This is a genomic window from Kiloniellales bacterium, assembly GCA_030064845.1.
Classification (GTDB): domain Bacteria; phylum Pseudomonadota; class Alphaproteobacteria; order Kiloniellales; family JAKSDN01; genus JASJEC01.
The window spans coordinates 1-85,371 of the sequence record JASJEC010000012.1; the positions used below are offsets into that span (position 1 = coordinate 1).

Below are 85,371 nucleotides of genomic sequence, written 5' to 3' on the forward strand. Positions count from 1 at the left end.
TCGAGGCGGTCGGTCGATGGTCGATGATCGACGTCTTCATGATCTCGATCCTGATCGCGCTGGTGAAGCTGGGCTCGATCGCGACGATCGAGCCAGGCGTCGGCGCGACCTCCTTCGCCGCCGTTGTGGTCTTCACGATGGTCGCCGCCATGGCCTTCGACCCGCGCCTCATCTGGGATTCCATGGAGGAAGAACATGAGCCAAGATCAGAGCCTTAGCGCTTCAGGCGCCGGCCCTTCGGGAAGCGGGCCGCAGGTCGAGGTCGGGACCCGGCGCGGCATCTCGATCGTCTGGCTGATTCCCGTCGTCGCCGGCGTGATCGCCGTCTGGCTCGCCTACACCACGATCAGCGAGCAGGGACCGGAGATCACCATCGACTTCAAGACGGCGGTCGGCCTGGAGGCCGGCAAGACCAAGATCAAGTTTCGCGACGTCGAGGTCGGCCTGGTCGATGCCGTAACCTTGAAGCAGGACCTCTCGGGCGTAACGGTGACCGCCAGCCTGGAGTCCGGCTCGGAGCCGCACCTCAACGAGCAGACCCGCTTCTGGGTGGTGCGGCCGCGCCTGGGCGCGGGGGGCGTTTCCGGCTTGGATACGCTGGTTTCCGGCTCCTACATCGAGATCTCTCCGGGTCAGGGCCAGAATTTGACCAAGTCCTTCGTCGGTCTGGAAACGCCGCCGGTCATCCGGCTCGACGTGCCCGGCAAGGAGTTCACCCTGATCTCCGAGACCCGGGGCTCACTCGGCCCCGGCGCGCCGATCCTCTACAAGGGGGTGCGGGTCGGCCAGATCCTCGGCGACGAGTTGGCGGAGAACGGCTCGCAGGTGACCTTCCTCGCCTTCGTCCAATCGCCCTACGACCAGTGGGTGACGCCGCAGAGCCGCTTCTGGAACGAGAGCGGCATTGAGATCGACGTCGGGGCGGACGGCGTCAGCGTGCGCACCGGCTCGCTCGAAACCATATTGAGCGGCGGCATCGCCTTCGAGACGCCGCCGTCCACGCTCAACGAAGCGGCCGAGGAAGGAACGACCTTCCAGCTGCTGGCCAGTAAGGGCGACATCGTCGAGGAGAGCATCCGCGAGCGCATACCCTACGTGCTCTACTTCGACGGCTCGGTGCGCGGACTAAACCCCGGCGCGCCGGTCGAGCTCCTCGGGATCCGCATCGGATCGGTCAGGGAGGTCCGCCTCGAAGTCACGGACCAGGAGGACAATCAGTTCCGCATCCCCGTGGTGATCTCGATCGAGCCGGAACGGGCGGGCGTCAAGAGCAGCGGCGATCCTTACGGCTCCGCCGACGCCCTGATCCGGCGCGGCCTGAGAGGGCAGCTCCGCTCGGGCAGCCTGCTGACCGGGCAGCTCTATGTCGCCCTGGACTTCTTCCCCGACGCGGAGCCGGCGGAGTTGGGCATGAAGGGGCTCTATCCAGAGATTCCCACCGTTCCCCAGGATATCGAGCAGATCACCCAGTCGGCCACGGAGATCCTGCAGAATCTCGCCGCGCTGCCGCTCGACGAGCTGATCGCCGACGTGCGCCGCACGGTCCAGGGCGTCGAGGTGCTGGTCGACTCGCCGGAGATGAAGCAGTCGGTCAAGTCGCTCGACTCGGCGCTCGCCGGGGTCGACAAGCTGGTGCAGCGGGATGTCGGGCCGATGCTGGCCAACCTGCGCCAGGCCTCGGCCTCCGCCGACACGGCCCTGGAGCAGGCGAACAACCTGATCGAATCGGTCGACGGCCTGGTCGGGGCCGACGCTCAGCTGCGCTTCGACCTGATGCGGATGGTGAACGAATTCTCGGAAGCGGCGAACTCGATCCGCGTGCTCGCGGACTTTCTCGAGCAGAATCCGGATGCGCTGCTGAGAGGCAAGGGAGGGGTTCAGTAATGATCGTGAGTCATCGCCGCGGGCGCCGTCAGGGACGCCTGGTCCTGTTCCTCGCACTGCTGTTCATGCCGCTGGCGGCCTGCACGGAGAGCCCGCCGACGAACCTCTACATGATCTCGGGCCTGGAGACCGAGGCGGCCAATCGGTCCTCGGCAACGTCGAGTCCTGTGATCGGCGTCGGCCCGATCACGGTCCCGTCCTATCTCGACCGGCCGCAGATCGTCAGGCGGGCCAGCGCCAACAAGCTGGTGGTCGGCGAGTTCGACCGCTGGGCGGAACCACTGAAAGAGCTGGTCTCCCGGGTCCTGGCGGAAAACCTGGCGGTCATCCTTGAGAGCGACACGGTCTTCACCCTGCCGCGCCGCCGCCTCTCGGAGGTCGACATCCAGGTCGAACTCGAGGTCTCCCGTTTCGACGCGGCGCCCGACGGCGTGGTCCATCTCACCGGTCGCTGGGCGATCTATTCCGCGGGCGGCAAGAACCTGACGGCGGCGAAGAAGTCGGTGATCCGCGAGCAGGCCGGAAGCGACGACTACGAGGAAGTGACCATCGCCATGAGCCGGGCGCTGGAGCGCCTGAGCCAGGAGATCGCAGTCGAGTTGCGGCCCCTGCTCTGAGCCGAGTCAGCGCTCGGCCTGCTTCCAGGCGGCGTAGCCGCCGGCCAAGGAAGCCGCCTCGCGGTAGCCCATTTCCAGCAAGGTCTTCGCGGCCAGCGCGGAACGGCCGCCCGTGCCGCAGTAGCAGATGATCCGTCCTTCCGGGTCGAGGGCCGGATTGTAGGCCGGACTTTCCGGGTCCGCCTGGAACTCCAGCATGCCGCGCGGCACGTGGATCGAGCCCGGGATGACCCCGTCCTGCTCGCGCTCCCGCTCGTCGCGTACGTCGACCAGAACGGTCTCCGCGTCTTCCATGTGATAGGGCAGGTCCTGGATCGAGACCGTCTCGATCACCGCGTTGGCCTCGGCCAGGAGGTCCTTGAATCCGCGTTTCAGCATGGCTGTCCCCGGTCTGTTCAACCGTCAGCATAGGCGCGCCTGGACCCGGCGAACTTGATCTCTGTCAATCGCCTCGGACCGGGGCCGGGCGCGCACACGCGTCAGTCTGCCACGCAGAGGCCTTCGGCGCACGAGAGTTCGAGAGGTGGGCAGTTCATCTCGCAGCGTTCGGCCACGCGAACCATCGCGCAGAGGCGCTTTATGGCGGCCTCGTAGGCCTCGGCCGCTGACTTGGCCACAGGAGAGCCGCAGCTGCACCCGCCGCAATGGGTCTGGACCGAAGTGCAGTCCTGGGCGCGCTGGCAGAGGCGGTCCGCTGTCGAGATCTTGACGTGGTCGCCGATGCCGATGACGCGCTCGAGCGTCGCGATGCCGCCCATATCGGCGGCCGACCTTAGTTCCAGGGAGTGCCCGCAAAGCGGAGCCCAGAAGAGCCGGCCGATCGCCTGCGGGCTTACCACCAGGTAGCTCTCGCCCTCGGCGAAACCGTCGCCCCAGTGGGTGTTGAAGAGCACATCCAAAGCTTGCCCCCGCGCGACGCCCTTCCAGGCGCGGGTCACCGTGAAACGATAGACCTTCAAGTCGCTGCGCCGGCCGCCCAGCTGGCGCAAGCCTTGGCCGCCGACCCTTGTCGTTTCACCGCGCGTCAAGGGGCGTTTGGAACCCGCTTTCCCTTCGAAAATCACGACTGCGCTGTCGAGGGCCGCCTCGTCGAGGCTCGGATGGGCGCAGCTCAGACTGAGAGCTGGGCCGGAGACGATACAGACGAAGGCGGCGAGAGCGGCGGTCCGAATCCAGGTCACGCGGGCTTATCCCCAAAGGGGGGCGGAGGGGCTCCGAGCCGAGCCTGAAGGACCGGCCTTCTCGAAGTCTTAACGCCACGCGCCTAGGCTGAAGAGGTTACACCGGTCGGACAGAGGCGATGAATTACGTCATTGCAATCGGCGCCCTGGCGGTTGGGATCCTGGCCTTCGTGTTGATGGCGGATGTCTCGGGGCGGAGCGGCGGGATCGACTTTCAGACCGCGTCCTTGGAGGCCCGGCAGGCCTGGATGGATGACAGGGCGAAGAGCCTGAAGACGGCCGCGCGGTTCTTTTTGCCGAGCGGCCGTGGCCCCATGGCGCTGAACTTCTCTCTCAAGGAGATCATCACGCGCCCGGAATCCAGTCGCATCGAAATGATCATCGATGTGAAGGTCCCCTACGGCGCCGAGGTCGGCGTCGTCCCCAGGCACCAGTTCCTCGAGTCCTTCTGCAAGAACTACGTCAGACTGGACTTCTACAAGCAGCGGATCCAGCTGGTGGTTTCTTTCCGCGACAAGAAGGACCGCTCACCGATCACCAGGATCACGGTCAACCCCCACGACTGCCAGTGGCACGCGCCGGAGAATTCCTAGAGCGGGCTCGCTGAACGAGCGCCGGCGGCCGCCGCGCCATCTTGCCGAAAATGGACGGGTCAAATACCGTCGGAACCATGCAGGACGAAGCCGCCCAGCTCGGGAAACTCCTGGAACGCGTGCGCACGGCGACCGGCGCCGACAGGTCCCTGGATTCCGCTCTGGTCGACCGCTTCGGCGCCGAGCCCGGCGCCGAGGAGAACCCGCCCCGCTACACCGCGTCGACCGACCTCTGCATCGCGCTGGTGCACCGGGTCATGCCCGGCTGGCACTGGCACGTCGGCTACGGGCCGAAAGGCATCCTCCCCTACGCGACTGTATCGACCGGGGACCGCCTTTACGAGGCGATCGCCGGCACCGTCCCGTTGGCGCTGCTGTCGGCGCTGATCCAGGCGCGCGCCGCGGACGTCGGGCGAGGGTAGGACGCCGTGGATCAAGGGTGCGGTCCTTGGTCGTGAGGCCCGCGTTCAGCAGGGGCCTCGTCTTCCCCTGGGTTTTCGGCTGAAAGCGGTTCTGGGGCCTGCTTGATCTGCGATGCGGCCTCGGCGGAGCCGCGTGGCGGATAGTCGAGCGTCCCCTCGAGCTCGTCCATGCGCTGGCGGCGCAGCCGGGGGAACGGCAGATCGCCCTCTTGGCGCCAGTCCTCGACCTCCCGCACGGACCGATCCGTCAGGTCCTGATCGAGACCGTCGTCGCGCCCCAGGTAGAGAGTCTGCGACGGGAAGGCGAAGCTCGTCCCGGAGGCTTCGACGATCGTCTTGATGCGGAAGAACACGTCCTCCCGGATGGCATGGAAATCGTTCCAGTCCCGTGTCAGGGCGTAGATGCGGACCCCGAGGTCCAGGGAAGAGGCCCCGTAGCCGGCAAAGCGGACGCGGACGGTCTCGCGGTCGATCCTGGGGTGGGCGTGCAGCATCTCCCGGATCTTCACGAGCACGTTGCGTAGCTGATCGTCCGCGGTCTCATAGCGTAGCCCGATGGTCGCGGTGATCAGCATGCGGTCGCACTGCGCCCAGTTGATCAGTTCCATGTCGGCGAACTTGGCGTTCGGGACGGAGATCAGGGTCCGGTCGAGCGCGCGGATCTGGGTCGAGCGCACGCCGATGCTCTCGACCGTGCCGTTCATGCCGCCGAAGCTGCAGTAGTCGCCAACCCGAATGGGCTTGTCCGCGAAGAGGATGATCCCGCCGATCAGGTTCTCGAGCGTCGGTCGGATCGCCAGGGCGACGGCCAGGCCGCCGACGCCGAGCCCGGCGATCAGCGGCACCGCGTCCACGCCCAGGTCGCGAAGCCCGGTCACGATGATTATCAGGGCCGCGACAATGGCAACGAGACCGCTGACGATGCGCACGAGGCTGCCGTCGAGGCCGCTGTCCGAGATTCTCGGCGAAGCGGTAATGCTGTCCGCGACCGCGATCGAGGCCCGCCAGATCGCCCAGGCGAAGAGAAAGAGCGCGACCGCGCCGCCGATGAACCGGACCGAGCCCAGAACATCGCCCGTGAGGTTCAGGTCGTTGTCGACAATCCTTGCCGCGGCCCGGACGCCGTATCCGACGAGAACCGGAGAAAGCACCTGCGTCCAGCTGCCGAGCGGACCGTCGATTTTCCGGCTCGTCAAGGACACGAGGCGAAAAACCAGGTAGCCGCCGAGCAGCACCACGAGACAAACCAGTCCGAGCCCGATCCATTGCCAACGAGTCTGACCCGCCTGCACGACCAGCAAGCTCTCGGGGAGCTTCTGCGTGAGTCGCCCGAGGAAGTGGGCACTGGGCACCAGGGTGCCGGGCGTCGAAATGTAGCCCTCGTAGAATCCCGGAGAGATCTCCGGCGAGGTGTACTCCGCGATAATGCGGGGATTCAGCTCCGAGCGATAGGGCAGCTCGGCGACCTGGCGGTAGCTCGCGGCGATCCTTGCCACGGAGCCGGGGTCGAACAGGAAGGTGCCGGAACGCTCTTCGTCGGAGACCTCCGAGATCCAGAGACGGGTCCCGGGCAGGCGCCATCGCAAGGGCCTGGTCTCGGCGGCCTCGACGGCCTCCAGATCCGGCACGGTTTCGATCGGCGGCAGGCGCAAGCGGTCGAGAATCTCCTTCAGCATCATGGCGGCTTCGATGGCCTCGTCCTGGCGCTGCACGGCCGGCACCTTGCTTACGTCGAGCGCGCTGGCCGCGCGCCGCAGCAGGCTGCCCGCCCGGACCTCCGCCTCGCGCGCCTCTTCGACCGTGATCTCGGGAGGCGTGGCGGTAAGAGCCGCCTCGGTTTCCGCGGCGATCCGGTAGGCCGCGTTCATGCTGGCGAGAAAGCCTTCGAGCGTGGCGCGTGGACTGGAGGTAGTGAGGCCTCCGAGCAGGATCTTGACCTCGCGGGCGGCGGCGCCTTCCGGCGGCGGGTTGTTCAGCCAGTCTTCGTAGTAGCCGCTTTTGCCGGGCTTGTAGGGCAGATCCTTGATCCGGCGATACGCCAGGTCGATGTCCCCGATCGAGGCCGCAGATATCAGGAAATCGCCGGCGTTGGGGCCTTCGCTCTTGCGTACGATCCGGATGAAGGTGCCCGGTATGGTCCAGCTGTCGATGCTCCCCTCCGCCACCTCGTCGGCGCCCGGGATCTGCCCGAAGGGAGGCAGCTCGATCCGGTCGAGCACCTCCTTCAGCATGGCGATGCGGGCGAGCTTCTCGTTGATCGAGCGGCCGTAGATCGTCGACGCGAAATCGATCGTCTGTTCGGCGCCCAGAAAGTAGAGGTGGCGGTCTTCCAGGGGCCCGCCCAGGGCCCGCGCCCTGTTCAACGCGTCGCTGAAGAAGTGGAAACTCCTCAGCGTGTCGCGCGGGCTGGAGACGTCGGCCGGCCTGAGCGCGCTTGTGTATCCGGGGGCCACGAGGTCTTGCGCGGCGCCGGGGACCGCGAGCGCGATCGTGGCGAACAGCAGGGCCAGCAAGGCCGCCGATGCCCGACGTCCTCGACCGCATCTCCGGAAGCTTCGCATCATGGTCTTCCCCTCTTGGCTATCGCCACTCTCGCAAGACAGGGGATGCCTGGCCAGACCGCAGGGCCTGCGCCCGCCGCTTTCGACGGGGTTCCGCTGCGACAGTCAGCGCCCAGAAAACTCTCTTCCAAAATCATCCCCCTTCCCAACCGAAACTGCGCGGCCCCACCAGCCTTCACCCCGGCTGACCTGCGGCCATGACTCAAATCATGAGATTACGGGCTTCATCAAGGAAGCCGACAGAATGGGACATGGAAGACTGACGGTCGCAGAGCAGGCCGGTCGCCCGGCACGAGCGCCTATTGGGAAGTGTGGCGCTTGTTCTGGTAGGCCTGTAATCGCCCCCGACCCTGCCGGACCGGGCGGAAGATACGCCGAATATCAGAGTGCAGGTTTGAATGGTGGAGCCGAGGGGAGTCGAACCCCTGACCTCTACAATGCCATTGTAGCGCTCTCCCAACTGAGCTACGGCCCCGAACCACGACCCGGGCGCGTTGGGAGGGGCCCGGGAAATCGCCTGGAAATTAGGGAGGGCACCGGGTCAAGGCAAGGGAAAATTGCCGGGATCCGCTCCGCTGCACCGGCTTACGCCGGAGCGCCCCTTAGGACTCTTCCTTCTCGTCGTCCCCGATGACCACGTCGGACATGTCGTCCTCGCCGAGTTCCGAGGCGTCCTCGATGACCTCCTCCTCGTCCTCGCCCTCCGACAAATCCTCGATGTCGTCGGTCTTCTCGACCTCGGGTGCCTCTTCCTCCGTGGCGGCCGGTTTGCTCGCCGCTGCAACGGCCTTCGCCGGCGCCGGCGTTTCGGCCGGCTTGGCCGGGCGGCGCCGCGACTTCAGAAGCGCATCGGGGTTGAACACCGTGCCGCACTTCGGGCAGGTGATCGGACTGCGCGTCAGGTCGTAGTACTTGGCGCCGCAATTCTGGCACGTTCGCTTGGTGCCCCAATCGGGTTTGGACAACGCCCGCCTCGTTGTTTGGTGTCTCTTCGGATAGGCCGAGCCAATTGCCATGATCGTTGTCGGCTGTCAAAAGATTATTGGCCGCAGTCCAGCGCCCTTTTCGCTCCCCGCGCCATTTGCTAGAGACGGGCGCCGGCGCGGCGCCGCGCGGCGGCATGTTCGTCGCATCGGAGACTTTCTCAGGCCATGGCAGAGCTGACCGCGCATCCCTCCGAGGGCCTGCAGGGCACCGCCGCCGTACCCGGCGACAAGTCGATCTCGCACCGCGCCCTCCTGCTCTCCGGTCTCGCCGTCGGCGAGAGCCGGATCGAGGGGCTGCTCGAGGGCGAGGACGTGCTGCGCAGCGCGGCGGCCATGCGGGCCATGGGGGCCGAGATCGAGCGCGGCCCCGAGGGCGTCTGGCACGTCTGGGGCCGCGGCCTGGGCGGCCTGGTCGAGCCGGACGACGTGCTCGACCTGGGCAACTCCGGGACCGGCGCGCGGCTGCTGATGGGGGTGATCGCGGGCCACGGCATCCAGGCGGTGCTGACCGGCGACGCCTCGCTCAGGGTGCGCCCCATGAAGCGGGTCGCCGAGCCTCTGGAGCGCATGGGCGCGCGCATCCTGACTCGCGAAGGCGGCACCATGCCGCTGACGGTCATCGGCAGCGCCGACCCCCTGCCGATTCGTTACCGTCTGCCGGTCGCCTCGGCTCAGGTCAAATCAGCCGTGATGCTCGCCGGCCTATCCGCGCCCGGCGAGACGATCGTCGAGGAACCCGCGCCGACCCGCGACCACACCGAGCGCATGCTGCGCCACTTCGGCGCGGCGGTCGCCGTCGAGGACGACAGCGAGGACGCGGTGCGGCGGATCACCCTCTGCGGCCAGCCGGAGCTGACCGGCGGCGACATCCGGGTGCCCGCCGACCCCTCCTCGGCCGCCTTCCCCCTGGTCGCCGCCCTGGTCGCACCGGGCTCGCGGGTGCGCCTGCCGCGGATCGGCACCAATCCCCTGCGCACCGGCTTGCTCACCACCCTCGAGGAGATGGGCGCCAGCATCCGCTACGAGAACCGGGGCGAGGAGGGCGGCGAGACCGTCGCCGACCTGGTCGCCGAGGCGGGCCCGCTTCAGGGCGTCGAGGTGCCGGCGGAACGCGCCCCCTCGATGATCGACGAGTACCCGATCCTGGCGGTCGCGGCGGCGGTGGCCGAGGGCAGAACGGTGATGCGCGGGCTGGGCGAGCTCCGGGTCAAGGAGAGCGACCGACTGGCCGCCGTGGCCCAGGGCCTGGCCGCCTGCGGGGTCGCGGTGGAGGAGGGGCCCGACTTCCTCGTGGTCGAGGGCGCCGGCGGCCGGCCGCCCGGCGGGGGGTCGATCGCGTCCCGGCTCGATCACCGCATCGCCATGGCCTTCCTGGTACTCGGTCTGGCGTCGGAGAAGCCGGTCACGGTCGACGATTCGACGCCGATCGACACCTCCTTCCCGAGCTTCCAGAGCCTGATGGGCGAGCTGGGGGCCGGCCTGGGCGGACTCCAGGGGCGTTGAGGGCCCGGTGACTGTCATCGCCATCGACGGGCCGGTCGCGGCCGGCAAGGGGACCCTGGCGCGGCGCCTCGCCGGCGCCTTCGGCCTGGCCTATCTCGATACCGGGATGATCTACCGCGCGGTGGCCGCCAAGGTGCTGGCCGAGGGCGGAAGCCCCGAGGACCCGGCGGCCGCCCTGGCCGCCGCCCGGTCGCTCGAGGGCGGCGACCTGGAGCGGGCCGACCTGCGCCGCGAGGCGGTCGGCCAGGGCGCCTCCGTCGTGGCCGCCATGGCGCCGGTCCGGGCGGCCCTGCTCAACTTCCAGCGCCGCTTCGCCGCGACGCCGCCCGACGGCGGCCCCGGCGCCGTGCTGGACGGGCGCGATATCGGCACCGTGGTCTGCCCCGGGGCCCAGGTGAAATTCTTCGTCACCGCCAGCATCGAGTCCCGGGCCCGGCGGCGACACAAAGAGTTGCTAGAACGCGGCGAGGAGAGTATATACGCCCGCGTCCTGCAGGATTTGCAGGACAGGGACGCCCGCGACAGCGGGCGCCAGACTGCGCCGTTAAGGCCGGCGGAAGACGCGATCATTATGGACACGACCGAGATGGACGCCGAGGCGGCCTTCGAGGCCGCGGTCCAGCATGTTGTGACGCGGGCTCCCGCGCTGGAACCGAGACGGCCGTAACCAGGATTGGAGTGAACCCAAGCCCGGGACGAACCGGGAAGACCGCCGGAGACAACCGGTCGGCCTGAATCAGAACCGTAAACGCAAAGGACAGACGCGCTCATGGCCACCGCTACCACCGAAAGCCCCGCAACCGACAAGGAATCGTTCGCCGCCCTCCTGGATGAATCGCTCGGCCACGCCGAGCGGCTGGAAGGAACGGTGCTCAAAGGCATCATCATCGCGATCGAGGGCGATTCGGCCCTGGTCGACGTGGGGCTCAAGTCGGAAGGACGCGTCGCGCTCAAGGAGTTCCACAAAGGCGGCGACACGCCCGAGCTCAAGGCCGGCGATGAGGTCGAGGTCTACCTGGAGCGCATGGAGAACAAGAATGGCGAGGCCGTTCTGTCGCGCGAGAAGGCCAAGCGCGAGGAAGCCTGGGTCCAGCTCGAGAAGGCCTTCGGCGACAACGAACGCGTCACCGGCGTAATCTTCGGCCGGGTCAAGGGCGGCTTCACGGTCGACCTCTCCGGCGCCGTCGCCTTCCTGCCGGGCAGCCAGGTCGACATTCGCCCGGTGCGTGACGTCGGCCCGCTGATGGGCACGCCCCAGCCGTTCCAGATCCTCAAGATGGACCGCTCGCGCGGCAACATCGTGGTGTCGCGCCGCGCCGTCCTGGAAGAGACCCGCGCCGAGCAGCGCTCCGAGCTGATCGCCAACCTGAAGGAAGGGCAGATCCTCACCGGCGTGGTCAAGAACATCACGGACTACGGCGCCTTCGTCGACCTCGGCGGCGTCGACGGTCTGCTGCACGTCACCGACATCTCCTGGAAGCGCATCAACCACCCGACCGAGGCGCTGAACATCGGCCAGCAGGTCCAGGTTCAGGTGATCCGCTTCAACCCCGAGACCCAGCGCATTTCGCTCGGCATGAAGCAGCTCGAGGCCGACCCCTGGGAAGGCGTGGGCGCCAAGTATCCGCCGGAGAGCAAGGTCAAGGGGCGGGTCACCAACATTACGGACTACGGCGCCTTCGTCGAGCTGGAGCCGGGCATCGAGGGCCTGGTGCACGTCTCGGAGATGAGCTGGACCAAGAAGAACGTCCATCCCGGCAAGATCGTCTCGACCAGCCAGGAGGTCGAGGTCAAGGTGCTCGACGTCGACGAGCAGAAGCGCCGGATCAGCCTCGGCCTAAAGCAGTGCCTGTCGAACCCTTGGGAGGACTTCATGGTCCAGCACCCGGCGGGCACCGAGCTGGAGGGCGAGGTCAAGAACATCACCGAGTTCGGCCTCTTCGTCGGCCTGCCGGGCGACATCGACGGCATGGTGCACCTCTCCGATCTGGACTGGAGCCAGAGCGGCGAGGAAGCGGTCAAGGACTACGCCAAGGGCCAGAACGTCAAGGTCAAGGTGCTCGACATCGATATCGACAAGGAGCGCATCAGCCTCGGCGTCAAGCAGCTGACCGACGACCCCTTCGGCTCCGCGGTCGAGACCCTGAAGAAGGGCGCGACGGTCACCGGCACGGTGACATCGGTGGGTGACAAGGGAATCGAGGTCGAGGTCGGCGAAGGCCTGATCGGCTTCATTCGCAAGACGGACCTGTCGCGCGACCGCAGCGAGCAGCGCCCCGAGCGCTTCGCGGTGGGCGAGCGGATCGACGCCACGGTGACGACGCTGGACAAGAAGACCCGCCGGGTCACGCTGTCGATCAAGCAGCGCGAGATCCAGGAAGAGAAGCAGGCCATGGCCGAATACGGCTCGTCCGACTCCGGCGCCAGCCTGGGCGACATCCTGGGCGCGGCGATCTCCAAGGCGGCCCAGGAGAAGCAGGCCCGCGGCGACGACGAGCCGGCGGCCGAAGCGGCCGAGGCAGAGGCCGAAACCGAAGTCGAGTCCGGGGCCGAGAGCGAGGACGCGGCGGAGGAGGCCAAGCCCAAGGCAGCGGCGAAGAAGGCCAAGCCCGCCAAGAAGAAGGCGGCCAAGGCCAAGGCCGACGAAGCCGAAGAGGCGGCGGAAGACGCGGATTCCGCGCAGGAAGCGGGCTGAATCCCGCTTCCCTCCGGCGTGTCGACCGGCCGTTCGGCCGGAACCAGACCGGCGCGATTCGCGGGCCCAATTGCGGCGAGCTGGACGCGATCCTGCTGGTCGTCTAAAAACCTCTTTGTTCTGAACGACTTACCCTTGACGATCTGACGCGTCTCTGGCACCCTAATAGGGTAATTCGAGGCGATGTCGGTGGCCGCGCCGAGGGGCGTCTTGACGGCCGGGGGGGATCGCCATGCACGATCGGTGCGTTGTCGAGGGGGGCGACCTTGAAGATGCATTCTGAGGTTCGGAACGGGCCTACGCGTCACCCCCGACTTTCCCGGACGGAATTTCGGTCCTCCGGACAAAGGATGCCAGCATGACGAAATCTGAACTGATCCAGCGAATTGCCGAGCGCAATCCGCACCTGTTTCACCGGGACGTCGAGCGGATCGTCGCGACCATCTTCGAGGAGGTCGGCGAGGCGCTGTCGCGCGGCGACCGTGTCGAGCTCAGAGGCTTCGGGGCCTTTTCCGTTAAGCGCCGCGGCGCGCGGGTCGGCCGCAACCCGAGAACCGGGTCCGCCGTCTCGGTGTCGGAGAAGTTCATCCCTTTCTTCAAGACCGGCAAGCAACTGCGCGAACGTCTCAATTCCACCGATTGATCTTGCCCGCGGGGCCGTGAGGCCCTAGGAAAAACGGGTATCGCGACAGCCCCGGGTCGGCCCGTGAAGCACTTTACCTGGATTATCACGCTGCCCATCACCTTGCTGGTGGTGACCTTTGCGGTCGTCAACCGGGACTTGGTCGCCGTCGATCTCTGGCCCCTGCCGATGACGGTAGGGACTCCTCTCTTCGTTCTTGTCCTGGGCAGCGCGCTGGCCGGTTTCCTGATCGGCGGCCTGGTCATGTGGTGGTCCGCCGGCAAGCAGCGTCAGAAGCTTCGCGCGCTGCGCCGGGAGACGGAAAGGCTGGCGCGCCGCAACCGATCGCTGGAGAACGCCAGTCAGCCGCCGGCGGCCGCCCGTTCAGGGGCGGGCCTGCCGGTCGCCATCGAGAGCCGGCCGCAGGGAGACACCGGTTCCGCCCGGCCGGCGGCCTAGGGCCCAGGCCGGTGCGCATCATTTCCGCAGCCGAGGTCGAAGGTGCGCTCGATTGGGACAGCCTGGTAGAGCGGCTGCGTCAGGCTTTCCGCCGCGGGGTCGAGGCGCCGGTCCGTCACCACCACGAGATCGAGAATCCAGGCTGCGACCCCGCGACCCTGCTGCTGATGCCCGCCTGGCAGCCGGGCCGGCAGATCGGCGTCAAGATCGTGACGGTCTTTCCGAGCAACGCCGACCGGAACCTGCCCGCCGTGATGGGCGCCTACCTTCTGATCGACGGCAAGACGGGCAGCCCCAAGGCGCTGATCGACGGGCCGATGCTGACCCTCAAGAGGACCGCCGCCGCCTCGGCGCTCGCCTCTGGTTACCTGTCGCGGCCCGACAGCGAGCGGCTGCTGATGGTCGGCACCGGCGCCCTGGCGCCGCACCTGATCATGGCCCATGCCGCCGTGCGGCCGATCTGCAACGTGCTGATCTGGGGCCGCAACTCGGACAAGGCGGCGAAGCTTGCCAAACGTCTAAGCCGGAAGGATTTTCGGGTCGAGGCGACGGATGACCTCGAGAGCGCGGCCGAGGGCGCCCACGTAATCTCCTGTGCGACGCTCAGCCCGGAGCCGCTGGTCCGGGGCGATTGGCTCCGGCCCGGACAGCACCTCGACCTGGTGGGGGCCTTTCGACCCGACATGCGCGAGACGGACGACGCCGCGATCCGGCGCGCCCGGGTCTTCGTCGACACCCGGGCCGGGGCTTGCCAGGAGGCCGGCGACATCGTTCAGCCGCTGGAGAGCGGCGTGCTCGACGCCGACGATATCGCCGGCGATCTCTTCGACCTGACCCGCGGCGAGCGCGCCGGCCGCCGGTTCTACGACCAGATCACCCTGTTCAAGTCGGTCGGCACCGCGCTGGAGGACCTCGCGGCCGCCGAACTGGCCTTCGAGCGCGCCTGAGGCTGGCCGCCCGAGCATGAAGATCGCCAACCCCAAAGACCGCATCTTCGTTCCCCTGGACACGCCCGACCCGTCGGTGGCGGCGGACCTCGCCCGGCGTCTGCGCGGCGAGGTCGGCGGCCTCAAGCTCGGCAAGGAGTTCCTCTCGGCACAGGGGCCCCAGGGGGTCCGGGCCATGGCGTCCGGGCTGCCCCTGTTCCTGGACGTGAAGTTCCACGACATCCCGAACACCGTTGCCGGTGCGGTTCGCGCCTTGCGCCGTCTCTCGCCCGCCCTGATCAACGTCCACGCCTCGGGCGGCCGGGCGATGATGGAGGCGGCGGCGGCCGCGGCGCGCGAGCCCTTGGAGACGGGCGAGGCGGCGCCTCGGGTCCTGGCGGTCACCGTGCTGACCAGTCTCGACGCGGCCGACCTGGCGGCGGTCGGGCAGGCCGGGCCGCTCAGCGACCAGGTTCTCCGCCTCGCGCTCTTGGCCCAGGACTCCGGCCTGGACGGCGTGGTATGCAGTCCCCTGGAGATCGCCCTGTTGAGAGAGCGTTGTGGTCCGGACTTCATCCTCCTGGTGCCCGGCATCCGGCCGACCTGGGCTGGCGCCGACGATCAAAAGCGGGTCATGTCGCCGGCCGAGGCGCTGCGCGCGGGCGCCGACTACCTGGTCATCGGTCGGCCGATCACCCGCGCCGAGGACCCGGCCGCGGCGGCACGGCGCATCGCCGACGAGATGTCGGGTTAGGATCTGAGAATGGCCCCGCCGCCCGGACCCGTCGACAACCTGCCGGTGTTCGCCACCGTCAACCAGGCCTATCGCAGCGTGTTCACGGAGTTCACCGGCTTCGCGCGCGCGGCCCTTCTGCCGCTGCTGCTCTCCATCGTCCTCGCGGTGCCGGCCCAGGCGCTCAGTGGCAGTCCGCCGATCGCCCTGGCGTTCGGGCTCTTGGCGGTCGCCGTGCCCTATACCTTCTTCGGCGTTTCCTGGTACCGCCTGGTCCTGCTCGGGCCGTCCGAGCCGCCGCCGCCCCTGTTCCCGCGATGGGGTCCGCGCCACTGGCGCTTCTTCCGCTATGCGCTCCTGCTGCTTCTCGCCGGTCAGGTCATCATGACTCTGGTCATGAGCCAGGTCGCCGGCAGCCTGCCCCAGGACGGGGAGGTCCCGCCCCAGGCCAATCCCGGCCTCCTGCTGGCCGCGCTGGCGATCCTGCTGATCATGTCGACGATCCTGCTGCGCCTCAGCCTGGTCTTTCCCGCCACCGCGGTGGACGAGACCTACAACCTCGCCTTTTCCTGGCGGCATACGAGCGGCCAGGGTCTGCGCCTCCTCGCCGCCACCATGCTGGCGCTCCTGCCGCTGGTCATGGGCGGGTCGATCCTGCTGGCGATCCTGGCCGGCGGGGCCGGCGGCGGAGCGGGGGGGCTCCTCACCCTCGGCGAAAGCCTGATCGGCTATGTCTCGCTCGGTGTGACCATGGCCATCGTCGCCGCCGCCTTCCGGATCTGCGCCGGTTGGATTCCGGCGAGCGGCGGTCTGCCGAGCCGGCGTCCCGAGCCCGACGGCGAAGACGACGCGGCAGGAGATTGACGCGGCGAGCTTCGCCGCGTGGCCCGTCGTCGAAGCGTACGAGCCGAGGAAGAAGTGAATGGCGCCGCCGCCCGGACCCCTCGACAGTCTTCCGGTTCTCGCGACCGTCGCGGCCGCCTATCGTGCGTTCTTCACCGGCCTTGCCGGCTTTGCGCGCGCGGCCTTTCTGCCCTTCGGGCTTTCGGTGGCTTCCACCGTCGCCTTCGCCTACCTGAGCGACGCGCCGCTGGCCGGCTTCCTGTTCTGGCTCGTCGCGGTCTCGGTGCCCTGCACGCTGTTCGGCGTCGCCTGGTACCGCCTGCTGTTGCTGGGAAGCGGCGCCGCCCGGCCGGCACCGGTCCCCGCCTGGCGCACCCGGCACTGGCGCTTCCTGGGCTGGATGCTCCTGCTCCTGCTGCTTCTGGCGGCTCAGGTCGCGGTCCTTTTCACGCTCTCGCTGATGGCAACCGGTCTCCCCAAGGCGGCCGTCCTGCTGGTCGAGCTGGTGCTGCTGCTGGTCGTGCTGGTGGTCGCCCTGCGTCTCAGCCTGGTCTTTCCCGCCGCGGCGGTCGATGTGCGCTACGGGTTGACCCAGGCCTGGCGCCATACCCGGCGGCAGGGCCTGCGCCTGCTCGCCGCCGCCGTCCTGGGTCTGTTTCCCTTCGTTCTCGTCGGCGGGCTCCTTCTCCCCGCGCTCTACCCGAGCCGACCCGCCGAGGTCGAGGCCGGGATGATAGTGATCGGCCCCGGAGAGGGCCAACTCCCGGTCGTGGACCTCGGCCTCCTGACGCGTGCGGTCGGCGACAGCGCCGTCAGCTACCTCGCCCTCGCCCTCGCCATGGCGATCGTCGCCGCCGCGTTCCGGACCTTTACGGGCTGGACTCCCGGCGCAGGCGGCTCGGGTCCGCAGGGCGCCGTCGACCCGGTGGACCGCGGCGGCGCTTGACGCCGCGGCCCGGCTCGGCTTCCTTGGCGCCCGATCGTTTGGTGAGGAACGGCAGCGGCATGGCTATCGAGGTCAAGATCTGCGGGCTGAACGCCCCCGAAGCGGTGCGCGCCGCCGCGGCGGGCGGCGCGCGCTACGCCGGCTTCGTCTTCTATCCGCCCTCGCCGCGCGCCGTGACGCCCGCCGAGGCCGCGTCCCTGGCCGCGGCGCTGCCGCCCAACGTCGCCAGGGTCGGAGTCTTCGTCGATCCCGACGACGAGCTTCTCGCCGCCGTCATGGGCCAGCTGCCGCTCGACCTGATCCAACTCCACGGATCGGAAGACCCGCGCCGGGTGGCGGCGATCCGCGCGCGCCACGGCCGCCAGGTGATGAAGGTCTTCAAGGTCTCGGCGCCGGAGGACCTGGAGCCGGTCGGCGCCTTCGCGACCCTCGCCGACCTCATCATGTTCGACGCCAAGCCGCCGAAGCACCTGGACAAGGCCTTGCCCGGCGGCAACGCGGTTGCCTTCGACTGGCGAATCCTGGCGGGGCGTTCCTGGCCGCGGCCGTGGCTGCTGTCGGGCGGGCTCGACGCGAGCAACCTGGCCGAAGCGGTGGCGATCTCCGGCGCGCGCGCGGTCGACGTCTCCTCCGGCGTCGAGGAGCGGCCCGGCGTCAAGAGCGTGGAGAAGATCGCGTCCTTCCTGGCCGAGGCCGGACGGATCTGATTCCGCCAGCCCGAGAGAAAAGCGCGTGTGATCGGGGCATTTGGTTACCTGGTGTTAACCAAAAGCCTGCGACCCTCGAATCCTCGTCGAGAGCCCCGCGGCTAGGGCCTTTTCCCCGGAGAACCGTTGCGGCAGCGGGCCGAATGCGGCAGATTGCGGCCTTCCGCCAAGAAGACAGAACGAAGCGATGGAATCCCTGAACACCTTTAGGGCAGGGCCCGACGAACGGGGCCATTTCGGCATGTTCGGCGGCCGGTTCGTGGCCGAAACCCTGATGCCGCTGATCCTCAACGTCGAACGCGCCTACGAGGCGGCCAAGGCCGACCCCAGCTTCAAGGCCGAGTTCGACTACTACGCCAAGCACTACATCGGCCGGCCCTCGCCGCTCTATTTCGCCGACCGACTGACCCGGCACTTCGGCGGCGCGAAGGTCTACTTCAAGCGCGATGAGCTGAACCACACCGGCGCGCACAAGATCAACAACTGCCTGGGGCAGATCCTGCTGGCCAAGCGTATGGGCAAGACGCGGATCATCGCCGAGACCGGCGCCGGCCAGCACGGGGTCGCCACGGCCACGGTCTGTGCCCTCTTCGACCTGCCCTGCGTGGTCTACATGGGCGAGACCGACATCGAGCGCCAGGCGCCCAACGTCTTCCGCATGAAGCTTCTGGGCGCCGAGGTGCGGCCCGTGACGAGCGGCTCCGGCACCCTCAAGGATGCGATGAACGAGGCGCTGCGCGACTGGGTGACCAACGTCGAGTCGACCTTCTACATCATCGGCACGGTCGCCGGCCCCCATCCCTATCCCGCAATGGTGCGCGACTTCCAGTCGGTCATCGGCGATGAGCTGCGCGGGCAGATGCAGGAGGCCGAAGGACGCCTGCCCGACAGCCTGGTCGCCTGCATCGGCGGCGGCTCCAATGCCATGGGCCTGTTCCACCCCTTCCTCGACGAGCCCGACATCAAGCTGATCGGCGTCGAGGCGGCGGGCCACGGCATCGACACCGACAAGCACGCGGCCTCGCTGACCGGCGGGCGGCCCGGCGTGCTGCACGGCAACCGGACCTATCTGCTGCAGGACGACGACGGCCAGATCTTGGAGGCCCACTCGATCTCCGCCGGACTCGACTATCCCGGCATCGGGCCCGAGCATTCCTGGCTGCACGACACCGGACGGGTCGAATATGTCTCGGCGACCGACCAGGAAGCGCTCGAGGCTTTCCAGCTCTGTTCGCGCCAGGAAGGGATCATCCCGGCGCTGGAGCCGTCCCACGCGCTGGCCCATGTCAGCAAGATCGCGCCCGACCTGCCGAAAGACCATCTCCTGGTGATGAACATGTGCGGACGCGGCGACAAGGACGTCTTCACCGTCGCCGAGGCGCTGGGGGTGAAGCTTTGAGTAGGGCGTCCGACTCAGGCCGCATCCGTGGCCGTTTCGAGGCCCTGAAAGCCGCTGGGCGCGGCGGGCTGGTCACCTTCGTGACCGCCGGGGACCCGGACCGCGAGACCTCGATGAAGATCCTCGAAGGCCTGCCGGGCGCCGGCGCCGACCTGATCGAACTGGGCATGCCCTTTACTGACCCCATGGCCGACGGGCCGGCGATCCAGGCCTCGAGCCAGCGCGCCCTCAAGGCTGGCATCCGGCTGTCGGAGATCCTCGAGATGGTCGCGACCTTCCGCCGCGCCGACGCAGAGACGCCGGTGGTGCTGATGGGCTACTACAACCCGATCTACAGCTTCGGTGTCGAGAAGTTCCTGAGCCAGGCGCGCGCCGCCGGGGTCGACGGCCTGATCGTGGTCGACCTGCCGCCCGAGGAAGACGAGGAGCTCTGCCTGCCCGCGCTCGCCGCCGGCATCAACTTTATTCGGCTGACGACGCCGACGACCGACGACGAACGCCTGCCCGTGGTCTTGGAAAACACCAGCGGCTTCGTATATTACGTATCAATCACGGGCATCACCGGTACGCGCTCGGCCGAGGGCGGAGACGTTCGCGCCGCCGTGGCGCGGCTGAAGCGCCATACCGATCTTCCGGTCGCGGTCGGATTCGGCATCAAGACCCCCGAACAGGCCGCTGCCATCGCCGAGGCGGCCGACGCGGCCGTCGTCGGTTCCGCCCTGGTCGAACAGGTCCGCGTGAACCTGGCCGAAGACGGGCGGGCCGCATCAAACCTGGTGAACCAGGTGCTCGCCTCCGTGAGCGCTCTGGCCCAGGGCGTAAGAGGCTGAGGCGCCTGAACTTGGAACGCCGTCCATGAGCTGGATATCCAACTACGTCCGCCCGAAGATCCGGGCGCTGGTCAATCGCACCGCCGACGACAGCACGGAAAACCTCTGGGAGAAGTGCCCGAGCTGCGGCCAGATGATCTTCCATCGGGAGCTCGCCAACAACCTGCGGGTCTGTCCCCACTGCGCCCACCACATGCGAATCTCGGTGAGCGAACGGCTCGACATGCTTTTCGACGACGGAAAGTACGAGCGCGTGGCCTTGCCGGACAACCAGATCGATCCGCTCAAGTTCCGCGACCGCAAGCGCTACACCGAACGGCTGCGCGAGGCCGCGGCCAAGACCGGCGAGAAGGACGCGATCCTGGTCGCCGAGGGCGAGGTCGGCGGCCACCCCCTGGTCGTCGCGGTCTTGAACTTCGCGTTCATCGGCGGGTCCATGGGGATCGCCGTGGGCGAGGGGATCGTGACCGCGGCCGAGCGCGCGGTGTCCAAGGAGGCGGGGCTCCTCGTCGTCGCGACATCGGGCGGCGCGCGCATGCAGGAGGGCATACTCTCGCTGATGCAGATGCCGCGCACGGTGATCGCGGTCGACATGGTCAAAGAAGCCGGCCTGCCTTACCTGGTGCTGTTGGCCGATCCGACCACCGGCGGTGTGTCAGCGTCCTTCGCCATGCTGGGCGACATCGCGATCGCCGAGCCCGGCGCGGTGATCGGTTTCGCCGGCCAGCGCGTGATCGAGGAGACGATCCGCGAGAAGCTGCCCGAGGGCTTCCAGCGGGCGGAATACCTGCTGGAGCACGGCATGGTCGACATGGTCGTGCAACGCGGCGAGCTGCGCGAGACCTTGACGCGCATCCTCTCGCTCTTGCGCCACAAGGTGCCGGCGGGTACGACGGCGCTGACCCTAGGCGACAGCGAGATCGAAATCCCCCATGGCGTCCCCCACAGCGGCCATCACGCAGAGTCCGGAGAGCGCCCCCCGGCCGAGTGACGTCATCCTGGAGCGGCTCGGGCGGCTGCATCCCAAGGTCATCGATCTCTCCCTCGGCCGCATGGAGCGGCTGCTCTATCGCCTCGGCAGCCCCGAGCGCCAGCTGCCGCCCGTGGTCCACGTCGCCGGCACCAATGGCAAGGGGTCGGTCATCGCCTACCTCGCCGCCATGCTGCGCAGCGCCGGCCGCCGCGTCCACGTCTATACCTCGCCCCACCTGGTCAGGTTCCACGAGCGCATCGCGCTCGACGGGCGGCCGATCGAAGAGCCGGCGCTGCTGGCGCTGCTCCAGGAGTGCGAGGCGGCCAACGGGCCGTCGCCGATCACCTTCTTCGAGATCACCACCGCGGCGGCCTTTCTCGCCTTCGCGCGGCACCCGGCCGATATCCTTCTGCTTGAAACCGGTCTGGGCGGCCGGCTCGACGCGACCAACGTGGTCGACGATCCGCTGCTTACCGTGATCACGCCGGTCTCGATCGACCACGTAGACTTTCTCGGCGGCACCCTGCCCGAGATCGCCGGCGAGAAGGCGGGGATCCTCAAGCCCGGTGTGCCGGCCGTGATCGGCCGGCAGCCGGCCGAGGCGCTGGCCGTCATCGAGCGCCGCGCGGCGGCCCTCGGCGCGCCGCTCAGCCGGGCCGGCCGCGAGTGGGACGGCCGGCGCACGGACGACGGCCTCTCCTTTACCGGGCGCCGCGGCCCGCAGCGCTATCCGGCGCCCGGCCTGCCCGGCGCGCACCAGGTCGACAATGCCGCGCTCGCGGTCGCCGCGGCGGAACACCTCGAATCCTTCGGGCTGGGATCGCGGGCCAGGGCCGAAGGCCTGCGGAAGCCGCGCTGGCCGGCGCGCCTGCAGCGCCTGACCCGCGGCCCGCTGCCCGACCTGCTGCCCGAAGGCTGGGAGCTCTGGCTCGACGGCGGTCACAACGCGGCGGCCGGCCTGGCGCTGGCCGAGACGCTGGGTACCTGGGACGACAAGCCGCTGCACCTCGTGCTCGGCATGATGAACTCGAAATCGGTGGCCGATTTCATCGCCCCCCTCGGCGCGCGCGCGGCGCGCCTGCGGACGGTCGCGATCCCGGAGCAGGTCAACACGCTGAGCGCGGTCGCGGCGGCGGCCGAGGCCCGCAACGCGGGACTGTCGGCCGAACCCGCGGAGGGACTCGCGGCGGCCGTCGCGGCCCTCGTTGCCGAGGGCGGCGGCCCGGGCCGCGTCTTGATCTGCGGGTCGCTCTACCTGGCCGGAACGGTTCTGCGCGAGAACGGCTGATTCCGTTTGTCCGCGGCCCGCGCCTGCCCCAAAAAAGCCGGCGGCCCCGCGCCGCCGGGCGCGAGGCCGCCATGACACTTGTCAGCTCAGGGGATCAGAGCAGGGACTCGACCCACTCCTGGAGCTGGGTCTTCGAAACAGCGCCGATCTTGTTGCCGGCGACCGCGCCGTCCTTGAACAGGATCAGGGTCGGCAGGCCCTTTACGCCGTACTTCTGCGGCGTCATGGGATTCTCGTCGATGTTGATCTTGGCGACCGTCATGCGGCCGTCCATCTCGCCGGCGATCTCTTCCAGCGCAGGGGCGATCGCCTTGCAGGGGCCGCACCATTCGGCCCAGAAGTCGACCAGCACGGGGCTGTCCGCCTTCAAGACGTCCTTTTCGAAGCTCGCGTCACTGGTGCTGGTGGTTTTCATCTCTTCGTCCCTATGACCGTGGTCTCCGCTTCCGGTCTTCGCGGGACCCGATTCGGAGCGCAGCGATCATTTAATGAGCCCCCCCTCGGAGCGTCAAGGGAACTGACTTGCAAGGAGATCATGGCTGAGTGGCATGATTCGCGGGCCATCGGTCCACAGCAGGCAGGTGTCTATGGCCCTGCCCGGGTAGATTTCCGCGAGTATCCGCCGGTAGAGCGCCATCTGGGCGAGGTAGACCTGCGGAACCTCGGCCGGGTCCCGTGGCGCGGGGCGGTTGGTCTTGTAGTCCACGACCATGACCCGGTCCGTGCCGACCACCAGGCGGTCGACCTGGCCGGAAACCGCTTCCGGGCCTCCGGGGCCCTCGATCACCCCGGTCAGCGCCACTTCGGCCCGGCTATCGGGACCGAACAGCGGCGCGAAGGCCTCTTCCTCGAGAATGGCCAGGGTCTCGGCCAGGATCTCGTCGCGCTCGCCGGGCTCCAGTCCGTGAACGGCGCTGTCCAGGAAGGCCCGCCCGGCCTCGCGGCGCCGTCCCGCGGGCAGCTCGGGCAGACTCTCCAGCAGGCGGTGCACCAGAAGGCCGCGGCGGAAGCGCCGGCCGGGGTCCGCGCTCAGCGGCGACAGGCTGGGCGGGTCGGCTGCGCGCGGCCGCGAGGGGGCCAAGGGTCGGGGCGGGGACGGCTCCGGCGGCGCCGGATCGGCGATCCACGGAGGCGGCGCCACCGGGGCGGCGACCTTCTCCCGCCGCCCGCCCAACTCCGGCGCGGCGTCCTGGTCGTGGGCGAGGCGCAGCCCCGGACCCGCCCAGCCGTCTGCCATCAGTGCCTTGAAATCGTAGCTCGTCTCTTCGGCAATATCGGCAAGGGCGTTTCGCACCAGGCTGTACCAGCATTTCTCCCGCCTGCCCTGAAGAGTCTCCCAGCCGGCGATATAGAGGCGGTCCTCGGCGCGGGTCATGGCGACATAGAGCAGCCGGCGGTACTCCTCCTTGCGCGTCGCCTCCACCGCCGCCCGCGCCCGGCCGGCCAGCTTGCCGTCGAAAGCCTTGCGCAACGGCCAGACCACGGCGCCGTCTTCCTCGGACCACAGCAGGCCGGTCTTGGGCTGCGGTTCCTGCATGGTGTCCGGCAGGATCACCACGGGCGCCTGCAGGCCCTTGGCCCCGTGCACTGTCATGACTCGGACGCTGTCGCCGCCCAGCTCCATGTCCCGTTTAACCTCCAGATTGCTCGCTTCCAGCCAATGGAGAAAGCCCTCCAGGGTCGGCGTCTCGGTGCGTTCGTAGGCGAGCGCCTGGGACAGGAACTCCTCGATCGGATCGCGGGCCTCCTGCCCGAGGTTGGCGGCCAGAGCGGCACGGCCGCCGCCCGGACCCAGCAGCCCGGCGTAGAACTCGTAGGGCCGGAGGGCGACGGCATCCGAGCGTAGGGCCTCGAGCCGTTCGTGGGCCGAGCGGATCGCCGGGTCTTCCTCGGCGCGGCGCGGCAGCTCGGCCCAGAGCGGGCCGCGCCGATCGTGGGCCAGCCGGAACAGCTGGTCCTCGTCCAGGCCGAACAGAGGGCCCTTGAGCACCGTGGCCAGGGTCAGGTCGTCCTCGGGCATCAGCAGGCAGCGGCCGAGGGCGATCAGGTCCATGATCGCCATCTGCTCGGTCAGCACCATCCGGTCGGCCCCGGCCACGGGAACGCCTTCCTGTTTCAGGGCCCGTACCATCGCGTCGAAGAAATGATTGCGCCGCCGCACCAGGATCAGAAAGTCTCCGGGCAGCAGGCGCCGGTCCCGGGACGCCAGCCGCGTATCGGGATCGTCGCGCAGCGCCGGGTCCAGGGTCCAGGCGCGGATCTTGCGCGCGATCAGGCGGGCGAGCCGGAGGGGGGCCGGATTGCGGCCGGCGCGCTCTTCCGGCGGCTGCCAGGGCGGCCGCGGGGTCGGCCGGTCCGGGCTGACCGGCGGCCAGAGCTCGACCAGGCCGGCCTGGCCGACGCGCACCGGGTCGTGACCGCCTGCGTCGCGGTCGATGAAGGCGCCGAGGCCGGCGGCGTCGCCGAACACGGCGTCGACCGCCTCCAGCACGGCGGCGGTCGAGCGGAACGAGCTCTTCAGGTCGACCTGTTCCCAGCCCTGCCCGGCGTCCCGGGCGCGCTCAGCGAAATGCTCGCGCATCTTCGAGAAGGCCTCCGGCGCAGCCCGCTGGAAGCTGAAGATCGACTGCTTGGCGTCGCCGACGGCGAAGACCGTGCGCACCGTGTCGCGCGCCCCCGCGCCGGCGAAGAACTCCTCCGACAGGTCCGCGATGACGTCCCACTGCTCGGGGTTGGTGTCCTGCGCCTCGTCGATCAGGATGTGGTCCAGGCCGCCGTCGAGCTTGTAGAGCACCCAGGCGGCGGCGCCGCTCTTCCGCAGGAGGTCGCGCGCTTTCAGGATCAGGTCGTCGTAGTCGAGCAGTCCGCGCCTCTGTTTATGCTGCTTGTAGCGCTCGAGGATCCGTTCTCCGAGACGGAGCAGGGCCGCCGTGGCCGCGCCGACCTTGACGGCTGCGAGCCGGCCGCGCAGCGCGGCCAGGCGCTCGGCCTCGTCGGCGAGGACCTTGTCGGCCCCCGGCGCGAGCGCCAGGGCTTCCTTGTAAATCAGCTTGGCGCGGCGGTCGCCTGCGCCGCCGTCCTTGAAGTAGGCCTCCAGGTAGGCCTCGGTCTGGCGGGCGCGCTCGGTCGGTTCCGCCGCCAACCAGCGCCCAATGATCGTACCGTGGCGCTGGTCGGTGGTGCCGCCCTGGAGCATCGCGGCCGCGGCGGCCGTGAGGCCCGCGCGGTCGAACGCGCCCTCGCTGGCCGCCGCCGCCAGAAGGCCCTCCCGGGTTTCCTCCGGCCGGCATTCCAGCCCCCGGTAGAGCGCGGCGATCAGGCCGTCCAGATCGCCGTGGCGCGCGCGCAGGCGCGCGAAGCGGGACCGTTCGCGCAGCAGCTCGCCGAGCAGCTCGTCGAAGCCGCTCTCGTAGGTCGTCGCGCTGACCGTGGCCAGGGCGTCGGCCAGCGCGCTGCTTTGCGCGACGATGCGCCCCAAGACCTCGCGCCGGGCCTCCTCCAGGATCTCGGCCGCCGAGCGCTCGTCGAGCACTTGGGCGTGGGGCGCGACCCCCGCTTCCAGGGGGAAGCGTCCGAGCAGCGACTCGCAGAAGGCGTGGATGGTCTGGATCTTGATGCCCCCCGGCGTATCGAGCACGGAGGCGAAGAGCCGGCGCGCCCGCGCCAGCAGATCCGCATCGGGCGGCGGACCGAGCAGCGCGTGGAGATCGTCCCTCAGCGCCGCCTCATCGAGCACGGACCAGGCCGCCAGGCGCCCGGCCAGGCGATTGGCCATCTCGGCCGCGGCCGCCTTGGTGAAGGTGAGGCAGAGGATGCGCCCCGGGGGGGTGCCGTGCAGCAGCAGGCTGGCCACCCGGTCGGTCAGCACCTTGGTCTTTCCGGTGCCGGCGGAGGCGCCGACCCAGACCGAGGCGCCGGGGTCGAGCGCCTGGCGCTGAACCGCGGCGGCGTGTTCGGTCTTGGCGTCGCGGCCGCCCTCGGGGGTCATGATCCCTCCTCGCCGCCCGACCAGGCCCGGACCCGCTCGAGATGCTCATAGTCGTTGTAGCGCGGGGCCCAGTCGGGCCGCGGCTGGGCGTGGTAGGGTGTCGACTCCCGGTCGAACAGGTCGATCAGCCCCTGGAGCCCGTCGACGGCCTCGGCGACCAGATCTGCAAGGTCGCCGCCAACCTCTTCAACTTTGCCGGCCGGCTCCCGGCCGGTCAGCCGCCAGTGCTCCAGGCGGAACGGGATGGTGGCCGGAATCTCGGGGCCGAACCCGCCCACTTCCGCGATCGCGGCTTCCAGCGGCAATTGCGGCGCCAGGCCGAGCGCGATGTCCCGGTCGACCGGCGTCGCGCCCGTCTTGTAGTCCAGGATCACGACGTGGCCGCTCTGCTGGACGTCGATCCGGTCCGCCTTCGCGGTCAGCACGAAGTCGCCCCCGGGGCCGCGCAAGGTCCTGTGGCCCTCGACCTCGGCGTAGGCCCGTTCGAGCGTGATCCTCTGGAGCCGTTCCCGCGCCGCGACCCAGCCGGCCACGCGCGCGAAGCGCGGCGCCCAGAAAGCGACCAGCCCGGGGCGGTCCGCGTAGGGCTCCAGAGCTTGGTGGACGATCTCGATCAGGGCTGCTTCCGGATCCGGTGGCAGCTGGTCGGGGTAGGTCTCGACAAAGCGCTCCAGGGCGGCGTGCACCAGGCTGCCCAGATCGGCTTGGCTCGGATCCTGGTCGATCGCCGGCAGGGGCACCAGCTTCAGGATGTGGCGGGCATAGATCTGGTAGGGGTCGCGCATCCAGGTTTCGATCTGGGTCACGGAGAGCTTTCGCGGGCGTGCCGCGACCGGGGGGCGGGGTGCCGGCGGCGTGCTGCGCCGCTCGTGCTCGGGCGCGTCGAGGCCCTCGGCCACGGCCTGCCAGTCGGGGCTCTCCAGGTCATCCAGGTCCAGCGCCTTCAGGAGGGCGTCGAGGCGCAGCAGCCAGCGGGACGGCACCGTGGGCGAGCCCTCGACCCGGGTCGCCCGGGTCAGGAAGACTTCCGGCGCCGAGAAGGCCTGGGCGAAGTCGTGGGCTGAGAGCCCGATCCGCCGTTCCGGCGCCGGCAGGCCGAAGGCGACCCGCATCGGCCGGCTGAGCCAGGGGCCCGGGTCGCTGTCCGCCGGCCAGGTGCCCTCGTTCAGGCCGCCCAGGATCACGGTATCGACCTGCTGGAGCCGCGCCTCCAGGGGGCCGAGGATCGCCAGCCGCGGGTGCGTGCCGCGGCTCGGCCGGACCACGCGGCCCTGCATCAGGCCGCTCAGCAGCGCCGCGTAGCGCGCGCCCTCCAGAGGCGGCGCGGCGCCGGCGGAGTCGAGCAGTTCGGCGAAGAACCCGGCCAGCGCCTCGCCCGCTTCCCCGTCCCACAGTCGCGTGGCGCCGCTCTCGGCGTCGCTCGCCGCCAGCGCTTCCGCGAAACGCAGGTGGGCCGCCAGGAGGTCGCCGAGCGCCGCGCTTTCCTGCGCCAGGGCGGTAGCGAAGGGGCCGGCGTACTCGGCGAGGCGCCGGACCCAGGGCCGGAGGTCTTCCTCCTGCTTCGCCTCCCGATCTACGGCGTCCGCTCGGGTATCCAGGGCCCGGAGCAGGCCCTCGAACCCGGGGGCAGGGCGCGCGCCTCGCAGCACCCGGCGTTCCAGGCTGCGCACCCGGGCGCGGAATTCGGCCGGGTCCTCGCCGCCGCCGGCGAGCGGGTGCTTGAGCGCGGCCAGCAGGGCGACCGGGGTTAGCGCCCCCGTCATCATCTCGGCCGTCGCCCGCAGGAAGACGCCGGGGCCCGTTTCTGCCAGCGGCGTGCCGGCGGAGTCGTCGACCGCGATGCGCCAGCGTTTCAGTTCGGCCGCGACCCGCCGGGCGAGGCCGCGGTCGGGCGTGACCAGCGCGGCGCGGCGGCCGTCGGTCTCCAGCGCCCTGCGCATCAGGAGCGCGATGACCAGGGCTTCCTCGGCCGCGCCGGGGCAGTCGATCCGCTTGACGCTCGCGAGCGAGTGGCGGATCTCGTCGCGCGGCAGCGTGTCCGGCAGGCGGTGCCAGCGCGCGGTGCGCGCGGCCGGCAGCAGCGCCAGGTTGACGAAGCGGGCCCGCGCGGCCGCCGGCGCCGCGGCGTCGCGGCCGCGCCAGAGCCCGACCTGGTCGCGGCCGACCGCCAGACGCTCGAGCAGCCGCGCCATGCCGTGCTGCGGGTGCGCCGGATCCTCCAGGACCGCGGCCCAATCCTCCTCGTCGGCGGTGAGGTCCAGGCCGGGCAGGACGACGGCGCCGCGCGGCAGCGACGCGACCACGTCGATCAGGGCCGCGGTGGCCGGAATGCTGCCGGTCGAGCCGGCGACGATCACCGGGTCCGCCGCCGGCGCCCGGCGCCACGCATCGGCCTGGGCCTCCATCAGCAGGCGCCGGCGCTCCGCCGGCCCGATGCAGCCCTCGTCCCGTTCCACGGCGGGCCAGTGGGCGGTCACGATCTCGAGGAAACGCAGGGTGGTCTGCCAATGGGCGGCGAAGGCGTCGGGCACCAGATCGGCGAGCTGGTCGAACGAGAGACCTTCGGTCTCGACCTGGTCGATCAGCGCGGCCAGGGCCGCGGCCAGCTGCACCGCCTGATCCTCGCTCGGAACCTCGTGGTCGCCTTCCGCCGCCCGGCGCGCCGACCAGGCGAGGATCAACTGCGCGAGCAGGAGTTGGCGGCGCAGCGCCGGCATGGCGGGCGGCAGCTCGGCCGCCGCGCCCATGCCGCCGAGCGCCTCCTCGCCGAAGAACAGCAGCTCGTCGGCGTCGAGGTCGCCCAGAGGCCGCATGCGCGGCAGCAGCAGCGGCCGACCCTGGCTGACGCGCAGGAAGGCCTCGCCCAGGGCACGGACGGCGCGCCGGGTCGGCAGCAACACGGTCGTCCGGGAGAGCGCCAAGGGGTCGCCCGCCGCCTCTTCGAGCAGGCCCTCGGCCAGGGTATCCGCGAAACAGAGGCCGGCGGGTATCGTCGAGATGCTGACCGGAGGCGCGCTCACCTGTGAATCGCGCCGGGACTGAGGTGATGCAGTGCGTCCTCCACCTCGGCCAGGGATTCGGGCGTGCCCACGTGGAACCACTCGCCGTCGTGGCGCAGACCCCAGAGGCGGTCCTCCTCGACCGCGCGGTCGTAGAGCAGGTTGAGCGAGAAGGCGCCGTCGGGCAGGTCGCGCAGCACCCGCGGATGGAGGATCTGGATGCCGGCGAAGATGAAGGGCGCGATCTCCCGCTCGCGCCGGCGGCGCAGGCGGCCCGCCGGATCCATGAAGAAGTCGCCCAGCCCTTCGTAGCCGTAGGCATAGGTCACGGGATGGACCAGGAGCAGGAAGTCCATGCGATCCTCGTCCCAGGCCTGCGCCAGGCGCAGCAAGGCCGGCGTGCCGCCGTCGAGCCAGACCACGTCTCCGTTGATGACGAAGAACGGCTCTTCGCCCAGCATGTCGCGGGCCCCGGCCACGCCGCCGCCGGTCTCGAGCAGAAGCTCTTCCTCGTGCGAGAACGAGATCTTCAGGTCGTCGCGGTCTTTCAGGTGGGCTTCGATCTGGTCGCCGAGGTGATGCAGGTTGACCACGGCCTGCTCGACGCCGACCGCGTGCAGCCGGTCCAGCACCCGGTCCAGCATGCTCCGCCCCTGTACCTGGATGAGCGGCTTCGGCGTCTTGTCGGTCAGCGGGCGCATGCGCAGGCCGAGTCCCGCCGCGAGCACCATGGCCTGCCGGGGCATACCCACGGCCGGGCTCACGCCGGGGCCTCGCCGTCGGGCACCTCGCGGCGGTCCGCCGGGATGAAGCGGTCGAACCAGTCCCTGACCGGGGCGAGCGCGGGATGGGCCAGGTCGCCCTCCAGCAGGCGCCAGGTCCGGGGAATGTGCTTCAGGTAGTGCGGCTTGCCGTCGCGCCGGCTGAGGCGGGTGAAGATCCCGATGATCTTGGCGTTGCGCTGGGCCCCGAGCACTGCGTAGGACGCGCGGAAGGCGTCCGCATCGAGGTCGCCGCGTTGCTTCAGGTAGCGTGCCGTCATATCTCGCGCCAAGTCCTGGGAAACGTCGCGGCGCACGTCTTCCAGCAGGGACACCAGGTCGTAGGTGACGGGCCCCAGCACCGCGTCCTGGAAGTCGAGCAGGCCGCAGGCCTGCAGGCCCTTGCGGCCCTTCACCACCATCAGATTGTCCACGTGATAGTCGCGCAGGACAAGGGTCTCGGGCACGGCGCGGGCGACCGGCAGAACGCGCCGCCAGGCGGCGATGTAGGCCTCGCGCGCCTCAGGGCCGGGTGGCCGGCCCAGCGCCGGCAGATACCAGTCCGTCAGCAGCAGGGCTTCCTCGAGCAGTCGCCGGTCGTCGTAGGGTGGCAGCGCCGCCGCCGCGGAGGGCTGGAAGCGCCGGTGCAGGTCGATCAGCAGGTCGACCGCCAGGCGGTAGAGCGGCCGCTCCGCCGCGCCCTCGGCGAGCGCCCGGGTGAAGGTCCGGTCACCCAGATCCTCCAGCAGCATCAGGCCGGCGGCCTCGTCGACCTTGAGGGCGCGCGGCGCAGAGAAGCCCAGGTCGCAGAGCAGCATTTGCACGCGGTGGAAGGCGCGCACGTTCTCCATCGGCGGCGGCGCGTCCATCAGCACCGCGGTTTCGCCGTCGTGGCTCAGCCTGAAGTAGCGGCGGAAGGAGGCGTCGGCTGCTAGGGGCCGCGGCGCCTGGCCGCGCCAGCCGGTGTCGGCGAGGAAGGCCGCAATCAGCGCGGCCCGTTCGTCCGGCCCCTTCATGGTCGCGCTATCCTTCGTTCCAATCGGCCAGGCGCTCGCGCCAGGCGCCGAAGCCGGTGATCGTCGCGTGCCGGCCGTCGCCGCCCTCGGCGAAGCGCAGTGAAACCTCCAGGCGCTCGTCGGGCAGCAGCGCGCCGAGGCGGCCGGGCCACTCGATCAGGCTGATGGCGCCGGCCAGCGCTTCCTCGAAGCCCAACTCATAGACCTCCTCGGGCCGCTCGAGGCGGTAGAGATCGAAGTGCCAGACCGGCGCCGGCGCGCGGTCGTAGATCTGGACCAGGGTGAAGGTCGGGCTCGGGATCTCTTCGTTGTCCGGCGCGCCGCCCTGGGCGATCAGGGCCCTGATGAAGGCGCGGGCGAGGCTCGTCTTGCCGGCGCCCAGGGCGCCTTCCAGCGCGATCACGTCGCCCGGCCTGGCCAGGGCGGCCAGCCTCCGGCCCAGCGCCTCGGTCGCCGGAAGATCCGGCAGATCGTGCTCGAAGACGGCCCCCTCGTCGGTGGCCTCGGCGGATGATGCGGGCATGACGGCCACCTTTTAGCGGCCCGACCCCGACCTTGCCAAGGCTCCTGGCCGTGGCCATTTTGGGCTGAAAGTCCCGTTCCATCAGCGAGTTCCCCCATGGCCCAACAAGTCCAGGAAACCGATGTCGCCGTCATTGGCGCCGGGCCGGTCGGGCTCTTCGCCGTGTTCGAGCTCGGCATGCTGCAGATCCGCTGCCACGTGATCGATGCGCTCGATGCGGTCGGCGGCCAGTGCCGGGCGCTCTATCCCGAGAAGCCGATCTACGACATCCCGGGGCAGCCGGTCATCATGGCCGGCGATCTGGTCGAGCGCCTGGAACGCCAGGCCGCGCCCTTCGCACCGGTCTATCACCTCGGCCAGACCGTCACCGGGCTGACCCGCCGCGGCGCACGCTGGCTGGTCGAGACCGGGGGCGGCACGGCGGTGGACTGCCGCGCCGTGGTGATCGCCGCCGGCGGCGGCGCATTCGGGCCGAACCGGCCGCCGCTGGCCGGGATCGAGGCCTACGAGGGCGAGAGCGTGCACTATCTGGTCGCGCGCCGCGAGCTCTTCGACGGCCGGCGCCTGGTGATCGCCGGCGGCGGCGACTCGGCGGTGGACTGGGCGCTGGCGCTCAGCGACACGGCGGAGAAGATCTATCTGGTGCACCGCCGCGACAAGTTTCGGGCGGCGCCGGAGAGCGTCGCCCGGCTCGGGCGTCTGTGCGATGCGGGCGGCACGGTCGAGAAGGTGATCCCCTTTCAGCTGCACGCCCTCGAGGGCCGCGACGGCCGCCTCGAGACCGTCGTCGTGCGCTCGTTCGACGGCGCGGAGCGCCGTCTGACGGCCGACCACCTGCTCGCCTTCTTCGGACTCTCGATGGACCTGGGGCCGATCGCCCGCTGGGGCCTCGGCCTCGACCGCGACCTCGTCAAGGTCGATCCGGCGACCTGCGAGACCTCGGAGCCCGGGGTCTTCGCGATCGGCGACATCAACAGCTACCCGGGCAAGCTCAAGCTGATCCTGACCGGATTCAGCGAGGCGGCCATGGCGGCGCACGCGATCTACCCGCTGGTCCATCCCGGGAAGGCGCTGCACTGGGAGTATTCCACGACCAAGGGCCTGCCGGACCAGCGTTAGGCCCGACAGCGGTCTATTCCGCCGCGGCCTCGCCGACCTGGCGCAGGGGCAGGTGGCAGGTCACCTTGGTCCCGCTGTTCGGGGCCGAGTCGAGCTCGACCCAGCCGTCGTGCAGCTCGATCAGGCTCTTGACCAGGGAGAGGCCGAGCCCGGCGCCGGCTTGGCGCCCCTGGCCGATGCCGCGCTCGAACTTGTCGAACACCTGGGTCTGCTGGTCCAGGGGAATGCCGATGCCGGTGTCGGTCACGGTGATCAGCATCTCGTCGCCCGCGCTGTGCGCTCCGATCACGATCTTGCCGCCCTCGGGCGTGAACTTGAGGGCGTTGGACAGCAGGTTGTAGAGCGCCTGTTTGAGCCGGCGCTCGTCGGCCATGATCTTCTCGACGTTCGGCCCGCAGTCGACCGTCAGCTCGATCCCCCGGCTCCGCGCCCGCTCGTGGCCCAGGGTGTGAATCGCCTCGAGGACCGTCGCCAGCTCGACCGGCACCAGGTCGAGGCGCAGGTAGCCGGCCTCGATCGTCGCCAGGTCGAGAATGTCGTTGATCAGCGCGAGCAGGCGCTGGGATGACTCGACGATGGCGCGGCTGTACTCGAGCTGCCGCTCGTTCAACTCGCCGAAGAACTTGTTCTCCAGGATCTCGGCGAAGCCGACGATGGCGTTGAGCGGCGTGCGCAGCTCGTAGGAGATGTTGGCGAGGAACTCCGACTTCAGGCGGTCGGTGGTTTCCAGAGCCTCGTTGCGCTCCCTCAGCGCCCGCTCGACCCGGATCGAGTCGGTGACGTCGAGGAAGGTGAAGAGCGAGGCGCCGTCGGGCAGGGGCACCTGCGCCCAGTCGACCACCGAGCCGTCGGCCCGCTCCTGGCGCCCGTCGAGGCCGCCGGCCTCGGTGATCTGCGCGACGCTCTGCTCGATGAAGGTCGGCCAGTCGTCGTCCGAGACGTCGAAGAACTTGCGCGTCCGGGCGGTCACCTCCCGGGCGTGGGGCTCGGACTCCAGAAGCCTCTTGGGCAGTTTCCAGATCCGCGCGAAGCCGGGGTTCCAGAGCTTGAGCCGCCCGTCCACGCCGTAGACCGCGACGCCCTCGTAGAGATTGTTCAGGGTTTCCCGCTGGACCGCGATCAGCGTGTTGTAGGAGCGCTCGAGCGCCAGGCGGTCGGTCACGTCCTCGTAGGTCAGGAGCACGCCGCCGAAGGGGTGGGGCGAGCCCAGGACCCGCAGGGTCGAGCCGTCCGGCAGGTGCATCAGCTCCTCCATGGGCTCGATCAGCGTGCTGAACAGCTTGAGCCGTTCGGCCTTGTAGGCGGGAAAGTCCGGCTGCTCAGGCAGGCGCCGGTTCTCGCGCAGCATCTCCATGACGTCGTTGTGATGGGGCTCCTCGGCGAGCTTGCTCTCGTCGACTCGCCAGAGCTGGGCATAGGCGCTGTTGTAGAACTTGAGGCGCATGTCGGGGCCCCAGATCGTGATTGCCGTGCCCAGGTTCTCCAGAACCTCGGCGTGGGCCTGGATATGGCGCTCCAGCTGGACCTCGAGCTCCTCGGCGTCGGTGCGGTCGACGGCGGTGCCGGCGGTGCCCTCGGCGAGGCCCTGCTCGGACAGCTCGAGCAGGCGGCGCTCGCCCGACACGACGACGTGGAGCCGCGCGCTGTCCAGCTCCACCTCGTCCCGCGCCTTGCGCGCGAGGTCCAGGCTGACGTTGGCCAGCGCCGTGTCCGGCAGCTCGATGCCCTCGGCCAGAACCTCGTCGCGCGGCCGGTCGACGGCGCGGGCGTAGGCGAGGTTGCAGTAGACCAGCGAGAGGTCGGCGCCGCGGCGCCAGACCGGCAGGGGCAGGGCGTCGAGCAGCTGGGCGTGCTCGTCGCGCTCGGCGCAGGCCGCGGCCACCGCCTCGGAGGAGTCGGTGACGTCGGTGAACCAGAGCACGTTGCAGCCCTGGGTCCCGCCTTCGGACGACCAGGCGCCTTCGACCCGGAACACCCGGCCGCGGTCGCGCCGGCGGACCGTCTCCAGGAAGCTGCTGCCGCTCGAGCGCAGGGTGTCGACCGCGCCGCTCAACCGCTTCTCGTCTTCGGGGTCGAGCGCGGCCAGGACGTCCTCGAAGCTCGGCCGCGCATCCTCGGGCAGACCGAGCAGGCGGTGCAGCCAGGGCGAGGAAGCGATCACCGACTCGTCGTCGTGGATCACGTAGTAGCCGGCCGGCGCGACCGACAGGGCCGCCTTGCCGGACACGGTCTCGTGCATCAGCCTGCGGGTCGCCAGGACCTCGGCCCGGCTGCGGTGGGCGAACCAGCCGGCGACGGCCGCGCATCCGATGCCGGCCGCGGCGAGGATCCACTCAACGCTCACGGCCGCTCCTTCGCGAGCCGGCTTCGTTCAACTCTTGCCTGTGCCGGAAATCTTCGGCCATTCATTCCGCCCCGCCGGGGGTTTCCTTGGGTGCGCGCGATGCCGACGGCGCCGAGTTTAGGCCAAAGCGCTTATGCAAAACAAGCTCACCCTCGGAGGCCGCGGCCGCCGGGTCATGCTCGACGCATAGCGTTAAAGGAGGGTTCACGTCAGGGCGGCGGCCGCGTCTTCGGCCGCGCGCCCCCAAGAACAGCAAGCGTGAGGGCCTGTTCTAGTAGCGGTAGCCGTCGGTCTTGTAGGGGCCTTCCACCGGGACGCCGAAGTAGTGCGCCTGCTTGTCGGTCAGGGTGGTCAGCTTGGCGCCGATCTTCGACAGGTGCAGGGCCGCGACCTTCTCGTCCAGGTGCTTGGGCAGCACATAGACCTGCTTCTCGTACTTCTCGGCGTTGTTCCAGAGCTCGATCTGAGCCAGCACCTGGTTGGTGAAGGACGCGCTCATGACGAAGCTGGGGTGACCCGTGGCGCAGCCCAGGTTGACCAGCCGGCCCTCGGCGAGCAGCAGGATGCGCTTGCCGTCGGGGAACTCGATCTCGTCGACCTGGGGCTTGATGTTGTTCCACTTGTGGTTCTTGAGCGCCGCCACCTCGATCTCGTTGTCGAAGTGGCCGATGTTGCAGACCACCGCGCGGTCCTTCATCGCCCGCATGTGCTCGATGGTGATGATGTCGGTATTGCCTGTCGCCGAGACGAAGATGTCGGCGACCGGCGCCGCGTCCTCCATGGTGACCACGTCGTAGCCCTCCATGGCGGCCTGCAGCGCGCAGATCGGATCGATCTCGGTGACCATGACCCGGCAGCCGGCGTTGCGCAGCGACGCGCTCGAGCCCTTTCCCACGTCGCCGTAACCGGCGACCACGGCGACCTTGCCGGCAAGCATCAGGTCGGTGGCCCGCCGGATGCCGTCGACCAGGCTTTCGCGGCAGCCGTAGATGTTGTCGAACTTCGACTTGGTGACTGAGTCGTTGACGTTGATGCAGGGCACGGCGAGGGAGCCCTCCTGGGCCATCTCGTAGAGCCGCTTGACGCCCGTGGTGGTCTCCTCCGAGAGACCGCGCACCTCCTTCATCAGCTCCGGATGCTTCTCGTGCATGACCGCCGTCAGGTCACCGCCGTCGTCGAGCAACATGTTGGGCGTCCAGCCGTCCGGGCCCGTGATCGTCTGCTCGATGCACCACCAGTACTCCTCCTCGGTCTCGCCCTTCCAGGCGAAGACCGGGACGCCGCTGGCCGCCATGGCCGCCGCCGCCTGGTCCTGGGTCGAGAAGATGTTGCACGACGACCAGCGCACCGTGGCGCCCAGCGCCGTCAGGGTCTCGATGAGCACCGCCGTCTGGATCGTCATGTGCAGGCAGCCGATGATCCGCGCGCCCTTGAGTGGCTGGGCCTCGCCGTACTCTTCGCGCACCGCCATCAGGCCAGGCATCTCGGTTTCGGCCAGGCTGATCTCCTTGCGGCCCATCTCGGCCAAGGAGATATCGGCGACCTTGTAATCGCTGAACGCGCTCATGCTCTGCATCCCTTCTGTGCGGGCCCTCAGGCTGGACCGTGTATCAGGGGCGACATGACGCGGCAAGGCCGGAAACCAAAGGCGCCCCGCGTGATTTACGCGGGGCGCCTTTGGTTGGATCGGGGTGCTGCGGTGCGGGCTAGCTGCGGTCGCCCCACTCGCCGCCGCCGTCCGGTTCCGCCGGGTTGGGCAGCCCGCTGGTCACCGGCAGGCTGCCGGGATCGACCGCGTCGGGCTGCGGCGGCTTGGCAGTCTTCTTCCTAGGCCGCCGCTTGGCGGGCTTCGCCTTGGGCTTCGGCGGCGGCGGCATCGCCATGCCGCCGTTGATCCGGTCATAGCTCAGCTCGTCGAGCAGCTGGATCGAGCGACGTGACGGGGCCGAATGCAGGCTCTCGGGCACCCGCGCCTCGGGCTTGGCTTCGGCGCCGACCCCGGTCAGACGCCCGACCACCAGGTTCAGCACGAAGTCGCAGAAGCGGTCGCTGAAGCCGGAGAGGAAGGCGATCAGCCACATGACCTCCTGGGAGCCCAGGGTCGAGATCGGGATCTGGCTGCTCGACAGGATCAGGGTGCCCTTGATCATGAGGTAGACGATGGTGCCCATCACCATGCCGGTGACCGGCCGGGCGCACAGCCAGCGCAACGGCTCGTCCAGGTCGTCGGCCTTGTTGAAGCGGTAGAGCATTGCGGCGAGGGAGCCGATCAGGCTCCACAGCACGATGGTCACGGGCACCGAGAGGATCGGGATGATCCAGTTCTTGTCGATGCCGGCCTGATTGCCATAGGCGACCAGTCCGGCGATCACGAAGAGCGCCCCGATGCTGCCCAGGATGCCCTGGCCGCGCGACTTGCGCCGGTGCTCGGTACGGTTGATCGCCTTGTCGAGGACGGTCTGGAACTGCTGCAGATTGAGCTCCAGGACGCGCAGGTCCTGGACCGAGCGCGCCTCGTAGGCGGCGGCCCCCTGGTCGATCAGGTAGGGGATCAGGATGTTGGGGATCATCTTGGTCAGCGCCGTGTCGCTGCTGACCTTGAAGAAGGTCTCGCTCTGCAGCATGGCGATGCGGTTGAGCAGCTGCTGGCGCTGCTGCTCGACCTTGCCGCCGACCTGAGAGTTGGGGAGGCTGCGATAGGCCTGCTTGGCAGCGCGGAACCGCTCGATCAGTACCTCGTCGATGTCCCGCGCCATATCGGAGCCGACAAGGCTCCTGTTAAGCTGGCTCAAGAGAACCGTTTGTATGTCCGTCATCCGGCGCCACCTTTTCGGCTTGCCGGCGGGGCCGACACGTCCTGGTCGATGCCCGCCGCTGGAAAACGTGGCGATTATGGGGCGGATTTATAATGAAGAAGTTAACCTAAAAACGTTTTAGGCTAACCAGACTATAGACGTACATAGCATTGATAAGAAGGGAATTCTTTTTGAGATACCGGGGCGAGAGCTGCAGCCAGGGGTAGTCCGACCATACTATTTGTTGCGCCGGCCGCGCAGGCCCTAGTGGGCCTGGGCCCAGGTTTCGCCGACGCCGGCGTCCGCCACCAGGGGCACCGAGAGCGTGACAGCCGGGCCGGCCGCCTGCTCCATCACCCGGCGCACCAGGGCCGAGGTCTCCTCGACCTCGCCGGCCGGGCATTCGAACAGCAGCTCGTCGTGCACCTGCAGCAGCATGCGCGCGGCCAGCCCGGCCTCGGCCAGGGCCGGCGGGATCCTGATCATGGCGCGCTTGATGATGTCGGCGGCGGCGCCCTGGATCGGCGCATTGATCGCAGCCCGCTCGCCGAACCCGCGGCGCGCCGGGTTCTTCTCGCGGATCGCCGGCACGTGGACTTTGCGGCCGAACAGCGTGGTGACGAAGCCCGTCTCGCGGGCCTGCTTGCGCATGCGGTCCATGTAGTCCCGGATACCGGGATAGCGCTCGAAGTAGGCGTCGATATAGGCCTTGGCCTCGGACCGCTCGATGCCGAGGTTGTTCGCCAGGCCGAAGGCCGAGATGCCGTAGATGATGCCGAAATTGATCGCCTTGGCCTGGCGCCGGACCATGGGGTCCATGCCCTCGACCGGCACGCCGAAGACCTGGCTGGCGGTGATCGCGTGGATGTCCTGGCCCTCGTGGAAGGCCTGCTTCAGGGGCGCGACGTCGGCGATGTGGGCGGCGAGGCGCAGCTCGATCTGGCTGTAGTCGACCGAGAGCAGCGCCATGCCCGGCTCGGCGATGAAGGCCTGGCGGATCCTGCGCCCCTCCTCGGTGCGGACCGGGATGTTCTGCAGGTTGGGGTCGTTCGACGAGAGCCGCCCGGTCGACGCGACGGCCTGGCTGTAGGAGGTATGGACCCGTCCGGTCTCCGGATTGATCTGGTCCTGCAGGGCGTCGGTGTAGGTCGACTTGAGCTTGGTCAGCTGGCGCCAGTCGAGGACCCGCCCGGGCAGGTCGTGGCCCTGGGCCGCGAGGCTCTCGAGGATATCGGCACCGGTCGCGTAGGCGCCGGTCTTGGTCTTCTTGCCGCCCTCCAGGCCCATCTCGTCGAACAGAATCTCGCCCAGCTGCTTGGGCGATCCGATGGTGAAGGGCCGGCCGGCTAGGCCGTGGATCTCGGCCTCGAGCTCGGCGGCCCGTTGGGCGAAGTCGTTGGACAGGCGCCGCAGCGCCTCGCGGTCGACTTTGACGCCCGCTCGCTCCATGGCGGCCAGGACCGGGACCAGGGGGCGCTCCAGGGTCTCGTAGACCGTGACCAGGCGCTCGGCCAGGAGGCGCGGTTTCAGGGCGCGGTGCAGGCGCAGCGTGATGTCGGCGTCCTCGGCGGCGTAGTCGCGCGCCTTCTCCAGGGGCACCCGGTCGAAGGTTACCTGGCTGCGCCCGCTGCCGGCGACGTCCTTGAACTTGATGGTCTTGTGGCCGAGGTGCTGCTCGGCCAGCTCGTCCATGCCGTGGTTGTGCAGCCCGCCGTCGAGCGCGTAGGACAGCAGCATGGTGTCGTCGATCGTCGCCATCTCGATGCCGGCCCGGGCGAGCACGATCATGTCGTACTTGATGTTCTGGCCGATCTTGAGCACCGAGCCGTCCTCGAGCAGGGGCTTGAGCAGTCCGAGCGCCTGGTCCCGGCCGATCTGTCCGGCGACCAGGCCGGCGCCGCCCTCGAGCGCAAGCTCGCCGTCCTCCTGGGCGTGGCGGTGGCCGAAGGGGATGTAGCAGGCCCGGCCGGGCGCCAGCGCCAGGGAGACGCCGACCAGCTCGGCGCGCATGGCGTTGAGCCCGGTGGTCTCGGTGTCAACCGCGACCCAGCCCTGGGCCAGGGCCTCGGCCACCCAGCCCTTCAGCGCGGCGGCGTCGTCGACCAGCTCGTAGCCCGGCGCCGGGCCGGGCTCGGCGGCCTCCGGGGCGGCGGCCTCGCCCAGGATGTCCGGCAGGCGGGCGATGACCGAGCGAAACTCGTACTTCTCGAGGAAGCTCTTCAGGGGGTCCGCATGGGGCGTCCTCAGGCCGAAGCTGTCGATCGGCGCATCGATGGCGACGTCGTCCTTGAGCTCGACCAGGCGGCGGCTGATCCGGGCCTGTTCAGCGAACTCGATCAGGTTCTGGCGGCGCTTGGGCTGCTTGATCTCTTCGGCCCGCTCGAGCAGCTCGTCGAGATCGCCGTAGGCCTCGATCAGCTGGGCGGCGGTTTTCACGCCGATGCCCGGCACGCCGGGCACGTTGTCGACCGAGTCGCCGGCCAGGGCCTGCACGTCGACCACCTTCTCGGGCGGCACGCCGAACTTCTCGACCACCTCGTCGGGGCCGATCGGCCGGTTCTTCATCGGGTCGAGCATGGCGACGCCCTCGCCGACCAGCTGCATCAGGTCCTTGTCCGAGGAGACGATCGTGACCTCTATGCCGCGTTCGCGGGCCAGCTTGGCGTAGGTCGCGATCAGGTCGTCCGCCTCGTAGCCCTCCATCTCGATCGACGGCAGATTGAGCGCCCGGGTCGCCTCGCGGACCATGGCGAACTGGGGCTTGAGGTCGTCCGGCGGCTCGTCCCGGTTGGCCTTGTAGTCGGGATAGAAGTCGTTGCGGAAAGAGGTGCCGCTGGCGTCGAAGATGACCGCGATGCCGTCGGCGTCGCTCTCGCGCAGCAGCTTGATCAGCATGTTGGTGAAGCCGAAGGCCGCGTTGGTCGGCACGCCGGCCGTCGTGCTGCGCGGCGGGATCGCGTAGTAGGCCCGGAATATGTAACCGGAGCCGTCGATCAGATAGAGATGTTTGATGGGGGCCGCGCCGTCGTCCATGACAGGCGAGAGCATGCAGCAGGACCTGGGAGGAGTCGAGCGCTCGATTGGCCGCGTCCGGCGGGCCCCTTACGACTGCTCTAGGCTCCGCTGGCCGTTCCTGCGCCCGCGGTCTCGGCCGCGCCCCGAGGTTCGGCGAGCGCCTCGTCCTGCTTGAGGATGTAGCGGCAGCCGCAGTAGGGGCAGTCGATCTGGCCCTTGCCCTCCATGTTGAGGAACACCCGCGGGTGGCCGAGCGGCCCGTCGCCGCCGTCGCAGGCGAAGATCTCGGTGTCGATGTACTTGATGTCCGCTGGTTCCATCACGCCGCCCCGCCTCGCCGATTTCCGGGCCTGCGCCGGTCCCCCGCCGCTTGGTTGACCCTCCGTAGGCCGGATGATACCGATTGCCTCGTCGCGATCAACGATTTGAACGATTTGCCCGCTTCCGGCCGAGCCTCCATGTCCACCCTCCCAGAACAGGGCCTCGCAGGTCCGGGCGCCTCGGCGCCGGACGGCTCCGCCGCTCTGCCGGACCAGGCGGTCGAGGTCGTCGGGCTCAACAAGACCTACCGCGGCACGGGGCGGACCGGCCCGCTTCAGGCGCTGACCGACGTCGACCTGGCGATTCCGCGCGGCTCGCTGTTCGGGCTTCTCGGCCCCAACGGGGCGGGCAAATCGACCCTGATCAACATCCTGGCCGGTCTGGTCAACAAGACCAGCGGAACCGCCCGGATCTGGGGCTACGACATCGACCGGGCGGCGCGCCAGTCGCGCGCGGCGATCGGCGTGGTGCCCCAGGAGCTCAACATCGACCCCTTCTTTACGCCGCGCGAGCTGCTCGAGTTGCAGGCCGGCCTCTACGCTGTGCCTCGCCGGGAGCGGCGCACCGACGAGATCCTCGCGGCGCTCGGCCTGGCCGACAAGGCCCGGGCCTACGCCCGCACGCTCTCCGGCGGCATGCGCCGGCGCCTGATGGTGGCCAAGGCCATGGTCCACAACCCGCCGGTCCTGGTGCTCGACGAGCCGACCGCCGGGGTCGACATCGAGCTGCGCCAGCAGCTCTGGGCCCAGGTGCGCGAGCTGAACCGCCGGGGCACCACGATCCTCCTCACCACTCACTATCTCGAGGAGGCGGAGGAGCTCTGCGACCGCATCGCGATCATCAACCATGGCCGCGTGGTCGCCTGCGACACGACCCGCGCGCTGCTCAGGCGGCTGGACAACAAGACCCTGACCCTCGTGCTGGCAGAGGCGGTGACAGAAGTGCCCGAGCCGCTCAAGGCCTTTCACCCCGAAATCGTCGAGCCGGGCCGCCTGCTGTTCCACTACCGCACTCGCCAGAGCCCGGTGAACGAGATCCTCGGCGTCGTCGCCGGCACCGACCTGACCGTGACCGACGTCTCGACGGAGGAGACCGACCTGGAAGACCTCTTCCTGCAGCTCACTCGCGGCGCCCACGAAGAAGGGGCCGAGCGGAGCGAGGGCGGCCGTGGGCCGTAAGGTGAGAAGCTGGGCCCTTCTCCTGGTCCTGCTCCTCCTTGGCTGCGCGTCGCACATGCCGCCCGGTCCCGGGACGACGGTGCCGACGCTGCAGGACAAGACCTTCGTGACCAGCGACGGCACGCCCCTGCCGCTGCGCCGCTGGGAGCCCCCAGCCAAAAGCCGGCCCAAGGGTCCGCAGTCCGAGAGCCAGAATAGCGAGAACCCCAGGGGCGTCATCCTGGCCGTTCACGGGTTCAACGACTACGCCGAGATCTTCGATCTGCCGGCCAGCTGGTTCGCCGAGCGCGGCTTCCTGGTCTACGCCTACGACCAACGCGGTTTCGGGCGGGCGCCCCACGCCGGCCTCTGGGCCGGCACCGAGCGGATGGCCGAGGATTTGGCCGACGCGCTTCGGCTGATCCGGCGCCGCCATTCGGACCGGCCGCTCTTCGTGCTCGGCGATTCCATGGGCGGAGCGCTCGCGGTGGTGACCCTGTCGAGGCAAGAGGCGCCCGAGGTCGACGGCGTGATCCTGTCCGCGCCCGCGGTCTGGGGCCGCTACACCATGCCGTTCTATCAGCGGGCCACTCTGTGGATCGTGGAGAACTTCTTCCCCTGGGTCACCGCCTCGGGGCGCGGCCTGAAGATTCAAGCCTCGGACAACATCGACGCGCTCATCAAGAAGGGCCGCGACCCCTTGGTGATCAAGAAGACCAAGGCCGTGGCGATCTCCGGCCTGACCGATCTGATGACCGAGGCGCTGACCGCCGCGCCGGATTTCCGCGCCCGGGCGCTGGTGCTCTACGGTAAGCGCGACGAGGTCATTCCCGCCGAGCCGACGCTGCTGTTCTGGCGCGGTCTGCCCGCCGCCTGCGCCCAGGACCAGCAGAAGGCGCTCTACCGCGACGGCTGGCACATGCTGCTGCACGATCTCCAGCGCGAAGTGGTCTATCGCGACATGCTGCATTGGATGGAGGCGGGCGACGGGCCGCTGCCGTCGGGCATGGACCGGGACGCCCAGGCGCGTCTGGCGGCGCTCGCCGAGGTGTCCGGGGATGCCGCCGCGGGCGCCGAGGTTGGCCCGGGCGAGGTGGTCGCGGCGGCCTGCGGCGGTCTGCCGTCGGATTAACCATTGAATCGCCGGACTAATCCCGGACGCCCTGGTTAAGTGCCTGATTCGGGACGCGGTTCCAGGCCATATGGGAAAATAATTCCCCAACATTTCTGTGACGAAACCATTGACTTTAACTGATAAATCACTATGTTGCGGCGCAGCATTCACACGAGATAGTCGAGATGGCCACGTCCAGCGAAAAAAACCAGAAACCACAGCCCGACAAGATCTACGAGGTCAAGGAGCGGAAGTGTCTCATGTGCCGTGATCCTTTCAAGAGTTCGTGGCCGGGGGAGCGCGTCTGTACGAAGTGCAAGTCCACCAACCTGTGGCGGGCGGCCTGACCCGCGCACGCGGTTCTCTGCACCCTTTCCTTCATCGATAGATCGCTGCCTGAAGAAGACCGCGCAAGCGGGAACCGTTTCCACGGTTCCGACGGCTTGCGCGTTCCGCGTCTTTAAACCGACGGTTTACGGACCGGCTTCCTTGCACTAAGGTCCCGGCGATTCACCGGCGAGGACCCGTAGCTCAGCTGGATAGAGCGCTGCCCTCCGAAGGCAGAGGTCACAGGTTCGAATCCTGTCGGGTCCGCCAGACCGCCTAGCCTCGACCCGCTTCACCGCTCCACCAGTTCTACTTATCGAAGCGCCACGGCCCTTCGTGGCGGATCAGGTCGGACACGGTGAAGTCGACCTGGTGCTCGTCGAGGAAGGCGTTGACCCAGGCGAGCAGTTCGAAGCGTCCCGGCGGGACGGCGATGGCGATCCGGTCGCGCAGGCCCTCGAGCGTGCAGTAGCGCAGCCGAATCCTGGCGGCGGGATTGGTCGAGAGGAACCAACGCGCCGAGAGCTCCCCTTGCAGCGACAGGGCGATCTCCCCGTCGCGCACCGCCCGCAGCAGCTGTTCGGACTCGTCGAACGCGCGGACCTTGAGGTCGGGAAGCCTGTTGCGCAGTTCGGCGGCGAAGGTCGAATTGGCCTGCACCCCCAGCATGTCCGCGCCCAGGCCGGCCCGCGCCAGCTCGCCCTCGCCGGGGCACTGCGCGCGAAACTTGAGCCCCCGGACCCGGTTGATAAGCACGGTCTCGTTCTGCGTCGCGTAAGGCCGCGAGAACAGCACGTGCTTCGCCCGGCGGGCGGTGTAGCTGATGAAGGAGATGCCGAGGTCCGCCTCGCCGGCGGCGACCTGGGCCACGACGGCGTCGTAGCTCTCCGCCGTCCGGCGGATGTCGAGCGTTACGCCCAGGTCCTTGGCCATGGCCTCTGCGAGCGCGATCTCGAAGCCGGACAGCTCGCCGTTCTCGCCGACCTGGAACACCGGGGGCAGGCTGCCGTCGATCTGGGCGACGGCGAGCGTGCCCCGCTCCATGATAGCCGCGAGATCCGCCATCACCGGCAAGTCTTCGAGCAGGTCCTGCGCCGCCGCCGGCCCCGGCCCGAGATTGGCGAGGACGAGCAGGGCGCTCACTAGGGTGGCACGAAGAAGCTTCATCGAAGGCCTCAATAGACCGAGCGGTCCGCGCGGTAGATCAGCGTGTCCAGGTCGATGATGACGCCCCGCTGGGCGAGGTAGAGATCGAGCCAGCGCGCCAGGCCGATGGCGCCGGGCCGGACCGCGACGGAGACCCGGTGCCGGACATTAGGAACATGGCAATACTTCAGGCGGATCGCGGCCTGGGGATGGCGCGACAGGTAGTACTTGGCCTCCAGTTCGCCCTGGACGCTGACCAGGATCTCGCCGGCCTGGACCGCCGCGATCAGGCTTTCGACATCATCGAAGAGTGTCACCTTGGTTTCGGCCCCGGAGTCTGCGATGGCGGCGAAAGGACTCTGTCTCAAGGATCCGACACGGCCCGGAGTTGCCGCAAGGCGCCTCAAATCGGAAACGCTGGGGCAATCGTCGCCGAGCTCGACGGCCTTGACCCGGTCGACCAGGACCGTGTGGGCCTCGATCATGTAAGGCCGGCTGAAGAAGACGCGGCGACCCGCCTCGACGCTCTCGCTCAGGTAGGACAGGCCGATGTCGGCCTCCCCGGCGGCGACCTTGTCGATGACATTGATGCCGCGCCGGCCCGCCGCGACGAATTTCGCTTCGACGCCCAGCGCACGCGCGATGTCCTCGCCGAGCTCGACGTCGAATCCGGCGACAGGCGTCCCTTGCTCACGGCTGATCATGGGCGGCCGCGCTCCGTCTACGACGGCGATCACCAGGGTGCCGCGATCGGCGATCTTCTGGATCGAGGGCAGGAACTCGCCCGCGAAGGCCGGGGCGGACGCTGGCAGGAAAAGCGCCGCTGCGATCAGAAGGGCGGACAGGACGCGCATGGCTCTATCCCTTTCTCGAATCATTCCGCCGAAGCGGCTGCTCGGACTTGTGCGGCCTCGGGCGCCGCGCCGCGCGCGGTCAGGACCGCAAGGTTGCAGGTCGCCTGCACGGTCAGCGTCGACCCGAGATTGGCGACGGCCGGCTGGGTGGTCGCGAAGATGACGAGGGCGAGGGCGTCGGGGATGCCCGCTCCCAGCAGCACCGGGGCCAGGATCGGCGCCAGCGTCGCGCCGCCGCCGACCGCCGCCGCGCCGGAGATCGTCACCCCGAGCGCGAGCCCGGCCAGCACGGAGAGGCTGAGCTCGACGCCGTAGAGCTGCGCCAGGAACATCGCGGTGAAGGTGAAGAGCACGATTTGGCCGTGCTGGTTGGCCAGCACGCCGAAGGGAACGATGGTGTCGGCCACCTCGCGCTCGACCTGGAAATGCGCCTGCAGGGACTCGATCGCCGACTTGAGCGCGACGAAGGGGTTGTCGGTCGCGAAGGCCAGGATCAGCGGCGTCTTCAAGGCGATCAGCGGCCGCCACGGCGCCATGCGGCAGACGGCGGCCAGGACGCAGACGTGAAAGGCGAGAACGATGACCCCCGCCACCCAGAACCCGCCGATGTAGGTTGCCAGCGCGACCAGCAGCTCGGTGTCCGCTTCGGACATGTGGTAGGCGACGATCGAGAAGAGACCGATCGGCAGGGGGATCAGCACCCAGTGGAACACCATGGAGAAGGTTTCGTAGAACGCGTTCAGCACGCGCAGCGCCTCGTCGGCGCCCGGCGAGCGGACCACGCCGAGCGCGAGGCCGACCAGCGCGCAGAAGAAGACGATCGAGATGAACTGGCCCTCGCTCAGGGCCTCGAAGACGTTGGGCGGTGCCAGAGTGCCGATAAAGGCGAGCAGGCCGCCCTCTCCGCCGCTCTGCTGGGCGCCGGCCATCCTGCCGCCGAGCGCCGCTGCGGCCTCGTCGCCCAGCGAAGCGCCCGGCTGCAGCACGAGGGCGACCAGAATGGTCACGACCATGGGGACTAGCAGGCCGAGGCCGTAGATCACGCCCATGCGGCCGAAGAGCGCGCGGGTGCCCGGCTGGCGCAACATCTGCCCGATGCCCCAGATCAGCGCGCTGACCAGGATCGGCAGCAGGCACATCGACAGCAGCGAGATGTAGATGTCGGCGACCGGCTTCAGGGCGTGGGAGAAGTCCTTGAGGTAGAATCCGGAGGCGAAGCCGAGCAGAACGCCGGCGATGATGGTCTTGGGATTCTGCAGGACCCTGAGGACGAGCGCGCCAAGCTTCATGGTTCCGACAGTGCCCCCTCCAACGTCGAGCTTTGCGCCGCGTTAGACTAACGGAACTCGCGGTCGGGAGGAAAGGGGTGCGCGGTGGTGCGCGCTACCAGGCGTCGGGGCTGATACCCTTGGCTTCCAGTTCGGCGGTCTTGGTCTGCAGATACCGCTGGAAGCCGACGTCCTGGTATTCGCGGCCACGGACGTACTCGAGCATCGAATGGAAGACGAAGGGCTTGAAGTAGCCCGGCATGCGGAAGACCTCGGCCGCGCGGCCGTCCTTGCCCCGGACCAGCGCCGGGTCGTCGGGAAAGAACACCATGCTGGGGGTGAAGTTGACGCCCCACTTCCGGGCCAGAGCGCGTTCCTCGAGCTCCTCGCCGTCGAAGTCGGTCACCCCGCGCGAGCCCCAGAGATCGAGCTGCAGAACGACGAAGTTCTCCGTCACGTAGCGCGTGATCCGCTGATCGGCGAAATTGACCCGGTGCAGCTCGCGGCAATAGGGGCAGCCGCGCTGCTCCCAGATCACGGCGAAGTGCTTGCCCTCGGCCTTCGCTTCGGCCAGATCCTCGGACAGGTCCAGGAAGGTATCGAGGAACCAGGGCTGGACATGGAGCCCGTTGTCGCCCACCTCGGGCTCGTCGCCGGCGGACGCCGACCCGAGGCCCAGGCCGAGGAGGAGGAGGAAGGCCGTCAGCAGACGGCCGGTCTTTCCGAGCTCGCGCATGGCGCCCTTCCTCCCCGTCACTAACGTGGCCTCAGCCGAACATGTCCTTGGTGATGCCGGCGTACCAGCCGAGCGACTCCTCGAAGGTCTGCTTGCGCAGCGCCGCGTCCTCACCGGTCTTGCTGATGAAGCCCTCGGTCTTGGCGATCTTCTCGTCGGTCGCCTTGTAGCGCGCGCCAACCTTCACGCCGTCGTCCGTGCCGATCATGCTCCAGCAGGTGTTGGCGTAGCGCGCCGGGAACATCTTCGAGTCGATCAGAGCGTGGCGTACCGCGGCGGCGGCGACCTTGGCCTGGCTGTTGGCCGAGTACCCGGACTTGGGCATGTCGCCGGCGATCGAGGCGTCGCCGATCACGTGGATCGACTCGTCCTTCCGGCTCTGCATGCTGTCCGGCGCGATCGGGCAGAAGCCGGACTCGTCGGTCAAGCCGGCCGCGGCCGCGATCCGGCCCGCGGTCTGGGCCGGGATGACGTTGGCGACGTCGGCCTTGAAGGTCTCGAGTTCCGTGACCAGCTCCATCGTCGCCGGATCGACCCGCTCGATGCCGCCGGTGATCGAGGCCGGAAGCCATTCGACCATGCCCTCGTAGTGGTTCTGCCAGCCTTCCTCGAACAGGCTCTGCTTGGAGAACTTCTCCTTGGCGTCGAGGACGATGATCTTGGCGCTCGGATTGTTCCGCTTCAGCAGGTGGGCGACCATCGAGACCCGCTCGTAGGGGCCCGGCGGACAGCGGAAGGGATTGGGCGGCGGGGCGATCACGAAGGTGCCACCCTCCGGCATGCTCATGAGCTGGGCACGCAGCAGCTCGGTCTGCGAGCCCGCTTTCCAGGCGTGCGGCATGGCGTTCTGCGCCTCTATGCCGTAGCCGGGCACGGAATCGTATTTGAAGTCGATGCCGGGCGAGACGACCAGGCGGTCGTAGGGAACCTTGCCGCCGCCGGCCAGGGCGACGGTCTTGGCGTCGCGGTCGATGCCCGTCGCCCAGTCGTGCACGACGTTGACGCCGCTCGCGGCGAGTCCGCCGTAGGTGTGTCCGATCGAGTCCAGCGTGCGGACGCCGCCGATGTAGAGGTTGGAGAAGAAGCAGGTGTAGTAGGTGCGGGTCGGCTCGATCAGGGTCACGTTGAGCGCCCCCTTGGAGTCCTTAGCCAGGTAGCGCGCCGTGGTCGCGCCGCCGGCGCCGCCGCCGATGACCACAGCCCTCGGCTGCGCCATGCCCAGGACCGCGGGGGCGGAAAGTGCCGTGCCGAGAGCGGCCGAGGCGGCCAGGAAATTGCGCCTAGTGGTTTTCATTGCTCGTCTCCTCCCGTGTGGATCGGCGGTGCATCCGCCTTGGTTCATTCAAGCTTGATTCATTCAACGGCCTCGAAGAAGGCGGCCAAGGCCGCGATCTCCTCGTCGGCCAGGCTTCCCGCGATCATGCGCATCACCGGGTGAGGCCGCGCCTTTACTTTATAGGCATGCATGGCGCGGACGAAGTCCTCCGTCGGCCAGCCCGTGATCGAGGGTATGCCCTTGTCCTCGCCGTCCGGCTGATGGCAGGTCAGGCACTCGCCGGCGAGATACTCGCCATAGTCGACGTCGCCGACCAGCGCGATCAGCTCGGGCGGCGGCTCGGGGTCGGTCCGGGCGGCGGTTGGCTCCGCTTCCGGGATGTCGCGGGGGTTATCGGAGAAGCGGCGCAGATAGGCGAGCAGGTCGGCCCGCTCGCCCTCTGATTCGATGCCCGCGAAGTTCATCCGCGTGCGGCTGACCAGGTTCTTGGGGTTCTCGATGTAGATGTCGAGAGCGGCCGTGTCCCAGATCAGGCCGTCGGCCGAGGCGCGGCGCATCGCCTTGGAGTACTTGTACCCGGCGATGACGCCAGCGCGCCGGCCGAAGATGCCGTTGAGATGGGGGCCGATCCGCTTGACCTCCTCCGCGCCGGTTCCGAGCGCGTGGCAGCTCACGCACTTCTTGAAGATCTTCGCGCCCCGATCGGCGTCGGCGGCCAGTGCGGGAAGGCTGGCGAGCAGCAAAAGCATGAACGCAGACGAGCGCAGCACGCGGGCCGCCGGCCTGCTTGGGCGGCCGCCCACCCAGCGTCCAGCAGCACCGACCCGGTCGTTCCGGAACACGGGGCTAGTCTCCGTAGGATCTCAGGTAGGCGATGATGGCATCGCGGTCGGCCTGCTTCTTGAGGCCGGCGAAGGCCATCTTGGTCTTGGGCACGTAGGCCTTCGGCGCTTCCAGGAAGGCGCCCAGGGTCTCGCCGTTCCAGGCCAGCCCCTCGCCGCCCTTGGCCTCCATCGCCTTGGAATACCTGAAGTCGTCGAGGCCGCCCGCGACGCGGCCGAAGAGTTGGTTGAGGTGGGGCCCGATGCGGTTCTTGGCGCGGTCGCCGACCTGGTGGCAGGCCTTGCACTTCCTGAAGACCTTCTCGCCCGCCGCGACCTGCGCCGGATCGGGCCCTGCCGCCGGGCTGGCGGCGTCGCCGGACGCGGGATCCGCCTGCCCGGCGTCTTCCGCTTCGTCCGGCGTGACGTCGAGGATACGGGCCCGCGCGACAATCTCGACCTCGGCCTTGCAATCCTTCATGCAGGGCTTGGCGCTCGGCGTGTCTGGACGCTGGTCGTCGATGAAGCCGTCCCGGTTGGGCATCTCGACCGCGCCCAGGCTGTTCTGGTCGAGCACGGCGTCTTCCTCGATGACGTCGTTGATGTAGAGCACATAGGCCGTCACGGCGTAGGTCTCGTCGGCGCTCAGGGTCTGCGCCTCGCCGAAGGGCATGGCCCGGTAGATGTAGTCCCAGAGCGTGCTCGCATAGGGCCAGTAGCTGCCCACCGTCTTGACCGGATCGTCGTCCTCCAGCGTGTCCTCGCCGCCCATCAGGACCGGATAGCGTCCGACCGCCTCGCCGAACTCGCCGTGGCAGGCCGAGCAGCGCTCGAGGAAGATCTCCTCGCCGTCGAGCGCCGTCCCGCTGCCCTCGGGCAGGCCCTGGCCGTCGGGCCGGACGTCGATGTTCCAGCCGGCGATTTCCTCGGGCGTCGCCTCGCGGCCGAAGCCGAAGGTGCCCTGGGCGGCGGCGAGCGAAGCGGTCGAAGCCGCGAGGATCGCCGAGAGCAGAAGGACCTTAAGAGATCTGGACATTTTCGACGTCGCCCCCGCTGTTCACCAGCCAGGTCTGGATCGAGTTGTTGTGGTAGATCGAGTTGGTGCCGCGCACTTCGCGCAGCGCCGTGATGCTCGGCTGGACGTAGCCGGTCTCGTCGACCGCTCGGCTCTCCAGCAGGGTCGCCTCGCCGTTCCAGCTCCAATCGAAGTAGAAGCGCGTCAGGCATTTCGGCAGCACCGGCCCTTCGATCCGGGCCTGGCCCCAGTTCTTGCCGCCGTCGGTCGAGACGTGGACCTCCTTGATCCGGCCGCGCCCCGACCACGCGAGACCGGAGATGACGTTGAAGCCCTTGGACTGCACCGGCATCTCGGGCGAGGGCGTGGTGATCACCGACTTGGCGTCCATGACCCAGGTGAAGCGCCTGGCCTTGCCGTCCTCCAGGAGGTCCGTGTACTTCGAGGTCTCCTCGCGGGTATGCCAGGGCATGTCGCCGACCTCGATGCGGCGCAGCCACTTGATCCACATGTTGCCTTCCCAGCCCGGCACCGTCAGGCGCAGAGGATAGCCCTGCTCCGGCCGCAGGCGCTCGCCGTTCTGCGAGTAGACGACGAGGCAGTCGTCGAGCGCCTTGTCGAGCGGGATGCTGCGCGTCATACCGGCCGAGTCCGCGCCTTCGGCCAGCAGCCACTTGGCCTTGGGCTTGAGGCCGGCTTCCTGCAGCAGGGTCTTGAGCGGCACCCCGGTCCACTGCACGCAGTGGACCATGCCGTGGGCGTACTGCACGCTGTTGAGTTGGGCGCCGCGCCACTCCATGCCGCCGTTCGCGGCGCACTCCAGAAACTGGAAGTGGCTGACCCGCGGAAAGCGCTTCAGATCGGCCATGGTGTAGATCAGGGGCTTTTCCACGAGGCCGTGAATGATCAGCCGGTGGTCGTCGGGATTGACGTCGGCGACGCCGCCGTGGTGGCGCTCGAAGCAGAGGCCGTTGGGCGTGACGAAGCCGTCCAGCTCGTGCAGCGGGGTGAAGTTGACCGAGGACTCGGGGGTCGCCGTCAGCCACTCCACGCGGCGGCGCGCGACATGAGCTTCGTGGGGCGAGGGCGCGCCGTAGGGCGCCGCGTCGACGCCCGGCCCGAGGGCGGAGGACCACTCCGGAACGTTGGGGGGCAGGTTCTCGGCGTTGCCGGCGAGCGCCCCGCCTCGGCTCGAAAGGCCGAGGGTCGCGCCGCCCGCAACCAGAGCGCCGCTGCGCAGGAAGGCGCGTCGGTCGAGCTTTTCACCGGATCGTTGGGGTCGTCTCTCGGAGCCCGCTTTGTTGCCGGATTGGGACATGTCTCCTCCCTAGGATCATGGTCCGGGCCTTTGTGCCCATCATCATATTCAGGTTCGATATTATATCAAGAATGAATATGTTCTCCGCCCGACCTGCGTCGCGTTTTCGTGGGCAAACTTCGGCGACGTTGCCGAGCGGGCATGAATCTAATATTCGCGCATTCGAATATTCTCATATCATACCGCAGCCGCCGCCGACGGGCGGCGCAACCAAACGGGGGGTCACCGGCGGAGCCATGGCGGAACGGACCGCAATGCTGCGCGCGCTCTACGGCGCCGCTCTCTTTGTCGCGGCGGCCGGCAGCCTGGTGCTGGAGATTGTCGCGGGACGCCTGCTCGCGCCCTACGTCGGCATGTCGCTCTACACCTGGACGTCGATCATCGCGGTGGTTCTGGCCGGCCTTTCGCTCGGGCACTGGATCGGCGGCCACCTGGCCCAGCGCGACCACAAGGGCTGCCTGACCGTTCTGGTTTGGGCCTTCGGGCTGGCCGGCCTGTTCAGCCTGGCGAGTCTCCTCCTGATCCGCTGGCTCTCGGGACCGATCCTCGGCGCCGGGTTCGGGCCCCTGGCGTCGATCGTTCTCCTGGCCGCGGCGCTGTTCCTGCTGCCGGTCCTCTTCGCCGGCATCGTTTCACCCGTGCTGACCAGGCTCGCCCTCGACCTGGCGCCTGACGCCCGGGGCCGCGTGCTCGGCCAGATGTACGCCCTGGGCGCGCTCGGCAGCATCGCAGGGACGCTCGCGACCGGCTTTCTCTTTATCTCCTGGATCGGATCGACCTACACCGTGGTGAGCGTGGCGGCCGGCTACCTGCTGACCGCTTTCCTGCTGGCGCTCGATCCCTCGCAGGCGGCCCGGCGGATTCCGGCGATCGGCCTCCTCTCCCTGGCCGCGCTGATCGTCGGCGGCGGCGCTTTCGCGAAGGGCGCGCTCGACGCACCCTGCCGGACCGAGAGCGACTACTACTGCATCCGCGTGATCGATTTCACCTTCGAGACCGGACGGCCGAGCGCCGCCATGGTGCTCGATCACCTCGGCCACGGCATCAACGATCGCGACGACCCGACCCGGCTGCACAGCTCCTACATCGAGCTGACCGATCGCCTGATCGGCTTCCGCCTCGCCGATCCCGAGCGCCTCGCCGCCTTCTTCATCGGCGGCGGGGCCTACACGCTGCCGCGCGCCCTGGCCGCGAAGTACCCGGAAGCGGACCTGCTGGTCGCGGAGATCGACCCGGCCGTGACCAGGGTCGCGCGCGAAGACCTCTGGCTGGCGAAATCGCCCGGGCTGAGGATCGTTCACCGCGACGCCCGCGCGGCGCTGCAGGCCATGAAGCCGGAGCCCCGCTTCGATCTGGTGCTGGGCGACGCCTTTCACGACATCTCGGTGCCGGCGCACCTGGTGACCGGGGAGTTCGCCGGGGCGGTTGCCGCCCGTCTTCGGCCGGGCGGGCTCTACATCATCAACATCGTCGACGGGCTCGGCACGCCCCGCTTCCTGATGAGCGTCGTCAGGACACTGAAGAGCCGTTTCGAGGCGGTGGAGGTCTGGGCCGATGCCGAGCAGATCTCCTTGAACCAGCGGGTCACCTATGTGGTGGTCGCGAGCGACCGGCCGACCGAGACGAGCCGTCTCGTCTCGCCGCGGGACGAGGGACCGCTGTGGCTCCGCTGGCCGCCCGACGACCTGGCGGCGCGGGTCGCCGCCAGCGATCCGCCGATCCTCAGCGACGACTACGCCCCGGTCGACCGGCTGCTCTTCCCGGTTCTGGAGGCGAGCGAGTGATGCCTTGCTCGCCTGTAGAACCCGGAAGCGCTCAGCCGATCCGGCCGAGGCCCGGAAAGGCCTCGAGGATCCAGTAGGCGATCTCGGACATGGTCCCGGTCAGGAACAGGATGCCGGTGACCACCAGAAAGCCGCCCATGGCTTTCTCCACCGTGCCGAGGTGGCGGCGGAAGCGGACCATGAAACCCATGAAGGGGCCCGCCGCCAGGGCTGCCGCCAGGAACGGCAGGCCGATGCCGGCGGCGTAGGCGCCGAGCAGGCTCATGCCCCGCGCGACGGAGTCCTCGGCGCTGGCGACGAAGAGGATCGCGGCCAGGATCGGCCCGACGCAGGGAGTCCAGCCGAAGGCGAAGGCGAGGCCCACGACGTAGGCGCCCAGCAGGCCCGCCGGACGGCTGTCGACGTGAAACCGCGCCTCGCGGAACAGCACCGCGATGCGGAACAAGCCGAGGAAGTGGAGACCCAGCACGATGATGATCGCGCCGGCGATGCGCGCCAGCCATTCGTAGTATTGGGTGACCAGCTGGCCGACCGCCGAGGCGGTCGCGCCGAGCGCGACGAAGACCGTGGCGAAGCCGAACACGAAGGCGAGCGCGGCGAGTAAGACCCGGCGCGCGGCGACGCTCTTGGCCGCCTGCTGCTCGGCCAGCTGGTCCATGGTCAGCCCGCCGAGGAAGCAGAGGTATGGCGGGACCAGCGGCAGCACGCAGGGCGACAGAAAGGACAAGAGCCCGGCGGCGAAGGCGCCGAAGAGAGAAACCTCCAGGCCCGACACGATCCGCTCTTCCTCGCCGCCCCGGACTCGCGCCGCCTCAGGCGCCGCGCACCTTGATGTGGGGGTTGTCCTCGACGCGCACGCTCTTCTTTCTTTCGATGTAGCGGCTGACCAGATCGGCGACCGGCGGTCCCTCGGTACCCTCGTTGACCGAGGCCCAGCCGGCCACGACGTAGCTCTTCTCGGGATCGATCGGCTGCTCCTGGGACAGCAGCGTCATGTTGGAGATCCGCTCGCCGATCGGCTTGTTGATGTCGATCGTGTAGCCCAGTCCGCCGACCCGGACCATGTCGCCGCCCTGCTGATAGTAGGGATCGGGATTGAAGAGGTTGTCCGCCACGTCCTCGAGCACCTCCTTCAGGAAGGCGCCGGTGAACTCGGTGCGGTAGACGGCGGGATAGGTGATCGAGGTCTGGTTGTGCACGTCCTCGACCGTGATCTCCTGGCCCGGCAGCAGGGTGGCGCCCCAGCGGAAGCCCGGCGAGAGGGCGATCTGGGCGTCGCGCTCCTCGAGCAGGGCCTGGCAGATCAGGTCGTCGAAGGTGCCGTTGAAGTTGCCGCGGCGGTAGAGCAGGCTCTCGGTGCGGCCGAGCACGCGCCCCAGCTCGGCCGCGTGGGGCGCGCGAATGCGCTCGACCAGCGCCGTCATCTCGGCATCCGGCTTGACGACGTCGGAGAGGACCGGGATCAGCCGGTAGCGGTAGTCGGCGACCTTGCCGTCCTTGACCTCGAGGTCGAGCCGGGAGAGGAACTTGCCGTGAGAGCCCGAGGCGATCAGCAGGGTCTTGCCGACCTGGATCGCGGCCGGCAGGGCGTCGTGGGTGTGGCCGGTCAGGACCACGTCGATCCCCGGGACCCGTGACGCCAGCTTGCGGTCGACGTCGAAGCCGTTGTGGCTGAGCAGCACGACGACCTCCGCGCCGCCGGCACGCGCCTCCTCGACCCGTTCGGCCACCAGCTTCTCCTGGATGCCGAAGGACCAGGTCGGGATCATGTAGCGCGGGTTCGCCACCGGCGTGTAGGGAAAGGCCTGGCCGATCACCGCGATCTTGACGCCGCCGCGCTCGAAGGTCGCGGTGGACTCGAAGACAGGCTCCTCCCACTCGGTGTCCCGGACGTTGCCGGCCAGGAAGGGAAAGGCGAGCTCGCCGACCAGCTCCTCGACCCGGTCCGTGCCGTAGGTGAATTCCCAGTGGCCGGTCATGACCTCGACGCCGAGCGCGTTCATCACCTCGACCATGTCGCCGCCGCGCGTCGCCAGCGAGGTGTAGGAGCCCTGCCAGGTGTCGCCGCTGTCGAGCAGCAGCGTCTTGCCCGGCCGCTCGGCCCGGATCGCCTTGATGAGGGTCGCGAGGCGGTCGACGCCGCCGACCCGTCCATAGGTGCGCGCCAGCGACGTGAAGTCCTCGCTGGTCAGCGCATAGGCCTTGGCCGACTCCGCCGGCAGGTCGTACTTGCGCAGGAAGTCCCGGCCGGTGACGTGCGGCGGCAGGCCCTTGTTCTCGCCGACGCCCAGATTGATCGAGGGCTCACGGAAGTAGATCGGCATGAGCTGGGCGTGGATGTCGGTGAAATGCAGCAGGGTGACCTGCCCGAGCGGATCGAAGCCGAGCAGGTCCTGCTGGGTCAGAGTCTGGCGCGCCGCGGCGCGGGCCAGGCCGCCGGCGCCGCCGGTCAGGATCGAAGTGGCTGCCGCCACCTGGAGGAAATCACGCCGGCTGAACATGGCAATCGCTCCCCGGAAAGAGTCGGGGGGACGCGGGTGAGCCCACGTCCCCCCTACGGCAAGTCGAGAGGGCCCTCAGTTGCGAACCGAGGGCGTCTCGACGGGCAATCCCTGGCCGCGATGCGCCAGGAAGAGTTCGAGGTTGACGTATTCGTCGGAGCCGAAGCCGAAAGGAATCGCCCGGACCTGCTTGTTGCAGCCGCGGAAGCGCCGGTGCAGCGAGCCGAGGCCCTGCCATTTCAGGCGGTAGGTCGGGAACCCGTTGCTCTGGCCCTGGCTCAGGATGTTGGCGCGGATCATGTTCCCGGCGTTGTCCTCGTGGCAATGCTTGCAGGCCATGTCGAGCTGGCCGCGGCGTTCGTAGTAGAAGGCCTTGCCCTTCTCGTAGAACGGGGCCGCGGAGCCGTCGATCTTCACGCTGACCGGCGCGCCGAGCGACTGGTTCTTGACGAAGGCGGTCATGCCGAGCATCTCGCGCGACTCCCACTTGAAGGCCTTAGCCTTCATGTTCTCCGTGCGGCACTGGTTGATGCGCTGTTCCACGTTGATCAACTTGCCCCAGGGCTCGAAGAACACCGGATAGGTCGCGCCGACCGCGGCCATCGACTCGGCCGCGTCCTCGTGGCAGGAGGCGCAGGCCTTGCCAGCCTCGCCGTCGGCGGTGTTCCACAGCTCCTCGCCGTAGTCGACCCAAAGAAAAGCCGGGTTGTCGAACTCGTCGTCCTGGATCGCCCGCGTCTCGGCCTTGGCGAAGGTGTAACCGCTGCGCTTATCGTCGACCTGGTAGATGCCCCAATCGGTCTCGTCGGTCAGGGCCGTCCCGGCCGCCGCCAAGCTCATGCCCGCCGCGACCGTTATGGCGAGAGCCTTGCGTCCCATGGTCTTGCCTCCCGTGCTCGGATCGTTATTGGACCGTCAGCTTGGCCTTCTTCGTGTAGACCGAACCGTCGTCGTCGGTCCAAGAGAACTCGAAGGTCCCGCTCTCGGTCGCCTTGGTGTAGAAGGACATGTAGGGGTTCGCCGAGACCGCGCCGTGCCAGTCGGCCGAGAAGATCTCCTTGCCGTTGAAGGTGCAGGTGAACTTGTTGATGATCTGACGCGGGATCTTCTCGCCGGTCTTGCGGTCTACCCTCTGTCCCGACTCCATCTTGTGCGAGATCAGGGTCTTGATCTGGATGATATCTCCCTTCGCCGCCTTCTTCGGCAGCTTCACGCGGGGCTTTGACTTTGCCATCTGACGTCTCCCTCAACCGCCGCAGCCGCCGATGGTCACCTTGACCTCGGCCTTCGACATGTAGACATCGCCGTTGCTCATCTCCGCTACGGCGACCACGTTCTGGGTCTTGGCCAGCCGGATCCTGGTCGACGCGGTCGCCTGACCGCAGGCCGGCGTGAAGCGGAAGGTAGCGACGTTCGGCAAGGGGTTTCCTTCGGCGAAGATGTGAACCGCCTTGCAGTAGTCCTGATCGCTCATCGGGCTGTCGATCTCGACCGTGAGCGGCACCGTGTTGCCGTTCTCCGCGATCTGCGGCAGCTCGAGCGTGATCCGCCCCTCCTTCAGCGCGGCATCGCCGACGAGCGACTTGATCGCCTCGTCTAGGGTGTGGGAATCGGCCCTGGCGCCCTGCGGCAGCATGGTCAGGGTCGCGACCGCCACGCCGCCGGCGCCCAGTGCGATCAGGACCTCCCGGCGGCTTGTGTCTTGTCTGCTTTGTGTCTTTGTCATCTCTCTTGCCTCTAGGACGGGGAAGCGGGGTACGGAGCCGGCGCTCGGCGCTGTCGTGACTACTTCAGGGTCATCAGGTAGGCGACGACGTCCTCGACCTGCTGCGCGGTCAGAACCGACTTGCCCTGGAAATTCTTCATCACCCGGTGCAGTCCTTCCGTGCGATAGAAGGCCGGCATGATCGTATCGGGGTTCAAGACCTTGGGATCGACAACGCGGAGGCGCAGCTCACCCTCGCTGTAGATGCTGGCGACTTCGGAAAGATCCGGTCCGACCTCGCCGTGGAACTGCTGATCGGGGATCGGCATGATGTGGCACGCCAGACAGTTGCCCTGCTTGCGGTTGATCGCGACCTTCTTGCCCCGTACCGGGTCTCCCTTCGCAGCGGTCAGGGGCTTGGGGATGCTATTCCCGTCGACCACCCGATAGGGTTTTTCACTCGCCGCGGCTCGGGGAATCGCGTTCGCGGCCGCAATCAGCGCCGCCCCGCAGGCAACGAGAGACAGGGTCTTGGTTATCTGCGCCGCCATCTTGTCGCCTCCCGAATTTGCCGACCGCCACCCTTCTCGGGCTGTTTTCCTGCGATCGCTATGCTGGCCCGGATCGCATATGCCTCTTCGATTAAGCCAGCTTGACGCCTTAATCATATTCAGCTTTTATATTATATCAAGTGCGAATGTGTTGTGGCGATCCTGCATCAGCGACTTGCGAGGGGGGCACCCGTGACAGTTCGCCTGGCAAGTCTGGCTTTTTTTGTCGCTTCTACGGCCATGCTGGCATTCGGCCTGTCCGGAGTTCGCGCTCTGGCGGCCGAGCTGGTGATGTTCGAAACCGACGACTGTCCCTGGTGCAGGGCCTGGGACCGAGAGGTCGGTGTCGTTTACGCGAAGACCGAGGCCGGGCGCCGGGCGCCCCTGCGCCGCGTGGCGCTGCACGGTCCGCGCCCGCCGGATCTCGTCCAGGTCGAGGGAATCGTGTTCACGCCGACCTTCGTGCTTCTGGACGATGGCCGGGAGATCGGCCGCATTCTGGGCTACCCGGGCGAGAACCACTTCTGGGGGTTGCTCGACGCCATGCTGGAAGATCTTCCCGCCGCGCCGCGTTCCGGGCTGTTTGGAGAACAAGGCGCCCAGAAAGGGCGCTCATGAACTGGAGACCGAGACCCATGCGAAAACATCTGATGCTGGCCGCCTTGGCCATCCTTGTCATTGTCGGCCGTCCCGCCCAGGCGGAGGAGGCCCTCGTCGAATTCAAGATCCTCACGGTGGGAACGGCGCTCGAGCTGGCTCAAGCGGCTCTCGAGAGCTGCCGTAACGGCGGGTTCCAGGTCGCGGTCTCCGTGGTCGATCGCTTCGGCAATCCCCAAGTGCTCCTCCGCGATCGCTACGCCGGACCGCACACGCCCGAGACCGCGCGCCGAAAGGCCTGGACCGCGGTGAGCTTCCGCACCGACACGCTGGAGCTCTCCAAGGTGACGCAGGCGGGCGAGGCCCAATCCGGCGTTCGCTTCGTCGAGGACGCGCTGATGCTGGGCGGTGGGGTCATGATCGAGGCGGCCGGTTCGATCGTCGGAGGCGTCGGGATTTCCGGCGCGCCGGGCGGGCAACAAGACGACGCCTGCGCGCGGGCCGGAATCGAGGCGATTGCCGACAAGATCGCGTTCTGAGTCTCCGCCGGATCGGCCCGGCATCATGGGCATGTGCCTTGATTCGCTGGAGGAAAATGCATATCTCGCGGCATGCGAGGCCGGGGCGGACGAGCGGGCCGCACGGTGAGCAGAACGGATCTTGGTGATGGAAGCATCGGCAGAGACCTTGGACGACATGGACGCCATGGCGGAGAGCGCGGAAGCGGCCAGCAACCTGCTGAAGGCCCTGGCGAACGAGAATCGCCTGCTGATCCTCTGCGTCCTGACCCAGGGCGAACATTCCGTGACCGAGCTGGAGGAGATGCTGGCTTTGCGCCAGCCGACGGTCTCCCAGCAGCTGGCCCGGCTCCGCGCCGACAACCTGGTCAGTTGCCGCCGCGACGGAAAGGCGATCTACTATTCCATCGCAAGCGACGAGGCGCGCCGGGTCATCGACCTGCTTTACGACATGTACTGCGCGTCCTAGGGCGGCAAGACCGGTCGAAAGACCGCAGCGCGGTAGAACTTGGCGCCTGGCGTCGCGGAGCAAGGCGGCGGGCCAAATCATGGACGAGATTTCCCCGACCACACTGGTCTCAATCCTCGGCTTCGCCGGCGGGTTGGTCCTCGGCGCGACCGGCCGCGCCGTCCAGTTCTGCACGCTGGGCGCCATTGCCGACGCTTTTCTGACCGGCAACACCCGGCGGATGCGGGCCTGGGTCCTCGCCATGGCGACCGCGATCCTCCTGGCGCAGGGCCTCCATGTCGTCGGCGCGATCGATCTGCACGATTCGATCTACCTAGGGTCCGGTCTCGGCTGGCTCGGGATGATCCTGGGCGGCCTCTGCTTCGGCTTCGGCATGGCTCTGGCGGGTACCTGCGGATACGGGACCCTTCTGCGCCTCGGCGGGGGCGATCTCAGGTCTCTGGTGGATTTCCTGGTCCTCGGCATCGTCGCTTACATGACGCTGCGCGGCCTGACCGGCCTCGGCCGGGTGCTTTTCATAGAGCCTGCCAACGCCGACCTCTCGGCGGTGGGCGGCCAGGACCTGGTCGCGGTCGTCGGCTGGATGACCGGCGGCGATGAAGCAGTGCTCCGCCCCTTCGTCGCCGGCCTGATCGTCCTGGCCATGGCCGCCTACTGCTTCAAGGACCCCAAGTTTCGTACGAGCCGCGAGGACCTGTTCGGCGGCCTGGTGATCGGCGCCGTGATCGGCTTCGGCTGGCTCTCGACCGGAGTCCTGGCGGCCGACGACTTCGACCCGTTGCCGCTGGAATCCTTCACCTTCGTCGCGCCCTTGGGAAACGCCCTGGTCTACCTCATGACCTACACGGGCTCGGTCATCGACTTCGGCATCGGCTCGGTCGCCGGCGTGATCCTCGGCGCGTTTATGGCGAGCAGGGCAAAGGGCGACTTTCGCCTCGAAGCCTTCGACGACCCCAAGGAGATGATTCGCCACCTGAGCGGCGCCGCGCTTATGGGCTTTGGCGGCGTGACGGCCCTCGGCTGCACCATCGGTCAGGGCGTTTCCGGGATCTCCACCCTTTCGCTCGGTGCTCCGCTCGCGCTCGTGGCGATCTTCGCCGGTGCCTATCTGGGCCTGAAGTACCTGGTCGAGGGCAGCATCGTGGGCGCGCTGAAATCAGGCTTCGCGCGCTACTAGCTGATCAGATGGCCTCTCCGACCTTCGTCGCCTCGGCGACAGCGAAGGCGACGCTGCGCGGCGCGAGCGCGTCGCCGACGACGTGGACCTCCGCCCCGCTCTGTTCGGCCGCGGCCAGGAGCGCCTGCTCGGAATCCCGGCCGCGCCAATCGATCAGCGTCGCCACGTCTGCGAGCTCGGTGCGGGCGCGGGAAAAGAGGTTGCTGAGAACGATTCGGTCGCCCGCCAGCCGCTCGATTTTCTCGCCCGGGCGGAAGACCGCGCCGGCGCCCAGCAGGTGCTCGTAGATCGGTGTGCGGACCACCGGGTCGATGCCTTCGCCGACCAGGAAGTCGGTGGTCACGATGGTCAGCGGCAGCTCGCGCGCGGCTAGCGCCTCGGCCGCGGCGAGGCCGGTTCGCCCGCCGCCACCGTCGCGCAGCACCGTGTGGCCGGAGAAGGCGCCGGGCGCGCCCAGCACCTCGTCCGGCGTGGCAATGCGGATCACCGAGTCCTCGGCGCCGTCGGGCGGCACGGCGTCGCTCGGACGCGAACCCGTGGCCAGCACGATGACCTCGGCCTCGAGTCCAGGCAGGTCGGCCGGCGCGATCCGGCGCCTGCGCTCGACGCGGACCTGCAGCTGCTCGAGCTGCCGCCGCCGCCACGCGACCGCCTTCTCGAACTCACGGCTGAGCGGCGCCGTCGCCCAGAGGCCGAGCCGTCCGCCGACTTCGTCCGCCGCGTCGTAGAGCGTCACTCGGTGGCCCCGCTTCGCCGCGGCGCGCGCCGTCTCGAGGCCGGCGATGCCGCCGCCGATCACCGCGACTCTCTTGCTTCGGGCCGGCCGCGGCGCCGGGGCCGCCGTCCGGTCCCGCGCGGGCTCTGCGTGGTGGAAGCAGCGCAGCGGACCGCCGGTCAAGTTGATGCAGACATTGGCCCCGACGCAGGGGCGGATGTCCCCTGCGCGCCCGTCGCGGATCTTGGCGACGATCTCGGGATCGGCGATGTGCGCCCGGGTCATGGCCACCATGTCGGCCTTGCCGTCGCGAATCACGGCTTCTGCGAAGGCCGGGTCAGTGACGCGCCCGGCGACGAACACGGGGATGTCGACCGCCTGCTTGATATTGGCCGCCAAAGGTACGAAGACGCCCTGGGGCAGGGGGGTCGGCCCCCAGTGGCGCATGCGGCCCATCCGGTTGTAGTTGGTGCCGTAGATGACGTTGAGGTAGTCGAGCTGCCCGTCCGAAGCGAGCCGGCGGGCGATCTCGCGGAGATCGGCGGGCGTCAGCCCGCCCTCCACGCCCTCGTCGCCGGGAATGCGCAGACCCAAGATCAGATCCGCACCGAGCGCGTCGCGCACCGCGCCGATCACCGCGCGCGCGAAGCGCAGCCGGTTCTCCAGGCTGCCGCCGAAGTCGTCCTGGCGCGTGTTGGACAGCGGTGAGAGGAAAGCACCGATCAGGAAGCCGAAGGCGCCGAGCAGTTCGACCCCGTCGAGCCCGCCCCGGCGCACCCGGTCCGCCGCCGCGCGGTGGGCCTCGACCATCTCGGCGATCTGGCCGGAGGTCATGGCGAGCGGCGTCTCGCGGGCCAGCTCCGACTGCACCGGCGAGGGCGCCCAGAGCGGTCGGCCCGGGGCCGAGACGTTCAGGGTCGCGGCCGAGTGGGCGAGCTGCGCCAGGATGGTGCCGCCCTCGGCGTGAACCGCCTCCGCCAGGCTGGCGTAGCCTGGCACGATCCGCTCGTCCAGGTTCTGCAGGCTGTAGGCTGTGCCCAGGGTGCCGCTCGGGTGGACCGCGGTCGCCCCGGTGATCTGCAGCCCGGCGCCGCCGCGCGCCCGGGCCCGGTGATAGGCGACGTAGGCCGCCCCCGGCAGGTTGTCCTCGGCGAGGCGCGGCACGTGGGCCGAGATCAGCACCCGGTTGCGCAGGCGTTTGGCGCCGACCGTCAGCGGCGAGAGCAGATGCTCGAAGGTTTCCGTCATGCTCCGCCAGCCCTCCGCCGGCGCTAGAGAATGTCGGATCTGAACTCGATGTCCCCGCGAAGAAAGCCGATCCACCTGTTGTAGTTGGGGTGGATCCGCCGAACCCCGTCGCGCTCGCTGTAGTTCATGTTCGAGCTGGTTACGTAGTAGATCGAGAAGGAATCGGTGTCGTAGGTGATCGTGATGTCCACGGTGTGCTTGCCCTCACGACGCACCAGAGTGGCGTCGATCACGCCGGGACTGGTGCGCTTGACTTTCCAGCCCCTCCCCTCGGCCATGGCCTGGATGAAGTCGCCGACCTGCTGGACGGTGGGGTTGCCCTTGGCGCGGAGCGACAAATTCTCGTAGTCCTCGATCGGGGCGTTCTGACAGGCGGACAGCAGGACGAGCATCACCATCGAGGCGGCGAGGCTGAGAGTGTTCTTCATGGTGCGTCTCCCTACTCGATACCCGATCATGCCACGGGCGCGGTGTCTAGGCGTCCCCAATCGCCTCGGGCGATCCCATTTGATGGCGGCCTTTTCGGGCGGCGTCGATCGCGATTCCGATAAGGATTGAATAACTCAATTTTAGGGTGCAAACCTTAGACTGTTCTGGTTCTCTTCTGAGTTGTATCACCGCGGTCCGGGATCATGATAGTGGCCAAGCGCCGGCTCGCCCTGCTCTTTCTAGTCTGCCTCGCAGCAATCGTCGCTCTGACCGCCTGCCTCGTCGTCGGCCGTCAGATGCGTGCTCAGGCAGAAAAGCAGTGGCTGCTCAGGGCCGAGGCTGACGCCGCGCGTTCGAGCGACGCGATACGGATTTCCCTGGAAAAGTCTATGGTAAGCCTGCGGTCGTTTTCCGCCCTTTTCCACAGCCGATATCCGGTCGACAGCCAAAAGTTCGAACGGGCGGTCGAGACGCTGGAGCCCTGGATCTTCGAGTTCCCCTTCTCCGCGGTCGCCTACGCCGAGCGGACAGCACGCGCCGGGCGTGCGGCCCTGGAGTCGCGCCTCGGCGGACCTTTGACCGTGGTCGGCGAAGCCGCACCGGCCGCGGACCGCTATGCCCACTTCCCGGTCACCCTCCTTTCGGACCCTGAGGGATACCTCAAGGTCGGCGACGATCTGACCAGCGTGCCCGAGATCGAAGCCGCCGTCTTGACCGCCTTCCGGGCGCCCAGCCAGGTCGTTGTGGGGCCAAGCTTCGAGACCGGGCAGGGCGGTCGCGGCATCATGCTGGCCTTCTCCGCCCCGAACGGCGAGGCCCTGGGGGTTCTCGCCGCGCGGCTCGACCTCGGCGAGTTCCTCGAAGAGGCCGTGGCTGCCCACGCACCGCGCGGACTCGTCCTGCGCCTCGCCGAGCGCGACACGGAATCCCGCGCCTCGACCGTGATCAACCCGGTCATCGGCGCCTTGTCCCCGCCGCCGCAGGCGCGCAAGACCATCCCAATCCGCATGTCTCACGGCAAGGCCAACTGGGAGCTCTATTGGGACGTGATGCCGGCCTACGAGATGGGGCCCGACTTCGCCCAGGCGACGGCATTCGAGGTCAGCGGCATTTCCCTCACACTGCTGATTGCGGCCGTGCTCGGCTTCCTGTTGAACCAGAACGCGCGGGTCCATCGGATGGTCAAGCAGAGGACCGCGGAGCTGGAGCAGAGCGAGACCAGCAAGACACACCTGATCAACAGCCTCGAGGGAATCGTCTGGGAGGGCGATATTGCGGCTCTCCGCTTCGGCTTCGTCAGCCAGCAGGCGGAGCGCCTGCTCGGCTATCCCGCCGAGCAGTGGGTCTCGGATCAGGCGTTCTGGCGCAACCGTCTCCATCCGGAAGACCGGGAGCGGGTGGCGGGGCTCTACGCCGCCGCCGCGACCACGGGCGGCGCGCACGAGATCGAGTACCGCATGATCGCGGCCGACGGCGACGTGAGGTGGATCCGCGACATCCTAACCCTCCCGCTCGACGGCGGGCCCGGAACGGCGCGCGGCATCATGGTCGACGTGACCCGTCAGAAGAGCTTCGAAACGGACCTGCGCGCTGCGAAGGAGGACGCCGAGATCGCCAACCGCGCCAAGAGCGAGTTCCTCGCCAACATGAGCCACGAGCTGCGCACGCCACTCAACGCGATCATCGGCTTTTCCGAACTGCTGCAACGCGACAGCCCGCGGATCGAATGGGCCAAGCAGCGCAAGATCTTCGCCAAGGACATCCACCAGTCGGGCCTTCACCTGCTGGAGATGATCAGCGACATCCTGGACGTATCGAAGATCGAGTCGGGCCGGGAGGAGCTGCAGGAATCTCTGATCGATCCCAGCGAGCTGATGAATGCGGTCGTCTCGCTGGTCCGGCTGCGGGCGGAAAATTCGGGCGCGGAACTCAGGACCGAGGTGCCGGACGACCTGCCGCCTCTGGTCGCGGACGCCTGCAAGATGAAGCAGATCCTGTCCAACCTTCTGACCAACGCCATCAAGTTCACGCCGCCGGGCGGCGAGATCGTCGCGCGGGTCTGGCACGACGCGCCGACCGGCTGCCATTTCCAGATCCGCGATAGCGGCATCGGCATGACCGCCGAGGATATTCCCCGGGCGCTCACGCCCTTCGTTCAGGTCGACAGCAGCCTGTCGCGGCGCCATCAGGGCACCGGGCTCGGCCTGCCGCTGGCCAAGTCGCTCACCGAGGCCCACGGCGGCACGCTCGAAATCGAGAGCGCAGTGGGCCGCGGAACGACGGTCACCGTCACTTTGCCCACGCACCGGGTCGCCAAGCCGGAACAGGAGGTCGACTGGAGCGCGCCCGGCGAGGCCCTCTGACGAAGCGGCGCCTTTCCGGAACTATCGCTTTCCGATCAGCCGAATGATCTTGTCGTCGCCCGGCTCGGGGTTGGCCCGGCCGTCGCGGTTCGAGGTCAGGATGTAGAGCTTGCCATCGGGCCCGGAGACCACGTCGCGAAGCCGGCCGGGGGAGGCGCCGGGGACGCCGGCGCCGAAGAGGCGTTCGATCCGGACCGCGCGGTAGCGTCCCGCGCTCTCGTCGAGCGTGATCCTGATCAGCGCGCCCTCGCCCAGAACCGCCAGGAACAGCGCCCGGTCGTGGAATGCCAGACCGCCCGGCGGCGTGGTTTCCTCGGTCCAGGCGACCAGCGGGTCGGCCAGTCCCGCCAGTCCCGGCGCACCGACGGCGCGGGGCCAGCCGTAGTTGCCGCCGGGTCGGATGACGTTGATCTCGTCGTGGGCGCCCAGCCCGAATTCGCCGGACGGGCCGTGATCGGAAGCGAAGAGCGTCCCGCTGACCGGATGCCAGGCCAGGCCCTGGGGGTTGCGGTGGCCGAGGGAATAGACCGGCGAGCCTGGAAAGGGGTTGTCCGGGGGCACCGCCCCGTCCGGCGTCAGTCTGAGAATCTTGCCGGCCAGAGAGGCGCCGTCCTGGGCCTGCTCGTTCTCGAAGACCTCGCCGGTGGCGATGTAGAGCATGCCGTCGGGCCCGAAGCCGATCCGGCCGCCGTTGTGGAACACCCAGCCGGGGATGCCGTCGAGAATGACCCGGTCGAAGTCGCCGCTGTCGCCCCGGTCGCGCAGCCGGACCACGCGGTTCGCGACCTTGCCGTCAGGCGTTTCGTAGGTGTGCATGGCGTAGATGAAGGGCCGTTCCGGGAAGTCGGGGTGGGCGGCCAGCCCCATGAGCCCCCCTTCGCCGCTGATGAAGAGCGTGATCAGACCGCCGGCCAGGCTGCCGCTCGCCCCCTCCGCCGAGTCGAGCGTCGCGTAGGGTGTCTCGGCCAGCACGCCGTTCCGCCGGATCAGGCGGATGCGTCCCGGGCGTTCGCTGACCAGCGCGCGGCCGTCCGGCAGGAAGATCAAGGACCAGGGAACCTCGAGGCCCTCGATCCAGGTCTCCGCCTCGTAGTCCCGCGCCGCCGACTGCTGCTCGTCGGCCGGCCCCTGGGGCGCCGGGCCGGTCACCGGCCCCGGCCCGGCCAGTGCGCAGCCGCCGAGCGCCAGCGCCAGGGCGGCGGCCAGGGCGCGCAAGCCGGCGGGACCCGCGCCGTTTCGCAATCGGGAATTCATCGAGGCTTCCGACACGACATTTCGATCCGCTCTCGAGTCTGCTACCTAGTGCAGCCCGACGGAACAATCCAGGACTGCGCTTCATGGCCAACGCGAGCACCGACGCCCCGAAGTGGCTGCGGCCCACGGTCGACTACGGCCCCCTGGCGGCCTTCTTCGCCGGGTATCTCGGCTGGGGCCTGATGCCCGCCACCGCTGTCCTGGTCGTGGCCACCGTGCTCGGCGTGCTGCTCTCCCTCGCGATCGAGCGGCGGGTTCCCGTCATGCCCCTGGTCACGGCGGTCGTGGTCTGCGTTTTCGGCGGCTTGACCCTCTGGCTCGACGACCCGCGCTTCGTGAAGATGAAGCCGACCATCGTTCAACTGCTGTTCGCCGTGGTGCTGTTCGGGGGTCTGGCCTTCGGCAGGCCGCTGCTGAGCCCGCTCATGGGCCATGCCTGGCCGATGGATCAGGACGGTTGGCGCAAGCTGACCTTCCGCTTCGCCTGCTTCTTTCTGGCCATGGCCGCGCTCAACGAGGCGGTCTGGCGGACTCAGAGCACGGACTTCTGGGTGACCTTCAAGGTCTTCGGCATCCTCGCGCTGACCATGGTTTTCGCGGTCTGCCAGGCCCCGCTGATGCAGCGTCACCACCTTCCGGAGGAGGCGGCCGCGGGCGACGAAGGGCCGGACGACCGGCCCGAGACGGGCTGAGCCGGCGGCGCGGGCTCAGGTTCGCTCGCCGCCCTGGAGCGGCGAGAAGATGACCGGCAGAACGCGGGTCCGGCTCAAGCTGCCGTCGAACCGCTTGCGCACCACGGTCAGGTACTGGCCCTCGCCACCGTTGCTGAGCGGGACGACCATCCGGCCGCCCGGCTTCAACTGATTGACCAGGGGCACCGGCAGGTGGTCCACGGCTTCCTTGATGATGATCGCGTCGAACGGCCCCTTGGCCTCCCAGCCGTAGTAGCCGTCGCCGTGGCGGGTGTGGGCGTTCGCCACCTTCAAGGCGCTGAGGTTGTCCGCGGCCTGCCGGGCCAGGGGCTCGACGACCTCCACGCTGTAGACCCGTGCCACCAGCTTCGACAAGACGGCCGCGTGATAGCCGGCGCCGGTGCCGGTCTCGTAGACCACGTCGCCGCGCTTCAGTTCCGCCAGGTGGGTCATCAGGGCGACAAGATAGGGCGACGCCAGGTTCTGATCGTGGCCCAGAGGCAAGGGATGGCTGTTGTAGGCCAGGCCGCGCAACGGTGCCGGAACGAAGAGATGACGGGGCACGCTGCGCATGGCATCGAGCACCCGACTGTCGAGTTCCGAGATACCGATGTTGCTGCCGGTGATTCGCGCCACCAACTCGACCCGGCGGACCATCTCCTCCCGCAGCTTCGGGTAATCGGGGGCCTCCGCGCCGGCCGGCGGCGCGGCGAGAAGCAGGATCAGACCGGCGGCCAGGCGCGCAAGCAACGCGCGCGGGCCGGGCGAGGCCCCGGGCCCCAGCGCTGCCCCGAGCGCCGGACCGGACGCGGCCGGGCCACTAGAGCAGATCCGGGTTTGGCTGGATCGCCGCAGGCGATCCATCGAAGCCGGTGAATCTGCTTTATCAAGTTGATATCGGGCGGATTCACATGTTTTGCCGGAACCGCGAAGCGTTTCCGGCAAAACATGATCCGCTCTAGGTCGGTGACACCTTGCCGGGGCTTCCGGCGCCCTGGCCCGCCGCCGCAGCCATCTTGGGCACATTCGTCGCTTCTCCCGTCTTCGGCTTTGTTTCCATCTTGCTGGTCATGGCGCCGCTCTGGGGTTTGTCTTCGCCCAGTTGCCGCACCTGGCCCTCGAAGACCGCACCCGACTCGATGGCGAGGTTCCGCGAGGCCAGTTCACCCTTGATCCTTGCCGTTGCCGACACCGTGATCGACTCCGCCCTGATCCGCCCCGTCAACGAACCCTGAACGCGGACGACCTCGGCCTCGACGTCCCCGGTCACCGTGCCGCCTGGGTTGATCGTCACGCCCCGGCTCTTGACGTCGCCCTTGACGCTGCCGTCGATCTCGAGGTCGCCGCTGCCCAGGACATCGCCGACCACCTGCATGTCCCCACTGATCCGCGATACCGCGGCGCTCGAGGTGCTGCGGTTCAGGGTCGGAGCCGACGGCGCGGGCGCCGCCTTCGGTTTGTCGCCGCTCTTCGAAAACATCTTGCCTGCCTCCTTCTCGAGTTTCTTGCGGTTCAGTCAAAGTCGGCGCGTGGGCGCCAGGGACGGCGCCCTTCCAGCAGTGCGCCCGGTTCGATTGCCAGATGATGATGGATAATGCTGCCGACGACCACGGCCGTGCCCTCGATGCCGACTTCCGTGGCGCAGATCTGGCCGGTCACCTGGCCGCAGATCAAGGTGCGCTGCGCCGTGATGCCGCCCTCCACTTGACTGCCAGGCTCGACCACCACGGTATGCCCTCGAATGTCGCCCTTGACCCGGCCGAAGACCTGGAGCGTGCCCGGGGTATCTATGTCGCCGACCACGAAGTCCTGGGCGCCGATGACCGAGAGGCCTCGGCCTTCTTCGACCGTCCGGCGCAGGGATTCGATCTGCGCCACCCAGTCGAGCTCCTGCTTCTCCGCCTTCGAGAACATGCTAGCGCGCCCCGGGGGTCGTGTCGTGCGCGGGCCGGGCCGGGTCGGTCTCGACAGATACGAGGGGCCAGGTCATGGCGAGCTTTCGGCCTCCGAGAACGTGGCGAGCGCCCGACCGTTCGGCTTGGGCTGCTCAACGTCAAGGTTAATACACTGTAAAGATTTTGGCACTAGCGTCTGGAACCTGGAGTCCCTGTCGTCGGAGCCGAGGGGACTGTGCGCCCGCGATTCCACGCGGTCTCGCCACTGCAAGAGGAGCTCAGGCTTGAGTATCTGGGGAAAGATCGTGACCCGGACCAGACGCGGCGGTCGGAACCGCGGCCAGACCGCCAGGGACGTCGCCCTGGCGGCGAGCTTTGTCCGTTCCCTGGAGACCGACGACGCGGCCGCCAACGACGAACTGCGGCAGTTGGCGCTCGATCTGGAGCGCATCGCCGAGGACCTCGCACAGGTGCCTTCTCAGCGCCGCCGCGGAGATATCATTAACAGATTGAATTAACAGAGTATTTCTTGTCTCCTTCCGCCCGCGCGCTAAAATAGCGCCCGACGCCCGGAGTAACGGGGCGCGTTGACGGGGAACAGGGGGACGGCATGCCAGGAAGGCTGACCGAAGACCGCATCAAGCGGACGGCCGCGGCGGCGGGAGCCGCCATGGCGAGCGACGTTGCATGGCAAGGCACGCAGGATACCGGAGGCGGCGACCGCCTCAGAGCAGAGAGCGCGCTCGAGGCCTGCCTCAGCCGGGTCGACCCGAGCGTGGCACGATCCTTCGACGCGGACCAGCTGCGCGCGCTCGAGGTCATGCTCGATCTCAGGCGGATCCGGCGGCATGCGATCGACTTTCGCCGAAGCTTCTCGCTGGGCGGCGCCCGCTACTACGCGGCGCTCTTCATGGGCCGGGAGCACAGGAACCTGATCCGAAGGGCAGAGCCGGGAAAGCGGAGAGCGAAGACCGGGGGATGGATACCCTGGGCCCTGGTGATGTTGCTTGGCGCGCTCTACCTGGTCGACCACGCCGAGACCCTCGGGCGGGCCGGAACCGAGCTGCTGGGCTTTCTGCAGATCTGAGGACCGCGCGCCGGCTGCCGGCACTTCGATCTCGGGATACCCGCGGGGCCGCGAATCATCCTATGATTTTCGCTCGGGAACCCGCGTGTCGAGACCGAGATGACTACAGGGCAACAAGGCGAGCCGCGCGAGACCACCTTGACCGGGCGAAGCACCGCGCTCGCCTTGGCGCGCGGTGTCGCGCGTACCCTATCCGATCTCGGCGTAGTGACCCTGACCGAGTTCACCCTGGGTTCTGGGCGCCGGGTGGACCTGATCGGCTTCGATCGGGCCGGCCGGACGACCATCGTCGAGATCAAGACCAGCGTTGAGGACTTCCGCGGCGACAGGAAGTGGCCGGAATACCTGGCCTACTGCGACCGCTTCTACTTCGCGGTGCCCACAGGGTTTCCACGGGAGGTACTGCCCGGCGATTGTGGCCTCATGGTCGCCGACGGCTACGAGGCGGCGATCCTGCGCGAGGCGCCCGAGCGCAGACTCAACGCGGCGCGGCGCAAGGCACTCAGCCTCAGTTTCGGCCTGGTCGCCGCAGAACGCCTGAGCCGGCATCTCGATCCGCGTTAGGGCCGGCACCCGGTGCGTGCGAAGCTGGCCGGATCCGCTCGACATCAATTTGTTAAGGCGGATTCACCGGGTTTGGTGGATCGCCTCTGGCAATTCCGTCAAACCCGGATCTGCTCTAGAGGTCTTGAAGGCCGTGACGTTTTATCGGAACCTGCGTCGTGTGAGCCCGCCTGCCGCAATGCCGAAAGCCGGTGTTCGGCCGACACCGCGGAGATGACGGACATGCGATACGCCTTGCTCATCGTCGCCCTCACCGTTGCCGCGTCGATTGCCACCTTCGTGCGCTATCAGAGCCTCCACCCCTGCGACTGGATGGAACAGGATTTGGCCAACCAGTGGGAAGTGCCGCGGCTTATCGCGCGGACCAAGATCCGGGCCGAGTTCCTGCTCGACGGCGTGGCCGAGCCCGGCGTCTATCAGTGCCTGGTGAGCTGGTGGGAGCTGCGCGCCGAAACGGCGTCCCGAGACACCTGAGCGCTAGGGCCTGTTGACACTCACGTCGCGCTCCTGGTCCGAGTGAAATCGGCCTGCTGTTAGGCGCGAGGAGGAAGGACATGCCGAGCATATTCGACCCCAGTCTCAGTCTCTGGGAGCAACGCGGCAGCGGGCCGATTTCGCCGGATCCCTTCGGGACGGGGCGCGTTTGCGCCGGGGCGGCGTCGCGGAAGGTCTTGTGGGGCCCCACCCCACGGCGCCTCCCGCTCCTGGCCCCGGCGCAAATTCGCTCCCGCCAGGAGCGCGCCGTGAGTGTCAACAGGCCCTAGAGCGGATCATGTTTAGATGGAACCACTTCGTGGTTGCCAACTAAATATGTGAAGCCGCTCTACATCCTAAGTTTAGCGCGGACTGTTTCAGACCTGGAGGACGGCCCGGCGGTCCTCTTCGAGCGCGAGCGCGGTCAAGGCGCCGCCGTAGCAGGCGCCCGTGTCGACGCCGATGCGGTTGTGCCTTAGAACCGGGGCGCCGGTCGGGGTATGGCCGTGCACCACGACCTTGCCGTGGTCGGCCTCGCTGCTCAGGAAGGGCTCGCGGATCCAGAGCAGGTCCTGCGGCTGCTGTTCGTCGAGCGGCACGCCCGGCCGGATGCCCGCGTGCGCGAAGAAGTAGTCGCCCTCCGAATGGCTGTAGCTGAGCCTCTCGAAGAAGCTCCGGTGCGCCGCAGGAATCTCCGCCGTGAGCTGCTCTTGGAGCCGGCCCCACCGGAGATCGATGCCGTAGCTGAGGCAGGTTTCCTGGCCGCCGTTCATCAGCCACGGCCGGATCGCCGACTCGTCCTCCAGGGAGCGGAGCAGAAACTCCTCGTGGTTGCCGATCAGGTAGACCGCGGCGAAACCGGGTGGCGGCCCTTCGATCAGGAGATCGATCACGCCGCGTGAATCCGAGCCCCGGTCGATGTAGTCGCCGAGATAGACGACCAGCCGGCGTGTCGCTCTCGACGCGTCGGCGTCGGCGAGAATCTTTTGGTGCAGGGCGCGCAGGAGATCCGATCGGCCGTGGATATCGCCGATGGCGTAGATCCTGGACCCGTCGGGTGTTCGGGCCGCGCGCCGCGCGCCGCTCCGCGGCTGGGATGCGGCCGTAACCGTCATGGGAACCGCAGGATGTGACGCAACACGATGGAAATCAATCCCTTCATAGACACTTAACCCTTGAGCAAGACAAACAAACTAGCATTAAAGGACCAATTGATGCCCGGCAGCGTTTCCCAGAACGTTAACAATGCTTTCCCAGTTCGCGAACGTACCGTCTTCTGAGGAAGAAGTCCTTCTCGATTACGCGGAACGCCTCGCGCGCTTCCGCGAAGGGCGCCGCGCTGTCTACATCCACATTTCCCGGCTCCAGAAGCACAATCGCCAGACACACCATCTCAGGGTCGCCGCCACGACCTTCGAGGCCCTGATCAAGACCTTTAACGGCGCCCTGTTCCGCATCTACAACGGAGACCTCGTGGTGGTGCTCCAGGGCGCAAAGGTCTCGGAGATCGACGACTGCATACTGCGCCTGCGCTACCTCTTCAGCGACGACCCGCTGCTGGCCGGTCACGAGAGCGCCGGCGCCGAGTTCTGCACCTGGTTCGACATCGAACGCGACTACCCGAGCTTTCTGTCGATGGCGAGCAAGGCCGTCGAGGGCCGCAAGGGGCACGAAGAGTCGCTCAAGTCCGGTGAGGGCGCGCCCAAGCCGCCCGAAGAGCCGAAAAAGGCGCTCGTGCCGCTCGATCCCAAGAGCCTCGCGCTGGTCATCGAAGCGATCGATCAGGCCGACCTCTCGACCAAGATGCGGCGCCAGCCGGTCTGCGCGCTGGCAAGGAATGCGCCGCCAAAGGTCCTTTATCACGAGGTCTTCGTTTCGATCGACGACCTGCGGACGACCCTCCTGCCCAGCTGCGATCTGACCGCGAGCCGATGGCTGTTCAACGAGCTGACGCTCTACATTGACCGCTGCGTCCTCCGGGCCCTGGCCAAGAACGACGACGCGACGCTCTCGAACCTGATCAGCGTCAACCTCAACATCAAGACCCTGACCCAACCGGAATTTCTCGACTTCGACTCCCAGCTCGGCGACTCCCGCCGCCAATCCCTGATCATCGAACTTCAGCTCTTCGACGTGATGGCGGACTTCGAGAGCTTCCTCTTCGCGCGTGAGCTCTTGAAGGGGCGCGGCTACAAGCTCTGCCTGGAAGGGGTGACCCGCCTGACCCTGCCCTACATCGACCGCGAGAGCATGGGCTTCGATCTGGTCAAGCTGAAATGGGAAGACAGCATGATCAGCGAGGAAGAAAGTCATCGGCTGGCGAAGCTGCGGGAGGCGGTCAAGCGTCAATCGCCCGAGCGCATGATCATGAACCGCTGCGACAACGAGGCGGCGATCGAGTTCGGCCGCGCCCTCAATATTCACGCCTTCCAGGGCTTCATGGTCGACCAGCTGCTGGCCGGGCCGGCCGCTGCCTGAGCCCTCCGGCTAGGGCGCGCTTCGGCTTCAGCTCGGGCCGGACGGCCCGCTCACGCCGGCCTCCGCGAAGGTCGCCATGCCGTTGTGGCAGGCGACCGCGGCCTTCAGGATCAGGATGGCCAGAGTCGCGCCGGTGGCCTCGCCCAGCCGCATGTCGAGGTCCAGGATGGCGCGCTTGCCAATCTTCTCGACCAGGCCCCGGTGTCCCGGTTCGGCCGACAGGTGGGCGACCTGGCAGTGGTCCAGGGCGTGGCCGGCCGCGGCGTGCAGCACGGCCGCGGCCGCGGTCGCGGCGAAGCCATCGATCAGGACCGGGATCCCGGCCATGCGCGCGGCGATAATCGCCCCGCTGATCGCGGCGATCTCCCGGCCGCCCAGGCAGCGGAGCACCTCGAAGGGCTGATCGGCGCCGGCGGCGTGCAGGGCGACCGCCTGCTCGACCGTGGCGATCTTTCTCTGCAGCCGCGCATCGTCGATCCCCGTGCCGCGCCCGACCCAATCTGCGGCCGCGCCGCCGTAGAGCGCGTGACAGATCGCCGCCGCGCTGGTCGTGTTGGCAATGCCCATCTCGCCGACCGCGAGGATGTCGAGGCCCGGTTCGACCGCCATCATGCCGTAGCACATGGCCGTGACGCAGTCTTCCTCGCTCATCGCCGGCTCCGCCGCGAAGTCGCGCGTCGGCTCGTGGAGCGCCATCTCGTAGACCCGCAGGTCGCCGTCGACCAGGGCGCAGAGCTGGTTGACCGCGGCGCCGCCGTCGATGAAGTTCTTGACCATCTGTTCGGTCACCGCGGCTGGATAGGCCGAGACGCCGCGGTCCGCCACCCCGTGGTTCCCGGCGAAGACCGCCGTATGCGGGCGCTCGACCCGAGGCTCGACCCGCCGCTGCCAGGCCGCCAGCCAGATCACCAGGGTCTCCAGCCGGCCGAGCGAGCCCGGCGGCTTGGTCAGCTCCGCCTGGCGCGCCTCGACCGCTGCCTCGGCCGTCTCGTCGCGCTCGGGCAGGCGGCCCAGCAGGTCGCGAATCTCGTCGAAGTTCGCCGCAAGCTTCTGATCGGTCATGGCTTTTTCCCGCCCCTCGGGTTCTTGTTCTCTTGCGCCTCGGGGCAACTGTCCTATAACCCTGGGCCGGTGGCCAGCCCCATTCACTCCCTAGCGTAACGCTCGTCATGGCAAGCCCCTGGTTCGACGACGCCATTCGGGACCTCAAGGTCGCGACCGTTTTTCTGACCCGGCTCCCGGTCAGGGTGACGGGAGATCTGCAACCGACGGCGATCGGCCGCGCAATGCGCCTGGCGCCCCTGGTCGGCCTGCTGGTCGGTCTCGCGGGCGGCCTCGCTTACGGTCTCGCCCTGGATTTCGGTCTGCCTCCTCTGGTGGCCGGACTGCTCGCGGTCGCCGTCACCATGCTGGCGACCGGCGCCTTGCACGAGGACGGTCTGGCCGACGTCGCCGACGGCTTCGGCGGCGGGCGGGACGCCGAAGCCAAGCGCGCGATCATGCGCGACTCCCGGCTCGGCACCTTCGGCGCGGCCAGCCTCTTCCTCTCGATCCTGCTGCGGGCGGCTGCGCTCGCCGCCGCCGGCGGGTCGGGGTTGGCGGCGTTGGTCGCTGCCCACGCCGTTTCCCGCGCGCTCTTGGCGCCGGTCATGGCCTTCACGCCGACGGCCTCGACCGAGGGTCTGGCGGCGGACGCTGGCGATCCCTCGCCGCGCGACGCCGGTATCGCGCTCGCGCTCGGCGGGCTCCTCGCGCTCCTCGCCCTCGGCCTGTCCGACGCGTTGCTCGCGCTGCTGCTCGCAGCGGCCGCCGCGGGCGCGATAGTCTGGCTGGCGCGGCGCATGATCGGCGGCTATACGGGGGATGTCTTGGGAGCGGTGCAGCAGATGGCGGAGATCACGGTGCTTCTCGTCGTGGCGGGGTCGCTGTGACGGCGACAACGCGGTGGTGGTGGATTCGTCACGCGCCGGTCGACTCCGGTGGGCGGATCTACGGCCAGAGAGACCTGCCCGCCGATTGCGGTGACACCGCGGTGTTCCGCCAGCTCGCCGCCTGGATGCCCGAGGAAGCGGTCTGGCTGGAAACGCCGCTGCAGCGCACGCGCCAGACCGCGTCGGCGATTCGTGCGCACTGGGAGGAAGAGCGGCGCGCCCGGGTCGAGCCGCTGGTCGAGGCCGAGCTGATGGAGCAGCACTTCGGCGATTGGCAGGGGCTGACCCACCAGGAGCTGGCCGATCGGCGCGACGGCGCGTGGCACCGTTTCTGGCTCATGCCGGCGACCATGGCGCCGCCGGGCGGCGAGTCCTTCGCCCAGCTGGCTGAGCGGGTGTCGCTGGCGGTTGAGCGCCTCAACGCCTCGCACAGGGGCCGGGACATCGTCGCGGTCGCGCACGGCGGCACGATCCGCGCCGCCCTGGCTCAGGCCCTCGGCCTCGAGCCGGAGTCGGCGCTCGCGCTGAGCATCGACAACTGCTCGCTGACCCGCCTGGATCACATCGCGGGACCGAGCTGGAGCGGTGCCGGGGATGAAGCGGAGTCCTGGCGCGTCGTCCGGGTCAACCAAGTGGCGTCCGCGCCGTGACGGCAGCCGCAAGTTCGTCATGGATCAACACCGCCGACGGGACTATGATCGCGCGATGATTGTGGAACCACAGCAGGCGACTAGTCCGGGCGGTCTGGCGCGGCCGTCGCGACGCCGGCTCTGCGCCGCGCTCCTGGCGGTCACGACCGGCCTTACCGGATGCTTCACGGCGTCGGCCGAGGAGCAGGCCGAGCAGCTCATCTACAAGTCGCGTTGGACGCTCGAGGATCTGCTGGAGAACCCAAACCTGGAACAAGAGCTCCCGCTCTATCTGAAGGAAGCCAGCGGCGTGCTGATCTTCCCCGACGTGTTCAAGGGCGGGTTCATCCTGGGCGGCGAGGGCGGCACCGGTGTGCTGCTCGCCAAGGACCAGACCGGCGCCTGGGGACAGCCGGCTTTCTTTACCTTGGCGTCGGGCAGCGTGGGCCTGCAGATCGGCGGCCAGCTGTCGCAGATCGTCCTCACCGTGATGAACGAGGAGGCGGTGCGCGGCCTCCTGAACGAGAAATTCAAGCTCGGCGCTGACGCCAGCGTCGCCGTTGGCGTGGTCGGCGGTGGCATCGAGACCTCGACCACGAGCAACCTGGGCCTCGACGTCTACGCCTTCTCCACGGCGGTCGGGCTGTTCGGCGGCGGCGCCCTGGAAGGCGCCTTTATCGTTCCGCGCGACTCCCTGAACCAGCAGTTCTATGGCCAGGAGGTGACGCCGAGCGACATCATCCTCCACGGCAAGGTGGCCAACCCCAAGGCCGACGACCTGCGCCGGGCGCTGCCCCGCTAGAGCAGACCCGACAAACCCGGATCTGCTCTAGGCGTCGATCACGTTCTCGCGCAGCCGCGAAAGAAGCGGTCGGCGCACTGGCGGGGCCGCCTCACTGGGCCTATATCCCCGGCGTAGAAAAGTTTTCCCCCCTCGGAGCCGCCCGATGCCGCAGTCCGCGCTCGCCCGTGCCCTTATCGTTTTCTTTCTCGGACTGAGCGTCCTGGCCGCCGGCGTCGGCGGCTGGCTCTGGTCGCAGCGGGGCGGTCCGGCGGTTGCCGTCACCGGGCCGACCAGCAGCCAGGGCACGGCGCTGGTCGGCGGGCCCTTCGAACTGGTCGACCAGAACGGCCAGCCGCGCAGCGCGGCCGATTTTCGCGGCCGCTTCATGCTGATCTACTTCGGCTACACCTATTGCCCGGACATCTGCCCGACGTCGCTCCTCTCCATGACGCAGGGCCTCGATCTGCTGGCCGAGACCGACCCGGAGGCTGCGGTGAAAGTCGCGCCGATCTTCATCACCGTCGATCCGGAGCGCGACACGGTCGAGACCATGGCGGCCTACGCGTCGAGCTTCCACGAGGACCTCGTGGCCCTGACCGGCACGGCCGAACAGGTCGCGGGCGCCGCCAAGGCCTACCGGGTCTACTATACCCGCTACGACGACGGCGGCGGCGACTACCTGATGGACCACACGTCCCTGATCTATCTGATGGGGCCGGACGGCGCCTACCTGAGCCATTTCGGCCATACCGCGCAGGCCGACGAGATCGCCGCCGGGCTGCGCCGGTACCTGGGCGGGCAGGCGGGCAGTTAATGGAGCACGGACCGGAACCGCGAAGCGTTTCCGTCAAGACACGATCGGCTCTAAACCTCGAGCCGCTGGCCCGAGCCGGGATCGAAGATGTGCAGGCGCGCGGGCTCGACGGAGAGCGGCAAAAGGTCCCCGGGTTTGGCGGAAAAAAGCCCGTCGAAGCGCGCGGTCAGCGTCTTCCGATCGGTGCCGAAGTGGCCGTGAACCAGGGTATCGGCGCCCAGCTGCTCGACCACGTCGGCCTTCAGACGAGCCAGACCGCGGTCCTCCTCGGTCAGAAAAAAATGCTCGGGGCGAATGCCGAGGGTGATCTCGCGCCCCTTGAGCCGTGCCGGAGCGGCCAGGGGTAGGCGGTCGCCTCCGGGCAGCTCTACGGCCGTCCCGTCGTCCGCTATGCGGGCGGCCATCAGGTTCATGGCGGGCGAGCCGATAAAGCCCGCAACGAAGGTCGAGGCCGGCCGCTTATAGAGCTCCATGGGGCTGCCCAACTGCTCCACCCGCCCCTCGTTGAGTACCAGCAGGCGGTGGCCCAGGGTCATGGCCTCGACCTGGTCGTGGGTAACGTAGACGCTGGTGATCCCCAGGTCGGCCTGCAGCCGCTTGATCTCGATACGCATCTGGACGCGCAGCTTGGCGTCGAGGTTGGACAGCGGCTCGTCGAACAGGAAGGCGCTCGGCTCGCGCACAAGCGCGCGCCCCATGGCCACCCTTTGGCGCTGCCCGCCGGAGAGCTGGCGCGGTTTGCGCTGGAGCAGGTCCTCGGTCAGCTCGAGGATCTGCGCCGCCTTCTTGACCCGCTGCTCGATCTCGCCTCTGGGCAGGCGCCGGATCTTGAGGCCGTAGGCCATGTTGTCGAAGACCGACATGTGGGGATAGAGCGCGTAGTTCTGGAACACCATGGCGATGTCGCGCTCCGCCGGTTCGAGCTGGTTCACGATCCGGCCGTCGATGGAGATCGTTCCTTCTGAAATGCTCTCCAACCCGGCGATCATCCTGAGCAGGGTCGACTTTCCGCAGCCCGACGGGCCGACCAGCACGACGAACTCGCCGTCCGCGATGTCGATATCGACGCCGTGAATCGCCTTGAAGCCGTTGGGGTAGACCTTTCGGACGCCGGCAAGCGCGACCCCTGCCATCATCCACCTCTTGCCGCGCGCTGATCCAGCTCGGTCATTTCTCGGTTTCCACCAGGCCCTTCACGAACAGCCTCTGCATGAAGATGACGACCATGACCGGCGGCAACATCGCCAACATGGTGGTCGCCATGATGATCTGCCACTCGGCCTGGGCATCGCCGACGGCCAGCATGCGGTTGATGCCGATCAGGATGGTATAGAGCCCCTCATCGGTCGTGATCAGCAAGGGCCAGAGGTATTGGACCCAGCCGTAGATGAACAGGATCACGAAAAGGGCCGCGATGTTGGTGCGCGACAAGGGGATCAGGATGTCCCAGAAGAAGCGCAGCGGGCCGGCACCGTCGATCCGTGCCGCTTCGGCCAACTCGTCGGGAACCGCGAGGAAGACCTGACGGAACATGAAGGTGGCCGTGGCCGAGGCGATCAAGGGAATGATGAGGCCCGGATAGCTGTTCAGCATCCCGAGGTCGGCGACCACCTTGAAGGTCGGCAGGATGCGCACCTCGACCGGCAGCATCAGAGTGATGAAGATCAGCCAGAAGAAGAACAGTCGGAAGCGGAAGCGAAAGTAGACAATGGCGAAGGCCGCGAGCAAAGAAATCAGGATCTTGCCGGTGGTAATGCCGAGCGCCATGACGAGGCTGTTGAACATCATGACCCAGACCGGGGTGCCCACCGCCTTGGCCCCTTGCGTCATGGCGATGTCGTAGTTCTTGACCAGCGAGCCACCCGGCAGCAGCGGCATGGGGCTGACCAGAAGGGCCTCGAGCTCATGGGTCGAGGCGACGAAGGCGACATAGATTGGAAAGGCGACCAGCGCCACGCCCAAGAGCAGCACCGCGTGGGTCAGATAGGTGATCCAACTGCTGTTCGTGACCATCAATAGTGCACTCTTCTCTCGATGTAGCGGAACTGCACGATCGTGAGCGCAATCACGATGATCATCAGGACCACCGACTGCGCGGCCGAGCCGCCCAGGTCCAGACCCAGAAACCCATCGTGGAACACCTTGTAGACCAGGATGTTGGTGGCCCCGGCCGGACCACCCTCGGTGACCTGGTGAATGATCCCGAAGGTATCGAAGAAGGCATAGACGACGTTGATGACGATCAGGAAGAAGGTGGTCGGCGTCAGAAGCGGAAAGACGATGGTCCAGAAGCGCCGCGCCGGCCCGGCGCCATCGATCGCCGCCGCCTCGATCAGGGACTTGGGAATCGCCTGCAGGCCGGCCAGGAAGAAAAGGAAGTTGTAGGAGATCTGTTTCCAGGCCGCGGAAACGATGACGAGGAAGAGGGCTTGCTCGCCATTAAGGGCGTGATTCCAGCCATAGCCCATTTGGTTAAGCAGGTAGACGATGATGCCGAGGTTGGGGTTGAAGAGAAACAGCCAGAGAACGCCGGCCACGGCCGGCGCCACGGCATAAGGCCAGATCAGAAGGGTCTTGTAGGCCATCGCGCCGCGGATCACCCGGTCGGCTTGGACGGCCAGATAGAGCGCGGAGACCATTGCCAGGAAAGCCACGGAGAAACTGAAGACCGCCGTCACCTGCAAGGACTGGAGATAGGTCGGGTCTTGAAACAAGTCGCGGAAGTTCTCGAACCAAACGAATTCCGTGCTGAGGCCGAAGGCATCCTCGCGCAGCACCGACTGATAGAGCGCCTGCGATGCGGGCCAAATGAAAAAGATCAAGGTGATCGCGATCTGCGGCGCCACCAGCAGGTAGGGAAGCGCCGACTTCCCGAATACGACGCGCTTTTCCATGGCGGGTTCGATAGGTGAGAGCCGCCCCGCCCGCCGATTCGCGGGCGGGGCGGCCGCAAGGCTAGTTCACGCTTTTCTCGAACTTACGCAGTTGGGCGTTGCCGCGGGCAACGGCATCGTCCAGGCCTTGCTGGGCGGTCTTCTGGCCGGCCCAGATGGCTTCCAGCTCTTCGTAGATGATGCCGCGAACCTGAACGAAGTTGCCGAAGCGCAGGCCCTTCGAGTTCCCGGTCGGCGCCTTGGAGCCCATTTGTAGGATCGGGATGTCGCGTCCGGGGTTGTCTTCGTAGAACTTGAGCTTCTGCATCAGATCGTAGGCCGTCGTCGTGATCGGCACGTAGCCGGTGTTGGCGTGCCAATAGGCTTGGACCACCGGCAGAGAGAGGAAATTGAAGAAGGTGGCCACGCCCTTGTAGTCCGCGTCGGAGTGTCCGCCCATGACCCAGAGGCTCGAACCGCCGATGATCGTGTTTTGCGGTGCGCCCGCGACGTCGGGCCAGTAGGGCAGGTTCGCGGTGCCGAACTCGAACTTGGCGCCGGCCTTGAATCCGGCATAGCCGGCCGAGGACTCCGTGTACATGCCGCATTCGCCGCTGGTGAACTTGGCATTCCCGAGATTGCGCCGGCCGCCATAGACGAAGATCTTGTCCTTCTGCCAATCGGCCATCTGCTGGATGTGCTTGACGTGGGTCGGGCTGTTGAACCGGAACTCCGTATCGGCACCGGCAAAGCCGTTCTCCTTGGTGCCGAAGGGGATGTTGTGCCAGGCGCTGAAGTTCTCCAGATGGATCCAGGACTGCCACGCAGTGCTGAAGCCGCAGGGATAGCCCGCGGCCACGATCTTCTTGGCGTACTCGCCGACCTCCGGCCAGGTCTCGGGCGGCTTGCTGGGATCCAGCCCGGCCTTCTTGAAGGCCTCCTTGTTGTAGTAGAGCACCGGTGTGGAACTGTTGAAGGGCATCGACAGCATCTTGCCGTCGGTGGTCGTGTAGTAGCCGGCGACGGCTCCCAGATAGGATTTGGGATCGAAGGGAACACCGGCTTCGGCCATGAGCTCGTAGACCGGTTTGATGGCGCCCTCGGCGCCCATCATGGTGGCCGTGCCGACCTCGAAGACCTGCAGTATGTGCGGCTGCTCACCGGAGCGGAAAGCCGCGATGCCCGCGGTCATGGTCTCGGGATAGCTGCCCTTGAACGAAGCCACCAGCTTGTAGTCGCTTTGTGACTGGTTGAAGTTCTCGGCGATCTCGTTGACCCGCTCGCCCAGCGCGCCGCCCATGGCGTGCCACCATTGAATCTCTGTCTGGGCCGAGGCCGTCCCGGCCGCGAAGGTCACGGCGGTGGCCAGGATCGCTCCCAATCCACGCATTCTCATCGTCTGGTCCTCCCAAGGAATAGGCCTCGGCGGCCCTCAAGGACCACCACGGGCGTAAGTTAACAGCGCCACAAGATCGTTCTATGACAGCCCCTCCTTATGCCGCCGGGGGCCGCGCAAGCTTCGGATAGAGAGCCTTCGGCCTTTGAGGCCTTATGGGACAGGATCTATCATCGAAGGAGCAAAGATCATGCCCGAGGGCGGAATGACCGGCAACCCCACGGCCCGGCGGAGCGACAGGGACGCGAAATCCGGGCGACAGCTCGACCTGGTGCGGCGCGCGTGCGAGCTGATCGAGGAACGCGTGGGCGAGCCCGTGACCCTGGCCGCGCTGGCCGAGGAACTGGGGGCCAGCCCCTGGCACCTGCAACGGGTCTTCAAGAAGGCCACCGGCGTCAGCCCGCGCGACTACGCCGACGCCAGGAGGGCGGCGCGTTTTCGCAGCGGTCTCAGGCACGGGGACTCGATTGCGGGCGCGACCTATGAAGCCGGCTACGGCTCGTCCAGCCGAGTCTACGAAGGCGCGCGCTGGCAGCTCGGCATGACGCCGGCGTCCTACGCCAAGGGCGGGAGGGGCGCCGAGATCGTCTACGACATCGTCGATTCGCCGCTGGGCCGGCTGCTGGTCGCCGCGACCGAGAAGGGCATCTGCTTCGTCAGCCTCGATGCGGACGACGAGACCTTGGTGGCGAACCTGAAACGGGAGTTTCCGGCGGCGAACGCGCTGACCCGCGACAGCGAGACGATCGGCCCCGCCCTGGAGCTGCTGGTCGCCTATCTCGACGGCGAGACTCCTCACCTGGACCTGCCGCTCGACGTCCAGGCCACGGCCTTTCAGCGCCGGGTCTGGCAGGAGCTGATCGCGATTCCGCCCGGTGAGACCCGCAGCTACTCCGAGGTTGCCCGGGCCATCGGCAATCCCGCCGCCCGCCGGGCGGTCGGCCGGGCCTGCGCGACCAATCCCGTGGCGCTCATCGTGCCCTGCCACCGCGTGGTGCGCGGCGACGGGGCGGTCGGCAACTACCGCTGGGGCGTGCAGCGCAAGGAGGCGCTGCTGGCGCGCGAGGCGGCGGGATAGGTTGCTCCCGCCGCGGACCCGGCTTATACCATATCCATGGCCGAAGAGGCTTCGAACCTCAAGATATTGGAGTTGGACGGAGAGCCGGTGCCGCTAGCGGTCAAGCGGCACGCGCGGGCCCGGCGCCTCACGCTGCGCCTCGACCCGGCCTCGGGCCGCTTTCATCTCGTATTGCCGAGGGGCGTGCCGCTGCGCGAAGGACTGGATTTCGCGCGCCGCCGCTCGACCTGGATTCTGCACCAGCTCGGCTCTCTCCCGCCACGGGTCCCCTTCGCCGACGGTGCGGTGATCCCTCTGCTCGGCCGGCCGCATAGGATCGAGCATCGGCCGACCGCGCGCGGCGCGGTCTGGCGCGAGGCCGAGGCGCTCTGCGTCGCCGGCTCGGCCGAGCACCTGCCGCGCCGGGTCGGCGACTACCTCAAGAAGGAGGCGCGCGCCGAACTCGGCGACCGCGCACGGCAGAAGTCCCGGCGAGTCGGACGCCGGATCGCACGGGTCAGCCTGCGCGACACCCAGAGCCGCTGGGGCAGCTGCAGCCGGGACGGCCGCATCAATTTCTCCTGGCGCCTGATCCTCGCCCCCGAGTCCGTGCTCGACTACGTGGTCGCCCACGAAGTGGCCCATCTGGTCCACATGGACCACAGCCGCGAGTTCTGGCGCCTGGTCGACCGGCTGACCGCCGACGTGCCCAAGTCGAAGGCCTGGCTAAGGAGGCACGGGGCCGGACTGCTGCGCTACGGCGGCAGCTCGCCGCCGTATCTGCCCGACTCGTAGAGCGCCTTTCTTCGAGACCGGCCACCTCTACCTCGAGGCCCGTGACCAAGTGATCGCGGCGTGGATCAAGGCTTTCCCGAGAGGTGGGAGCGGCCTTGAGCGCCCAGTGCCGCATGCTTGGCGCAGGAATATTGATCTACCTCAAGGTTTTTGGGGCGCTTCCGGGGGAGTTTGGGTAGTGTCAGGGGCACGAAGCCGAAATCGGCTCTACCGGAATGCTGGGGACCGTCGCGCCCGCGTCGGGACCGGCCGAACCTAACGGGAGGTCTTTCTATGCGCACCAAAACACTGCTCGCGGGTGCCGCGAGCGCAGTTCTGCTGTTGTCCGCGCCCGCCTATGCGACCTGTGACGACGGCGAGATCGTTATCAAGTTCAGCCACGTCACCAACACCGACAAGCACCCCAAGGGCATCGCCGCCTCGCTGCTCGAGAAGCGGGTCAACGAGGAGATGAACGGCCGGGCCTGCATGCAGGTCTTCCCGAACTCCAGCCTCTACGACGACAAGAAG

At 68.3% G+C, this 85,371-nt stretch carries 82 protein-coding genes and 2 tRNA genes; 42 read left to right on the forward strand and 42 right to left on the reverse strand.

What is annotated here, in order from left to right:
* The 3 genes from QNJ67_06575 to QNJ67_06585 form a co-directional block, all read left to right on the forward strand.
* Positions 1-218: paraquat-inducible protein A (locus tag QNJ67_06575; GenBank protein ID MDJ0608625.1), on the forward strand; the 218-nt coding region annotated here is incomplete at its 5' end.
* Complete coding sequence (locus QNJ67_06580) at positions 196-1,884, forward strand: MlaD family protein (protein ID MDJ0608626.1); 1,689 nt, start codon at positions 196-198, stop codon at positions 1,882-1,884. The genes QNJ67_06575 and QNJ67_06580, both read left to right, overlap by 23 nt.
* A complete protein-coding gene (locus tag QNJ67_06585) occupies positions 1,884-2,501 on the forward strand; it encodes a PqiC family protein (protein MDJ0608627.1) in 618 nt (205 codons plus the stop codon). Before QNJ67_06580 ends, QNJ67_06585 begins: the two co-directional genes overlap by 1 nt.
* 6 nt (positions 2,502-2,507) lie before the next feature.
* Here QNJ67_06585 and QNJ67_06590 read toward each other — a convergent pair whose 3' ends face one another.
* Both QNJ67_06590 and QNJ67_06595 read right to left on the reverse strand, forming a co-directional pair.
* Positions 2,508-2,879, reverse strand: coding sequence for a rhodanese-like domain-containing protein (locus QNJ67_06590; protein MDJ0608628.1), 372 nt, complete (start codon positions 2,877-2,879; stop codon positions 2,508-2,510).
* A gap of 101 nt (positions 2,880-2,980) precedes the next feature.
* Positions 2,981-3,682, reverse strand: a complete 702-nt coding sequence (locus tag QNJ67_06595; GenBank protein MDJ0608629.1) for a hypothetical protein — start codon at positions 3,680-3,682, stop codon at positions 2,981-2,983.
* Positions 3,683-3,801: 119 nt separating this feature from the next.
* Here QNJ67_06595 and QNJ67_06600 point away from each other — a divergent pair, with 119 nt between their 5' ends.
* Together QNJ67_06600 and QNJ67_06605 are read left to right on the forward strand one after the other, a co-directional pair.
* Positions 3,802-4,275: a hypothetical protein gene (locus QNJ67_06600; GenBank protein MDJ0608630.1), complete on the forward strand. Its 474-nt coding sequence runs from the start codon at positions 3,802-3,804 to the stop codon at positions 4,273-4,275.
* Between the two features lie 77 nt (positions 4,276-4,352).
* Positions 4,353-4,697: a hypothetical protein gene (locus tag QNJ67_06605; GenBank protein ID MDJ0608631.1), complete on the forward strand. Its 345-nt coding sequence runs from the start codon at positions 4,353-4,355 to the stop codon at positions 4,695-4,697.
* An 11-nt stretch (positions 4,698-4,708) separates the two neighbouring features.
* Here QNJ67_06605 and QNJ67_06610 read toward each other — a convergent pair whose 3' ends face one another.
* From QNJ67_06610 to QNJ67_06620, 3 genes are all read right to left on the reverse strand, one after another.
* Complete coding sequence (locus QNJ67_06610; protein MDJ0608632.1) at positions 4,709-7,210, reverse strand: mechanosensitive ion channel family protein; 2,502 nt, start codon at positions 7,208-7,210, stop codon at positions 4,709-4,711.
* Between the two features lie 447 nt (positions 7,211-7,657).
* Positions 7,658-7,733: transfer RNA gene (locus tag QNJ67_06615), tRNA-Ala, on the reverse strand.
* A 127-nt stretch (positions 7,734-7,860) separates the two neighbouring features.
* Entirely contained in the window at positions 7,861-8,223 is a 363-nt protein-coding gene (locus QNJ67_06620; GenBank protein ID MDJ0608633.1) for a TIGR02300 family protein, read from the reverse strand.
* Between the two features lie 186 nt (positions 8,224-8,409).
* On the opposite strand from QNJ67_06620, the gene aroA reads away from it, so the two are divergent.
* The 14 genes from aroA (at position 8,410) to QNJ67_06690 (ending at position 22,168) form a co-directional block, all read left to right on the forward strand.
* A complete protein-coding gene (aroA, locus tag QNJ67_06625; GenBank protein MDJ0608634.1) occupies positions 8,410-9,747 on the forward strand; it encodes a 3-phosphoshikimate 1-carboxyvinyltransferase in 1,338 nt (445 codons plus the stop codon).
* 7 nt (positions 9,748-9,754) lie between these two features.
* Entirely contained in the window at positions 9,755-10,414 is a 660-nt protein-coding gene (gene cmk / locus QNJ67_06630) for a (d)CMP kinase (protein MDJ0608635.1), read from the forward strand.
* A gap of 102 nt (positions 10,415-10,516) precedes the next feature.
* Complete coding sequence (gene rpsA, locus QNJ67_06635) at positions 10,517-12,442, forward strand: 30S ribosomal protein S1 (GenBank protein MDJ0608636.1); 1,926 nt, start codon at positions 10,517-10,519, stop codon at positions 12,440-12,442.
* 358 nt (positions 12,443-12,800) lie between these two features.
* Entirely contained in the window at positions 12,801-13,085 is a 285-nt protein-coding gene (gene ihfB, locus QNJ67_06640) for an integration host factor subunit beta (protein ID MDJ0608637.1), read from the forward strand.
* A gap of 63 nt (positions 13,086-13,148) precedes the next feature.
* Entirely contained in the window at positions 13,149-13,523 is a 375-nt protein-coding gene (locus QNJ67_06645; protein MDJ0608638.1) for a LapA family protein, read from the forward strand.
* Positions 13,524-13,534: 11 nt separating this feature from the next.
* Positions 13,535-14,470, forward strand: a complete 936-nt coding sequence (locus QNJ67_06650; protein MDJ0608639.1) for an ornithine cyclodeaminase family protein — start codon at positions 13,535-13,537, stop codon at positions 14,468-14,470.
* A 16-nt stretch (positions 14,471-14,486) separates the two neighbouring features.
* Positions 14,487-15,203, forward strand: a complete 717-nt coding sequence (gene pyrF, locus QNJ67_06655) for an orotidine-5'-phosphate decarboxylase (GenBank protein ID MDJ0608640.1) — start codon at positions 14,487-14,489, stop codon at positions 15,201-15,203.
* A 9-nt stretch (positions 15,204-15,212) separates the two neighbouring features.
* On the forward strand, positions 15,213-16,046 hold the full coding sequence (locus tag QNJ67_06660) for a hypothetical protein (protein MDJ0608641.1): 834 nt from the start codon (positions 15,213-15,215) through the stop codon (positions 16,044-16,046).
* A 58-nt stretch (positions 16,047-16,104) separates the two neighbouring features.
* Positions 16,105-16,971, forward strand: coding sequence for a hypothetical protein (locus tag QNJ67_06665; GenBank protein ID MDJ0608642.1), 867 nt, complete (start codon positions 16,105-16,107; stop codon positions 16,969-16,971).
* Between the two features lie 59 nt (positions 16,972-17,030).
* A complete protein-coding gene (locus tag QNJ67_06670; GenBank protein ID MDJ0608643.1) occupies positions 17,031-17,678 on the forward strand; it encodes a phosphoribosylanthranilate isomerase in 648 nt (215 codons plus the stop codon).
* A gap of 187 nt (positions 17,679-17,865) precedes the next feature.
* Positions 17,866-19,077 carry a tryptophan synthase subunit beta gene (gene trpB / locus QNJ67_06675; GenBank protein ID MDJ0608644.1) on the forward strand — a complete coding sequence of 404 codons (1,212 nt, stop codon included), beginning with the start codon at positions 17,866-17,868 and terminating at the stop codon, positions 19,075-19,077.
* A complete protein-coding gene (gene trpA / locus QNJ67_06680; protein ID MDJ0608645.1) occupies positions 19,074-19,907 on the forward strand; it encodes a tryptophan synthase subunit alpha in 834 nt (277 codons plus the stop codon). The genes trpB and trpA overlap by 4 nt, the downstream gene beginning before the upstream one ends.
* A gap of 25 nt (positions 19,908-19,932) precedes the next feature.
* Entirely contained in the window at positions 19,933-20,898 is a 966-nt protein-coding gene (gene accD / locus QNJ67_06685; GenBank protein MDJ0608646.1) for an acetyl-CoA carboxylase, carboxyltransferase subunit beta, read from the forward strand.
* Positions 20,840-22,168: a folylpolyglutamate synthase/dihydrofolate synthase family protein gene (locus QNJ67_06690; GenBank protein MDJ0608647.1), complete on the forward strand. Its 1,329-nt coding sequence runs from the start codon at positions 20,840-20,842 to the stop codon at positions 22,166-22,168. The genes accD and QNJ67_06690 overlap by 59 nt, the downstream gene beginning before the upstream one ends.
* Before the next feature lie 94 nt (positions 22,169-22,262).
* Here the strand turns inward: QNJ67_06690 and trxA are convergent, their stop codons facing one another.
* From trxA to tsaE, 6 genes are all read right to left on the reverse strand, one after another.
* Positions 22,263-22,583 (reverse strand): thioredoxin TrxA, encoded by a 321-nt coding sequence (trxA, locus tag QNJ67_06695; protein MDJ0608648.1) that lies wholly within the window; start codon positions 22,581-22,583, stop codon positions 22,263-22,265.
* Positions 22,584-22,676: 93 nt separating this feature from the next.
* Entirely contained in the window at positions 22,677-26,156 is a 3,480-nt protein-coding gene (addA, locus tag QNJ67_06700; protein ID MDJ0608649.1) for a double-strand break repair helicase AddA, read from the reverse strand.
* Positions 26,153-29,176: a double-strand break repair protein AddB gene (gene addB, locus QNJ67_06705; GenBank protein MDJ0608650.1), complete on the reverse strand. Its 3,024-nt coding sequence runs from the start codon at positions 29,174-29,176 to the stop codon at positions 26,153-26,155. Before addB ends, addA begins: the two co-directional genes overlap by 4 nt.
* Entirely contained in the window at positions 29,173-29,901 is a 729-nt protein-coding gene (locus QNJ67_06710) for a nucleotidyltransferase family protein (protein MDJ0608651.1), read from the reverse strand. Before QNJ67_06710 ends, addB begins: the two co-directional genes overlap by 4 nt.
* Positions 29,902-29,915: 14 nt before the next feature.
* Positions 29,916-30,932 (reverse strand): phosphotransferase, encoded by a 1,017-nt coding sequence (locus QNJ67_06715; GenBank protein MDJ0608652.1) that lies wholly within the window; start codon positions 30,930-30,932, stop codon positions 29,916-29,918.
* Positions 30,933-30,939: 7 nt separating this feature from the next.
* Complete coding sequence (gene tsaE / locus QNJ67_06720; protein ID MDJ0608653.1) at positions 30,940-31,455, reverse strand: tRNA (adenosine(37)-N6)-threonylcarbamoyltransferase complex ATPase subunit type 1 TsaE; 516 nt, start codon at positions 31,453-31,455, stop codon at positions 30,940-30,942.
* Between the two features lie 96 nt (positions 31,456-31,551).
* On the opposite strand from tsaE, the gene QNJ67_06725 reads away from it, so the two are divergent.
* On the forward strand, positions 31,552-32,574 hold the full coding sequence (locus QNJ67_06725) for an NAD(P)/FAD-dependent oxidoreductase (GenBank protein MDJ0608654.1): 1,023 nt from the start codon (positions 31,552-31,554) through the stop codon (positions 32,572-32,574).
* Between the two features lie 13 nt (positions 32,575-32,587).
* Here QNJ67_06725 and QNJ67_06730 read toward each other — a convergent pair whose 3' ends face one another.
* The 5 genes from QNJ67_06730 to QNJ67_06750 form a co-directional block, all read right to left on the reverse strand.
* A complete protein-coding gene (locus QNJ67_06730; protein ID MDJ0608655.1) occupies positions 32,588-34,918 on the reverse strand; it encodes a PAS-domain containing protein in 2,331 nt (776 codons plus the stop codon).
* 271 nt (positions 34,919-35,189) lie between these two features.
* A complete protein-coding gene (ahcY, locus tag QNJ67_06735) occupies positions 35,190-36,485 on the reverse strand; it encodes an adenosylhomocysteinase (protein MDJ0608656.1) in 1,296 nt (431 codons plus the stop codon).
* A 139-nt stretch (positions 36,486-36,624) separates the two neighbouring features.
* Positions 36,625-37,734 (reverse strand): hypothetical protein, encoded by a 1,110-nt coding sequence (locus tag QNJ67_06740; GenBank protein ID MDJ0608657.1) that lies wholly within the window; start codon positions 37,732-37,734, stop codon positions 36,625-36,627.
* Between the two features lie 243 nt (positions 37,735-37,977).
* Entirely contained in the window at positions 37,978-40,761 is a 2,784-nt protein-coding gene (polA, locus tag QNJ67_06745; protein ID MDJ0608658.1) for a DNA polymerase I, read from the reverse strand.
* A gap of 65 nt (positions 40,762-40,826) precedes the next feature.
* On the reverse strand, positions 40,827-41,048 hold the full coding sequence (locus tag QNJ67_06750) for a zinc-finger domain-containing protein (protein MDJ0608659.1): 222 nt from the start codon (positions 41,046-41,048) through the stop codon (positions 40,827-40,829).
* 138 nt (positions 41,049-41,186) lie between these two features.
* Here QNJ67_06750 and QNJ67_06755 point away from each other — a divergent pair, with 138 nt between their 5' ends.
* From QNJ67_06755 to QNJ67_06765, 3 genes are all read left to right on the forward strand, one after another.
* Positions 41,187-42,227: an ABC transporter ATP-binding protein gene (locus QNJ67_06755; GenBank protein MDJ0608660.1), complete on the forward strand. Its 1,041-nt coding sequence runs from the start codon at positions 41,187-41,189 to the stop codon at positions 42,225-42,227.
* A gap of 1 nt (position 42,228) precedes the next feature.
* Positions 42,229-43,338: an alpha/beta hydrolase gene (locus tag QNJ67_06760; protein MDJ0608661.1), complete on the forward strand. Its 1,110-nt coding sequence runs from the start codon at positions 42,229-42,231 to the stop codon at positions 43,336-43,338.
* Between the two features lie 502 nt (positions 43,339-43,840).
* Positions 43,841-43,917, forward strand: a tRNA-Arg gene (locus QNJ67_06765).
* Between the two features lie 39 nt (positions 43,918-43,956).
* On the opposite strand, the gene QNJ67_06770 is transcribed toward QNJ67_06765, so the two are convergent.
* From QNJ67_06770 to soxC, 8 genes are all read right to left on the reverse strand, one after another.
* A complete protein-coding gene (locus QNJ67_06770; protein MDJ0608662.1) occupies positions 43,957-44,814 on the reverse strand; it encodes an ABC transporter substrate-binding protein in 858 nt (285 codons plus the stop codon).
* An 8-nt stretch (positions 44,815-44,822) separates the two neighbouring features.
* A complete protein-coding gene (locus QNJ67_06775) occupies positions 44,823-45,647 on the reverse strand; it encodes a transporter substrate-binding domain-containing protein (GenBank protein MDJ0608663.1) in 825 nt (274 codons plus the stop codon).
* A 20-nt stretch (positions 45,648-45,667) separates the two neighbouring features.
* The gene (locus tag QNJ67_06780) at positions 45,668-46,936 is read right to left on the reverse strand and encodes a cation:dicarboxylase symporter family transporter (protein ID MDJ0608664.1); all 1,269 of its coding nucleotides are present in this window, start codon (positions 46,934-46,936) and stop codon (positions 45,668-45,670) included.
* A gap of 94 nt (positions 46,937-47,030) precedes the next feature.
* On the reverse strand, positions 47,031-47,651 hold the full coding sequence (locus QNJ67_06785) for a thioredoxin family protein (GenBank protein MDJ0608665.1): 621 nt from the start codon (positions 47,649-47,651) through the stop codon (positions 47,031-47,033).
* A 31-nt stretch (positions 47,652-47,682) separates the two neighbouring features.
* Positions 47,683-48,945: an NAD(P)/FAD-dependent oxidoreductase gene (locus QNJ67_06790; GenBank protein MDJ0608666.1), complete on the reverse strand. Its 1,263-nt coding sequence runs from the start codon at positions 48,943-48,945 to the stop codon at positions 47,683-47,685.
* Between the two features lie 59 nt (positions 48,946-49,004).
* The gene (locus QNJ67_06795; GenBank protein MDJ0608667.1) at positions 49,005-49,769 is read right to left on the reverse strand and encodes a c-type cytochrome; all 765 of its coding nucleotides are present in this window, start codon (positions 49,767-49,769) and stop codon (positions 49,005-49,007) included.
* 4 nt (positions 49,770-49,773) lie between these two features.
* Positions 49,774-50,784: a c-type cytochrome gene (locus QNJ67_06800; protein MDJ0608668.1), complete on the reverse strand. Its 1,011-nt coding sequence runs from the start codon at positions 50,782-50,784 to the stop codon at positions 49,774-49,776.
* The gene (soxC, locus tag QNJ67_06805) at positions 50,768-52,081 is read right to left on the reverse strand and encodes a sulfite dehydrogenase (GenBank protein ID MDJ0608669.1); all 1,314 of its coding nucleotides are present in this window, start codon (positions 52,079-52,081) and stop codon (positions 50,768-50,770) included. Before soxC ends, QNJ67_06800 begins: the two co-directional genes overlap by 17 nt.
* 236 nt (positions 52,082-52,317) lie before the next feature.
* On the opposite strand from soxC, the gene QNJ67_06810 reads away from it, so the two are divergent.
* Positions 52,318-53,865, forward strand: coding sequence for a fused MFS/spermidine synthase (locus QNJ67_06810; protein ID MDJ0608670.1), 1,548 nt, complete (start codon positions 52,318-52,320; stop codon positions 53,863-53,865).
* Positions 53,866-53,896: 31 nt separating this feature from the next.
* On the opposite strand, the gene QNJ67_06815 is transcribed toward QNJ67_06810, so the two are convergent.
* The 6 genes from QNJ67_06815 to soxX all read right to left on the reverse strand — a co-directional run bounded on the left by QNJ67_06815 (position 53,897) and on the right by soxX (position 58,622).
* Positions 53,897-54,640, reverse strand: coding sequence for a cytochrome c biogenesis protein CcdA (locus QNJ67_06815; GenBank protein ID MDJ0608671.1), 744 nt, complete (start codon positions 54,638-54,640; stop codon positions 53,897-53,899).
* A gap of 37 nt (positions 54,641-54,677) precedes the next feature.
* On the reverse strand, positions 54,678-56,366 hold the full coding sequence (gene soxB, locus QNJ67_06820) for a thiosulfohydrolase SoxB (GenBank protein MDJ0608672.1): 1,689 nt from the start codon (positions 56,364-56,366) through the stop codon (positions 54,678-54,680).
* Positions 56,367-56,441: 75 nt separating this feature from the next.
* Positions 56,442-57,245: a sulfur oxidation c-type cytochrome SoxA gene (gene soxA, locus QNJ67_06825; protein ID MDJ0608673.1), complete on the reverse strand. Its 804-nt coding sequence runs from the start codon at positions 57,243-57,245 to the stop codon at positions 56,442-56,444.
* Between the two features lie 25 nt (positions 57,246-57,270).
* On the reverse strand, positions 57,271-57,600 hold the full coding sequence (gene soxZ, locus QNJ67_06830; protein ID MDJ0608674.1) for a thiosulfate oxidation carrier complex protein SoxZ: 330 nt from the start codon (positions 57,598-57,600) through the stop codon (positions 57,271-57,273).
* A 12-nt stretch (positions 57,601-57,612) separates the two neighbouring features.
* Positions 57,613-58,092, reverse strand: coding sequence for a thiosulfate oxidation carrier protein SoxY (gene soxY, locus QNJ67_06835; GenBank protein ID MDJ0608675.1), 480 nt, complete (start codon positions 58,090-58,092; stop codon positions 57,613-57,615).
* Between the two features lie 59 nt (positions 58,093-58,151).
* The gene (soxX, locus tag QNJ67_06840; GenBank protein ID MDJ0608676.1) at positions 58,152-58,622 is read right to left on the reverse strand and encodes a sulfur oxidation c-type cytochrome SoxX; all 471 of its coding nucleotides are present in this window, start codon (positions 58,620-58,622) and stop codon (positions 58,152-58,154) included.
* A gap of 192 nt (positions 58,623-58,814) precedes the next feature.
* Here soxX and QNJ67_06845 point away from each other — a divergent pair, with 192 nt between their 5' ends.
* The 4 genes from QNJ67_06845 (at position 58,815) to QNJ67_06860 (ending at position 61,383) form a co-directional block, all read left to right on the forward strand.
* On the forward strand, positions 58,815-59,240 hold the full coding sequence (locus QNJ67_06845) for a hypothetical protein (GenBank protein MDJ0608677.1): 426 nt from the start codon (positions 58,815-58,817) through the stop codon (positions 59,238-59,240).
* A 17-nt stretch (positions 59,241-59,257) separates the two neighbouring features.
* Positions 59,258-59,758: a heme-binding protein gene (locus QNJ67_06850; GenBank protein ID MDJ0608678.1), complete on the forward strand. Its 501-nt coding sequence runs from the start codon at positions 59,258-59,260 to the stop codon at positions 59,756-59,758.
* Positions 59,759-59,885: 127 nt separating this feature from the next.
* Positions 59,886-60,206, forward strand: coding sequence for a metalloregulator ArsR/SmtB family transcription factor (locus QNJ67_06855; protein MDJ0608679.1), 321 nt, complete (start codon positions 59,886-59,888; stop codon positions 60,204-60,206).
* 79 nt (positions 60,207-60,285) lie between these two features.
* The gene (locus tag QNJ67_06860; GenBank protein ID MDJ0608680.1) at positions 60,286-61,383 is read left to right on the forward strand and encodes a YeeE/YedE family protein; all 1,098 of its coding nucleotides are present in this window, start codon (positions 60,286-60,288) and stop codon (positions 61,381-61,383) included.
* Positions 61,384-61,387: 4 nt separating this feature from the next.
* Here QNJ67_06860 and QNJ67_06865 read toward each other — a convergent pair whose 3' ends face one another.
* Positions 61,388-63,346: an FAD-dependent oxidoreductase gene (locus QNJ67_06865; GenBank protein ID MDJ0608681.1), complete on the reverse strand. Its 1,959-nt coding sequence runs from the start codon at positions 63,344-63,346 to the stop codon at positions 61,388-61,390.
* Between the two features lie 23 nt (positions 63,347-63,369).
* Positions 63,370-63,774: a hypothetical protein gene (locus tag QNJ67_06870; GenBank protein ID MDJ0608682.1), complete on the reverse strand. Its 405-nt coding sequence runs from the start codon at positions 63,772-63,774 to the stop codon at positions 63,370-63,372.
* A 210-nt stretch (positions 63,775-63,984) separates the two neighbouring features.
* On the opposite strand from QNJ67_06870, the gene QNJ67_06875 reads away from it, so the two are divergent.
* Positions 63,985-66,138, forward strand: a complete 2,154-nt coding sequence (locus QNJ67_06875) for an ATP-binding protein (GenBank protein ID MDJ0608683.1) — start codon at positions 63,985-63,987, stop codon at positions 66,136-66,138.
* Between the two features lie 21 nt (positions 66,139-66,159).
* Here the strand turns inward: QNJ67_06875 and QNJ67_06880 are convergent, their stop codons facing one another.
* The gene (locus QNJ67_06880) at positions 66,160-67,392 is read right to left on the reverse strand and encodes a PQQ-dependent sugar dehydrogenase (protein MDJ0608684.1); all 1,233 of its coding nucleotides are present in this window, start codon (positions 67,390-67,392) and stop codon (positions 66,160-66,162) included.
* 83 nt (positions 67,393-67,475) lie between these two features.
* Here QNJ67_06880 and QNJ67_06885 point away from each other — a divergent pair, with 83 nt between their 5' ends.
* Entirely contained in the window at positions 67,476-68,084 is a 609-nt protein-coding gene (locus tag QNJ67_06885; GenBank protein MDJ0608685.1) for a septation protein A, read from the forward strand.
* Positions 68,085-68,099: 15 nt separating this feature from the next.
* Here the strand turns inward: QNJ67_06885 and QNJ67_06890 are convergent, their stop codons facing one another.
* The 3 genes from QNJ67_06890 to QNJ67_06900 form a co-directional block, all read right to left on the reverse strand.
* Positions 68,100-68,834 carry a protein-L-isoaspartate(D-aspartate) O-methyltransferase gene (locus tag QNJ67_06890; GenBank protein ID MDJ0608686.1) on the reverse strand — a complete coding sequence of 245 codons (735 nt, stop codon included), beginning with the start codon at positions 68,832-68,834 and terminating at the stop codon, positions 68,100-68,102.
* 208 nt (positions 68,835-69,042) lie between these two features.
* Positions 69,043-69,564: a polymer-forming cytoskeletal protein gene (locus tag QNJ67_06895; GenBank protein ID MDJ0608687.1), complete on the reverse strand. Its 522-nt coding sequence runs from the start codon at positions 69,562-69,564 to the stop codon at positions 69,043-69,045.
* A 32-nt stretch (positions 69,565-69,596) separates the two neighbouring features.
* A complete protein-coding gene (locus QNJ67_06900) occupies positions 69,597-69,998 on the reverse strand; it encodes a polymer-forming cytoskeletal protein (protein ID MDJ0608688.1) in 402 nt (133 codons plus the stop codon).
* Between the two features lie 265 nt (positions 69,999-70,263).
* Here QNJ67_06900 and QNJ67_06905 point away from each other — a divergent pair, with 265 nt between their 5' ends.
* From QNJ67_06905 to QNJ67_06920, 4 genes are all read left to right on the forward strand, one after another.
* A complete protein-coding gene (locus QNJ67_06905; protein MDJ0608689.1) occupies positions 70,264-70,497 on the forward strand; it encodes a hypothetical protein in 234 nt (77 codons plus the stop codon).
* 92 nt (positions 70,498-70,589) lie between these two features.
* The gene (locus QNJ67_06910; GenBank protein MDJ0608690.1) at positions 70,590-71,066 is read left to right on the forward strand and encodes a hypothetical protein; all 477 of its coding nucleotides are present in this window, start codon (positions 70,590-70,592) and stop codon (positions 71,064-71,066) included.
* A 99-nt stretch (positions 71,067-71,165) separates the two neighbouring features.
* Positions 71,166-71,630, forward strand: coding sequence for an MmcB family DNA repair protein (locus tag QNJ67_06915; GenBank protein ID MDJ0608691.1), 465 nt, complete (start codon positions 71,166-71,168; stop codon positions 71,628-71,630).
* Between the two features lie 222 nt (positions 71,631-71,852).
* Complete coding sequence (locus tag QNJ67_06920) at positions 71,853-72,104, forward strand: hypothetical protein (protein ID MDJ0608692.1); 252 nt, start codon at positions 71,853-71,855, stop codon at positions 72,102-72,104.
* Between the two features lie 377 nt (positions 72,105-72,481).
* On the opposite strand, the gene QNJ67_06925 is transcribed toward QNJ67_06920, so the two are convergent.
* On the reverse strand, positions 72,482-73,219 hold the full coding sequence (locus QNJ67_06925; GenBank protein ID MDJ0608693.1) for a metallophosphoesterase family protein: 738 nt from the start codon (positions 73,217-73,219) through the stop codon (positions 72,482-72,484).
* A 130-nt stretch (positions 73,220-73,349) separates the two neighbouring features.
* On the opposite strand from QNJ67_06925, the gene QNJ67_06930 reads away from it, so the two are divergent.
* On the forward strand, positions 73,350-74,582 hold the full coding sequence (locus QNJ67_06930) for a hypothetical protein (protein MDJ0608694.1): 1,233 nt from the start codon (positions 73,350-73,352) through the stop codon (positions 74,580-74,582).
* 27 nt (positions 74,583-74,609) lie between these two features.
* Here QNJ67_06930 and cobT read toward each other — a convergent pair whose 3' ends face one another.
* On the reverse strand, positions 74,610-75,644 hold the full coding sequence (gene cobT / locus QNJ67_06935; GenBank protein ID MDJ0608695.1) for a nicotinate-nucleotide--dimethylbenzimidazole phosphoribosyltransferase: 1,035 nt from the start codon (positions 75,642-75,644) through the stop codon (positions 74,610-74,612).
* 107 nt (positions 75,645-75,751) lie between these two features.
* Between cobT and QNJ67_06940 the strand changes: the two genes are divergently transcribed.
* From QNJ67_06940 to QNJ67_06955, 4 genes are all read left to right on the forward strand, one after another.
* A complete protein-coding gene (locus QNJ67_06940; GenBank protein ID MDJ0608696.1) occupies positions 75,752-76,513 on the forward strand; it encodes an adenosylcobinamide-GDP ribazoletransferase in 762 nt (253 codons plus the stop codon).
* Positions 76,510-77,163, forward strand: a complete 654-nt coding sequence (locus QNJ67_06945) for a histidine phosphatase family protein (GenBank protein ID MDJ0608697.1) — start codon at positions 76,510-76,512, stop codon at positions 77,161-77,163. The genes QNJ67_06940 and QNJ67_06945 overlap by 4 nt, the downstream gene beginning before the upstream one ends.
* A gap of 55 nt (positions 77,164-77,218) precedes the next feature.
* Positions 77,219-77,944: a lipid-binding SYLF domain-containing protein gene (locus QNJ67_06950; GenBank protein MDJ0608698.1), complete on the forward strand. Its 726-nt coding sequence runs from the start codon at positions 77,219-77,221 to the stop codon at positions 77,942-77,944.
* A 145-nt stretch (positions 77,945-78,089) separates the two neighbouring features.
* Positions 78,090-78,740: an SCO family protein gene (locus QNJ67_06955; GenBank protein MDJ0608699.1), complete on the forward strand. Its 651-nt coding sequence runs from the start codon at positions 78,090-78,092 to the stop codon at positions 78,738-78,740.
* Positions 78,741-78,790: 50 nt separating this feature from the next.
* Here QNJ67_06955 and QNJ67_06960 read toward each other — a convergent pair whose 3' ends face one another.
* The 4 genes from QNJ67_06960 to ugpB all read right to left on the reverse strand — a co-directional run bounded on the left by QNJ67_06960 (position 78,791) and on the right by ugpB (position 83,009).
* Positions 78,791-79,873: a sn-glycerol-3-phosphate import ATP-binding protein UgpC gene (locus tag QNJ67_06960; GenBank protein ID MDJ0608700.1), complete on the reverse strand. Its 1,083-nt coding sequence runs from the start codon at positions 79,871-79,873 to the stop codon at positions 78,791-78,793.
* A 34-nt stretch (positions 79,874-79,907) separates the two neighbouring features.
* On the reverse strand, positions 79,908-80,753 hold the full coding sequence (gene ugpE, locus QNJ67_06965; GenBank protein ID MDJ0608701.1) for a sn-glycerol-3-phosphate ABC transporter permease UgpE: 846 nt from the start codon (positions 80,751-80,753) through the stop codon (positions 79,908-79,910).
* Positions 80,753-81,634, reverse strand: a complete 882-nt coding sequence (gene ugpA, locus QNJ67_06970; GenBank protein ID MDJ0608702.1) for a sn-glycerol-3-phosphate ABC transporter permease UgpA — start codon at positions 81,632-81,634, stop codon at positions 80,753-80,755. Before ugpA ends, ugpE begins: the two co-directional genes overlap by 1 nt.
* Before the next feature lie 61 nt (positions 81,635-81,695).
* Positions 81,696-83,009 carry a sn-glycerol-3-phosphate ABC transporter substrate-binding protein UgpB gene (gene ugpB / locus QNJ67_06975; GenBank protein MDJ0608703.1) on the reverse strand — a complete coding sequence of 438 codons (1,314 nt, stop codon included), beginning with the start codon at positions 83,007-83,009 and terminating at the stop codon, positions 81,696-81,698.
* Positions 83,010-83,199: 190 nt separating this feature from the next.
* On the opposite strand from ugpB, the gene QNJ67_06980 reads away from it, so the two are divergent.
* From QNJ67_06980 to QNJ67_06990, 3 genes are all read left to right on the forward strand, one after another.
* Complete coding sequence (locus QNJ67_06980; protein MDJ0608704.1) at positions 83,200-84,087, forward strand: methylated-DNA--[protein]-cysteine S-methyltransferase; 888 nt, start codon at positions 83,200-83,202, stop codon at positions 84,085-84,087.
* 72 nt (positions 84,088-84,159) lie between these two features.
* Positions 84,160-84,861, forward strand: coding sequence for a SprT family zinc-dependent metalloprotease (locus QNJ67_06985; protein ID MDJ0608705.1), 702 nt, complete (start codon positions 84,160-84,162; stop codon positions 84,859-84,861).
* Positions 84,862-85,134: 273 nt separating this feature from the next.
* A partial coding sequence (locus QNJ67_06990; protein MDJ0608706.1) for a C4-dicarboxylate ABC transporter occupies positions 85,135-85,371 on the forward strand: 237 nt, incomplete at its 3' end.

Coding starts and splice junctions, on each gene's coding strand:
- QNJ67_06580 (MDJ0608626.1), top strand. CDS start 196: ATGAGCCAAGATCAGAGCCTTAGCGCTTCAGGCGCCGGCCCTTCGGGA.
- QNJ67_06585 (MDJ0608627.1), top strand. CDS start 1,884: ATGATCGTGAGTCATCGCCGCGGGCGCCGTCAGGGACGCCTGGTCCTG.
- QNJ67_06590 (MDJ0608628.1), bottom strand. CDS start 2,879: ATGCTGAAACGCGGATTCAAGGACCTCCTGGCCGAGGCCAACGCGGTG.
- QNJ67_06600 (MDJ0608630.1), top strand. CDS start 3,802: ATGAATTACGTCATTGCAATCGGCGCCCTGGCGGTTGGGATCCTGGCC.
- QNJ67_06605 (MDJ0608631.1), top strand. CDS start 4,353: ATGCAGGACGAAGCCGCCCAGCTCGGGAAACTCCTGGAACGCGTGCGC.
- aroA (MDJ0608634.1), top strand. CDS start 8,410: ATGGCAGAGCTGACCGCGCATCCCTCCGAGGGCCTGCAGGGCACCGCC.
- rpsA (MDJ0608636.1), top strand. CDS start 10,517: ATGGCCACCGCTACCACCGAAAGCCCCGCAACCGACAAGGAATCGTTC.
- ihfB (MDJ0608637.1), top strand. CDS start 12,801: ATGACGAAATCTGAACTGATCCAGCGAATTGCCGAGCGCAATCCGCAC.
- pyrF (MDJ0608640.1), top strand. CDS start 14,487: ATGAAGATCGCCAACCCCAAAGACCGCATCTTCGTTCCCCTGGACACG.
- QNJ67_06660 (MDJ0608641.1), top strand. CDS start 15,213: ATGGCCCCGCCGCCCGGACCCGTCGACAACCTGCCGGTGTTCGCCACC.
- QNJ67_06665 (MDJ0608642.1), top strand. CDS start 16,105: ATGGCGCCGCCGCCCGGACCCCTCGACAGTCTTCCGGTTCTCGCGACC.
- QNJ67_06670 (MDJ0608643.1), top strand. CDS start 17,031: ATGGCTATCGAGGTCAAGATCTGCGGGCTGAACGCCCCCGAAGCGGTG.
- trpB (MDJ0608644.1), top strand. CDS start 17,866: ATGGAATCCCTGAACACCTTTAGGGCAGGGCCCGACGAACGGGGCCAT.
- accD (MDJ0608646.1), top strand. CDS start 19,933: ATGAGCTGGATATCCAACTACGTCCGCCCGAAGATCCGGGCGCTGGTC.
- QNJ67_06690 (MDJ0608647.1), top strand. CDS start 20,840: ATGGCGTCCCCCACAGCGGCCATCACGCAGAGTCCGGAGAGCGCCCCC.
- trxA (MDJ0608648.1), bottom strand. CDS start 22,583: ATGAAAACCACCAGCACCAGTGACGCGAGCTTCGAAAAGGACGTCTTG.
- addA (MDJ0608649.1), bottom strand. CDS start 26,156: ATGACCCCCGAGGGCGGCCGCGACGCCAAGACCGAACACGCCGCCGCG.
- QNJ67_06710 (MDJ0608651.1), bottom strand. CDS start 29,901: ATGCCCCGGCAGGCCATGGTGCTCGCGGCGGGACTCGGCCTGCGCATG.
- QNJ67_06715 (MDJ0608652.1), bottom strand. CDS start 30,932: ATGAAGGGGCCGGACGAACGGGCCGCGCTGATTGCGGCCTTCCTCGCC.
- tsaE (MDJ0608653.1), bottom strand. CDS start 31,455: ATGCCCGCATCATCCGCCGAGGCCACCGACGAGGGGGCCGTCTTCGAG.
- QNJ67_06725 (MDJ0608654.1), top strand. CDS start 31,552: ATGGCCCAACAAGTCCAGGAAACCGATGTCGCCGTCATTGGCGCCGGG.
- ahcY (MDJ0608656.1), bottom strand. CDS start 36,485: ATGAGCGCGTTCAGCGATTACAAGGTCGCCGATATCTCCTTGGCCGAG.
- QNJ67_06740 (MDJ0608657.1), bottom strand. CDS start 37,734: ATGACGGACATACAAACGGTTCTCTTGAGCCAGCTTAACAGGAGCCTT.
- polA (MDJ0608658.1), bottom strand. CDS start 40,761: ATGCTCTCGCCTGTCATGGACGACGGCGCGGCCCCCATCAAACATCTC.
- QNJ67_06750 (MDJ0608659.1), bottom strand. CDS start 41,048: ATGGAACCAGCGGACATCAAGTACATCGACACCGAGATCTTCGCCTGC.
- QNJ67_06755 (MDJ0608660.1), top strand. CDS start 41,187: ATGTCCACCCTCCCAGAACAGGGCCTCGCAGGTCCGGGCGCCTCGGCG.
- QNJ67_06770 (MDJ0608662.1), bottom strand. CDS start 44,814: ATGAAGCTTCTTCGTGCCACCCTAGTGAGCGCCCTGCTCGTCCTCGCC.
- QNJ67_06775 (MDJ0608663.1), bottom strand. CDS start 45,647: ATGCGCGTCCTGTCCGCCCTTCTGATCGCAGCGGCGCTTTTCCTGCCA.
- QNJ67_06780 (MDJ0608664.1), bottom strand. CDS start 46,936: ATGAAGCTTGGCGCGCTCGTCCTCAGGGTCCTGCAGAATCCCAAGACC.
- QNJ67_06785 (MDJ0608665.1), bottom strand. CDS start 47,651: ATGCGCGAGCTCGGAAAGACCGGCCGTCTGCTGACGGCCTTCCTCCTC.
- QNJ67_06790 (MDJ0608666.1), bottom strand. CDS start 48,945: ATGAAAACCACTAGGCGCAATTTCCTGGCCGCCTCGGCCGCTCTCGGC.
- QNJ67_06800 (MDJ0608668.1), bottom strand. CDS start 50,784: ATGTCCAGATCTCTTAAGGTCCTTCTGCTCTCGGCGATCCTCGCGGCT.
- soxC (MDJ0608669.1), bottom strand. CDS start 52,081: ATGTCCCAATCCGGCAACAAAGCGGGCTCCGAGAGACGACCCCAACGA.
- QNJ67_06810 (MDJ0608670.1), top strand. CDS start 52,318: ATGGCGGAACGGACCGCAATGCTGCGCGCGCTCTACGGCGCCGCTCTC.
- soxB (MDJ0608672.1), bottom strand. CDS start 56,366: ATGTTCAGCCGGCGTGATTTCCTCCAGGTGGCGGCAGCCACTTCGATC.
- soxA (MDJ0608673.1), bottom strand. CDS start 57,245: ATGGGACGCAAGGCTCTCGCCATAACGGTCGCGGCGGGCATGAGCTTG.
- soxZ (MDJ0608674.1), bottom strand. CDS start 57,600: ATGGCAAAGTCAAAGCCCCGCGTGAAGCTGCCGAAGAAGGCGGCGAAG.
- soxY (MDJ0608675.1), bottom strand. CDS start 58,092: ATGACAAAGACACAAAGCAGACAAGACACAAGCCGCCGGGAGGTCCTG.
- soxX (MDJ0608676.1), bottom strand. CDS start 58,622: ATGGCGGCGCAGATAACCAAGACCCTGTCTCTCGTTGCCTGCGGGGCG.
- QNJ67_06850 (MDJ0608678.1), top strand. CDS start 59,258: ATGCGAAAACATCTGATGCTGGCCGCCTTGGCCATCCTTGTCATTGTC.
- QNJ67_06855 (MDJ0608679.1), top strand. CDS start 59,886: ATGGAAGCATCGGCAGAGACCTTGGACGACATGGACGCCATGGCGGAG.
- QNJ67_06860 (MDJ0608680.1), top strand. CDS start 60,286: ATGGACGAGATTTCCCCGACCACACTGGTCTCAATCCTCGGCTTCGCC.
- QNJ67_06865 (MDJ0608681.1), bottom strand. CDS start 63,346: ATGACGGAAACCTTCGAGCATCTGCTCTCGCCGCTGACGGTCGGCGCC.
- QNJ67_06870 (MDJ0608682.1), bottom strand. CDS start 63,774: ATGAAGAACACTCTCAGCCTCGCCGCCTCGATGGTGATGCTCGTCCTG.
- QNJ67_06880 (MDJ0608684.1), bottom strand. CDS start 67,392: ATGAATTCCCGATTGCGAAACGGCGCGGGTCCCGCCGGCTTGCGCGCC.
- QNJ67_06885 (MDJ0608685.1), top strand. CDS start 67,476: ATGGCCAACGCGAGCACCGACGCCCCGAAGTGGCTGCGGCCCACGGTC.
- QNJ67_06895 (MDJ0608687.1), bottom strand. CDS start 69,564: ATGTTTTCGAAGAGCGGCGACAAACCGAAGGCGGCGCCCGCGCCGTCG.
- QNJ67_06900 (MDJ0608688.1), bottom strand. CDS start 69,998: ATGTTCTCGAAGGCGGAGAAGCAGGAGCTCGACTGGGTGGCGCAGATC.
- QNJ67_06910 (MDJ0608690.1), top strand. CDS start 70,590: ATGCCAGGAAGGCTGACCGAAGACCGCATCAAGCGGACGGCCGCGGCG.
- QNJ67_06915 (MDJ0608691.1), top strand. CDS start 71,166: ATGACTACAGGGCAACAAGGCGAGCCGCGCGAGACCACCTTGACCGGG.
- QNJ67_06920 (MDJ0608692.1), top strand. CDS start 71,853: ATGCGATACGCCTTGCTCATCGTCGCCCTCACCGTTGCCGCGTCGATT.
- QNJ67_06925 (MDJ0608693.1), bottom strand. CDS start 73,219: ATGACGGTTACGGCCGCATCCCAGCCGCGGAGCGGCGCGCGGCGCGCG.
- QNJ67_06930 (MDJ0608694.1), top strand. CDS start 73,350: ATGCTTTCCCAGTTCGCGAACGTACCGTCTTCTGAGGAAGAAGTCCTT.
- cobT (MDJ0608695.1), bottom strand. CDS start 75,644: ATGACCGATCAGAAGCTTGCGGCGAACTTCGACGAGATTCGCGACCTG.
- QNJ67_06940 (MDJ0608696.1), top strand. CDS start 75,752: ATGGCAAGCCCCTGGTTCGACGACGCCATTCGGGACCTCAAGGTCGCG.
- QNJ67_06950 (MDJ0608698.1), top strand. CDS start 77,219: ATGATTGTGGAACCACAGCAGGCGACTAGTCCGGGCGGTCTGGCGCGG.
- QNJ67_06955 (MDJ0608699.1), top strand. CDS start 78,090: ATGCCGCAGTCCGCGCTCGCCCGTGCCCTTATCGTTTTCTTTCTCGGA.
- QNJ67_06960 (MDJ0608700.1), bottom strand. CDS start 79,873: ATGGCAGGGGTCGCGCTTGCCGGCGTCCGAAAGGTCTACCCCAACGGC.
- ugpE (MDJ0608701.1), bottom strand. CDS start 80,753: ATGGTCACGAACAGCAGTTGGATCACCTATCTGACCCACGCGGTGCTG.
- ugpA (MDJ0608702.1), bottom strand. CDS start 81,634: ATGGAAAAGCGCGTCGTATTCGGGAAGTCGGCGCTTCCCTACCTGCTG.
- ugpB (MDJ0608703.1), bottom strand. CDS start 83,009: ATGAGAATGCGTGGATTGGGAGCGATCCTGGCCACCGCCGTGACCTTC.
- QNJ67_06980 (MDJ0608704.1), top strand. CDS start 83,200: ATGCCCGAGGGCGGAATGACCGGCAACCCCACGGCCCGGCGGAGCGAC.